The following is a 115343-nucleotide window of genomic DNA, read 5'->3' as shown; positions in this document are numbered from 1 at the left end:
ATGGGAGCAGATACACTGTCACCTTCGGCAGCGACGGCGACCGCCTGGAAGTGAGCCCGAGCCGCGTGGACGTCTATATCGACGGCAAGCTCTATCTCGTCACCATTACCCGCGATCGAGCTTCCCTGCCTGCCGACGCGCCAGTCCAGATGCAGCAGGACGACAACAAGGTGAATGTCTATTACGGTTTTTCCGGACAGGCAGAAATCCGCACCAGCCAAGTCTACGTGCAGCGCCGTTTTCTCGGCTGGGCGAACTTTTTCTTCGATACGCAATCACCCTTCTGGGGCCGCAGCCTGCCCGAGGTCGTCGGCCTGATGTTCTCCGGCGCACGACTGGATGCAAATCAATCCAACGCCTCGCTGGCCGTAGACAACTTCCTCAACAACGCGAGCTGGCAGCACCGCGACATCCTGTCGAAACTGATGCAGACACTCGTCATGGCCTTTGTCGGCACACTATTTGGCACGCTGGTTGCCTTTCCGCTCGCCTTCATCGCCGCACGCAACATCATGCGCAACCGCGCCATGAACTGGGCCACGAAACGGCTCTTCGATTTCCTGCGCTCGATCGATATGCTGATCTGGGCGTTGTTCTTCACCCGTGCCTTCGGTCCGGGGCCGCTTCCCGGGATCGCGGCGATTTTCTTCACCGATACCGGCGCGCTCGGAAAAGTCTATGCCGAAGCCCTCGAGAACATCGACGACAAGCAGCGTGAGGGCGTGAAATCGGTCGGTGCGGCGCCAGTTGCCGTTCAACGTTTCGGCGTCGTCCCACAAGTCCTGCCGGTCTTCATCTCGCAATCTCTTTATTTCTGGGAGTCGAATACCCGTTCGGCAACCGTGATCGGGGCCGTCGGTGCGGGCGGCATTGGCCTGAAGTTGCTGGAGTCCATGAAGACCAATTCGGACTGGGACAAAGTCGCTTACATGGTGCTTCTGATACTCCTTGTCGTCTTCGCCTTCGACAATCTGTCGAATGCGCTGCGCTCGCGCGTGATGGGGAAAAAGAACCACTGACAAGCCGCCGCCATCATCATTCTGTCACGGAATTCTTTTAGCCGGGGAGCCTGCTTGCGGTTCGCCGCCAAATCACTGCACATTGCGCTCCCCGTTTCGACGATCCCCAGGACAAAGCCTTGCGCTACGCTCTCTATTTCTCGCCGCCGAAGGATGATCCCCTGACCGGCGCGGCCTCGCTCTGGCTCGGCCGCGACGCCTTTACCGGCGAAACCTATCCTGCCCCGGCCTATGAGCAGCTCGGCCAGGCAGAGCAGTTCGAGCTGACCGCCGATCCACGCCGCTATGGCTTTCATGCGACGATCAAGGCGCCGTTTGCGCTTGCCGCCTCCGTCACCGAAAAGGACCTCATGGCCTTTGCCGAGGATTTCGCAGCGCGCACGCCGGCCTTCGAGATTCCCGAACTCGTGCTCGGCCAGCTCGGCCGTTTTTTTGCCCTCGTCCCCGGTTCTCTTCATCAACCTCTTCAGGATTTCGCCGCGAAGGTGGTAAAGTCTTTCGAACCGTTTCGCGCGGCACTTTCGGAAGCCGATATCATCAGGCGCAACCCGGAGAAGCTCAGCGACAGCCAGCGCGCCAATCTGCAGCGCTGGGGCTATCCCTATGTCATGGAGGATTTCGGCTTCCACATGACGCTGAGCGGGCAAGTGCCCGAGACCCGCGCCGCGGTGATGAAAACGATTCTGGCCGAGCGTTTTTCCGGTTTTACCGGCCGGCCGCTGTCGATTTCCGGCCTTGCCGTCTTCCTCGAGGAGACGCGCGGCGCCCCGTTCAAAGTTCATTCCTGGCTGCCGCTTTCCGGCGCCAAAAGCTGAAAGACCTGACGAGATGAGCAAAGAGACCGTGTTTTCCAATGCCCGCATCGTTCTCGAGGATGACGTCCTCGCCGGATCGATCCTCATCCGCGACGGAAAGATCGCCGATATTTCCGAAGGGAACTCGGTAGCCGGCGAAGATTTCGAAGGGGACTTCATCATTCCTGGGCTCGTCGAGCTGCACACCGACCATCTCGAAGGCCATTACCAGCCGCGCCCCGGCATTCGCTGGAACAAGACCGCCGCGGTCCAGGCGCATGACGCCCAGATCGTCACGTCAGGCATCACCACGGTGTTCGACTGCCTGCGCATGGGTGCGGACGAGGACGGCGGCTTCGAACTTGGCGAGATGCGCGACATGGCCGACGCCATTCAGTCGGCGGAGAGGGAGGGCCGGCTGCGCGCCGAGCACCTTCTGCACCTGCGCTGCGAGGTCTCGGCCGACAATGTGCTCGAACATTTCGCGGATTTCGAGAAGGATCCGCATGTGCGGCTCGTCTCGCTGATGGATCATGCGCCCGGCCAGCGGCAGTTCCAGACGATGGATCAATATATCTTCTACTACCAAAAGAAGCGGGGCTTGAGCGACGAGGTCTTCGCCCGTTTCGTCGCCAAGCGACAGGCGGAATCGGCGCGCAACTCGACCCCGCACCGCAATGCCATCGCCAAGGTCTGCGCCGAACGCGGCATCACGGTGGCAAGCCATGACGACGCCACACTCGCCCATGTCGACGAGGCGATCGACAACGGCGTGCGGCTCGCCGAATTCCCGACCAGCTTCGATGCCGCCCGCGCCTCGCACGAGCACGGCATGAGCGTGCTGATGGGGGCGCCCAACATCGTTCGCGGCAAATCCCATTCCGGCAACATCGCCGCCCGCGACCTCGCCGAAATGGGCGTGCTCGATGTGCTGTCCTCCGACTACGTGCCGCTCAGCCTGCTGCACGCGCCCTTCATCCTCGCCGACGAGGTCGAGAGCATCACGCTGCCGAAGGCGATCGCCATGGTGACGTCGACGCCCGCCCGCACCGTCAGCCTCGACGATCGCGGACGGATCGCGACCGGGCTGCGCGCCGATCTCGTCCGCGTCCACCGTTCGCATGGCGTGCCGGTGACACGCTCCGTCTGGCGCCAGGGACGCCGTGTCGCATGAGCCCGCACGAACCCCATCCCGGTGCCGGCGCCGAACGCGGCATCATGGTCGTCGTCGTCGGGCCGAGTGGCGCCGGCAAGGACACGCTGATGAACCTTGCCGCCCGGCATTTCGCCGGCCGCGCTGACATTCACTTCACCCGCCGCGTCATTACCCGCCACCGCGGCGCCGGCGGCGAGGATCATCTTTCCGTCTCCCTCGAAGGGTTTGCCGCCATGGAGCAGTCGGGCTCCTTTGCCGTCTGGTGGGAAGCCCATGGTCTGAAATACGGCATTCCGGCCGAAGTCTCGGTGGCGCTGTCGAGGGGCCATATCGTTGTCGCCAACGGCTCGCGCTCGGCGCTGCATCGCTTCCAGGCCGCCTTCCCGCGGCTGAAGGTGATCAACGTCACCGCCAGCGCCGAGGTGCTCGCCGGCCGGCTGGAGGCGCGTGGGCGCGAGACGCATGAGGATATCATGGCGAGACTCGCCCGCGGGCCGCTGACGGTGCGCGGCGACTACGATGTGACGGAGCTCGACAATAGCGGTTCCATCGAAGAGGCCGAGCAGAAGATGATCGCGATCCTCGACGGACTGCTGGCGGACGTTCAGTAGACGAACGACAGCAGAAATTTGCGATGCCGCAGGCCCTCGCTGTCCGAACCGGATAAATAGGCAACTGATCAGGCCAGCGGCAGGAATTGCACGTCCGGCAAGCGACGTGATGTACCGCGAAGAGAGGTCCTCGGCGCGCTGGATTTCTGTGACAAGCACAGAGATGAGGGAGGAGAGGTAGAGCTTCCCATCCACTGTCGCGGGACGGAACAGCTTTTGCCATTAGAAATCTTGGCGGAAGCGCTTACCCACCCACCCTCATCTCTGTGCTTGTCACAGAGATCCAGCCACGGCGCGTCCGCGCCGTGAATGACTCATCTGAAGAAGTTGCCTATCTTTCAATTGAACAATCGGAACAGGCGACTTGGCGACTATTCCCCGTCGCCTCGTCCCGAAACGATCTCGCGCTTGCCGACATGATTGGCCGGGCCGACCAGGCCTTCCTTTTCCATCCGTTCGACCAATGAGGCAGCGCGGTTATAGCCGATGCCGAGGCGGCGCTGGATGTAGGAGGTCGAGCACTTCTTGTCGCGCATGACGACCTTGACGGCCTGCTCGTAGAGCTCGTTGCCATCCTCGGAGGCCATGGCGCTCTTGTCGAACACGGCGCCGGCCTCTTCCTCTTCCGGCTCTTCCTCTTCGTCGGCGGTGACGGTGTCGAGATATTCGGGACGCCCTTGCGTTTTCAGATGGGCAACGACCTTTTCGACCTCGGCATCCGAAACGAAGGGACCGTGCACGCGGGCAATCCTGCCACCGCCCTGCATGTGCAGCATATCGCCCTGGCCGAGCAGTTGCTCGGCGCCCTGTTCACCGAGAATGGTGCGGCTGTCGATCTTCGAGGTGACCTGGAAGGAGATGCGGGTCGGGAAGTTTGCCTTGATCGTGCCGGTGATGACGTCGACCGACGGGCGCTGCGTCGCCATGATCAGGTGAATACCGGCCGCACGCGCCATCTGCGCCAGACGCTGAATCGCGCCTTCGATCTCCTTGCCGGCGACCATCATCAGGTCGGCCATTTCGTCGACGATGACGACGATATAGGGCATCGGCGCGAGATCCAGCTCCTGCTGCTCCTCGATCGGCGCGCCGGTTCCCTTGTCGAAGCCGGTCTGGACCATGATATGGATGGTCTCGCCCTTTTCGCGCGCCTGGCAGACGCGGCCGTTATAGCCGTCGATGTTGCGCACGCCGAGGCGCGACATTTTGCGATAACGCTCCTCCATCTCGCGCACGGCCCATTTCAGCGCCATGACCGCCTTCTTGGGATCGGTGACGACGGGCGTCAGGAGATGCGGGATGCCGTCATAGACGGAGAGTTCGAGCATCTTCGGGTCGACCATGATCAGCCGGCACTGTTCCGGCGTCATGCGGTAGAGCAGCGACAGGATCATCGTGTTGATGGCGACCGATTTGCCCGAGCCGGTGGTGCCGGCGACGAGCAGATGCGGCATCTTCGCGAGCTCGGCGATCACCGGCTCGCCGCCGATGGTCTTGCCGAGGCCGAGCGCCAGCTTATAGCCGCTCTTGTCGAAATCCTGGCTCTCGATCATCTCGCGGAAATAGACAGTCTCACGGGTGACATTCGGCAGTTCGATGCCGATGACGTTGCGGCCGGGGACCACGGCGACGCGGGCCGAAAGCGCCGACATCGATCGGGCGATATCGTCGGCGAGGCCGATGACGCGCGATGACTTCACGCCGGGCGCCGGCTCGAATTCATAGAGGGTGACGACGGGGCCGGGGCGAACATGAATGATCTCGCCCTTGATGCCGAAATCTTCCAGCACGCTTTCCAGGAGACCGGCATTCTGCTCCAGCGTCTCCTGCGACATGATCTCGCCAAGCCGTTCCGGCGGCTCCTGCAACAGGGCGCGCGGCGGGAATTCATAGCCTGACGCATCGACTTTTTCCGGCCTTGCCATCAGGCGCGGCGACGGCAGGACGGCGGCCACCGGAGGCGTCGGCCGGGGCGCCGGCGCCGCCTGGGGCAACGGTGTAGCCTGGGGCAGCGGCGCCGCCTGGAGCACCGGTGCAGCCTGCGGCATTGGCGCAGTCTGGGGTACCTGGGGCGCGCCTTGAGGCGCCAGCAAGATAGGCTCCGGAGCACGAACCGGCTTTTCCAGGGATATCGCGGCCGGCCGCGGAGCTGCCGATGCGGGCATTGCGGCCGGCGGCTGGATCGGGCGCGATACGGTGGAAGCCGGTTTCGGCGCGCCTGGACGCCATTCCATGACACGGAATAGGGAGGTGATCGATTCGGGCGTAGTCTCGATCTTCGGGACAACAATCGGGTGTGTGCGGATCGGCTCGCCTTCTTCGAAGGCCATGACTTCCCAGAAGGCGAAATCGGAAATGGAAGCCAGTTCGGAAGCAGCGCGCAAGGCAGGCGCCTCCGCCCGGCCGGCGGCCGGCTGCGGCATCTCGATCATCGGGGCCGGCGCTGCGGTAAGCTCGCTCGGCTCCGGCAGATAGATGTCGAAAGGCACATCGACGGCGACCGGTTCTATCCGTATCGCTTGCTGCTCGAGCTGCGATTCGTCGCGAACGGGCTCGTTCGACGGACGGCGCCGGCTGATCAGCGTTTCCGGGGTGCGGGTGAAGCGAACATTCGGCGCGAGCGAGAAGTTGCTCTGCCAGATCGGCGCCGCCGGCTTTTCGCCGGGATTTTCCTCCGCAAGCTCGGTTTCAAGCCCGCTGGAAAAATCTGCGGCATCCGTCAAATTGGTTCTGGGAAAACGCATGCGTCCGCTACTCACTCATGCCTGACAAATTACGACCCTACCGGGATAGAAAAGGAAGGTTAATAAGTTCCTTCCAGCCGCATCGTTCCGGTACGCCCTGCAGAGACAAACCGTTGCCATTTCAATGAGTTGCGTGAACCGGAAAAATCTTTTTGGTTTTGGGGAGGCGGTTAATGCGCCTCATCCCAATTGGTGGCGGCGCGCGCATCGACGCGCAGCGGCACGCGCATTTCGAGCGCCGGCATGGTGGCGTTTTCCATGACCGAGACGATGATCGGCATGGCCTTGTCGACATCCTCATCTTCGACTTCGAAGATGAGTTCGTCGTGCACCTGCAGGAGCATGCGGACACGCTCGGCAAGACCGGCTTCAACAAGCGCCGGCTCCATCTTGATCATCGCCCGGCGGATGACGTCGGCGGCCGAGCCCTGGATCGGCGCGTTGATCGCGGCCCGCTCGTTGAAGGCGCGCACCGACGGATTGGAAGAACGGATTTCGGGATAGTTGATTCGCCGGCCGAAAATCGTCTCGACGTAACCCTTGTCGCGCGCCATGGCCTTGCGGCTTTCCATATAATCGCGGATGCCGGGGAAACGCTCGAAATATTTCTTGATATAGTCGCCGGCTTCCGACCGCTCGATCGAAAGCTGATTGGCGAGCCCGAAGGCCGAGATGCCGTAGATGATGCCGAAATTGATCGCCTTGGCGCGGCGGCGAACTTCGCCCGGCATGCCTTCGACCGGCACCCCGAACATTTCCGACGCGGTCATGGCATGGATGTCGACGCCATCCTCGAAGGCCTTGGTCAGCTGCGGGATCTCGGCCACATGGGCAAGCACACGCAGTTCGATCTGGCTGTAATCGGCGGAAATCAGCTTGTGGCCCGGTGTCGAGATGAAGGCGGTGCGGATCTTGCGGCCTTCAGCGGTGCGCACCGGAATATTCTGCAGGTTCGGCTCGGAGGAAGACAGCCGCCCTGTCGTCGTCGATGCCAGCGAGTAGGAGGTGTGGACCCGCTCGGTCTCCGGATGCACATAGCCTGGAAGCGCGTCGGTATAGGTCGATTTCAGCTTGGTGAGCTGACGCCAGTCGACGATCTTGCGCGGCAGTTCGAACCCGGCGGCGGCGAGATCCTCGAGCACCGAGGCGGAGGTCGACCATTGCCCGGTCTTCGTCTTGCTGCCGCCGGCAAGACCCATCTTGCCGAACAGAATATCGCCCAGCTGCTTCGGCGAACCGATATTGAAACGCTCGCCGGCCAGCGTATAGATTTCGTCCTCCAGCCGCGCCGCACCCTGGGCCAGTTCGCCGGACAGGCGCGACAGGATCTGCCGGTCGACGGTGACGCCGCGCGCTTCCATGCGGGCGAGCACGGGCAACAGCGGCCGCTCCAGCCGTTCATAGACGCTGGTCAGCCCTGCCGCCGCCAGCCGCGGCTTGAGCACCAGCCAGAGGCGCAGCGTCACATCGGCGTCTTCGGCGGCGTAATGGGTGGCGCGGTCGATATCGACCAGATCGAAGGTGACGTTCGCCTTGCCGCTGCCCGCCACGTCCTTGTAGGGGATCGGCGTGTGACCGAGGAATTTTTCCGAAAGCGGATCCATGCCATGAGCGCCGGTGCCGGCGTCGAGCACGTAGGAAATCAGCATCGTGTCGTCGAAACTCTTCGTCTCGATGCCGTAGCGCTTCAACAGCAGATAGTCGTATTTCAGGTTCTGGGCGACCTTCAGAACCGATTCGTCTTCAAGTAATGCCTTCAGGCGCGGCAGAGCATCGCGCATCGGGATCTGGTTTTCGGCAAGGCCGCCGCCGAGCAGATCACCGACACCATTTTTGTGGGCAAGCGGCACATAGGCGGCGCGGATCTTCGTGCCGGTGGGATCGGCGACATTGTCGGCGATCGCCATCGCAAATCCGACAAGCTCCGCCTGCATCGCATCCAGTGACGTGGTCTCGGTATCGAAAGCGACGAGGCCGGTGTCGCGCGCATCGGCGATCCATCGGTCGAGTGCCGCCAGATCGCGGATCGTTTCATAGGTCGAATGGTCAAAGGGCAGCGTGGCAAACGCTTCAGCCCGCGCCTTGGCAAGATCGGCAGGCGAAAAGGTACCTTCGACGCCAGCCTTCGCACGCGCCGGCACGGACACGGATTGCCCTGAGACGTCGGGAATGCCGCCGGCAACCGGCTCCGGCTCGGCCGCATCGAGATCGGGACCACGGGCAGCCGCGCCCCATTCGATAGGAACGACCGCCGGTTCGATGGCGCTCGCATCGCAATCACAGACTTCGGCGACGCGGCGCGTCAACGAAGTGAATTCCATCGTCTTGAGAAAGCCGATCAGCTTCGGACCGTTCTGCGGCTCCAGCACCAGCGCGTCGAGATCGAGATCGAGCGGCACGTCGGTGCGCAGCCGCACGAGTTCGCGCGAGAGCCTGGCCATCTCGATATTGGCCAGGATCGTCTCGCGGCGCTTGACCTGCTTGATCTCGGTGGCGCGTTCGAGCAGCGTGTCGAGATCGCCGTATTCCTCAAGCAGCTGGGCGGCGGTTTTCGGGCCGATGCCGGGAATGCCGGGCACATTGTCGACGGAATCGCCGGTCATCGCCTGCAGGTCGATCATCTTTTCCGGCGACACGCCCCATTTCTCGACGACGTCGGGAATGCCTATCTGCTTGTCCTTCATGCTGTCATACATGTGGACATTTGCTGTGACGAGCTGCATCAGATCCTTGTCGGAGGAGACGATGGTGACATCGGCGCCTGTTGCCTCGGCCTGGCGGGCATAAGTGGCGATGATGTCGTCGGCCTCAAAGCCTTCAGTTTCGATGCAGGGCAGGTTGAAGGCGCGGGTTGCCTCGCGGATCAACCCGAACTGCGGAATGAGCTCTTCCGGCGGAGCCGAGCGGTTCGCCTTGTAGGCGTCGTAGAGATCCTTGCGGAAGGTCTTGGCGGAATAATCGAAGATGACGGCCAGGTGGGTCGGCGTCACCCCGACATCGGTATTGCGTGCATCCCTCAAGAGCTTCCACAATATGTTGCAGAAACCGGAGACGGCGCCGACCGGCAGGCCGTCGGATTTGCGCGTCAGCGGCGGCAATGCATGAAACGCCCGAAATATGAATCCGGAACCGTCGACTAGGAAGAGGTGATCGCCTTTTTTCATGCGTGCATGGATAGCGCGGGCACGGAACGAGGTCCATATAAAGTTCGGCGCGCCAAGAGATTATGGCGTCAGCTTCAAGGAATTTTGCAGAAGGGATTCCTGCTCACCAAACTGTTACCGATTTGTAACGTTGCGTGACCCTTGAAAAACCACATTCGCAGTTACAAATCAATGTCACCGGCGCTTGATCGCGCCGCGGGTCTGATTACCGGCTTGTCCCCCGCCGCATCAGGCTTGGACAAAGGCCTTATCCCCCTCTCCGGGCCTTTGTCCCCATTTTAAAGTCGCCATGGCCAACCTCCAGGCCATGGCGACTTTTGTTTTTCCAGCCGCTCGAAACGCTGGGCGAGCCTGCATTTTTTGGAGCGTCCTATGCGATTTGCTGCATTGTCTCCGGCACGGTTTTGCGCCTAACTTGCAGTCATGGGATTTAACCGTATGGATTCGGGAGCTTACCTCGCCAGCCAGCTGGCGAAGGGTTTTGCCCGCTCGCTGCACCGGCGCGCGGTTGTGCTCGGTTTTTCCCCCGGTCAGTTTCCCATTCTGCTGGAACTCTGGGGCGAAGACGGCCTGACCCAGAAACAGCTTCTCGAGCGGGTCGATATCGAGCAGGCGACCATGGCCAATACGCTGTCGCGGATGGTCCGCGACGGGCTGATCGAACGCCGGCCGCATCCATCCGACAAGCGGGCGCAGCTGATCTTCCTGACGCCGAAAGCACGTGCCATGGAAGCCGAGGCGATCGAAAGCGCGCGCGAGGCCGACCTCGCGCTGTTCAAGGGCTTCCGGACTTTCGAGCGCGAGCTGACGCTCGAATATATCCGCCGTCTGCTGGAAAACGCCAAGGCGCTCTGAGCGGCATTACTCGCCGGCAAGACGGGTGGGTTGCCGCCACGGTAGCGACGGATCGTCCCTTAGCCTTTTGTTTTTATGCATGTCGTTGTCCCGGAACCAATGCGACATGCATTAGGCTGTCGAGGACAGGAGGCTTTCGCGGGCAGCGAGCTTGGTGCTCGGCTCGACATCCGGTCTGCCGAGCAAAAACCCCTGTACCTGTGCACAGCCTTCTTCGACGACGATCTGGCGCTGCGTCTCGGTCTCGACGCCCTCGGTCACCACTGGCATGCCGAGACTGTGACCGAGGCCGATGATCGCGCGCACGATCGAACGCGCCGCCGCGTCATGCTCCAGCATGCCGGTGAAGCTGCGGTCGACCTTGATCTTGTCGAAAGGGAAGGTTCGCAGGTTCGAAAGCGAGGAAAAACCGGTGCCGAAGTCGTCCATGACGATATGAACACCCAGACTGCGCAGACGCTGCAGCGTGGCCATCACCCGGTCGCGATCCCGGATGAGAGCGGCCTCGGTGATCTCGATTTCCAGCCGGCCGGGCGCAAGCCCGGTTTCCTTGAGGATGGCCTCGATCCGCTCGCAAAGGTTTGGCAGCATGAACTGCACCGGCGAAACGTTGACGGCGATGGTCAACGGATTCGGCCAGCGCGCGGCCTCCTTGCAGGCCTGCTGCAACACCCATTCGCCGAGCTGGACGATCGAGCCGCTTTCCTCGGCGATCGGAATAAAGATATCCGGCTCGCTCAGGCCGTGGCCCGGACGGTTCCAGCGCATCAAGGCCTCGTAACCGCTGATCTCGCCGCTCTGTGCATTGAGAACCGGCTGATAGCTGACATGGATCTGATTGCGGGTGATGGCGTGGCGCAGTTCGCTTTCGATCTGGCGGCGGGCTCGCGTCGCCTCGTCCATTTCCGCATTGAAGAAACAGGCCTTGCCGCGACCACCGTGCTTGACCCGATAGAGTGCGATATCGGCGTTATTGCAGATCTCGTCCGGATCGCTTCCGTCGGCCGGGTAAAGGGCAATACCGAGGCTGACGCCGACGGCGGTCGGGTCGCGCGCCATGTCCATCTCGGCGGCGAATTCGTCGAGGATCGCGGCTGCGAGCTTCTGCGCGGCCGCCGGTTGCTGTCCGGCGGACTGAATGATGGCAAATTCATCGCCGCCGAGACGGGCGATCGTATCGCGTTCGTCGGCCACGCGACGCAGGATCGAGGCGACTTTGCAAAGAATGCGGTCACCCTCGGCGTGGCCGAAGATATCGTTGACGGTCTTGAAGCGATCGAGATCGATATAGAAGAGAGCAACCTCGCTGTTCTTCCCCTTGGCCATCTGCAGTGCCTGGCGGATGCGCTTATCGAACAACGACCGGTTTGGAAGGTCGGTGAGAACATCGTGGTGGGCGAGGTGCTCGATAATCTCCTCGGCCTGTCTTCGCTCCGTAAGATCGCGCACCGCCAGCACGTCGCAGTTGTGGCCGCGATAGACGATCCTGCTCGTGTTCACTTCGACGGCGATCTCCCTGCCGTTTCTGGTGTTGAGCAGCGTCTCGCCGGGCCCGTTCTGTCCCTGGAGGGCGGTTAAGACAATGGACGGCGCCTTGCCCGAGAGATCCGCAAGCTTCCAGCCGGAAAGTCCCTGAAAGCGTTCGTTGGTATCGATAATCCTGCCTTCCCGCAGGATCAGCAATCCTTCCTGCGACGCATTTGCCAGCCCCCTCAGATCCGTCAGGTGGCTTTCGACAAAGACCAATGAAATAGCGATCAGAATGAGAGCCGTGGCCGCCACCACGACGATTGCGGCCAGCAGGCTGGTATCCAGCACCGTTGCCGGAACCTCTTTGCCGGGATCCGGCACGAGTGTGATGCTGGCCATCGAAATAAAGTGGAGGGCGCAGATCGCAAGGACGAAGGTGACCGACGAGACGAAGAGCCGTCTCAGTCCCTTCAACTGGAAGAAGGCGTGGAAGGCAATGCTCGACAGCAGCGCCCCCGCGAGTACCGCACTCAACGTCATGTACGGATCGTAGAGGATGTCAGCCTGTGTCTCGATCGCCTGCATGCCGGTGAGGTGCATCGAGGCGATGCCGAGCGCCATCAAGACTCCGCCTTGGAAGCGCGAAAAATTGCCTCGGCTTCGCGAAGCGACGAGGATTGCCGCCCACGAACCGACAACCGACAAGAGGAAGGAAAGCGCCGTCAGGCCGAGCTGGTAGCTGATCGGCATGCCGCCGTCATAGGCCAGCATCGCGATGAAATGAGTTGCCCATACGCCGGTGCCGAAGGCGAAAGCCGACGCGCCGATCCAAAGCTTGCGACGCCCGGCATCGCATTCCCCGGCGCGGGAAAGCGGCAGCATCGCTGCCATCGCGCCGATCAGGCAGACCGCGGCCGCCGCGAGCACCAGCCGCCAATCGTGATAGTCGCGAATACAAGTAATGACCGAAAACATCTCGCCCCTCGTACAGCTGAATTCGGTCACGTTAGTTTGGTTGTGCTAAATAACTGTAAATTGAATTAGGATGTTCTTCTATACATCTAGCAAATCTTCCCGACGCTGATCCAGATCTGCTCACCTCCGCCGCGCCCAGTTTTGCTTTTTCCGCCTCGCTTGCCCTGCTGGTTTGGTCTATCGTCCGGCCAAATTTCAAAAAGGAGTCGAAAATGACGGATGTACAACAGGTGCTTGCACGCGCGGATCAGAACCTTTCCTCGAGTCTCGAAAAGCTGTTCGAGCTTCTGCGCATCCAGTCGATTTCCACCGATCCCGCCTTCAAGGCGGAATGCCGCAAAGCCGCCGAATGGCTGGTCGCCTATCTCCAGGGAATCGGCTTTTCCGCTTCGGTGCGTGACACGCCCGGCCATCCGATGGTGGTCGCCCACCATGTCGGGGCATCCGCCGACGCGCCCCATGTTCTGTTCTACGGCCATTACGACGTGCAGCCGGTCGATCCGATCGAGCTTTGGGAAAACGATCCCTTCGAGCCGTCGATCAAGGATATTGGCGAGGGCCGCAAGATCCTGACCGGCCGCGGCACATCCGATGACAAGGGCCAGCTGATGACCTTCGTCGAAGCCTGCCGCGCCTATAAGGAGATCAATGGCGCGCTTCCCTGCCGCATCACCATTCTCTTCGAAGGCGAGGAAGAATCGGGCTCGCCGTCGCTGAAACCTTTCCTCGAAGCCAACGCCGCCGAGCTGAAGGCCGATTATGCGCTTGTCTGCGATACCGGCATGTGGGACCGCGACACGCCGGCCATCGCCGCGGCGCTGCGCGGCCTCGTCGGCGAGGAAGTGGTCGTGACGGCCGCCGACCGCGACCTGCATTCCGGTCTGTTCGGAGGGGCTGCAGCAAATCCGATTCATATTCTCGTCGAGGCGCTTGCCGGCCTGCGCGACGAGTCCGGCCGCATCACGCTTGACGGTTTCTATGACGGCGTCGAGGAAACGCCCGACAACATCAAGGCGTCATGGGAAACGCTCGGCAAGAGCGCGGAAAAATTCCTCGGCGAAGTCGGCCTTTCCATTCCCTCCGGCGAGAAGGGCCGGTCGGTGCTGGAGCTGACCTGGGCGCGGCCGACCGCCGAAATCAACGGCATCTGGGGCGGATATACCGGCGAAGGCTTCAAGACGGTGATCGCCGCCAAGGCTTCGGCAAAGGTTTCGTTCCGGCTCGTCGGTACCCAGGATCCGACCGCCATCCGCGAGGCCTTCCGCAACTATGTCAGGTCGAAAATTCCGGCCGATTGCTCGGTCGAATTCCATCCGCATGGCGGCTCGCCGGCGATTCATCTCTCCTATGACTCGCCGCTGCTGACCAAGGCAAAGACCGCGCTTTCCGACGAATGGCCGAAACCCGCCATCGTCATCGGCATGGGCGGCTCGATCCCGATCGTCGGCGATTTCCAGAAGATGCTCGGCATGGAATCGCTGCTCGTCGGCTTCGGCCTCAGCGACGACCGCATCCATTCGCCGAACGAAAAATACGAGCTTGTCTCCTATCACAAGGGCATCCGCTCCTGGGTGCGGATTCTTCAGGCCCTTGCCGCCTGAGAGAGACTGACGCGTCGCAGCACGAATAATCGCGACAACAAAAAGGCCGGTTCAAACCGGCCTTTCGTTATCCGCTCGTCTCAGTGCCAGTTCATCCGTGGTCAAGGAGCAAGCGGTATTGCCATGAGACTGCCTTCGAAAGGTTAACGAGCGGTTAACGACACCTGCACAAGCATTTCCGCATCGAGAACGCCATATCGCATCACAAAATCCCCCTCGTTCAAGCTGCGTTCATCGCGAAGTCAGTATAACCTTTTGAAAGACAAGGAAAATGGTGACGCCCTAACAAATGCCGGCGATCGCTCTATCTTTGCGCATATGGCATATGCCGCAAACAAGCGCAGCCAAGCGCTGCCGAAAACACGCCAACCAGGAGTGAGAAGCGTGAAAAACCTCATCGTCAAGATCGCCGCGGCCGCGCTGCTTGTGCTGGCTCCGGCAATAGTACAGGCCGCCGAGGGCTACTCGACGGCGAATGTCAACATGCGTGCGGGACCAAGCACGCGCTATCCCGCCGTCGCAGTCATCCCCGCCGGCTCTTCGGTCGAAATCCGTGGATGTCTTTCCAACGTCAACTGGTGCGACGTCGAATTCTACGGCGGCCGCGGCTGGGTTTCCGGGCAGTATGTGCAGGCCGTCTACCAGCAACGCCGTGTCTATGTCGGTCCGCAATATTACCGTCCGCTGGGCATTCCGATGGTTACGTTCAGCGTCGGCAATTATTGGGACCGCTACTACCGCGGCCGCGATTTCTATCGCGAGCGTGACCGCTGGAGCCGCGGCCCGGACTACTATTACCGCGACCGCGACTACCGGGACCGGGATTACCGGCCGCGGGAGTATCGGGATCGGGATTACCAGGCCCGCGAGTATTGGGATCGTGACCGCGACCGGCGCGACGACGCCCGCAGGGAGGAACGCCGCAGAGAGGTCCGCAGGGATGATGACAACAGGAGTTCGAATTTCCGTGATCTGCCGCAGTTCAGGGGCGGAAAGGCCGATACCTACAACCGCCCGGATCCCAGGGCTTCGCCCTTTGTCTGCCGTCCGGGCGATCCGTCCTGCGACAACTGAAATATCGAGGGCGGCAGCAATGCCGCCCTCTCTGCATAGACGGGTCCAATGCGACAGCAGTGCCAGAAAAAAAGCCCGGCGCTCCTTGGGGGGATGCACCGGGCCTGATGTCGATCGGCCGCGTTGAGGGGAGACGGCCGATCTAGGCGGGACGTGAGGGGGTGTCCCGCTGCTCAATAAACAATCGTCGAGCCTATTGGTTCCACCCTGCGCATAATTCCTTAAATCAGAAATCGCATTTGCTCGATGCAACGCGTCGTTGGTATTTGTGCATGCCGGGTGTGGCCGCAAGGGCGATCCGAAACGGGCGCGATCTGCCGGCCTCAGCGCGAGTGACGAAGGCAGCGCGGCAGCGGCTACGTTGGTCCGCGCGAGGTTATAGGCAATTTGCTGTGAGTATAGCCTGCCGCTCTTGTTTTGCCGGGTTGCTTATAGCAATTTTGCGGAATTGCGGATCGATTCTGATCCGTTCGAGGCTGGAACCCTGATGACGCAAGACTACCTGGCTTTCTTCGGGCTGTTCGGCCCTCGGGCGGCCGCCACGGACGTTGCCGTTTGGCATAGATACAACCCCATCCTTCCCGTACGCCTGACTGATGGGGCCAGCCTCAACCCTTCCGGCCAGATCTGGCGCCGCTTTCATCTCGGCGAGTGGGAATATAAGCAGGATCCGGAAACGCCTGACGATTACGAGGCCCGCCAATATTGAAGAGACGATTTAACGGGAGGCGGCGCGACGCCCTCGTTTGCCGCCCTTTAACACCCCGTTAAATCGCCGCAATTAAAGTTCAACCGGATGATCGCGTCGCCCGCTGCGTCGTTCCTTGAACCGGAATCGGTTGAAGGCAAAATCACGCAGCCCTTCAAAGTGCTACAGCGTTCTTGCGCGTCCGGAAAGACACGCGGCGCTGCAGGGGCGCCGTTATGCGAAGTGGGCTTCGCGATCGAACAGGGGATGCGACCGGTCGGCGATGGCAGGCAGAGGCAGATCAAGCGACAGAATAGAACCGTCCTTCAGCGGCCGCCCGGCCCGCGACGATGACGAATTTTCGCTGGATGCCGATGACCGCGTCATCGGCAGCAGATCGGCGCGGCGCGGCGGTTCCAGGCCGCCACCGCAGCGTCCCGCCCGCCAGCGGCGGCGCGAGCCGCGCGAGCTTGAAGGCGGCGGCTTTTTCAGCTTTCTGCGCCGTGTGGTCTACTGGTGCGTCGTGCTGTTCATCTGGGCCGGGATCGGCGTTGCCGGGCTTGTTGTCTATTATGGTTCGCGCATGCCGAGCGCCAGCACATGGGCGATTCCCGAGCGGCCGCCGAACGTCAAGATCACCGCCGTCGACGGCAGCGTCATTGCCAATCGCGGCGCCACCGGCGGCGAGGCGTTGTCGCTCGAAAACATGTCGCCCTATATTCCCGAAGCCGTCATCGCCATCGAAGATCGGCGTTTTTATTCGCATTTCGGCGTCGATCCGCTCGGTCTCGGCCGGGCGATCGTCACCAATTTCACGGCCGGCCATATGGTGCAGGGCGGCTCGACACTGACGCAGCAGCTCGCCAAGAACCTCTTCCTCTCCCCGGAAAGAACGCTGGAGCGCAAGGTGCAGGAAGTGCTGCTCGCCCTGTGGCTGGAGCAGAAATATACCAAGGACCAGATCCTTGCGATGTATCTTAACAGGGTGTTCTTCGGATCGAACGCCTATGGCGTCGAGGCGGCGTCGAGGCGCTATTTCAACAAGTCGGCGCGTGATGTGAACCTCGGCGAGGCCGCCGTGCTGGCCGGCCTGCTCAAGGCGCCGTCGCGGCTTTCGCCGGCCCGCGACGCGGACGCCGCGAATGCACGCGCCCAACTCGTGCTCGCGGCGATGCGAGAGCAGGGCTTCATCACCGATTCCGAGGTCAAGACCGCGATGTCGCAGACCCCGGCTTCGGCCAAGAGCTACTGGTCGGGGGCCGGACACTACGTCGCCGACATGGTGATGGATCAGCTGCCGGGCCTGATCGGCGACATCAAGGAAGACGTCATCGTCGATACGACAATCGACAAGTCACTGGAAAAGAAGGCCGAGCAATCGCTGGTCGATGTGCTCGACAAGGAAGGCGGCAAGCTCGATGCCTCGCAGGCCGCCCTCGTCTCGATCGACGGCACCGGCGCGATCCGGGCGCTGGTCGGCGGCAAGGACTATGCGACGAGCCAGTTCAACCGCGCCGTCAAGGCCAAGCGCCAGCCGGGATCCTCGTTCAAGCCTTTCGTCTATGCCGCAGCGCTGGAAAAGGGACTGACGCCCTTTTCGGTGTTCAACGACGCGCCGATCCGCATCGGCGACTGGACTCCGGAGAATTACGAGAAGAAATACAATGGCGAGGTGACGCTCGCCACTGCGCTTTCCAAGTCGCTGAACACGGTTGCCGCTCAGCTGGTAATGTATGACGGGCCGGACCAGGTGATCAAGCTCGCCCACCGGCTCGGCATCGAAAGCGAGCTGCAGCCGAACGCCTCGATTGCGCTTGGGACATCCGAAGTGTCGCTTATGGAACTCACCGCCTCCTATGCCGCCTTCATGAACGGCGGCTACAAGGCGACGCCGCACGTCATCCGCCGGGTGACGACCGCAGACGGCAAGGTTCTTTACGAAAACACCTATGACAGCCCGCCGCGTGTGATGTCCGAGCAGATCGCCGCGCAGATGAATGCGATGATGATGGGCGTCATCGACAACGGCACCGGCAAGAGCGCCAAGATCCCCGGCTGGCAGGCGGCCGGAAAGACGGGCACGACCCAGAATTCACGCGACGCGCTCTTCGTCGGCTTCACCAGCAACCTCACGACAGGCGTCTGGTTCGGCAATGACGACGGCAAGCCGATGAAGAAGGTGACCGGCGGCGGCCTGCCGGCCAAGGCCTGGAAGGAATTCATGATCGCCGCCCACAAGGGTCTTTCGCCGGCGCCGCTGTTCGGCAACGGCCAGCTGATCGGTGATCCCAACGGCCAGCCGATGGCGCAGACGGCACCGGACGGCGGGCAGCCGGTCACCGCCGAGGTGCCGCCGCCCACGACGATCGGCGGCATCATTTCCGGCGTCTTCGGCGGCAACGAGAATGCCAACCGCTACCCGCAGGCGCCTGTACGGCAGCCGACGGCAACAGCCGGAAATGGTCCGATTCCGCCTGCCGACGTTGCCGAAGGTAATGGCGGCGGGTACGGAAACGTGGTGCCGCCCGGCGATGTCGGGGCGCCGCAAACGACCTCCTCCGTGCAGCCGCGACGCACCACCCTGCTCGATCTGATCATGGGCCAGTGAGAACCTTGCGGCATGCCCGGTGCAAGCCCGATCCCTTAATGTGCAGCGCGTTCTTTCAGTCGCAAAACCGCTGTCCATTCTGCGGGACGTACTCAGAAATCAGCCGCTTTCCCGATATGGACGGACCTCTTTCCCGGCGACCGGCAAAATTGAAGGCAACACATTCGTTTTGCTGGATTCCGGGCTATTTCCCGCCTTGCAGTCCAGAAAACCGCTCCTTATATACGCCGCATCACCGCAATCACGATTGCGTAATCTTAAGTAGGCCCATCCCGTAAGGGGCTGTCAGGGAAATGCCTTCTGGGGGTTCCGACAGCTTGCTTCAAGGAGAGAATGACATGGCAAAAGTAATTGGTATCGACCTTGGAACGACGAATTCCTGCGTCGCAGTCATGGACGGCAAGGACGCGAAGGTCATCGAGAATGCGGAAGGTGCGCGCACGACCCCTTCCATGGTGGCCTTTTCCGATGATGGCGAACGCCTCGTCGGCCAGCCGGCCAAGCGCCAGGCGGTCACCAACCCGACGAACACGCTCTTTGCGGTCAAGCGCCTGATCGGCCGCCGCTACGAAGATCCGACCGTCGAGAAGGACAAGCATCTCGTCCCCTTCAGCATCGTCAAGGGCGACAATGGCGACGCCTGGGTCGAAGCCAATGGCAAGGGCTACTCGCCCGCACAGATTTCCGCGATGATCCTTCAGAAGATGAAGGAAACCGCCGAATCCTATCTCGGCGAAAAGATCGAGAAGGCCGTCATCACCGTTCCGGCCTATTTCAACGACGCGCAGCGCCAGGCAACCAAGGATGCCGGCAAGATCGCCGGTCTTGAAGTGCTGCGCATCATCAACGAGCCGACCGCTGCCGCGCTCGCCTACGGTCTCGACAAAAAAGAAGGCAAGACGATCGCCGTCTACGACCTTGGCGGCGGCACCTTCGATATTTCGATCCTCGAGATCGGCGACGGCGTCTTCGAAGTGAAGTCCACCAACGGCGACACCTTCCTCGGCGGTGAAGACTTCGACATGCGTCTCGTCGAATATCTCGTTGGCGAATTCAAGCGCGACAACGGCATCGACCTGAAGAACGACAAGCTTGCCCTGCAGCGCCTCAAGGAAGCTGCCGAAAAGGCCAAGATCGAGCTGTCGTCCTCGCAGCAGACCGAAATCAACCTGCCGTTCATCACCGCTGACGCTTCCGGCCCGAAGCACCTGACGCTGAAGCTGACCCGCGCCAAGCTCGAAAGCCTGGTCGACGATCTCGTCCAGCGCACGATCGCGCCCTGCAAGGCAGCCCTCAAGGATGCCGGCGTCACCGCCGCCGAAATCGACGAAGTCGTTCTCGTCGGCGGCATGAGCCGCATGCCGAAGGTGCAGGAAGTCGTCAAGCAGCTGTTCGGCAAGGAGCCGCATAAGGGCGTCAACCCGGATGAAGTCGTCGCCCTCGGCGCCGCCATTCAGGCCGGCGTTCTGCAGGGCGACGTCAAGGACGTCCTGCTCCTCGACGTCACCCCGCTGTCGCTCGGCATCGAAACGCTCGGCGGCGTCTTCACCCGTCTGATCGAACGCAACACGACGATTCCGACGAAGAAGAGCCAGACCTTCTCGACCGCCGAGGACAACCAGCAGGCCGTCACCATCCGCGTTTCGCAGGGCGAGCGTGAAATGGCTGCCGACAACAAGCTGCTCGGCCAGTTCGACCTCGTCGGCCTGCCGCCGTCGCCGCGCGGCGTACCGCAGATCGAAGTGACCTTCGACATCGACGCCAACGGCATCGTCCAGGTTTCGGCCAAGGACAAGGGCACCGGCAAGGAACAGCAGATCCGCATTCAGGCTTCGGGCGGCCTCTCCGACGCCGACATCGAGAAGATGGTCAAGGATGCCGAGTCGCATGCAGCTGAAGACAAGAAGCGCCGCGAGGCCGTGGAAGCCAAGAACCAGGCCGAAAGCCTGATCCACTCGACGGAAAAGTCGCTGAAGGATTACGGCGACAAGGTCTCCGAAGCCGACCGCACTGCGATCTCGGATGCGATCGCCGCGCTGAAGACTGCTTCGGAAGCCTCCGAACCGGATGCTGACGACATCAAGGCCAAGACCCAGACGCTGATGGAAGTGTCGATGAAGCTCGGCCAGGCGATTTATGAAGCACAGCAGGCCGAAGGCGGCGCTGCTGCCGATGCCTCCGCGGAAGGCGGCGACAATGTCGTCGACGCCGACTACGAGGAAATCAAGGACGACGACCGCAAGAAGTCCGCGTAATCCGCGGCGGCGTGGTAATGCTTCAACACCTGATCCGGCTGCTCACCATGGCAGCCGGAAATCCATTTCCGGGGTTTAATCCTTAATGGCAAAAGCGGACTTTTACGAAACTCTGGGTGTAGCCAAGTCGGCGGACGAGAAAGAGCTGAAGAGCGCCTTCCGAAAGCTGGCGATGAAATACCATCCGGACAAGAATCCGGATGACAAGGACGCCGAACGGAAGTTCAAGGAAATCAACGAAGCCTACGAGATGCTCAAGGACCCGCAGAAGCGGGCGGCCTATGATCGTTACGGCCATGCGGCCTTCGAACATGGCGGCATGGGCGGCGGTGGCGGCGGCTTTGCCGGCGGCGGCTTCTCCGACATCTTCGAGGATATTTTCGGCGAGATGATGGGTGGCGGACGGGCGCGCCAGCGTTCGTCGGGTGGGCGCGAACGCGGCGCCGATCTTCGCTACAACATGGAAATCACGCTGGAAGAGGCCTTTTCCGGCAAGACGGCGCAGATCCGCGTGCCGACGTCGATCACCTGCGACGTCTGTTCGGGGTCGGGCGCCAAGCCCGGCACGCAACCGAAGAACTGCGGCACCTGCCAGGGAACGGGGCGCGTACGCGCTGCCCAGGGCTTCTTCTCGATCGAGCGGACCTGCCCGACCTGCCACGGCCGCGGCCAGATCATTCCCGATCCCTGCCAGAAGTGCCACGGCCAGGGCCGGGTAACCGAAGAACGTTCGCTGTCGGTCAATATCCCTGCCGGCATCGAGGACGGCACGCGCATCCGCCTGCAGGGCGAGGGCGAAGCCGGGGCCCGCGGCGGCCCGGCGGGCGACCTCTATATCTTCCTGTCGGTGAAGCCGCATGAATTCTACCAGCGCGACGGCGCCGATCTCTATTGCGCCGTCCCGATCTCGATGACGACGGCGGCGCTCGGCGGCACTTTCGACGTGGCGACGCTCGACGGCACCAAATCGCGGGTGACGGTGCCGGAGGGCACGCAGGCTGGTAAACAGTTTCGCCTGAAGAGCAAGGGCATGCCGGTGCTACGGTCGGCGCAGACGGGCGACCTCTACATCCAGATCCAGATCGAGACGCCGCAGAAGCTGACCAAGCGCCAGCGCGAGCTGTTGCAGGAATTCGAGCAGATTTCCTCCAAGGAGAACAATCCGGAATCGACGGGCTTCTTTGCTAGGATGAAGGAATTCTTCGAAGGCTGAGTCGCAACCGGAATAGCCGTTTCGAAAGCCGGGCACGGAAACGTTCCCGGCTTTTTTGTCATGACGACCCGTTTTGGCACATTCGCATGGCGCGTCGGGCAGTTTGTGCCGCATTGAGACGGCAGCGGGATGAAAGTCGAGTTGCGTTAACGCAGCCGGATAATGGCGCTTGCAAGTTTTCCAAATGAATTCAGTCTCTGTCGTCAGCGCATAACCCGGAGATCGGAGCAGGTTTTCGAAGGATCAGGCGCAGATGGAATGATGGAGCGACCTTGGCCGTCCTTTCGGGCGCGGCGCTCTGTTCGGGGAATAACCAAAGCAAGAGTAACTGCCATGGCGCCAGCCTTCTCCTCTCAGCACGACGACGTCGACGTTCTCGCCGGCGCCATTTACACATGGTGCGCCGAGCGCAACATCAAGCTTCGCAGCCAACAGGGCCTTTCGATCGCCAGTATCGCGATTGACCTCTATCATGCCGGCCACCAGACGCAGGATGACCTGCTGACGGCGTTGCACGAGCGCGAATTTCATTGACGCTTTTTATCGAACGCGACGCGGCGCGTTTCGGCTTTCGCTGTTCTTGGGCTTGCCCGAAACGCGGAGCTTAAACAGATTGCAATGTCTGCGAGGAAGCCGATTTCCCGGCTCGATTCACGCGGCGGTTTCGGCAGCCTGCCCACTGCTTATGAGCGTGAGAATGGTTTTGACTGCTTCCTTGCCTGCCGGTGAATTCAGCTTGTCGTAACTCAGGGCAAGCGCATAGGCGTCAGGGCTGAGCTCGATGCGGCTGGCGAATTGCGGCATGTCGGCGCCCTCGAAAAGAACCGAGATCTCGACATCGAGAAAAACCGCGATCTGGTGCAGTTTGCTGGCGGAAACGCGGTTCGTCCCCTTTTCGTATTTCTGAATCTGCTGGAAGGTCAGTCCAAGGGCATCACCAAGCTCGAGCTGGGAAACCCGGCGAAGGGCGCGAAGCTGTCTTATGTTGCGACCAACGATAATATCAACCGGATCTGGCACTTCGTCATTCTTTCATACGCAAACGGTTCGTTTACCATAGCGTTTCCCTCGCATAACTCAACCCGTTAGTTGCAAAATTCAACCGACTTTTTCTGGGCATTACGTTACGTCAGCGGCCCCGGCAGAATGGGGCGGAGCCCTTATATCCAGGCGGTTTGAAAGCAATGACGAGGGCTGTCGGCGGCGACTGACGCGATGCCGATCGCTTCGACTCGGTTGTATTTTTTTGGGACACGCCGGAAAAAAGTACCGTACAGTTCCTGAATCTGGGCTCATTTACGCGAGCATGCGAAAATACCGCCCGGGTATTTTACGCGTGATCCGTGGCGGCCAAGCCGCAAGCCTTGCTATCGACGCCGCTTCGGCATAGCTGTCAGGCTTCACAAACCCGGACACGCGATGCCGCACAAGGTTTCTCTTTCCCGTCTGAAGCTGACAGACTTCCGTAACTATGCGGCGGTGAGCCTCACCCTCGATGGCCGGCATGCCGTGCTGACGGGAAACAACGGCGCGGGCAAGACCAATCTGATGGAGGCGGTCTCGCTGCTTTCGCCGGGCCGGGGGCTTCGCCGCGCCGCCTATGGCGATATTACCCGCGTCGGCGCAGCCGGCGGCTTTTCGATCTTTGCCGCGCTTGACGGCATGGAGGGTGAGGTCGAGATCGGCACCGGCATTGAAGCGGGGGAGGAGACCACCACCCGCAGGCTGCGGATCAACGGTACCGCGGCAAAAACCGCCGACGAACTGACAGACCATCTGCGTCTTCTTTGGCTGACACCGGCGATGGACGGCCTCTTTACCGGCGCCTCCTCCGACCGCCGACGCTTTCTCGACCGGCTGGTGCTGTCGCTCGATCCCGCCCATGGCCGCCGCGCCAGCGATTTCGAGCGCGCCATGCGCAGCCGCAACAAATTGCTGGACGAAGGCCGCTTCGACCCTTCCTGGCTCGCCGGCATCGAGGAGCAGATGGCAAGCCTCGGCATCGCCATGGCGCTCGCCCGACAGGAAATGCTCGGCCTGCTCACCCGGCTGATCGAGGAAAGGCCGGAAAACTCGCCCTTCCCTTCGGCATCGCTGCAGCTTTCGGGCTTCATGGACGGCCAGTTCTCTCGCCCCTCGGTCGATCTCGAGGACGAATATGCGGCGATGCTGGCGGAGAGCCGGTACCGCGACGCCGGTGCCGGGCGCACGCTGGACGGGCCGCACCGGGCCGACCTCATCGTCCACCACCGCGAAAAGGCAATGGAGGCGGAGCGTTGTTCAACCGGTGAGCAGAAGGCGCTGCTCGTCGGCCTGGTGCTTGCACATGCGCGGCTTGTCGGCAATCTCACCGGCCATGCGCCGATCCTATTGCTCGACGAGATCGCCGCCCATCTCGACGAGGGCCGCCGCGCCGCGCTGTTCGATCTCATCGACGGGCTCGGCGGCCAGGCTTTCATGACGGGCACGGATCGGACAATGTTTTCAGCGCTCGCCGACCGGGCGCAGTTCTTCACCGTTGCTGACGGAAAGGTGTTCGGATGAGCGAGGCGGCTTTTCCCGGCGTCGGGCGTCATGATAGCATCGCCGCCATGGAACCGCTCAGCCCCGACGAAATCGCCCGATATCACCGTCACATCCTGCTCCCCGAGATCGGCGGCGCCGGCCAGCAGCGGCTGAAGGCCGCCCGCGTGCTGGTGATCGGCGCCGGCGGCCTTGGGGCGCCGATCCTGCAATATCTGGCCGCCGCCGGTATCGGCACGCTCGGCATCGTCGATAACGACCGGGTGTCGCTCTCCAACCTGCAGCGCCAGGTGATCCATGATTCCGGCACGATCGGCGAATTGAAAACCGAAAGTGCCGCGCTCGCCATTGCCCGGCTCAATCCGCATGTGCGGCTCATCCGCTTCGAGGAACGTTTTGGCGCGGAGACCGCCCAGCGGCAACTCGCCGGCTTCGACCTGCTGATCGACGGTTCCGACAATTTCGACACGCGTTATGCCGCCGCCGACGCCGCCGAGGCGGCGCAGATTGCGCTTGTCACCGGCGCGGTCGGGCGTTTCGACGGTTCGCTGACGGTCCTCAAGCCCTATGAGACCAGCGACGACGGAACACCCAATCCCAGATATCGCGACTTGTTTCCGGAAGCGCCGCCGGCGGGCCTGATCCCCTCCTGCGCCGAAGCCGGAATCATCGGCGCGCTCACCGGCGTCATCGGTACGATGATGGCGATGGAGGCGATCAAGCTAATCACCGGCGCCGGCGAACCGCTGATCGGACGGCTGCTGCTCTACGACGCGCTCTCGGCCCGGTTCGACACGATACGCTATAAACGCCGCCGGGAAAGGCAAGGACAGACCCTATGACAATCATCCGCCTGGATCAGAACTTCACGCGCTGGGACGAACTGCTGGCGCTCATCCTCGCTGCCTTCGCCTCGATGAACGGCAGGATCGAACCGCCCTCTTCGGCGCTCAAGCTGACGACGGATTCGCTGGCCGAAAAAGCCGGAACCGAGATCGGTCATGTCGCCATCGAAAACGAAAAGCTGATCGGCTGCCTGTTCCTGCGGCCGGAGGCCGACTGTCTCTATGTCGGCAAGCTCGCCGTTCTCCCGGAGGCGCAAGGCAAGGGGCTCGGCAAGCGGCTGCTGGCAACCGCCGAGGCGACGGCGGCAGCGCTTGGCCTTGCCGCTTTGCGGCTGGAGACGCGCATCGAGCTCACCGAAAATCATGCCGTCTTTGGCGCCTGGGGTTTTTCGAGAACCGCCGAGAAGGCACATCCGGGCTTTGCCAGAACAACCTTCGTCGAGATGCGGAAGATGCTTGCGGCTCAGGCCCGCATCGTCTGACCGCACTCACCGCCCGGGCAGCACCCGGTTCGGCGGCCTGTGGCCGTCGATGAAGGTGCGAATATTGATGATCACCTTGTCGCCCATATCGATGCGGCCTTCGATCGTCGCCGAGCTCATATGCGGCAGCAGCACGACCTTGCCCTCGTTGGCGAGCTTGACGAGCTTCGGGTTGACGGCCGGTTCGTTTTCGAAGACGTCGAGGCCGGCGCCGGCGATCTTGCCCTCTCTCAGGCTTTTGATCAGCGCGCTTTCGTCGACCACATCGCCGCGCGCGGTGTTGACGAGATAGGCGGTCGGCTGCAGCAGCGCCAGGCGACGGGCTGAAATCAGATGGAAGGTTGCCGGCGTCGACGGGCAATTGACCGAGACGATGTCGACGCGGGCGAGCATCTGGTCGAGGCTTTCCCAATAGGTCGCCTCCAGCTCGTCCTCGACGGCCGGATTGACGCGCTTGCGGTTGTGGTAGTGGATCGAAAGGCCGAAAGACTTGGCGCGGCGCGCGACCGCCGTGCCGATGCGCCCCATGCCGACGATGCCGATGCGCTTGCCGTGAATGCGCCGGCCGAGCATCCAGGTGGGAGACCAGCCGGCCCACTCGCCCGGCTTGTCGGTCAGCACCCGCGCCCCTTCGCCGAGCCGTCTCGGCACCGCGAGAATGAGCGCCATCGTCATGTCGGCGGTGTCCTCGGTCAGGACGTTCGGCGTGTTGGTGACGGTGATGCCCTTGCGCGCCGCCGCCTCGACGTCGATATGGTCAGTGCCGTTGGAGAAGCTCGCAATCAGCTTCATCTGCGGGCCGGCCGCCTCGATCAGCGCCGCGTCGATGCGATCGGTGACGGTCGGCACCAGCACGTCGGCGGTCCGGACAGCCGCCATGAGCTCGGGCACGGAGCGCGGCGCGTCGTCGATGTTCAGCTCGGCATCGAAGAGTTCCCGCATTCGGGTTTCGACGGCATCCGGCAGCTTGCGGGTGATGTAGACCTTCGGTTTTTTCTTCGCTGTCATGGCTGCCTGCGGTGCCTTGTTCAGAGGTCTTTAACCAAGAGGGGTGATAATTTTCCCGTTCCGGGCAATTTCTACCAGACCCGCACGCGAAGACAAACAAAACTCGTGGTGCAGCCGGGGAATGTCACAGCCCGGACCGCGTGCAGGCGGGCCTGCCCGTGAATTCGAGCAAACGGATGCCTCCATGCGCAGCAAAGTCCTGAAGTCCTGCCTCGCCCTCGCGATCGCTCTGGCGGCATCGCTCGGCCCCGTCGAATTTGCCCATGCGCAGGCGGCCAAGGGACCGAGCGGCCTGCCATTGCCGCGTTTCGTCACGCTGAAATCCAAGCGTGTCAACCTGCGCATCGGCCCGGGAACCGATTACGCGGTTTCGTGGATGTATCTGAAATCCGGCCTGCCGGTGGAGATCATCCAGGAATACGACAACTGGCGCCGCATCCGTGATGCCGACGGCACCGAAGGCTGGGTCAATCAGTCGCTGCTCTCCGGCCAGCGTGCGGCGATCGCCGCACCCTGGATGAAGACGAAGGGCAAGGGCATCTTCGTCAATCTGCGCCGCGAGGCGCAGCCCTCCGCCTCGATCATCGCCAAGCTGGAACCCGGCGTGATGCTGACGATCGGCGAATGCAACGGCGACTGGTGCCGCGCCGAAACCGACGGCGCCACCGGCTGGGTGGCGCAATCGGAAATCTGGGGCGCCTATCCCGGCGAAGCCTTCAAATAAGCCCTGCCTTCTTGGCGGCCTCGTTGAGCGAGGTCATCGGGCGCGGGCCGATCTGCTGGATGACGATGCCGGCAGCGAGGCAGCCGAGCTTGCCACAATCCTCCAGGGACCGTCCCTGCGTATAGCCGTAGAGGAAGCCGGAGGCAAAAAGGTCGCCGGCGCCCGTCGTGTCCACAACTTCCCTGATCCGGATCGCATCGACGTAATAACGCTCGCGGCCCTTCAGGATGACGGCGCCATTCTCACTCATCGTCACCGCGGCGATCTTGCAGTCCGCGGCAATCCTGTTCAGCGCCTCTTCGAAGTCTTCGGTCTGGTAAAGCGACAGCGCTTCCTGGCGATTGGCGAAGACGATATCGACCGTGCCGGAGCGCATCAGATCGAGGAATTCGCCGCGATAACGGTCGACGCAGAAACTGTCGGACAGCGTCATCGACATTTCGCGGCCGTTTTCATGGGCGATGCGGGCGCAGTCGCGAATAGCCTCCTTGGCGCGCGGCGGATCCCAGAGATAACCTTCGAAATAGGTGACCTTGGCGTCGGCAACGACATCGGCCTCGACGTCCTCAGGGCCAAGTTCGACGCAGGCGCCGAGATAGGTATTCATCGAGCGTTCGCCGTCTTCGGTGACGAAGATCATCGAACGCGCCGTCGGCGGGAAAGTGCCCTTGGGACGCGTCTGATAGTGGACGCCCTGGGCGCGAATGTCGTGGGTGAAAATGTCGCCGAGCTGATCTGCGGCGACATTGCCGAAATAGGCAGCCTTGCCGCCGAGGTTGGCAACGCCGGCCGCCGTATTGCCGGCGCTGCCGCCGGAGGCTTCGAGTGCCGGCCCCATGCGCGAATACAGAAGTTCGGCGCGCTCGGCATCGATGAGGTTCATCGCCGCCTTGGTGATCTTGTTATCAATGAGGAACTGGTCGTCGCAGCGGGCAATGATATCCACGATCGCGTTGCCGACTGTCAGAACATCGAATCTTGTCATGAAATGGGGAGTCCCGGATTTGTGATAGCCGGGGTTCGGTCTTAGCGAAATTTCCGCGGTTTGGAAGGATAAATGGTGAATGGCGTCTCTATTCTTCGCAAAAGTGCCGCTTATTCGTCATGTCCCTGTCATTTTCGAGACCTACAAATGCTCGCAAGAAGACCGGCATGAGCAGCTTTCAGTTGCAGCCGGGCGACGAGGGATGATCCCTTCGATCTTACCGGCGCGGTGCTGACCACGGATGAACTGGCAGCCTCGCGATCCGGATATCCGGCAAGGCCGGAACGGAAAAGCGGGCCATGCCCGCTTTTTTTGCGTCCGGATGCAGTCCATCTGCGGCCGGGTGCCGATTGCGTTTTCAACGCAGGCCTTTTGCTGCTAGACCTCGGATACTCCTCCCCGCAGAGCATCCTCCCTTATGTCAGCCATCATTCTCGACGTCCTTCCCATCTTCATCCTGATCCTCATCGGCTGGGTAATCGTTCGCAGCGGCTTAATGGCATCGAATGTCGGCGACGCGCTCAGTGAATTCGTCTTCAAGATTGCCGTGCCGCTATTGCTCTTCCGCACCATCGCCGAGGCGGATTTCCATGGCGCTTCGCCCTTCCGGCTCTGGATCGTCTATTTCTCCGGCGTCGCCATCACCTGGACGGCCGGCCATATCGCCGCCACGCGCCTCTTTAACCGCGACGAACGGATCGGCGTGCTGGCCGGCGTTTCCTCGGCCTTCGCCAACAACGTCTTCATCGGACTGCCGCTCGTCCAGCGGACCGTCGGCGACGAAGGGCTGGTGGCGTTGTCGATCCTGCTTGCCGTGCATCTGCCTGTCATGATGGTCGCCGGCACGGTGTTGATGGAGCACGCGGAACGAAAGATCGCCGGCAAAAGCGACCGCAGCATGGTCTTCGTGCTTCGCCAGATCGCCATCAATCTCATCCGCAATCCGCTGGTGATCGGCCTTGCGGCCGGCATGGCCGTGCATCTTTCCGGCCTCACCATGCCGACTGCGGTGGCATCGGTCGTCGGCCAGATCGCCGGCATAGCCGGTCCGGCGGCGCTGATCTCGCTCGGCATGGCGCTGGAGAGATACGGCGTCTCCGGCAATCTCGGCATCGCCAGCGTTACCTCGAGCCTCAAGCTGCTGCTGCTGCCCGGCTGCGTCTGGGCAGCGAGCCGTCTCCTCGGTCTCAGCCCCGAATGGACGGCGGCGATCGTGCTGACCTCCTCCGTGCCGACAGGCGTCAATGCCTGGCTGATCGCCAATCGTTTCGGCGTCGGCCACAGCCTCGCCGCCTCGACGATCTCGGTGACAACAGCGCTCGGGGCTATCACCGTGTCGCTCTGGGCCTATTTCCTCGGCGCCTGAGTAGCTCTCGACAACAAAAGCCCGGCTTGCGGCCGGGCTTCCATGTCGTGCGCGTATGTTGCGGCCTTACTGCGTCGCGGCATTCGGATCCGGCAACGGAACCGGCGAATCGGCGAGCGTGTGCAGGTAGAGGATGACGTTGGCGCGATCCTGATCCTTGGTCAGGCCGGCAAAGCCCATGGCGGTGCCGGGAATGTCCTTCTTCGGCGCCAGAAGGAACTTGTTCAGATTTTCGAAGGTCCACTTCTCGCTGCCGCCCTTGGAGAAATCCTTCATGGCGGAGGAATAGGCGAAGCCTTCATGCCCGGCGATCGGGCGATCTACGACAGCAAAGAGGTTAGGACCGACCTTGTTCGGCCCCCCTTTGGTGGCGTCATGACAGGCCTGACACTTCTTGAAGACCGCTTCACCGGCCTTGGCATCTGCAGAAGCGAGCAATTGCGCAATCGGAACGGCAGCGGCCGGCGCAGCTTCGCCACCGGCGGCGGGGGCCTCTTCGGCGACGATCGCGAAACCTTCCTTTTCCGGCGCTTCGGAATGGAAGATCCCCTCGGACGCGATGGAGACCGACATCAGAACGAAAATCGTTCCGAGCAGCGCCCCCACGGCCGTATTGACGTATGAATTCATCTGCAATGCTCCCCTTGCAGCCGGCAGACCAAACCGGACCATCTTGAAATCGCGCGGAACCTATGTCTTTTGACTGATCGTTGCAACTGTCTAAATGGTCTTATGCGTGAGACTTTTTGACACTTTTTAGCCCGGAATAGAAGGCCCGAACCATGAGTTTAGACGAGGTGCTCGTATTGATCCCGGCGCGCATGGCCTCCACCCGGCTTCCGGGCAAGCCGCTCGCCGATATTTGCGGCCGGCCGATGATCGTGCAGGTGGCGATGCGCGCCAAAGAGGCAGCCATCGGCCGCGTGGTCGTCGCCGTCGACGACCAACAGGTGTTCGATGCCGTTTCCGCCGCTGGCTTCGACGTCGTCATGACCAGCAGGGATCATCAATCGGGTTCCGACCGGATCTTCGAAGCGCTGACGAAAGTCGATCCCGCCGGCAAGGCGAAAATCATCGTCAATGTTCAGGGCGACCTGCCGACGATCGATCCGGAAACCGTGCGCGCGGCCCTGCGCCCGCTCGACAACGAGGCGGTCGATATCGGCACGCTGACGACCGAAATCGACAATGAGGAGGACAAGACCGCGCCGCACATCGTCAAGATCGTCGGTTCGCCGGTCTCAGATACCCGCCTGCACGCCCTCTACTTCACGCGCGCGACTGCACCTCACGGCAAGGGGCCGCTCTATCACCATATTGGCCTTTATGCCTATCGGCGTGCGGCGCTGGAGCGATTCGTCTCGCTCGGCCCGTCGACGCTCGAAAAGCGGGAATCGCTCGAGCAGTTGCGGGCGCTGGAGGCCGGTATGCGCATCGACGTGGAGATCGTTGACACGGTTCCGCTCGGTGTCGATACTCCGGCCGACCTTGAAAAAGCGCGGCGCATCCTCTCCGCCAGAACAGGATGATTTTAGGCTCGGTTGGCCTAAAATCTGAATCCTGTTCTCAATTAAAGAATTAGAGCATGATGTCGTCCGAAAACCGCTCACACTTTTCGGCATCATGCTCTAAGTCGAACTGACGGAACCATCATGAACATCAAGACCAACAGGATCGCCTTTCAAGGCGAGTTCGGCGCCAATTCCGACATGGCCAGCCGCGACATGTTTCCGACCATGGAGCCGCTGCCCTGCCAGACGTTCGAGGATGCGTTCACCGCGGTCGACAACGGCGACGCCGATATCGCCATGATCCCGATCGAAAACACGATCGCCGGGCGCGTCGCCGACATCCATCATCTGCTGCCGGAATCGCGGCTGCACATCATCGGCGAATATTTCATGCCGATCCGCTTCCAGCTGATGGTGCTGCCCGGGGTGACCAAGGACGAGATCCGCACGGTGCACAGCCATATCCATGCGCTCGGCCAGTGCCGCAAGATCGTGCGCGCCCATGGTTGGAAGCCTGTCATCGCCGGCGATACCGCAGGCGCTGCAAAACTCGTCAAGGAAACCGGCGATCGCTCGATGGCCGCGCTCGCGCCGCGTCTTGCCGCCGATCTCTACGGGCTGGAGATCGTCGCCGAAAATGTCGAGGATACGGAAAACAACGTCACCCGCTTCGTCGTGCTGTCGCGTGACGAGGAATGGGCGCAGCGCAATTCGGCTGAGGAGAAGGTCGTCACCACCTTCGTCTTCAACGTCCGCAACATTCCGGCCGCGCTCTACAAGGCGCTCGGCGGCTTTGCCACCAACAACATCAACATGACGAAGCTGGAAAGCTACCAGCTCGGCGGAAAATTCGTGGCGACGCAATTCTACGCCGATATCGAGGGCCATCCGAACGATCCGAACGTTCGCCGGGCCTTGGAGGAACTGCGTTTCTTCTCCGAGAAGGTGCGCATCCTCGGCGTCTACAAGGGGCATGCGATGCGAGGCCTGCTCTAAGCAGGCCCCGTCCATTCAGGCTATTATTTATCCGGCTCGCAGACGCGCAGCCGATGCCCGTCCGGATCGAGCACCACGAAGGTCGGGCCAAAATCCAGCTCCGTCAGTTCCTGGGCAATCGGCAAACCCCGTTGGCGCCAGTCTTCATACTGCCTGGCGACGGCATTTTCCCCCGCCACCATGAAGGCCACTTCGCCGCGGTTGCCGATGGCGGAGGGCTGCGGCTCGACCTTGCTGCGCCGCCAGAGGCCGAGCGTGAAGCCGCCGTCGAGCGGGAAGGCGACGAAATTGGGGGCTTCCACGGCCGGTTCGCGGTTCAAGAGATTCCGGTAGAAGCTGGCGCTTTCGCCGGGATCCTTGACGTAGAGGATAATCAGATTGGGGCTGCTCATTTCGGTTCTCCTGTTGCTGCCAATTGGGGCACCGCGAGAGATCGCCTGCTGCCAATTCATGGCAGCAGGAAGCTGAGCGCGCTGCGAAAGCACGCCCCGTCCTCGACCGGCGGTGTGGATAATGATCGGATAGTCTAAAGCGAAAAACGGCTCTCGCGGCGCGGGCCGCGTCCATCCATGAAGCCGAGGTCGCGCTTGCGGCAATCCGGTGCAGCCTCGAGATCGAGGCTGGTGTGGTTTGCACTGCGAATCCGAAAGATGTTCATGACCAGGCGCAGAAGGCCGGAGTGCGCGGGCTGCCCGACATCGGCGAAGGTTTCGGCCGAAATGACATCGGCAAAGGCGTCAACTGCAAAACGGTCGCTGGTCTGGCGGATGAATGAAGACGTTGCCATGATCGGTACTCCTTTCTTAGTGGATTGAGACTGATCATAACGCCAACTGCTGACAGTTTATGGCAGCAGCGATCACCTCTCGATCGGCACGTCCTGCGTCTCGCGCCACTCCTTGAGAAGCACTGTGCGGCGGCGCGGATAACGCACCTCATGCAGTGCCATGTCGATGATGCGATCGGTGCGGAAATGGCGAAAATCCTGGCGCAGCTCGCACCAGGCCATGAGGACGCGCACGTGCTCGAAATAGCCGAGCGCGAAAGGCCAGACCCGGCGGCGCGAGATCCGGCCCTGCTCGTCGCCGTAATGCAGTTCGAGAATACGCTCCAGGCGGATCGCCCTGCGGATGGCCGAGACATCCGCGCTGTCCTCATCCCGGCGTTTGGGGCCGACGAAGAGAGCGGCCGAATCGATCATGTCGCGCATGTCGTCCGGCAGAACGGCGGCGATCTTGGCCAGAGCGTCGGCGCCGGCACCGGCAAGACGCGGTTCAGCGGCGCGGGCGACCCAGCGCGAGCCGAGCACCAGTGCCTCGAGCTCCTCCTCGGAAAACATCATCGGCGGCAGCATGAAGCCGGGCTTCAGCACATAACCGATGCCGGCTTCGCCTTCGATCATCGCGCCCTGGGCCTGCAGGCTGGCGATATCGCGATAGAGTGTCCGCAGGCTGACGCCGGTCTCCTGAGCGAGCACGGTGCCGGTCACCGGCCGCCGATAACGCCGAAGCGTCTGGAGCAGCGTCAGGAGCCGTTCCGAACGGGCGACGGGCATGGCACTAGCGCTTCCACTCCACCCAGTCGCGCATCAGGCGATGAGCGATCGCTCCTTTCGGCGGCGATGCCTTGCCATTGGCGCCGGGGCGCTCCAGCATTTCGAGCGTCTCTTCGCGAGTGAACCAGCGGCAATCCTCGAGCTCCGTCTCATCCCGTTTGATCTCGGTGGATTTCGCCTCGGCGTAACAGCCGATCATCAGCGAATGCGGCATCGGCCAGGGCTGCGAGGCGTGATAGCGGATGCGACCGGTGCGGATGCCCGATTCTTCCAGCGTTTCGCGGCGCACCGCATTCTCGATGGTCTCACCCGGCTCGACGAAGCCGGCAAGACAAGAATACATGCCGGGCGAAAAATGCGGGCTGCGGCCGAGCAGGCAGAGGTCGCGGCTCTCATCGATCGTCAGCATGATGACGACGGGATCGGTGCGGGGAAAGATCATGTGCTCGCAGGCGGCACAGACACGCTTGTAACCGCCGATATGAATCTCCATCGCCGAGCCGCAGCGGCCGCAGAAGCGGTTGTCGCCGTTCCAGCGGATGAGGCTTGCAGCCTGGGCGAATTCGCCAAGCAGCACCTCATCGATCAGCATTTCGCGAAACAGCGTGCGGCCGTCGGCGGGCTTGTATTGGCTGGCGAGATCCTCGACGTCGATGCCGACGGGCACGGCAAGGCGCGGCTCGCCTGATTTGCGGTAGCCGAGAAGCACCGTCTCATCCCAATCCGGCTGCAGTTCCTGCAGCTCGTAGCGGGCAAAGAGCGGATCGAGCACCTGGCCGTCATGCTTCAGCACCAGCTTGTCCCTGGCGAAGGCGAAGATATGCGTGCCTTCCCTGGCTAGCGCCTTTTCGACCGACTGTTCGTCGCGATGTTCGGAATCGCGATTGAGGTCGTTGGCGGCAAAGGCGGTGAGATTGCTGGGTTCCGGATGCGGCACGTCCGAATCGAAAAGCGAATGACTCATGATGAAAGGGCTTCCCGCAGCTTCGCTATGAATTCGTCTCTCTTCCCGTCCTCGTAGGGCTCAGCTCGCCCGAAGCCCCAGACAGGACCCGGCCAGTTGGCATCGCCTTCGAAGCGGGCAATGACATGAACATGAAGCTGGCGGACGATGTTGCCAAGAGCCCCGACATTGATTTTTGTCGCCCCGGTAATCTGCTTGAGCGCTTTGGCGACGAGCTCCGTCTCGAAGGCGAGCAGCACCTGGTCGAGCGGCGTCAGCTCGAAGATTTCGGTGATATCGGCCCGGCGCGGCACGAGAATGAGCCAGGGCCAGCGGGCATCCCTCGACAATCTCAGATCACAGAGGCCTGTGACCATGACGCTGATGCTGTCGTTTTCCAGCCGGGGGTCAAGCGAAAAGCCGTTCAAGGGACATTCCTCCTGTCTTTTCCAACGACTAGCAGTTTTTTATCATGTTGGCTTGCTTTTGATGACGATATTGCCGATATGTGCATCCGGGAGGTTGGTGGTGGACGAGCCACTCGCCAACCGGGTCAGGTCCGGAAGGAAGCAGCCCTAACGAGCCCGGCACGGGTCATCGTGCCAGCCTCCCACCTTCTCTTTACGAAGTGCCCGACGATCCGGGCGACAAGCAGGGCGATGAGCGACACCGAGCGACAATCAAAAGATGCCGCCTCGACGGGCACCGGATACCGGGTGCTGGCTCGCAAATACCGCCCCAAGGATTTCACGGACCTGATGGTCGGCCAGGAGCCGATGGTCCGCACCCTCACCAACGCCTTCGAAACTGGCCGCATCGCGCAGGCCTACATGCTGACCGGCGTGCGCGGCGTCGGCAAGACGACGACGGCACGCATCCTGGCGCGGGCGCTGAACTACAAGACATCAGAGATCGACAAGCCGACGATCGACCTTCGTGTGCCCGGCGAACACTGCCAGGCGATCATGGAAGGCCGGCATGTCGACGTGATCGAGATGGACGCCGCATCCCATACCGGCATCGACGATATAAGAGAGATCATCGAGCAGGTGCGTTACCGGCCGGTTTCGGCGCGCTACAAGGTCTATATCATCGACGAAGTGCACATGCTGTCGACGCAGGCCTTCAACGGGTTGTTGAAGACGCTCGAAGAGCCGCCGGAACATGTGAAGTTCATCTTCGCCACCACCGAAATCCGCAAGGTGCCGATCACCGTGCTGTCGCGCTGCCAGCGCTTCGACCTGCGCCGCATCAGCGCGTCGGACCTCGTCGGACTGTTTTCGACGATCGCGGCCAAGGAAGGCATCGAGGCGGAAGCGGACGCGCTGGCGATGATCGCGCGCGCCGCCGAGGGCTCGGCCCGCGACGGCCTGTCGCTGCTCGATCAGGCGATCGCCCATGGCGCCGGCGCCGTGCAGGCGGAAGCCGTGCGCGGCATGCTCGGCCTTGCCGACCGCGCCCGGATCGTCGATCTCTTCCAGCATATCGTCAAGGGCGATGTCGCCGGCGCCCTCGGCGAATTCCAGAGCCAGTACGAGGCCGGCGCCAATCCGGTCGTGGTGCTGACCGATCTTGCCGATTTCACCCATCTGGTGACGCGGCAGAAATATGTGCCGGATGCGGCAAACGATCCTTCGCTCAGCGAGATCGAGCGCACGAAAGCGGCTGAATTCGCCAAGGGCGTTGCGGTGACGACGCTGTCGCGCATCTGGCAGATGCTACTGAAGGGTATTCCCGAAACGGAAGGCTCGTCACGCACGGCAGGGGCCGCCGAAATGGTGCTGATCCGGCTGGCGCATGCGGCGCATCTGCCGGCTCCCGAGGATGCGGCGCGGCGGCTTGCCGAATTTTCCGGCGACAATGCCGGTCCGCGCCCCGCCTCCCCGCCTTCCGGCAATGGCGGCGGCAGCGGAACCCGCGTTCCCTATCAAAGCAGTGTCACGGCCCGCGCTCCTGAAATCTCACCGAGCCCGCCGCAGCCGTCCGCACCGGTGGCGATGCTACGCGCCGTGCCGAGCAGCCAGCCGGAGACGATGCCTGTCGGGAGAATTGAGACGAAACCGGCTGAGGCACCGAAGCCGCTCGTCCGGGTCAATTCGATCAGCGATATTGTCGACCTTGCCGCCGAAAAGCGTGACGTCAAGCTGAAGGCGCTGGTACGCAACTTCGTGCGGCCCGTGCGCATCGAGCCTGGCCGGTTGGACGTGAATCTCACCGAGGGCGCGCCTGGCACGCTGCTGAACGAGCTTGCCGTCAAACTCAAGGAATGGACAGGCATCCACTGGATCGTCAGCACCAGCCGCGAAGAAGGCGGGCCGACGATGGTGGAGGCGGAGGCCAAGGCGCAGCAACAACGGGTCAGCGATGCGCGCCAGGACCCCGATGTCGCGGCCATTCTTGCGCAGTTTCCGGGCGCCAAGATCATCGACGTGCGCGTCAGGGCGCCGACGCCGGAGGAGGAGGCGGAAGAGATCACACCGCCCGCTGTCGCCGAATCCGAAGAAGGTGATATCCTGCCCGGCGACGACATAGAATTCTAAGGTTTCAAGAAGGAGCGAGACGATGCGCGACATCATGGGCATGATGGGCAAAGTCAAGGAAATGCAGGCCAAGATGGAGCAGATGCAGGCGGAGATCGCCGAGCTCACCGCCGAAGGCAAGGCCGGTGGCGGCCTCGTCACCGTCGTCATCTCGGGCAAGGGTGAGCTCAAGAGCCTGAAGGTCGACCCGTCGCTCTTCAAGGAGGACGATGTCGAAATCCTCGAGGACCTGATCGTCGCCGCCCATAAGGACGCCAAGGACAAGGCCGAGGCTCTCGCCGCTGAAAAGACCAAGGCGCTGACCGCCGGCCTGCCGATCCCGCCGGGCTTCAAGCTGCCGTTCTGATAGCAGGCAATTCGAATTCCGGTTACGTCGCTCGGTGCGGCTATTGCGCTCGCGTTGCGCGGAAGAAAACCGTTCTCAGCGCTGCATTTCCAGCTTCGCCCGCAGCTTGTAGTGAATGGGAGCGGCGAGATATCGCGCCCGGTCCGCCTCCGAAAGCCGTCGGCCGAAGGTTTCCATCACCTCCGGCATCATGACCCTTTCTCCGGGAAAGGGTTGGTGCTCAACCGGCATTCGGGCTTCGGCGATGCCGCCGCGGATGACGCGGCAATAGATTCCAGGGCGGGCGGCATCGGTATAGCGCTTGACGAATTTCGGATCGGCCATCCTGGCGGCGAAGGTGGCGCAGGGAATGCGGCATGACGTGACTTCGAGGACGAGATCGCCTGATGAGAAGCGGTCGCCGACAGCGGCGTCGCGGTTGTCGAGATCCGCGATCACCATGTTTTCACCGAAGGTGCCGGGCTCGTAGGGGCGGCCGAGTTGCTGCGCCCACCAGTCGATCGTCAGCGATCCCTCGACATAAACTGCCTGATCGACGCCGCCATGATGTTTGCGGTTGCAGATGGCGTCGCCGACGAGACCTTGAGCATCGATCATCACGGCGCCGTTGACGGCATGTTTGAAAATGCCGGTGTTGTAGCTCTTGCCGGCGAGCCTTTCCGGATTGCCGGTGCAAAGCGCCAGGATTTTCATGGGGCAGCCGATCCTCCGACGATTCCGTTTTCGTTGCATATCAGTTAAGAACGGCGCATGGCAAAACGAGTCACCGGCCCCGAGATCGAAAAACTCATCCAGCTTCTGGCAAAGGTGCCGGGCCTCGGGCCGCGCTCGGCCCGCCGGGCGGCACTGCATCTGATCAAGAAGAAGGACCAGCTGCTGGGGCCGCTGTCGAATGCGCTGGGCGAAGCCTATGACAAGGTGAAGATTTGCTCGCGCTGCGGCAATGTCGATACTGTCGATCCTTGTACCGTCTGCACCGATACGCAGCGCGATCAATCCATCATCATCGTCGTCGAAGATGTCTCCGACCTCTGGGCGCTGGAGCGGGCCGGCGCGATGAACGCCGCCTATCACGTTCTCGGCGGCACGTTGTCGCCGCTCGACGGGATCGGGCCCGATGATCTCAATATCCGCGGGCTGATCGACCGGATCGGCGAAGGCGGCATCCGCGAGCTGATCATCGCCGTCAACGCCACCGTCGAGGGGCAGACGACGGCACACTACATCACCGACCAGCTGCAGGGGCTCGACGTCAAGATCACGCGGCTGGCCCATGGCGTGCCGGTCGGCGGTGAACTCGATTATCTCGACGAGGGCACGCTGGCGGCGGCGCTACGGGCGCGGACGGTGATATGAGAGGCTTACGTATGTTGCATGGCACCCCCCTCTGCCCTGCCGGGCATCTCCCCCACAAGGGGGGAGATCGGCAAGATGCACCGGCCCCGCGAAATCCTAATCGTGAGCCAAGCGGCTCCGCTCCCCTGCCGCGTTTGATTGGGGCAACAGCGTGCCCCCAGCCGATCTCCCCCCTTGTGGGGGAGATGTCCGGCAGGACAGAGGGGGGTGTTCCAAGAGGCCTGCGAATACTCGCATTGGCGATAATGACGGCCCTACTTCCTCTCCCCTCCTATGCAGCCCCTTCGAAAGCCGATGTCGAAGCGCAGTTCGAAAACTGGGTGCAGAAGGACCTCTGGCCGCAGGCCAAGGCAGGCGGCATTTCCGAGAAGACTTTTAAGGCCGCGTTCTCCGGCATCACGCTGAACTGGAACCTGCCCGATCTCGCCCCGCCCGGCTTCCCGCCGCCGAAGGAGCAGAAGCAGACGCAAGCCGAATTCTCCTCGCCAGGCCCTTATTTCAACGAGGACCATCTGAAGAGGCTTGCCGCAACCGGGCAAGGCTTTGCCGGGCAATATGGCTCGACGCTGAAACGGATCGAGAAGACCTATGGGGTGCCGGGGTCGATCGTGCTGGCCATCTGGGGCCGGGAGACCGGCTTCGGCGCGGCGAAGATCCCGAATTCGGCGATCGAGGTGCTTGCGACCAAAGCCTTCATGTCGACCCGCAAAGAAATGTTCCGCACCGAGCTGGTGGCGGCCCTGCATATTCTCGACGGCGGCGACGTGACGTCCGCCGATTTCAAGAGCTCGTGGGCCGGCGCGCTTGGCCAGCCGCAATTCATGCCGACGAGCTATCTGAAATATGCGGTCGATTTCGACGGCGACGGTCACCGCAATATCTGGACCTCCGTGCCGGATACGCTCGCCTCGATTGCCAATTACCTGGTCAAGAAGGGCTGGCAGCGCGATCGTGACTGGGGCTTCGAGGTCTCGATCCCGGAGGCAGTCTCCTGCGCGCAGGAGGGTCCAGACCTCGCGAAGCCGCTTTCGCATTGGGCTTCGCTCGGCATCGCGCGCATCTCCGGCAAGGACTTACCCGCAAGCGAGATGAAGGCTGAGGGCATGATGCTGGTGCCGGCAGGCCGCGACGGGCCGGAATTCATCGTCACGCCGAATTTCTACATCATCAAGGAGTACAACAACTCCGATCTCTACGCGCTCTTTATCGGCAATCTCGCCGACCGGATCGGCTCCAACGGCGGCGCCTTCCAGGGCAGATGGGGCGATGTCGGCAAGATGCTGCGTTCGGATATCGCCGCCATGCAGAAGGCGCTGGAGCGGCAGGGCTATGATGTCGGCGGTTCCGACGGCCTGCCGGGTTACAAGACGCGGCGTTCGATCGGTCAGTGGCAAGCGAAGAACGGCATGAAGCCGACCTGCTTTCCGGAGGCCACGATGAAAGGCAAGCTGAAGTAGCCGTTTTCAGAGACTGCGCTTCAGCCCTTCATGGCTCGCGAGGAAGCCGAGCTTCTCGTAGAAGCGGATCGAATCCGTGCGCGCCTTGTCCGATGTTAGCTGCACGATACCGCAGCCGCGCTCGACACATTGGGCGATCGCCCATTCGATGAACTCGGAGCCGAGGCCGGAGCCGCGGAAATCCCGCGCGATTCGCACGCTTTCGATCTGCCCGCGCCACATGCCCGCCCTCGACAGGCCGGGAATGAAGCTCAGCTGTAGGCAGCCGACAACTTGATCGTCCGCATCGCTTGCCACGGCGAGCATCTGGTTGGCATCCGCCTCGATTGCGGCGAAAGCGGAGAGATAACGCGCATCGATGGGATCCGAGACGACCTCCCTGGCGCTGCCGAGATCGTCATCGGCCAAGAGCCGGACGATCTCGGCAAGATCGGATTGGCGGGCGAGCCTGAAACTGTACATGCCTCTCCTCAATGATGCAGATCGATCGGCGCTTTATGGAAGACGTCATCGCCCGGCGGGATGGCCTGACGCTCGATCATACGATGAACATGGGGCGGGCCTTCGCCGCGGTGAAGGGCGCGCAGCCTGTCGATGTTTTCCGCATCGGCCTGGGTGCGCCGCTGGTTATGTCTGATGTATTCGACCCAGGTCGGCGTATGGTAGCTTTCCGTCCACAGCCCGGGATTTTCGAGATCACGCATCAAGGCCCAGTGCCTTGCGCCGTCGCGGATACGGATGCGGCGCCGCTCGCCCATCAGCGCCATGAATTCGGCAAGGTCGGCATCGGCGATCTCGTAGTCGACCTGGATGACGATCGGGCCGCTGCGCGGCGTGATGTCGAGGCTGAGCGCAGGCGCGGTGAAGCGGTTCAGCGGATCGAGATTGAGCGAGGCGAAGGCCGGCATCGAAAACCGCAAACCGATCGCAATGCCGAGCAGCATGACGACGGATGACATCAGCAGCGCATCGGCGACGCCGTAGCGGTCGGCGGCCACACCCCAGAGCCAGCTGCCACCGGCAATGCCGCCGAAGGTGACGGTCTGGTAGAGCGACAGCGCACGGCCCACCACCCAGCGCGGCGTCGAAAGCTGCACGATGGTGTTGAAGAGCGACAGCGCCGAGACCCAGCAAGCGCCGGCGACGAGCAGCCCCGCTGAGGTGAGGACGGCACTTGGACTAACGGCCGCGATGACGGCGCTCAGCGCAAAACCGGCAAAGGCCAGGCGGATGATCATCTCGCTGGAAAAGGCCTGGCGAATTCTCGCGCTCAGCACTGCGCCGCCGATCGCGCCGATGCCGAAAGCGCCGAGCATGAAGCCATAGGTCAGCGGTCCGCCGGCAACCAGATCGAGGGCGACGATTGGCAGCAGCGCCAGAATCGAACTGGCGCCGATGCCGAAGATGAGCCCCCTGACCAGGACCTTTTCGAGATTGGGCGACATCGAGACATAACGCAGGCCGGCGAAGATGGCGCTGGCGAGCGCCTCGCGCGGCAGGGTCGCTACGGGCGTGTTTGGCCGCCAACGCGACAAAGCGTAGATCAACGGCAGGTAACTCAAAGTATTCACCGCGAAGGCCGCGGCAGCGCCTGCGGCCGCCACGATCGCACCACCGATCGCCGGGCCGACGCTGCGGGTGATGTTGAAACCCATGCTGTTCAGCGTGACCGCGCCCGGCAGATCGGCGCGCGGCACCATGTCGCCGACGGAGGCCTGCCAGGAAGGATTGTTGAGCGCAGTGCCGCAGCCGATCAGGAAGGTGAAGAAGAGCAGCAGCCAGGGCGTGATCCAGCCGAGAAGCGCGCAAGCCGTCAGCAGGGCCGAGACCGTCAGCATCATGCACTGCGCCGTCAGCATGACGCGGCGACGGTCGTAATTGTCGGCGAGCGCCCCGGATATCAGCGAAAACAGCATGATCGGCAGCGCCGTCGAGGTCTGCACCAGCGCCACCATATCTTCCGAAGCGGTGATCGTCGTCATCATCCAGGCAGCGCCCACTGCCTGGATCAGGCCGCCGAAATTCGAGGAAAGGCTCGCAACCCATATGGCGCGATAGGTCTCGTGCCGCAAAGGCGCCAATGTCGACGAAGTATACGCCACGATTCCTCCCGTTTTGCCGTCCGGCCCCAAGGCAATATATGCGCAAGACCGAGGCTGGCCATAGACGCATCCACGCCCTGACAAGCGAATTGGCTGAGACCTTGCAATTTCGTAAAAACCGGACTATATGCGTCTCAAATTCTTGATCGCTTGATGAAGAGTGGGCCGCAAGGACCCGCTCTTTTTTATTAGCGCGATCGCCCGAACAGCAGAAATTGCGAGGAGCGCACCGCTTGTCGGACATGACAAACGCAGACAACGAAGTTGAGCCGCGACTGATTACCGAAACCGGGCTCGACCAGCGTCTTGCCGATATCATCGAACCTGTGCTTGTCGGCATGGGCTTCCGGCTGATCCGCGTCCGCATGCTGAACCAGAACGGCATGACGATGCAGGTGATGGCTGAGCGCAACGACGGGACGATGACGGTTCAGGACTGCGAAGAAGTCTCGATGGCGATTTCTCCCGTCCTCGATGTGGAAGATCCGATCGATAAAGAGTATCATCTCGAGGTGTCTTCGCCCGGCATCGACCGTCCGATGGTGCGGAAATCCGACTTCGTCCGCTGGCAAGGCCACCTGGTGAAATGCGAGACGTCGATCATGATCGGCAATCGCAAGCGTTTCCGTGGCAAAATCGTCGAAGCGGACGCGGATGGTTTTACGCTTGAGCGCGACCAGATCGCTTATGGGGAAGAGCCGAAAGTCTCCATTCCCTTCACGGCGCTTAGCGATGCGAAGCTCATTCTGACCGACGATCTGATCCGCGATGCATTGCGCGCCGACAAGTTGGCTAAAGCGCAGGCCGCCAACCAGAACGAAGCGGACGAGCAGGAATAACCGATTAACAGACCGCTCCCAGGGACGGGAACCCCGGAGTAAAGACGGAGAAACAAGACAATGGCAGTCAGTGCGAACCGGCTCGAACTTCTGCAGATCGCAGATGCAGTGGCGCGCGAAAAGGTCATCGACCGCGAGATCGTGCTTGCCGCAATGGCCGATGCCATTCAGAAGGCGGCACGCTCGCGTTACGGCACCGAGTCCAACATCCGCGCCGACATCAATCCGAAGACCGGAGAAATCCGGCTGCAGCGCCTGCTCGAAGTCGTCGACAAGGCCGAAGATTATTCGACGCAGATCCCGCTCGAGCTCGCCCGCGACCGCAACCCGGACGCCGCACTCGGCGATTTCATCGCCGATCCGCTGCCGCCGATGGATTTCGGCCGTATCGCCGCACAGTCCGCCAAGCAGGTGATCGTGCAGAAGGTGCGTGAAGCCGAGCGCGACCGCCAGTTCGACGAATTCAAGGATCGCGTCGGCGAAATCGTCAACGGCACCGTCAAGCGCGTCGAATACGGCAATGTCATCGTCGATCTCGGCCGTGGCGAAGGCATCATCCGCCGCGACGAAATGATCCCCCGCGAAAACGTCCGCTATGGCGATCGCGTCCGTGCCTATGTCTATGACGTCCGCCGCGAGCAGCGCGGTCCGCAGATCTTCCTGTCGCGCACGCATCCGCAATTCATGGTGAAGCTCTTCACCATGGAAGTGCCTGAAATCTACGACGGCATCATCCAGGTGAAGTCGGTCGCCCGCGATCCGGGCTCGCGCGCCAAGATCGCCGTGATCTCGAACGACAGTTCGATCGATCCGGTCGGCGCCTGCGTCGGTATGCGCGGCTCGCGCGTCCAGGCCGTCGTCGGCGAGCTTCAGGGTGAGAAGATCGACATCATTCCGTGGTCGCAGGATCCGGCGACCTTCGTCGTCAACGCCCTGCAGCCGGCCGAAGTCGCCAAGGTCGTTCTCGACGAGGATGCCGAGCGGATCGAAGTCGTCGTTCCCGACGAGCAGCTGTCGCTTGCGATCGGCCGTCGTGGCCAGAACGTCCGCCTGGCGTCGCAGCTGACCGGCTGGGACATCGACATCATGACGGAGGCCGAGGAATCGGAACGCCGCCAGAAGGAATTCAACGAGCGCACCAACCTGTTCATGGATTCGCTCGACGTCGACGAAATGGTCGGCCAGGTTCTGGCCTCGGAGGGCTTCGCCGCCGTCGAGGAACTCGCTTATGTCGATCTCGACGAAATTTCTTCGATCGACGGATTCGACGAAGATACGGCGCAGGAAATCCAGACCCGCGCCCGCGAATTCCTCGAGCGTCTCGAAGCCGAGATGGACGAGAAGCGCAAGGCGCTCGGCGTTCAGGACGAGCTGCGCGAAATCGACGGCATGACCGCCCAGATGATGGTGGCGCTCGGCGAAGACGGCATCAAGTCGATCGAGGATTTCGCCGGCTGCGCCGCTGACGATCTCGTCGGCTGGACGGAACGCAAGAACGGCGAAACGAAGAAGTTCGAAGGCCTGTTCTCGAAATTCGACGTCTCGCGCGTCGAGGCCGAACAGATGATCGTCCAGGCTCGGCTTGCGGCCGGCTGGATCACCGAAGAGGACCTGGCGAAGGGGACCGAAGAAGAGGTCACCGAAGCCGAACAGGAAGCATGATGACCACGCATGAGCCGGACGCTCTTCCTGAGGACGACGATCTTGCAGGTTATGACGTGAACGGACGCATGTGCATCGTGACGCGTGAAAGCGGATCGCCGGATGAGCTGATCCGCTTCGTCGCGGCTCCCGACGGAACCGTCGTCGCCGACCTGAAGCGCGAGCTTCCGGGACGCGGATGCTGGGTGAAAGCCGACCGGTCGCTGGTCGACAAGGCGGTGGCGAAGAAGCTCTTCGCCCGCGCGCTGAAAAGCGATGTGAAGGCTGCAGACGATCTCGGCGCGAATGTCGACCGGCTGCTGGCGGCGCAATTGATGCAGATGATGAACATGGCGCGCAAAGCCGGCCAGTTCATCAGCGGCTCCGCGAAAGTGGATGCCGCAGTGAGAAGCGGAGCAGCCCTTGCGGTGTTCCACGCGACTGAAGCAGCGGACGACGGAGTCCGGAAAATCGACCAGGCCCGCAAGGCCTGGCACCTCGGAATGGAGACCGAGGAGGAGATACCTTCCTACCGCTTCTTCTCGGAGAGCGAAATGGAAGGCCTGATGGGCCAGAATGCTTTTATCCATGCCGCAGTGCTTGCAGGGCAGGCGGGTGAAGGTGTAGTGAAGCGCGCAAAGATGCTCGAACAGTACCGTATTGGCGGTCAGTCCCGGGCAGCGGGCGGCGCTGGCCGGCAAAAACAATGAGACGGTCACCGGCATCGGCCGGTCTCATTCTCATTGATCGACAGTATTTGAACGACAGGGTCTGATCTCGTCATCGCTCCCTGTCCGAAGGAACGGGAACGAATGACCGATAGTAACGACGACAAGACACTCAGCGTAACGGGCAAGAAGACGCTTACCCTGAAACCATCAGGAATGAGCCAGGGCACCGTTCGCCAGGATATGGGTCGGGGTCGCACCAAAGCGGTCGTGGTCGAGACCCGCAAGCGGCGCCCGATGCGCCCGGAAGACGAAAAGCCGATCACGCCCGCTGCCCCGGCAGCCCCGGTCCGCGCAGCCGAACCGGCGCCGGCGCCCGTTCAGGCGCGTCCGCCGCAGCCGACACCGGCACCGCGGGTTCACCAGCCGGGCAACAGCCAGACCAATCAGCGTCCGCAGCAGTCCTATCAGCCGCAGCGCTCGAACGACCGTCCGCGCCCTGTCGTGCTGAACCATCTGTCGCCGGAAGAGATGGACGCCCGCCGCCGTGCGCTTGCCGAATCCCAGGCGCGTGACGCCCAGGACGCGATCCGCCGCGCCGAGGAAGACAAGCGCCGTGCCGCCGAGGAGATTGTCCGCAAGGCAGCCGAAGCAGAAGAAGCCGCCCGCAAGGCAGCCGAAGAGGCTGCCCGGCAGGCCGAGGCACCCGCAGTCGCTGAACCGTCAGCCGCTGAGACAGCACCGGCTCCCGTCGCCGCCGAAGCTCGTTCGGAGGCTGCGCGGCCTGCGGCTGCACGCCGGCCCGATGCCGCAGCCCCCGCTGCCGCCCGTCCGGCGCCAGGCGCCGCCGCGCCGGCCGGTGCCCGTGGCCGTCGCCCTGAAACGGAAGACGAAGATCGTGGCGCAGCACGCGGCGGTCCCGCCCGTGGCCGCGTCGTTCGCCCCGAACCCGCAAAACCGGTGACGACGCGCCCGAAGACGGATGAAGAGCGCCGCCGCGGCAAGCTGACCATTACCACCGCCGACGCGGACGGCGACGACAACGCCCGCGGCCGTTCGCTTTCGGCAATGCGCCGCCGGCAGGAGAAATTCCGCCGCAGCCAGATGCAGGAAACGCGCGAGAAGATCTCCCGCGAAGTCGTGCTGCCCGAAACCATCACCATTCAGGAACTGTCGCAGCGCATGTCCGAACGCGCCGTCGACGTCATCAAGTACCTGATGAAGGAAGGCCAGATGATGAAGCCGGGCGACGTCATCGACGCCGACCTTGCCGAACTTATCGCCGGCGAATTCGGCCATACTGTCAGGCGCGTATCGGAGTCCGACGTCGAACTCGGCATCTTCAACGTCTCCGACGAGGCCGGCGAACTGGTTTCGCGCCCGCCGGTCGTCACCATCATGGGCCATGTCGACCACGGCAAGACCTCGCTGCTCGACGCCATCCGCCATGCCAACGTGGTTTCCGGCGAAGCCGGTGGCATCACCCAGCATATCGGCGCCTATCAGGTGGAGCAGAACGGCCAGAAGATCACCTTCATCGACACGCCCGGCCACGCCGCGTTCACGGCGATGCGTGCCCGCGGCGCGCAGGCGACCGACATCGCAATCCTGGTCGTTGCAGCCGACGACAGCGTGATGCCGCAGACGATCGAATCGATCAACCACGCCAAGGCGGCTGGCGTTCCGATCATCGTTGCGATCAACAAGATCGACAAGCACGAGGCCGATCCGCAGAAGGTCCGCAACCAGCTGCTGCAGCACGAAGTCTTCGTGGAAACCATGGGCGGTGAAGTGCTCGACGTCGAGGTTTCGGCCAAAACAGGCAAGAACCTCGACAAGCTGCTCGAGGCGATCCTGCTGCAGGCCGAAATTCTCGACCTCAAGGCCAATCCCGACCGGACGGCGGAAGGCACCGTTATCGAAGCCCAGCTCGACCGCGGCCGTGGTTCAGTCGCGACTGTGCTCGTCCAGAAGGGCACGCTGCGTCCGGGTCAGATCATCGTCGCCGGCGATGTCTGGGGCCGTGTGCGTGCGCTGGTGACGGACAAGGGCGACCATGTGAAGGAAGCAGGTCCCGCGACTCCGGTCGAGGTCCTCGGTCTTTCCGGCACGCCGCAGGCAGGCGACAAATTCGCTGTCGTCGAAAGCGAGAGCCGCGCCCGTGAAATCTCGGAATACCGTCAGCGTCTTGCCCGCGACAAGGCGGCTGCCCGCCAGTCTAGCCAGCGCGGCTCGCTGGAACAGATGATGATCCAGCGCCAGAGCGCCGGTATCAAGGAGTTCCCGCTTGTCATCAAGGGCGACGTGCAGGGCTCGATCGAAGCGATTGCCGGCGCGCTGGAGAAGCTCGGCACCGATGAAGTCCGGGCCCGCATCGTCCATTCAGGCGCAGGCGGCATCACCGAGTCGGACATCTCGCTCGCCGAAGCTTCGAACGCCGCCATCATCGGCTTCAACGTTCGCGCCAATGCGCAGGCACGCCAGTTCGCCGAACGCCAGGGCCTCGAAATCCGCTACTACAACATCATCTACGATCTGGTGGATGACGTGAAGGCAGCGATGTCGGGCCTGCTGTCGCCGGAACGGCGCGAAACCTTCATCGGCAATGCCGAGATCCTGGAGGTGTTCAACATCACCAAGGTCGGCAAGGTCGCAGGCTGCCGTGTCGTCGAAGGCAAGGTCGAGCGTGGAGCGGGCGTCCGCCTCATCCGCAACGACGTCGTCGTTCACGAAGGCAAGCTCAAGACCCTCAAGCGCTTCAAGGACGAAGTCTCCGAAGTGCCGATGGGCCAGGAGTGCGGCATGGCCTTCGAAAACTACGAGGACATGCGCGTCGGCGACGTCATCGAGTGCTTCCGCGTCGAACACATCACGCGCACGCTCTAATCGTCGGGCGCATCGCGCAACAACAGCTTTCCAGAAGCCATCCGCCAGCCGGCGGATGGCTTCTGGTATCTTGTGGCCTTGACCTTTCCAGCCAAAAGAGTCATGGACGCTCTCCTTTGACGGGTTCGATTCCCAGCCGCATCGGCAAACAGAGATAACAATGACCAGACCAACATCCTCCGCGCCTTCGCAGCGCATGCTGCGCGTTGGCGAACAGGTCCGCGCCGCGATCACCCAGGTATTGCAGCGCGGCGAAGTGCGCGACGACATCATCGAGGCAACCGTGATCTCAATCTCGGAAGTGCGTATGTCGCCCGACCTCAAGATCGCCACCGCTTATGTGACGCCGCTCGGCGTTTCCGACCACAGCATCGTCATCGAGGCGTTGAACCGCCATGCGAAGTTCATCCGCGGCCGGCTCGGACCGCAGCTCCGGCAGATGAAATACATGCCGGAGGTGCGTTTCCGCGACGATACCAGCTTCGACAATTACAAGAAGATCGACGAGCTCTTGCGTTCGCCCGAGGTGAGCCGCGATCTCGACGGCGACAACGACGAACAATAACAGAAGAGACGCATGTCCAAACCACGCAAACCCAAGGGCCGGCCGATTTCCGGCTGGCTGATCCTCGACAAGCCGGTGGATTTCGGCTCGACGGAAGCCGTTTCCAAGCTCAAATGGCTCTACAAGGCGCAGAAGGCCGGCCATGCCGGCACCCTCGACCCGCTTGCCTCCGGCATGCTGCCGATCGCGCTCGGCGACGCGACCAAGACCGTTCCCTATGTGATGGACGGCCGGAAAATCTATGAGTTCACCGTCAGCTGGGGCGAGGAGCGGGCCACCGACGATCTCGAAGGCGATGTGACCCAGAGCTCGGAAAGCCGCCCGACCGAGCAGCAGATCCGCGATATCCTGCCCCGCTATATCGGCACCATCAGCCAGGTGCCGCCGCAGTTTTCCGCCATCAAGATCGCAGGCGAACGCGCCTATGATCTGGCGCGCGACGGAGAAGCCGTCGAGATTCCCTCACGCGAAGTCGAGATCTTCCGGCTGACGCTGCTTGCCTGCCCGGATGCGAATACCGCGCATTTCGAAGTGGAATGCGGCAAGGGCACTTATGTCAGGGCGCTTGCCCGCGATTTCGGCCGCGAGCTCGGCTGCTACGGCCATATATCCGGGCTGCGGCGCACCTTCGTCGCGCCTTTCGCGGAAGAAGCCATGGTGCCGCTTGCCAATCTCGTGGCGCTCGAAGCGATCGAAGACATGGTTGAGCGGCTCGCCGCCCTCGATGCATTGCTGATCGACACGTGCGAAGCGCTTTCCGCCCTGCCCCACCTCGTCATCAACGACGACCAGGCGCACCGGCTGAAGATGGGCAATCCGATCCTGGTGCGCGGCCGCGATGCGCCGATCGCCGAAAGCGAAGCCTATGCGACGGCCCGCGGCCGGCTGATCGCGATCGGCGAGATCGGCCAGGGCGAGTTTCGCCCAAAGCGGGTTTTCGCCTGAGTCTGTACAGCTGACGGTTGCCAGACGATCGCGATGCGATATCTTCCTTTCGGGCCGTGGCGGCCCGAGGGGCCATGGTGGCCCGAGGGGAAAATTATGCGCGCGATCGCAATTGGAATACTGATGTTCTTTTCGATGTTCCTGACCGTCGCCGGCGCGCAATCCGGCGAGCGCTGGGCCGGGCTCCCGGCCTTTCCTGCCATGCCCGCGCCGAAGGTGAGCGGCATGGCTGATGTGAACGACATCAGGATGTATTATGCCGAATACGGCGAAGGCGATCCGATCCTCTTCATCCATGGCGGCCTTGGCAATACCGGCGTCTGGGGTCGCCAGATCGCCGAATTCGCCAGGGATCATCTGGTCATCGTTGCCGACAGCCGCGGTCATGGCCGCTCGACGCGCAGCCAGCAGCCCTTCGGCTACGATCTGATGACATCGGACTATGTCGCCCTGCTCGATTATCTGAAGATCGACAAGGTGACGCTCGTCGGGTGGTCGGACGGCGGCATCATCGGCATCGACATGGCGATGAGATATCCGGAAAAGCTGACGCGGGTCATTGCCCAGGCTGCCAATGTCACCACGGACGGCGTCAAGCCCGACGTCTTGAGCAACAAGACCTTCAACGAATACATCAGCGTCGCCGGCGAACAATACCGGAAGCTGTCGCCGACACCGAACGAATACGACGCCTTCGTTACGCAGATTTCGCAGATGTGGGCGACGCAGCCGAACTGGACGGCGACGGAGCTTGGCAAGATCACGCTGCCGGTCACGCTTGCCATCGGTGATCATGATGAGGCCGTAAAGCTCGATCATACCGAGATGATGGCCAAAGAAATTCCCGGCGCAAAGCTCGTCATCCTGAAAGACGCCAGCCATTTCGCCATGCTGCAGGATCCTGCCGGCTATAATGCGATGATTCGGGACGCCATGACGGGCCGCTGAAAGCTGCTGCGGGGCTCCCTCTTTCCATCGCTGCTTATTTGGTTTATAGGCAGCGCCAGCATCGGGTACGCTCGATTGCATTCGCGGCCAAAGCTGGACGGCATCCCGGCTTTTGGCGACTTCTTCTCCTCTCATAGAAAGGACCATCCGATGTCGATCACTGCTGAGCGCAAGGCTGCGCTGATCAAGGAATACGCAACCGCCGAAGGCGATACCGGTTCTCCGGAAGTCCAGGTCGCGATCCTGACCGAGCGCATCAACAACCTGACCGAACACTTCAAGGACCACAAGAAGGATAACCATTCCCGCCGTGGCCTGCTGACGATGGTTTCGAGCCGCCGCTCGCTTCTTGATTATCTCAAGAAGAAGGATGAAGGCCGCTATTCCAAGCTGATCACCAGCCTGGGTATCCGCCGCTAAGATTGTCCGGCGGGCGCTTTCGAGCGTCCGCCGGATCTGTTTCGGGACGATGTTCCGATGAAATGTTCCGGCCGCGCCCTATCTCAAGCGGAGGAACGACCGGCGGACCCGGATGGGCCGGTTCTGCCAAACCAACCGCTGACCTGTCATGGGGCAGGATTGCCGGATGCTTTCGGCCAGAGCTTCTCGAAGCTTTGGCCCGGTTTTCCCGGGAATAAGGGTTCCTGAGGAAGCTGAGACGAAAAGCCTCTCGTTGTCTTGCCCGTGATACGTCGCATTGATTGCGGTCGACTGTGCGCTGCGCCCTGATATCGGCGATGGCGCGTGCTCCCGCATTGAAGGACAAGATATGTTTGATACACACACCGTGGAAATCGAGTGGGCCGGCCGCCCGCTGAAGCTTGAAACCGGCAAGATCGCCCGTCAGGCCGACGGCGCCGTTCTCGCCACCTACGGCGAAACCGTGGTTCTCGCCACCGTCGTTTCGGCCAAGGCGCCGAAGCCCGGCCAGGACTTCTTCCCGCTGACCGTCAACTACCAGGAAAAGACCTACGCAGCCGGCAAGATCCCCGGCGGCTATTTCAAGCGCGAAGGACGCCCGAGCGAAAACGAGACCCTCGTTTCCCGCCTGATCGACCGTCCGATCCGCCCGCTCTTCCCGGAAGGCTACAAGAACGACACGCAGGTCGTCGTTACCGTCATCCAGCACGACCTTGAAAACAACCCCGACATCCTGTCGATGGTCGCGACCTCGGCAGCGCTGACGCTCTCCGGCGTTCCCTTCATGGGCCCGGTCGGCGGTGCGCGCGTCGGCTACATCAACGGCGAATATGTTCTCAACCCGCATCTCGACGAGATGGACGAGTCGAGCCTCGACCTCGTCGTCGCCGGCACCTACGACGCCGTGCTGATGGTCGAATCCGAAGCCAAGGAACTGCCCGAGGACGTCATGCTCGGCGCCGTCATGTTCGGTCACAGGGGTTTCCAACCGGTTCTCGACGCGATCATCAAGCTCGCCGAAGTTGCCGCCAAGGAGCCGCGCGACTTCCAGCCGGAGGACTATTCCGCGCTCGAAAGCGAAATGCTCGGCCTTGCCGAAGCCGAACTGCGTGAAGCCTACAAGATCACCCAGAAGGCCGACCGCTACGCCGCCGTCGACGCCGTCAAGGCGAAGGTGAAGGCGCACTTCCTCCCCGAGGAAGGCGAAGCCAGGTACACGGCCGAGGAAGTCGGCGCGATCTTCAAGCACCTGCAGGCCAAGATCGTCCGCTGGAACATTCTCGACACCAAGAGCCGCATCGACGGCCGCGACCTCGAAACCGTTCGTCCGATCGTTTCGGAAGTCGGGCTTCTGCCGCGCACCCATGGTTCGGCGCTGTTCACCCGCGGCGAAACCCAGGCAATCGTCGTTGCCACGCTCGGCACCGGCGAAGACGAACAATATGTCGACAGCCTGACGGGCATGTACAAGGAACGCTTCCTGCTCCATTACAACTTCCCGCCCTACTCCGTCGGCGAGACCGGCCGCATGGGCTCCCCGGGCCGCCGCGAAATCGGCCACGGCAAGCTCGCATGGCGCGCGATCCGTCCGATGCTGCCGTCGGCCGAGCAGTTCCCCTACACGCTGCGCGTCGTCTCCGAGATCACCGAGTCGAACGGCTCGTCCTCGATGGCGACCGTCTGCGGCACCTCGCTCGCCCTGATGGACGCCGGCGTTCCGCTTGCCAAGCCGGTTGCCGGCATCGCCATGGGCCTGATCCTGGAAGGCGACCGCTTCGCTGTTCTCTCCGATATCCTCGGTGACGAAGACCACCTCGGCGACATGGACTTCAAGGTTGCGGGTACGGCCGACGGCATCACCTCGCTGCAGATGGACATCAAGATCGCCGGCATCACCGAAGAGATCATGAAGGTCGCGCTCAGCCAGGCCCAGGGCGGCCGCACCCACATTCTCGGTGAAATGTCCAAGGCGATCACCGAAAGCCGCGGCCAGCTCGGCGAATTCGCTCCGCGCATCGAAGTCATGAACATTCCGGTCGACAAGATCCGCGAAGTCATCGGCTCCGGCGGCAAGGTCATCCGCGAAATCGTCGAAAAGACCGGTGCGAAGATCAACATCGAGGACGACGGCACCGTCAAGATCGCTTCCTCTTCCGGCAAGGAAATCGAAGCGGCCCGCAAGTGGATCCACTCGATCGTTGCCGAGCCTGAAATCGGCCAGATCTATGAAGGCACCGTCGTCAAGACCGCCGACTTCGGCGCTTTCGTCAACTTCTTCGGCGCCCGCGACGGCCTCGTCCATATCTCGCAGCTGGCTTCCGAGCGTGTTGCCAAGACGCAGGACGTCGTCAAGGAAGGCGACAAGGTCTGGGTCAAGCTGCTCGGCTTCGACGAACGCGGCAAGGTTCGCCTGTCGATGAAGGTCGTCGACCAGGCCACCGGCCAGGAGATCGCGAACGAGAAGAAGAAGGAAGAAGCGGCCGAATAAGCCGCGTCTCCCAGATTGAATTCCGGGCGCGGGAATCTTCCGCGCCCTTTTTGTATCCTGGTTTTGCGCATGTCGTGGTCGCAAAACCGCTGCACAATTTTGCCCGACATGCTTTAACGAGACGAGACCCATGAGCCGCGAGACGCTGAAGACCCTGTTCCATCCCTTTGCCAGCGGCACAGTAGAGGCGCCCGGCGAGGGCGAGCGTGTGCTGTTTCTCGGCGCCGAGGCGGGCTTTCAGCTGCCCGAAGGCTTTGCCGCCTCGCTCAGCGCCGTCCAGGGCTTCCGGCCGCTCTACCGCCAGCTTATGGCGCAGCGGATCGACGCCAAGCCGGAGATCGACGGCGAGGATTATGACGCCGCACTCGTGCTCTGCACCAAGCACAAGGGCGAGAACGAGGCGAATCTGGCCGCCGCCATCGCCCGCACGCGGGCGGGCGGCCTGATCGTCGTTGCCGGGGCCAAGGAAGACGGCATCCAGCCGCTGCGCAAGCGCCTGGAAGGGTTCGGCCTCGCCATCGACCATATGCCGAAATATCACGGCGTCGCCTTCTGGTTCGGCCGGCCGGCCGATGCCGGCGACATCGTTTCCAAGCTGGCAAAAGCGCCGGTGCGCGTCGACGACCGCTTCCATGCGACAGCCGGCATGTTCTCGCATGACCGCGTCGATGCCGGATCGGAGCTGCTCGCCTCGCGCCTGCCGCAGGATTTTACCGGCGACGTCGCCGATTTCGGCGCGGGATGGGGTTATCTCTCCGTCGAGATGGCGCAGAGATCGCGCGGACTGGGGCGCCTTGACCTCTACGAGGCCAATCACGCGGCCCTGGAGGCTGCGCGGGACAACATGGCGGAGAACTGCCCGAACGCGCCTGCGCGCTTCTTCTGGCACGATCTGGCGGGCGAGCCGGTCAAGGACAAATACGACCTCGTCATCATGAACCCGCCCTTCCATGAGGGCCATGCCGCCGAGCCGTCGCTCGGCCAGGCGATGATCAAGACCGCCGCATCCGCGCTTCGCGGCGGCGGCCGCCTGCTGCTCGTCGCCAATCGCGGCCTACCCTACGAGCCGGTTCTGGCGGCGGAATTCAGGGAAAGCGGCGAAACCTGCCGCAATGCCCGCTTCAAGGTGTTGTGGGCGAAGAAATAAGGCTCAGGCCTCGAACCGTTCTTTCATCGATCGCAAGAAAATAGGCCGTGCGCATCATCTGCGCACGGCCTTTGAGCTTCCTATCGGGTGCCGTCTACTCGACGTCTGCCCTGCGCAGCGTATCCAGCGTCGGCATCGAGGTGATGTTGAAGCCGGCGTCGACGAAGTGAATTTCGCCGGTGACGCCGGCGGAAAGGTCCGAGAGCAGGTAGAGCGCCGAGTTGCCGACCTGATCGATGGTCACGGTCTTGCGCAGCGGCGCATTGCGCTGGTTCCAGGAGAGGATCGCGCGCGCATCGGAGATGCCGGCGCCTGCAAGCGTGCGGATCGGGCCGGCGGAGATGGCGTTGACGCGGATGCCGCGCGGACCGTAGTCGGCGGCGAGATAGCGCACCGAGGCCTCGAGTGCGGCCTTGGCGACGCCCATGACATTGTAGTTCGGGATGACGCGTGTCGAGCCATTATAGGTCAAGGTCAGCATCGCGCCGCCGTCTTCCATCAACGGCGCGCAGCGCTTGGCGATCTCGGTGAAGGAGAAGCAGGAAATGACCATGGTGCGGCTGAAATTCTCGCGCGTCGTATCGGCGTAGAGACCCTTCAGCTCGTTCTTGTCGGAAAAACCGATGGCATGGACGATGAAATCGAGCTTGCCCCAGCGCTGTTCGATCGCGTCGACCAGGCTGTCGACCGAGGTGATGTCCTCGACGTCGCAGGGCAGCACGAAATCCGAGCCGACTTCGGCGGCAAGCGGCTTGACGCGCTTGCCGAGCGCTTCGCCCTGATAGGTGAAGGCGAGGTCCGCACCCTCAGCGGCGAGAGCCTTCGAAATTCCCCAGGCGATCGAGTGGTTGTTGGCGACGCCCATGACGAGGCCGCGCTTACCCTGCATGATTCCAGTCATATTATTATCCGTTATGGCGCTGGAAGACGAGCGTGGCGTTCGTCCCGCCGAAGCCGAAGGAGTTGGAGAGGGCGATATCGATCTTCGCATTGTCGATACGCTTGCGCACGATCGGCACGCCTTCGAATTCGGGATCGAGCTCGCTGATATGGGCGCTCTCGCCGATGAAGCCCTGCTGCATCATCAGCAGGGAGTAGATCGATTCCTGCACGCCGGCCGCACCCAGCGAATGGCCCGTCAGCGACTTGGTCGACTGGATATGCGGGATCCTGGCGCCGAACACCTCGCGGATGGCGCCGATTTCCTTGCTGTCGCCGACCGGCGTCGACGTGCCGTGGGTGTTGATATAGTCGACGTCGCCCTTCACCGTGGCAAGCGCCTGGCGCATGCAGCGGATTGCGCCCTCGCCCGAAGGAGCGACCATGTCGTAACCATCAGAAGTGGCGCCGTAGCCGACGATTTCGGCGTAGATCTTGGCGCCGCGGGCCTTGGCGCGCTCGAGCTCCTCGAGCACTAGCACGCCGGCGCCGCCGGCGATGACGAAGCCGTCGCGGTTGACGTCATAGGCGCGCGAGGCGTTGTCGGGCGTGTCGTTGTACTTGGAGGACATGGCGCCCATAGCGTCGAAGAGATTGGACATCGTCCAATCGAGATCCTCGTGGCCGCCGGCAAACATCACGTCCTGCTTGCCCCACTGGATCATCTCGGCGGCATTGCCGATGCAGTGCGCCGAGGTCGAGCAGGCCGACGAAATCGAATAATTGACGCCGTGAATCTTGAACCAGGTGGCGAGCGTGGCCGACGCGGTCGAAGACATTGCCTTCGGTACGGCGAAGGGGCCGATGCGCTTCGGGCTGTTGTTCTTGACGGTGATGTCGGCCGCTTCGATCAGGGTGCGCGTGGACGGGCCGCCGGAGCCCATGATGATGCCGGCGCGTTCGTTCTGCGCGTAGTCCTTCTCTTCCAGACCGGAATCGGCGATCGCCTGCTTCATGGCGACATGGTTCCAGGCGCCGCCCTGCGACAGGAAGCGCATAGCGCGGCGATCGACCAGCTCGGCAAGTTCTGCCGGGCCGAGCTTCGGGCTGCCCCAGACCTGGCACTTGAAGCCGTGTTCGGCGAAATCGTTGGAAAAGGAAATACCCGACTTTGCCTGGCGCAAGGATTCGGTGACTTCGGCCGCGTCGCTTCCGATCGAGGAAACGATACCCAGACCCGTGACAACTACCCGTCTCATCTGATCAACCTTTGTTGTTTTCGTCAGCCGCTCGAAATGCGGTTTCAGGCGGTCTTGTCTTTCGACAGACCGACGCGAAGATCGGCCGCCTGGTATATGGTCTCGCCGTCCGCCTTCAGCCAGCCGTCCGCCGTGCCGAGCACGAGGCGGCCGCGCATGACGCGCTTGAAGTCGATCCCGTATTCGATCAGCTTCGTCTGCGGCCGCACCATGCCCTTGAATTTCACTTCGCCTGTCGAAAGCGCCATGCCGCGGCCTTCCTCGCCGAGCCAGCCGAGGAAGAAGCCGGTCAGCTGCCACATGCCGTCGAGACCGAGGCAGCCGGGCATGATCGGATTACCTTCGAAATGGCAGGGAAAATACCAGTCGTCGGGGCGCACGTCGTATTCGGCCCTGAGATAGCCCTTGTCGAAGGCGCCACCCGTTTCGGAAATTTCCGTGATGCGGTGAACCATCAGCATGGGCGGCAGCGGCAGCTGCGCATTGCCGGGGCCGAAAAGCTTGCCATGAGCGCAAGCGATGAGTTCTTCATACGAGAAGCTGGACTGTCTGGTTGTCATAAATTTCTTTTTCCCCCCGCGTGAAGCCGATGGATGTGAACGTGTAGTCCAAGTTCTTCAGAAAATGAAGCACAAGCAAGGCAGCTTCACTCATCGTCCCGAACCAGGCCTACCCCATTATTTGGTGGTCGCATACAGGAAGGCCAGGGCCGCGACCAGACCTATTTGCGTCAAAAGCCCGTTTTTGCCGCCTTTATCAGGCTCTTGTCCCCATTGAACTATTGAAAGGCTGCAATGCAAAAGTTATACCGCTTGTAGAAACATGATTGCTTTATGCAGGAATAACCGGAGTTGGTCTTGATGACGGGTGCACTCCCGATCGCAATAGAGGTTAGGCTGCGCGGCGCAGGCCTGCGCCCTACCCGCCAGCGTGTCGCGCTCGGCGACCTCCTGTTTGCCAAGGGCGACCGGCATCTGACCGTCGAGGAACTGCATGAGGAGGCGGTTGCCGCCGGCGTGCCGGTTTCGCTGGCGACCGTCTACAACACGCTGCACCAGTTCACCGAGGCCGGCCTGATCCGCGTTCTCGCCGTGGAGAGCGCCAAGACCTATTTCGACACCAATGTTTCCGACCACCATCATTTCTTCGTCGAAGGCGAAAACGAGGTGCTCGACATTCCCGTCAGCAACCTGACGATAGACAATCTGCCGGAGCCGCCCGAGGGCATGGAGATCGCCCACGTCGACGTGGTGATCCGCCTGCGGGCCAAGCGGGGCTGACGGCGCCTTAGAACAGGATGATTTTAGGTCGGTCGACCTAAAATCATCCTGTTCTGGTTTAAATAGCTAGAGCATGATGTCGTCCGAAAACCGCTTACACTTTTCGGCATCATGCTCGGTCTCTACATGACATCGTCGGGATGCCGGCCGGGCTTGTGCTTGTAAATCGGGAAGGTCCAGCCGAACCACAGCGCTCCGCCGCGAACGCCAAAGGCCGCCGCGACGCCGCAGCCCGAGGCGAGATAAAGCGGCATCCCCAGCCCATTGGCGAGCGTGAACACGCCGGCCCCGATAAGAGCCGCAGTCACATAGATTTCCGGCCTGAGCAGCACCGAAGGCTCGTTTGCCATCAAGTCGCGCAGGATGCCGCCGAAGGTTGCCGTCAACGTGCCGGTGACGATGGCGATGGTCGGCGAGCCGGTGGCGGCAAGTCCCTTGGCGGCGCCGAGCACGCAATAGGCGGCCAGACCGATCGCATCCAGCCAGATCAGCAGGCGATAGCGCGATTCCAGGAGGTGAGCGGTGAAGAAAACGATGACGCCCATGATGCAGCAGACGAGAATATAGCCGGGGTTCAGCACCCAGAAGACCGGTACGCGGCCGAGCACGATATCGCGCACCGTGCCGCCGCCGGTTCCCGTCACCATGGCGAAAAACAGAAAGCCGATCAGATCGAGCTGCTTGCGCGAGGCGGCGAGCGCGCCTGTGGCGGCAAACAGCGCAATGCCGGCATAATCGAGATAGACGAGCAAGGACATCAGGACCCCGGAGCCGGCGAACAGTTTCTGGAAAGAACCACGGCGGCAAGGGCGGCGCAAGGCGGGGCGGCCATAAAGCGAGCCGATAGAGCTTTATCCAAAAGAGGAAAGCCCGTGAAAACGCTGGTGCTCGCCGTTCTGAATGTCCTCCTGCTGCTCATCTTGCCGGCTGCGGCCTTCGGCCAGCAATCGCTGATCTCCGACCCGGAGATCTACGAGAAGAAGCATTTCCAGGAGCAGTGCAAGGCGGCCGAATTCGCCGACGGCTTCATCACCCGGCAGGACATCAACAATGACGGGCTGATCGACGCGGTGGTCAACGAAGGCCTGCTCACCTGCGACGGGCAAAAGGGGCCGCAATGCAATGACGACGGCTGCACCTATAATTTCTACCTGCAGGTCGCCGAAGGCGGTTATTTCATGATCGCGACGGCACAGATCTACGGCTACGACTTCGTCCAGCGCTTCGGCAACATGGTGCTGGCGATGAAGATGCATCCGCGGTTCTGCGACCGCACCGAAGGTGATCCCTGCATCGTCACGGCGCGCGTGCGCGGCACGAAATTCGTCACCATCTCGAAGAAGTGACTCAGCGGGGATAGAGCTCCGACGTCCGGCCGGCGAGGTAATAGCCGACCAGGCCGTACCATTCCCGGATCGCCGTCGCCATGTTCTGGGCATTGAGGTTCGGCTGGGTGAAATCCAGGCCCGGCCTCACCTGCCCGTCGGTGCGATAATCGGTCGGCCAGGGCACGATATCGATGCCGAGCTTGCGGAAGATGCCGACGGAACGCGGCATATGGAAGCCCGAGGTGATCAGCAGACAATGGGAAAGCCCCTTGGCTTGCCAGGAATTCCTTGGTGTTGACGGCGTTTTCAAAGGTGGTGCGCGATTGCCGCTCCTCAATCAGCCGATCTTTGCCGATGCCGAACAGCGGGAAGAACCGCTCGGATGCCGCCGCATCGCCTTCGTAGATGCCCGAGAGCGAGCCGTCGCCGCCCGAGATCAGAATGCGCGACTGCGGAAATTTCTGCGCAAGCCGCAGGGCTTCGACGAAGCGGTCGGCCGCTGCGTTGAATTCGATGCCGTGGCGCGCCGTGTTCACCTCATTTTCGAAGGCGCCGCCGAGCACGATCATGCATTGCAGGTTCTCCGGATCGCCGGCAGGCTTTGGACCGCTGCTCGAGTCCCTGCATCAGCAGGTTGCCGGCCGTGGTATAGAGCGTGACGAAGAGGATGAGGGCGCCACCGGCTGTCGCGAAAAGACTTAAGGCGCGCCAGCGCCGAAGCCCGGCGAGGAGCGCGAAGAAGACAAGAAGGAATGCCAGCGACAGCGGCTGGCCCAAAATCCAGACAAGCTTCGAAATCAGAAACAAGATCTACTCCTCGAGGACGGACGGCGCTCCTTCCTATCCGATTCGATGGTAACAGGAATGCGACGCTTCTATTTGCCGCGCACAGCGGCCCGGTTGTGCGGCGCGATCTTCTGGTTGAAGCGCCGCTGAAGCGGCCGGGGAATGAACATGGCGGCAAGCGCCAGCGCCATGGCAAAGATCGAGACCAGCCACAAGGCATGCGCACCGGTCAGCCGCGTCAGGACGGCGCCGGCGATCGCGCCGAGCACCATGCCGCCCCAGGGCACGATCTGGATCGTCCATTCAATCCGACGATCGCCGATGATCCAGCGGCCGATGCCGCGGCCGAAACGCGACAGCGCGCCGGTGACATAAGTCAGCCCGATCGGCAGGCCCTCGATATGTTCGACGGCGGCATTCACCATGCCCATGGAACAGACGATCATGAAGAAGCGCGCCAGCATCAAACTCTGCCCCGTCGTCATCGAAGCGAGCGCCAGGACAAGGCCGACGCAGCCGAGCACCACGAAAATCCGGCGCTGCGAGACATGGGCGATGACGATGCCGGCCGCGTTGCCGAGCACGAAAACGCCGATGGCGGAGATCAGCACCGCCGCGTGATAAAGATTGCCCTCGCTCAAAGCCAGCGCCGCCCGTGTCGTATTGCCGGTCATAAAGGAGACGAAATCGCCGGTCAGCAGCAGACCGGTCGCATCCGTCATGCCGGCCAGAAACGATATCGAGCCGACGAGGGCGAGCCCGGTCAGGGTGCGTCGGGTGCGGATGATACGGCGTCGTCTTGCTCTGGTCATGGACGGAGGGGTCCTGAAGTGGAATCACTGGGTTTCCGGCAGCAAATATACATGCTGTTCATTGAGGAATTGGCAAAGAGGATCGGTTGGGGATGGGGGGCGGCCTACCGGCGCCGATGGGGCGGCTAGAGTCTTTTCTTTGCGAATGCTCTGCCAGAAGCCGACTTCAGATATTTCTCGAAAGCAAAGGCCTGCGCTTCATCGGAGAAAGCGACATAGGTCTTGAGAGACCAAGGAACGTATTTCGAGGTATGAGGGACTTCCCCGGCGTTGTGTTTTGCCAGCCGTGCCTTCAGGTCACTCGTCACGCCAATGTAATAACGATTCGGAAATTCGACACTGTGAAGAATGTAGACGTACTTCATGGAAGGATCATAGCCCGCCTACGTTGCTTCGCAACTTCGGCGCGGCAGCCTCCGCTTTCTTCTCGCCTTCGTCACGTCAAGCCTTCCGGCTTGCCGAGCCGAAGCTCGAAGAGCGTAGGCTGGTGGAGCTAAGCGGGATCGAACCGCTGACCTCTTGCATGCCATGCAAGCGCTCTCCCAGCTGAGCTATAGCCCCATCAAAGGTGGTCCGGCGTGGCCGGTCCTGGGATACTCCAGAGGCGTTCCCTCTGGGGTGGCGGCTTCTTACTTGCGGTTTTCGCAGATGGCAAGCCTAAAAAATCCGACCCGGAATTTTTTTGTAATCCGGGCCGGCGTTTGTCTGATCAGACTTCGTCTTCGTCGCCGGTCACGCCGATGATGTCGCTCATGTCGTCATCGTCATCGTCTTCGTCGGGTGTGAGGAAGGTATCGTCGTCGTCATCGCCTTCGATTTCGACATCGTCGTCGCCCATATCCGGGATGTCGTCGCCGCCGGCGGCGTCATCGGCATCCTCAAGCGAAACCAGTTCGACTTCGGTGTTTTCGGTATCGACTTCCGCAACCTCGTCTTCCTCGGCGACGTCGGCGATCGCCGAGGTTTCCTCGAAGAAGGACAGGGGGTAGGACTTGCCGGTATAAGGAGAAACGATCGGATCCCGGTTCAGGTCGTAGAACTTCTTGCCGGTTTCCGGATCGGTGCGCTTGGTTCCAAGTTCCGCTTTCGCCACTATAAGCCTCGTGAGAATGGCCGAATCCGCGATTCGGCAAAATGCCGTTCAAGCCGGCGTTCCATCGGAATTTATAAGCCGGTCCCCTTAATCGCTGCGGCTTCCCATGTCAAAGCCAAACTTTATGATCGCAGTGCCGGGTATTTCCGGCGCCGGCGGATACCCGGCCGGCGTCCCTCTCGCAACGAGGCGCGGAGGCTGCGGAAGCAGGCGGAGACGGTCGCCGGAAAGGGCGGGCTTGCGAAGGAAATGCTGCGCCTTTACAAAGCATTATGCCACGTGTGGCGCCGCATCGAGGCCCGTAAGCGCCTGCTCCAGGATTGATCCCATGACGACCAAGACTTTCACCATCGCCATCGACGGCCCGGCGGCGGCCGGCAAGGGCACGCTTTCGCGCCGCATCGCCGAGCAATACGGCTTCCACCATCTCGACACCGGCCTGACCTACCGCGCCACCGCCAAGGCGCTGCTCGACGCCGGTCTGCCGCTCGACGACGAGGCGGTGGCGGAGAAGATGGCGCTGGAGGTTGAACTTGGCGGGCTCGATCGCGATATACTTTCGCAACACGAGATCGGCGAAGCCGCCTCGAAGATCGCCGTCATGCCGGCGGTGCGCCGGGCGCTCGTCGAGGCGCAGCGGCGGTTCTCGGAAAAGGCGCCCGGCACGGTGCTCGACGGGCGCGATATCGGCACGGTCGTCTGCCCGGATGCGCCGGTAAAATTATATGTGACGGCGTCGCCGCAGGTGCGCGCGAGACGCCGTTATGACGAGATTGTCGGCAAGGGTGCGACGGCGGATTTCGATGCGATTTTCGAGGACGTCAAGCGGCGCGACGAACGCGACATGGGACGGGCCGACAGCCCCTTGAAACCAGCTGATGATGCGCACTTGCTTGATACGTCGGAAATGAGTATAGAGGCCGCGTTTCAAGCTGCGCAATCGATCATCGATGCAGTCTTGAACCGAAATGCCTAAATTCAAGCGATTTTGCATGCTGAGACGCATGGATCGCTTTTATGCAGCCTGAAATTCCGTCCAAGCGCCGGATTGCCTTCGTGAGAGAGGGCGGACTGGGTTCAGGCCCGTTCAACGCAAACCAACCGGCGCGCACGTGTCCGATTCCATGTTCGGGACACGCAGGAGATTTTATGTCAGTAGCTACTCCCTCCCGCGAGGATTTCGCGGCTCTTCTCGAAGAGTCCTTTGCCAAGAACGACCTGGCCGAAGGCTATGTCACCAAGGGCATCGTGACGGGCATCGAGAAGGACGTCGCCGTTGTCGACGTCGGCCTCAAGGTTGAAGGCCGCATCGCGCTCAAGGAATTCGGCGCACGCGCCAAGGATGGCCAGCTCAAGGTTGGCGATGAAGTCGAAGTCTATGTCGAGCGTATCGAAAACGCGCTCGGCGAAGCCGTTCTGTCGCGCGAGAAGGCTCGCCGCGAAGAGAGCTGGGTCAAGCTCGAAGCCAAGTTCGAAGCCGGCGAGCGCGTCGAAGGCGTGATCTTCAACCAGGTCAAGGGCGGCTTCACGGTCGACCTCGACGGTGCGATCGCCTTCCTGCCGCGTTCGCAGGTCGACATTCGTCCGATCCGCGACGTCACGCCGCTGATGCACAACCCGCAGCCCTTCGAAATCCTCAAGATGGACAAGCGTCGCGGCAACATCGTGGTTTCGCGCCGTACGGTTCTGGAAGAATCCCGTGCCGAGCAGCGTTCTGAAATCGTTCAGAACCTCGAAGAGGGCCAGGTTGTTGACGGCGTCGTCAAGAACATCACCGATTACGGTGCGTTCGTTGACCTCGGCGGCATCGACGGCCTGCTGCACGTCACCGACATGGCATGGCGCCGTGTGAACCATCCGTCGGAAATCCTGAACATCGGCCAGCAGGTCAAGGTTCAGATCATCCGCATCAACCAGGAAACCCACCGCATCTCGCTCGGCATGAAGCAGCTCGAGAGCGATCCGTGGGATGGCATCCAGGCCAAGTATCCGGAAGGCAAGAAGATTTCCGGTACCGTCACTAACATCACCGACTACGGTGCGTTCGTCGAGCTGGAGCCGGGCATCGAAGGCCTGATCCACATCTCGGAAATGTCCTGGACCAAGAAGAACGTTCACCCCGGCAAGATCCTGTCGACCAGCCAGGAAGTCGAAGTCGTCGTTCTCGAAGTCGATCCGTCCAAGCGCCGTATCTCGCTCGGCCTCAAGCAGACGCTGGAAAACCCGTGGGCAGCATTCGCCCGCAGCCATCCGGCCGGCACTGAAGTCGAAGGCGAAGTCAAGAACAAGACCGAATTCGGCCTGTTCATCGGTCTCGACGGCGACGTCGACGGCATGGTGCACCTCTCCGACCTCGACTGGAACCGTCCGGGCGAACAGGTCATCGAGGAGTTCAACAAGGGTGACGTCGTCAAGGCCGTCGTTCTCGATGTCGATGTCGAGAAGGAACGCATCTCGCTCGGCATCAAGCAGCTCGGCAAGGATGCGGTCGGCGACGCCGCTGCATCGGGCGACCTGCGCAAGAATGCAGTCGTTTCCTGCGAAGTCATCGCGGTCAACGACGGCGGCGTCGAAGTGAAGCTCGTCAACCACGAGGACATCACTTCCTTCATCCGCCGCGCCGACCTCGCCCGCGACCGCGACGAACAGCGCCCCGAGCGCTTCTCGGTCGGCCAGGTCTTCGATGCCCGCGTCACCAACTTCTCCAAGAAGGACCGCAAGATCATGCTGTCCATCAAGGCTCTGGAGATTGCGGAAGAGAAGGAAGCCGTTGCCCAGTTCGGTTCGTCCGACAGCGGCGCTTCGCTCGGCGACATCCTGGGCGCAGCGCTCAAGAACCGCGGCGGCGAATAAGCCTCGCATCCGCATTTGAATTGAAGAACCCGCCGGAGCGATCCGGCGGGTTCTTCATTTTCAGGCGGTAAAAAATTTTACTCCCAGCCAACCATGCGTTGATAGAGCGCATAAACAGGGTCGGCGGCCGCGCCTGACTGATAGGGCGTCGGCTCGGCATCGATCATCCTCGGCGTCCTGCGCTCAGGCGCCGCATCGGCTGTTTCGACATCGGCTGCGGCATCCCCGCCGCCGGACTGCGCCTGCTGTTCATCCTCTTGCTGCTGATCCGGCGCCCCATCGTGATGATGCTGATGCTGGTGGCTGGTTTCACCGGCCTTCTCGTTCGACGGGACATCCTTGGCAAACTGATAGGGCAGCTGCGTATAGGCAAATCCCTCCGGCATCCTTGCCGCGAGTGGTACATAGGCAGCCTCGGCCGCCTCGGCTATCGGCATCATTGGCGGTGGCGCGGCAGTCTCTTTCGGCTGGCGGGCAGCCAGGATCTCCGTTTCCACCGGCGAAGGGCGCGGCGCTGCGGCGGCGCGCGCATCGGGCGCTGCGAGTTCCGCCGGCTGCCTAGTCAAGGTTTCGGTCGCATCGCTGATGACGGCCTCATCGAGGATCGTATCGATCTCCACGGCCGCTTCGACGGGGCCATCCTCCGGCACGGCTTCGACGTCCTGCTCGCGGATGATGGTGGCGATCATCTCGGAGGCCTCTTCGGTCATCGAAGCGACAATTCCCGTCCAGTTTCTGGGAATGACGGGATCGGCTTTTTCCGGCATGGCGCGAGGCTGGATGGCAGGCGCCTCCGGCATTTCCCGCGCGTCCTCGGCCACTGTGGCTTCGGCCGGTAAGGCTTGCGCGGCGTCGATCTCCTGCGGCTCGGATTCTTCCAGGACGTCTTCGCTTGCCGCTGCCGACGCGGATTGAGCCCGGTTTTCAGGCCGCGGCGCTTCCGGATCGGCAGCGTCCACGGCCTCGGCGATCACCGCTTCCTCGGCGGTCGCCAGCGCCGTGGCCTCGATCAGCGCGCTAGGCGGCGGCGCGGAGAGCTTGTCTGCCAGCCGGCGCATGGCGGCAGGCGAATGATTCTCATGCAGCTGGATCTCCGGCCGGGCTTCGGCGCGCATCGGCGAAGCGTCGTTCTGGCCATAGGAGCGCACGACAGCGCGGGCGGCAAGATCGCGATCCTTGTAGCGGACGATTTCCAGATAGGCGACGAGGCGCGCCGCTTCCGGGCCCGCGGGGTTCTTCAGAGCGGCGGCGATCATCCGAAGCGGCAGGCTGTGGCCTTGCTCGGTGAGTTGGCGCTCGACCTCGTCGATCCTGACGGCCGGCAGCCGCTGGATGGCATCGGCCAGCCGCGAGGCGAAAGCAAGATTGGTCTCGTCCTCGTCGCGGTCCAGGGAGATCGAGCGGCCTGCCGCATTGATAATATCGAGAAGGGCTTCAACCATGCGCTCGCGCGCGGCAAGAAGCAGGATATTGAGCTTGCCGGCAATGGCGGAATTCAGGTCGGCGGCTTCAACAGGGTTGACAGGCGCGGGCGAAATCACAGAACGGCCTAGGCCGCCGGCGACGACCGCCGCAGTCTGGCCTTGAGACGAAAAGCTTGCATTGGACGCTGCACGAACGGGAGTCAACATGGCATGCTCCTTTCGCAAAGTGACGATGAAAGCAGGCTCTATTAAAGGACCGTGCTCATCCGATCCCTCTGCATCCCAGCAGATCCTCCTGTCCGCATGACGCAATTCCGCGTCATCGAATGCATAAATATTAACGAGAATTTTAGTAAAGAGACCTTAACGAAACGCTAATGCATGTCGTCCGGAAGTGTGCAGCGGCCGCGAGGCCACGCCCGGGCTGGTGCCGGCCTTCGCGTGCTGGTCGGCAATGCCGTCGGGCGGTTCGCTCAGCTATGGGCGAAGATATCGGCCTCTTCCCAGCCGAGCAGGTCGAGCTTGGCGCGGGTCGGCAGGAATTCGAAGCAGGCGGTGGCATGGTCGAAGCGGCCGTCGCGGATCAGGCGTGCGGTCAGCTTGTCGCGCAAAGCATGCAGGTAAAGTACGTCGGAAGCGGCATATTCGAGCTGGGCCGGAGACAGTGTTTCGGCCGCCCAGTCGGAAGATTGCTGCGTCTTGGAGATATCGATGTCGAGCATCTCCTTGAGATTGTCCTTCAAGCCATGGCGATCGGTGTAGGTCCGGATCAGGCGCGAGGCGATCTTAGTGCAGAAGACCGGGGTCGTGGTGACGCCGAAAGTGTGGAAGAGCACGGCAATATCGAAGCGGCCATAGTGAAAGATCTTCTGATGGGTCGGATCTTCGAGCAGGGCGACCAGGTTGGGCGCCTCTTTCTGGCCGGCGGCGATACGGATGACGTCGGCGGTGCCGTCACCCGGCGAAAGCTGGACGACGCAGAGCCGATCGCGGCGCGGCACCAGGCCGAGCGTTTCGGTGTCGATCGCTACCGCGCCGGTGTAGCGGGCGGCATCGGCCGCTGATATATCGCCTTCGTGATACCGTATGGTGGCGGCCATGAGACAATCTTTCGTTCGAATGCGTCTCCTGCGGCGCCGCGCGTCCTTTCAGACGGGCAAAGCTGCAGCACTATGTATTGCTGTATAATTTTACCTGAAATCGCTTCCGATTTAAGGAATAATGCAGTCGCTATAGCGCAAAGGCGCAAGCTGCGAAACCGCTTCCTGCGACGGGCGGGTCAAAATGTCGGCGGCGTGTTGATCCAGAGAAGCACGGTTTCGCCGTCGTGGCGGTTGCGCCAGGAATGGTAGCGGCGGCTTTCGAAATACAGCGAATCGCCCGGACCGAGATCGAAGAACTGATCGCCGTCGAGCACCAGCTCGAGCCGGCCGGACAGGACATGCATGAATTCCTCGCCCTCGTGGCGATAGGCGCCCTCGCTGGCTGCGCCCGGCGCCAGCACGAAACGATGGCAATCCATCATCCTGGGGCCTTCCGCCAGCAGCTGCACGGTGACGCCAGGCGTCGTTTCCGGCCAGCTGCGCCATTCCCCGGCGCGCACCAGGGCCGGCACCTCGCCGCTTTCCTCACCGGAAAGGCGGGAGACGGTGGTGCCGTAATATTCGGCGAGATCGTGCAGCGTCTTGAAGCCGACGCCCTGCGAGGTGCGCTCCAGTGTCGAGAGCGTCGAAGCGGTGATGCCGTTATCGCTGGCCACCTGTTCCAGCGTCTTGCCGGCGGCATGGCGCAGGCTGCGCAGCCGGCGGCCGAGGCCGGAATCCTGGCTTGCTTCGCCCTCGGCCGAGGGATCTTCGCCCTCCAGCGCTTCGCGGATGGCCGCAGGATTGAGGCCGCGCTCGACCCGATACCAGGAGATGCGCTTCAGGCGCGCCACGTCGTCGGCGCTATATTGCCGATGACCGGTGTCGGAGCGGCCGGGAACCACCAGACCTTGGCTTTCCCAGAGGCGCAGCGTCGAGGCGGACACGCCCGCCAGCCGCGCGGCCTCCGCCACCTTGTAGCGCACAGGCCCGTTATCGTTCATCCGCCACTATCCCCGATTCTCGTCGCGCGAGCATTGATCAAAACGCGTGATGTTTGAAGCAAAAAATGCCGCTTGCTTTCTTGCAGGAAAAATGTAGGAATTTTCAGAATCTTGCAGAACTTATGCAAGATATGCCTAAACCCTCGATATGGAGCAGATCGATGACCGCGACAAGCCTTACGGACCGGAAGAACGCCGCGATTTCGCGCGGCGTCGGCATCACCACCCAGATCTATGCGGACCGCGCCGAGAATGCCGAAATCTGGGATAAGGAAGGCCGCCGCTATATCGATTTCGCCGCCGGCATCGCCGTACTCAACACCGGCCACCGCCATCCCAAGGTCATCGCAGCCGTCAAGGATCAGCTCGACCATTTTACCCATACCTGCCACCAGGTTGTTCCCTACGAAAGCTATGTCAGCCTTGCCGAACGGTTGAACGCGTTGCTGCCGGGTGACTTCGAGAAGAAGACGATCTTCGTCACGACAGGCGCCGAGGCGGTGGAGAATGCCGTCAAGATCGCCCGTGCGGCAACCGGCCGCTCGGCCGTCATCGCTTTTGGCGGCGGTTTCCACGGCCGCACCTTCATGGGCATGGCGCTGACCGGCAAGGTGGTGCCCTACAAGGTCGGCTTCGGCGCCATGCCGGGCGACGTCTTCCATGTTCCCTTCCCGGTCGAACTGCACGGCGTCACCGCCGATCAGTCGCTTGCCGCGCTGAAGAAGCTCTTCGCCGCCGATGTCGATCCGCAGCGGGTCGCCGCCATCATCATCGAGCCGGTGCAAGGCGAAGGCGGATTCTATCCGGCGCCCGCCGCCTTCATGAAGGCGCTGCGCGAACTCTGCGACCAGCACGGCATCCTGCTGATCGCCGACGAAGTCCAGACCGGTTTTGCCCGCACCGGCAGGATGTTCGCGATGGATCATCACGAGGTGGCGCCTGACCTGACGACAATGGCAAAAAGCCTTGCCGGCGGCTTTCCGCTCGCCGCCGTGACCGGCCGCGCCGAGACCATGGACGCGCCGGGACCGGGCGGGCTCGGCGGCACATATGGCGGCAATCCGCTCGGCATCGCCGCCGCCCATGCCGTCCTCGACGTCATCGCCGAAGAGGATCTCTGTAGCCGCGCGAACCTGCTCGGCGGCCGGTTGAAGCAGCGGCTGGAATCGCTGCGCGAGAGCGTGCCCGAAATTGCCGATATCCGCGGGCCCGGCTTCATGAATGCCGTCGAATTCAACGACCTGACGACCGGATTGCCGAGGGCCGAATTCGCCAACCGGGTGCGGCTGATCGCGCTCGACAAGGGCCTGATCCTGCTCACCTGCGGCGTCCACGGCAATGTCATCCGCTTCCTTGCGCCGATCACCATTCAGGACGAGGTGTTTGGCGAGGCGCTCGACATTCTCGAAGCCTCGATGCTGGAAGCGAGCGCGGCCAAGTGACCGAACCGGATTTCAACGGCTGCCGGCGACCGGCAGCCGCTCCCAAGGAGATTTGACATGGCTTTCACCACTGCCCTGACCAGGCACGTTCCGTTCTCTTCGCCGTTCCTGCGCGATGCCGGCTATATCAACGGCGTCTGGACATCGGGCGATGCCGCCAAGACCTTCGACGTGCTCAATCCTGCAACCGGCGAGCTGCTTGCGTCGCTGCCCGATATGGGAGCCGCCGAGACGCGGGCGGCGATCGATGCGGCCTATGCCGCCCAGCCGGCCTGGGCGGCCCGCCCGGCGAAGGAACGCAGCGTCATCCTGCGCAATTGGTTCGACCTGATGGTCGCCAATGCCGACGAACTCGCCGCGATCCTGACCGCCGAAATGGGCAAGCCTTTCGCGGAAGCGCGCGGCGAGATCCTTTATGCCGCGTCCTATGTCGAGTGGTATGCGGAAGAAGCCAAGCGCATCTACGGCGAGACGATCCCCGCGCCTTCGAATGACAAGCGCATGATCGTCATCAAGCAGCCGGTCGGCGTCGTCGGCACGATCACGCCGTGGAATTTTCCGGCGGCGATGATCGCTCGCAAGATCGCGCCGGCGCTGGCCGTCGGCTGCACGGTCGTGTCGAAGCCTGCCGAACAGACGCCGCTGACGGCGATCGCCCTTGCCGTGCTCGCCGAACGGGCCGGCATTCCGGCCGGCGTCTTCAATCTCATCGTCGGCATCGACGGCCCGGCGATCGGCCGCGAGCTCTGCGGCAATGACAAGGTGCGCAAGATCAGCTTCACCGGCTCCACCGAGGTCGGCCGCATCCTGATGCGGCAATGCGCCGACCAGATCAAGAAGGTGAGCCTGGAGCTCGGCGGCAACGCGCCCTTCATCGTGTTCGACGATGCCGATCTCGACGCCGCCGTCGAGGGCGCGATCGCCTCCAAATACCGCAATGCCGGCCAGACCTGCGTTTGTGCCAACCGTCTCTACATCCAGTCGGGCGTCTATGACACCTTCGCGGCCAAGCTTGCCGCCAGGGTCGCCGCAATGTCGGTCGGCGACGGCTTCCAGGCGGGTGTCGAGATCGGGCCGCTGATCGACGAGCAGGGCCTTGCCAAGGTGGAGGACCATGTCGGCGACGCGCTTGCCAAGGGCGCCAAGCTGCTGACCGGCGGCAAGCGCATCGACGGCGCCGGCACCTTCTTTGCCCCAACGGTGCTGACCGGCGTTGCGCGCGGCATGAAGGTGGCGCGCGAGGAAACTTTCGGGCCGGTGGCGCCGCTCTTCCGTTTCGAGACGGCCGAGGATGTGATCGCCGAGGCCAATGATACGGAATTCGGTCTTGCCGCCTATTTCTATGCCGGCGACCTGAAGAAGGTCTGGCGAGTGGCGGAAGCGCTGGAATACGGCATGATCGGCATCAATACCGGCCTGATGTCGTCCGAGACGGCACCTTTCGGCGGCATCAAGCAATCCGGTCTCGGCCGCGAGGGCTCGCGCCACGGTGCCGACGATTATCTCGAAATGAAATATCTCTGCATCGGCGGCGTCTGATCCGTCAGCCGGGAAAACCGGGCACGCGGTATCCCCCGCGTGCCGTTAATAATGCGGCGGACGGGTGATACCAGGCGCTTCCAGCGATTGTTCCTCGAGCGACAGGAAGCGTTCGGTCAGCCGGTCGAGCTTGGTGCGCATCTGCTCGACGAGCTTCCATTGTTCGGCAAGCTGATCGGAGAGCTCCTCGATCGTCTTTGCCTGATAGGCCAGCATTTCCTCCAGCCGGGTGATGCGGTTCGTCTCGTCGGACATCGATCCTCCTTTGCCGACACCGGCGAATAGATGCTTCTCCCAAAGCGGAAATAGGCCATCTCGTCAATGTTTTCGATGGCCGGCGCAGCCGCGCGCAAAACTGAACCGTTTGGTTACTAAAAGACCTTGCCGCGCCTGATGTTGTGGGGTAGGCCCTTATCCATCAGGGAGGAATACTGATGGATGCAGGAAACGGCTTTCTTCATCCGGACCGGCTCTTTCCGGCCGATCCGGCAACACGGACCATTGCGCGCGACCTCTACGAGACGGTGCGCAATCTTCCGATCGTCAGCCCGCACGGGCATACCGAACCCGCCTGGTTCGCTGACGACAAGCCCTTCGAAGACGCGGCCTCGCTGCTGGTCATTCCCGATCATTATCTCTTCCGCATGCTGCACAGCGTCGGCGTTCCCTTGGACGAACTCGGCGTGCCGCGGCTCGACAGCGAGCCGGTGGCTGCAGGCCGCGCGATCTGGCAGACCTTTGCCAGACATTACCATCTCTTCCGCGGAACGCCGTCGAGCCTCTGGGTCGACCACGCCATGTCGGCCGTGCTCGGCTGCACCGAGCCGCTGACACCTGACAATGCCGATGCGCTCTACGACCACATCAATGCCCAGCTCGCCCTGCCGGAATTCCGGCCGCGGGCGCTGCATCAGCGATTCGGCATCGAAACGATCGCGACGACCGAGGGCGCGCTCGACCCGCTGGCACATCACCAGAAGATGGCCGCGGACGGCTGGATCGGCAGAGTGCGCACCACCTACCGGCCGGACAGCGTCACCGATCCCGATGCCGTCGGTTTCCGCGACAATCTCGTCAAGTTCGGAGAGATCACCGGCGCTGACGCGACGCGCTGGGACGGCCTGATCGAGGCGCATCGGCGCCGCCGCGCCTATTTCCGCCAGTTCGGCGCCACCGCGACCGATCACGGCGTACCCACAGCCTTCACCGCCGACCTGCCGCTTGCCGAAAAGCAGGCGCTGCTCGACAAGGCGCTGAAGGGTCCGCTTTCGCCTCAGGATGCGGAGCTCTTCCGCGGCCAGATGATGACCGAGATGGCGGGGCTTTCGGCCGAGGACGGCATGGTCATGCAGATCCACGCCGGCTCGCGACGCAACACCGACAGCGGGCTGTTTGCGACCCGTGGCCCGAATATGGGCGCCGATATTCCGACCCGCACCGACTGGGTCGGCGGCCTGAATGCGCTGCTTTCGAAGTACGGCCATGCGCCGGGGCTGCGCGTACTGCTCTTCACCCTCGACGAAACGACCTATGCCCGGGAACTCGCGCCGATGGCCGGCCATTGGCCCTGCCTGATGATCGGCCCGCCGTGGTGGTTCCACGACAGCCCGCTCGGCATCCGCCGCTATCTCGACCAGGTGGTGGAAACGGCGGGTTTTGCCAATATGGCTGGCTTCAATGACGATACGCGAGCGCTGCTTTCGATCCCGGCGCGGCACGATGTCTGGCGTCGCGAAGTCTGCCGTTTCCTCGCTGGGCTCGTCGCCGAACACCGGCTTTCCAAGCGGGAAGCCGAAATCGTGGCGGGCGAACTCTCCTATGGCAACGCGAAGAAGGCCTACAAGCTGTGACCGAACGACTGCAGACCCTTTCCGGCCTCGCCCCGACGGCGAAGCTTCCCGCCTATGACCGCAGCCGGCTGAAAAGCGGTATTCTGCATCTAGGCCCCGGCGCCTTCTTCCGCGCGCATTTCGCGCCGTTTACCGATGGCGCGCTCGCCGCTGCAGGCGGCGACTGGGGCATTGAGGTGGCAAGCCTGCGCACGCCCGATGTCGCCGATAATCTGAGCGCCCAGAACGGGCTCTACACGACATTGATCCGCGACACCTCGGGCACGACGGCTGAAGTGATCGGCTCGATCTTGAAGGCGCATGTGGCGCCGCGCGATCCGGCCGGCCTGCTGACGCGGCTCGAAGATCCTGCTATCCGCATCGTCAGCATGACGGTGACGGAAAAGGCCTATGGCTTCGATCCGGCAACGGGCGGCCTCGACCTCAAACATCCCGATATCGTCGCCGACCTCGCCAACCGGCATGCACCGCGCGGCGTCATCGGCTATCTCGTCGAAGGTCTTGCGCGCCGCCGGCAGAAGGGGATCGCCCCGTTTACGCCCCTCAGCTGCGACAACCTGCCGAGCAACGGCGCCGTGCTGAAGCGCCTGGTGCTCGAATTCACCTCCCGCATCGATGCCGATCTGCATCGCTGGATAGAGGCGAACGTGCCCTTCCCGTCGACGATGGTCGACCGCATCACGCCGGCCAGCACCGAGGCGACCTATGCCGATGCCGAACGGCTGACCGGCCGCACCGATATGGCGGCGATCGAGACCGAACCCTTTACGCAATGGGTGATCGAGGACCATTTCGCCGCTGGCCGCCCAGCCTGGGAAAAAGTGCGCGGCGCGCTGATGGTCGAAGACGTCTCGGCCTATGAGAAGATGAAGCTCCGGATGCTGAACGGGGCGCATTCGCTGCTCGCCTATCTAGGTTATATCGGCGGCTATGAATTTATCCGTGATGTGATGGACGATACCGCCCTGGCAGCCCTGGCCTACCGCCATATGCATGCGGCGGCGCGGACGCTCGATCCGGTGCCCGGCATCGATCTCGATAACTACGCCAATGAATTGATAGCGCGCTTTGCAAACAAGGCGATCGCTCATCGCACCTACCAGATCGCCATGGACGGCACCCAGAAACTGCCGCAGCGGCTGCTGGAACCGGCATGCGAGGCGCTGGCCAATGGCGACAGGGCGGAGACCTATGCCATCGCCGTGGCAGCCTGGATGCGCTATGCGATCGGCGAACACGGCAATGGCGAGCGCTACGAGCTGCGCGATCCCCGGGCCGCGGAAATCGCCGCTCTCATCGCCGGTGTCCCGCGCACGGGCCTTGCGCTTTCGGCGGCTCTCTTCACCCTGCCTGGACTGTTCCCGGCCGCCTTGACCGGAAACCGGTCCTGGACGCAGGATGTCTCGGACAAGTTGGAGATCCTGATCCAGGACGACCGGCTGCCGTTGTTTTGAGCTGCGCACAATCGGTTGGACATCGGACGACCGGTCGCGGATCCTGAGGAGAAGATGCGGCGGATTGGTCCGCTGCTTCAACTCTTGGGCATGCCCTCCGGCCGCAAATGCTTTTTCAATGCGGCTATCCGGAAGATCGCGTTGGCGGCGCCATAACCCTTATACCCTCGGCGTTCGACGATCTCGAAGAAAAAGCCTTCGCCGAATGTGGGGCTGTAGAGCTGGAAATATTCGCCGAACTCGTCCCGGTCGTACAGGATGTTTTCCGCCCTCAACCGGTCGCTCAGCGCCGCCTCTAAACCGAACCTGGCCTCCGCGTCATCGTAATAATTCGGGGAAATGCTCAGCGGCTTGAAGCCGTTCTGCCGCAAGCTGGCCGCTGTCGCGAAAATATCGTCGGTGTGGAAAGCCAGATGCTGCACGCCCGAGCCGAATGTTTCGGCAATGAAGTGCCCCGCGAGCGTGCGCCGGTTCTCCGCTCCGTTCAGCGTGATCCGTAGCGAACCGGACGCATTTTCCAACACCTGGCTGCGCACCACGCCGGCGGGATCGATGATGTCGAACACGGGCGTCTTCCGCGCTTCGAAGATCGAGGCGTAGAACAGCAGCCAAGTGGGCATTTCGTCGTAGGCGACCGTCTGGGCTATATGGTCGACATGCAAGAGATGAGCGGGAGCAATCTGCGCATCGTCTTCGACCGGCAGGAAGTCGATCTCCGAAAAACGGCCGAGATCACCCTTGTCGTCTATCAGGTATATTAGCCCACCGCCCACACCCCGGATTGCCGGAATTTCGACCTCGCCGGCGCCGACGGCTTGCTTGAAAGGCTCGGCGTCCAGCGCCATGGCTCTCTCGAAGGCTTTGCCGGCATCGTCGACCATCAGCGCGATGGCATAGGCCGTGGTACCGTGCACGACGAAGGACGGACCGGCAAAGCCACCGCCGTCGGCATTGACGATAAGACGGATGTCTCCCTGGCGATAGAGAGTGACATTTTTGGTTCGATGAACGGCCTCCTTCCGGAAGCCCAGGGTCCGCAGGATGCCGACGAGTTCGGTCGCTTCCTCTTCATCGGCGGAGAACTCCACGAAGCCTATTGCCTTGACGATCGCTCGATCGGGCATCGCCTTGACCGAAAAGCTGGGGGCATTCGGCATACGCCGCACCTGATCGCCCAGATAAATCAGCGAGCGGTGGCCATCGGCGGCAATCAGGCGGGATGACCCTCCGCGGAACTGATCGTTGAATATTTCGAGCGAAAAATAACCGTCATAGCCGGTCTCGGCGACGGCAGCGGCAAACTCCGCTACCGGAAGGTCGCCTTCACCCGGCATGTTGCGGAAATGCCGGCTCCAGTAGAGAAGGTCCATGTCGATCAGCGGAGCATCGGCAAGCTGGACGATAAAGATCTTGTCTTTCGGGATCGAACGGATCGAGTTGATGTCGATCTTTCGTGACAGGGTATGGAAACTGTCGAGGATCAGACCGACATTCGGATGATCGGCCCTGCGCACGATTTCCCATGCATCGCGATGGTCATTGATATGCCGCCCCCAGGCGAGCGCCTCATAACCGATCTTCAAGCCGCGCTTGGCAGCCCGTTCACCGAGCGCGTGAAAATCCGCCGCCGCCCGATCAATGCCGCCGAGCGAGGCGGACGAGGCATTCGAGCAAACCAGGATGAGCTCTGTGCCCAGTTCCTGCATCACATCGAACTTTCGTTCTGCGCGATCGAAGGCGCGACTGCGCAACGGCTCGGGCATGCCCTCGAAATCGCGGAATGGTTGGAACAGCGTGATTTCAAGCCCGCGGTCGCGCACCATCCTGCCGACATCCGTAGGCCTGCCGTCGAAAGCCAGAAAATCATTCTCGAAGATTTCCACGCCATCGAAGCCGGCTTTGGCGATCGCATCCAGCTTCTCGGGTAGCTCTCCGCTGATCGACACCGTGGCAATCGAAGTTTTCATCGGTCTGCTCCTGGCCTTGCCTACAAGGCGGTGAGAAATCAGGTCTGCCTCTAAGGCCGGGTTCGAGCGCCAGCATCCGGCCGGCGAATGGCTCAGCTCGCCTCTCTACCGGCGAAAGATGGCTCGCTGTCGCTCTCCCGAAGGGCACCAATTTAAAACTAGCCTGCCTAACGCAATGCCAGCGAACCGTAGCGCCGTGCTGCCACTTGATGCGCCGCCCCTGCCGGAACGGGGATTCTCCCAGTCTTGGCAGGGGCGCCGTCGAGCGCGTCAATGCGCATGCTCGGCCTCGATATGGCCGCCGAGGAAGAGCTGCCCGACGCGCGGATCGGAAAGCAAAGCCGAAGCCTTGTCGTGCATACGCGTTTGACCGAGCTCGAGAACGAGGCCGTAATCAGACATGGCGAGCGCCGCCTTGGCATTCTGCTCCACCATCAGGATGGTGACACCTTGGTCGCGCAGTCTGATCAGGGTCTGAAAAACCTCCTGCACGAGATTGGGCGACAGGCCGATCGAAGGCTCGTCGATCAGGATCAGCTTCGGGTCAAGCAGCAGGGCGCGCGCCACCTCCAGCTGCTTCTGTTGTCCGCCCGACAGTTCGATCGCCTTGCGGTCGGAGAATTTACGCAGCATCGGGAACTGGTCCATCACCATGTCGATCCGCTTGCGCACATTCGCCTGGTCGCTTGCGGTGATGCCGCCGAGTTCCAGATTGTGATAGACGGAGAGTTGCGGAACGACATTGCGGCCTTGCGGAACATAGGTGACGCCATGCCCGATCATCTGCCGCGGGGTTTGCCGGGTCACATCCTGGCCATCGAGCAAGATTTGACCGGAATGGATGTTCAGGAGGCCGAAGATAGCCTTGAAGACGGTCGACTTGCCGGCGCCATTCGGCCCGATGACTGTGGTGATCGAAGCTTTCGGGATTGCAAAGGACACGCCGTTCAAGATGGTGATCTTGCCGTAACCGCCTTGGATTTTTTTGAGCTCGAGCATTGTCAACCTCCAAGATAGGCGTCGATAACGGTCTGGTTCGACCGAATTTGGTCCGGTGTGCCTTCCGCGATGATGTTGCCTTCCGCCAGAACAATGATGCGGGAGCACAGGCTCATCACGAACTCCATATTGTGTTCGATAACGACGAACGTCGTGCCGTGCTCGGCATTGTAGGCGACAAGCCGGTCCTTGAGGTTGGCGAGCATCGTCAGGTTGACGCCGCCCGCCGGCTCGTCGAGCAGGACGAGACTCGGGCCGGCCATGAAGGCCATCGCCGCATCGACCAGCTTTTGCTGGCCGTAGGAGAGCGAACCCGCCAGTGTGTCGCGCAGATGGCCGAGGCGAAAGAAGGCGATCATGCGCTCCGCTTCGGCCGTCAAGCCGGCGTCGCCGGGGCCGAAGAGACGTGCCAGCATCGTGCCGTGATGCTCCTGCCCGGCAAGAATGATGTTGTCGAGCACCGACATTTTCGGAAAAACCGAAAGCTGCTGAAAGGTTCGCCCGACGCCGAGCTTGTTCAAATCGGAGGCGCGCATGCCGGAGACGTTTTTGCCGTTGACCGTCACCTCGCCCGCATCCGGGGTCAACTGGCCGAGGATGCAGTTGAAGAGCGTCGACTTACCCGATCCGTTGGGGCCGATCAGGCCGAGGATCTCGCCCTTGTTGACCTCGAAGGAAACGCCGTCGACGGCGCGGATTCCGCCGAAGCTCTTGCCAATATCGCGAACGGAGAGGATGGGCGTGTTCATTTCAGGCTGGCTCCTTCCGCCATGTCTGCGCGGACCTGTTGCTTCGGCCAGATTTTGTCACGGCTTCTGGCGCCGACACCAATCAGCCCCGACGGCACGAAGATCAGCATGACGATGACCAGCGCCGAATAGATGATGAGATAATATCCTTCGGTGAAGCGCAGGATCTCTGGCAGCAGAATGACGACGCCGGCGCCGACCCACGGTCCGAAGAAGTACCCGGCGCCACCGACGATCACCATCAGCAGGATGCGAAGGGAATGGGCGAGCGCGAAGGATCCGGGCTCGATGAATTGGACGAGAGGCGTGATCAAGGTGCCGGCAAGTCCGCCATATGTCGAGCCGATGGCAAAGGCGAGAAGGGTGATGCGCCGCGTATCGACGCCGAGACTTTCGGCGCGGATCGGGTTTTCGCGCAGAGCCTTGAAGGCGCGGCCCCAAGGCGAACGGACGATCCCCCACATCGCAAGCGCCGCAAATGCCGTCACCGCAAGTGTGAAATAATAAAAAGGCAATTGCTTCATCGTCGAGAACAGGCCGAAGTCGGGACGCGGCATGCCGACGAGGCCGATGCTTCCGCCCGTCAGCCAATCTTCGTTTCTCAGCACGAGAAAGACGAGCGTGTTGAATGCCAAGGTCACAAAGGCGAGGAAGTGGCCTTTGACACGCAGCGCCGGATAGCCGAGGAGCAGGCCGACGACGAAGCATGCAAGCAGCGCCAGGGGCATGGCCACAATCCAATGCCAGCCTGCGAGCGTCAGCAGCGCGGTAATATAGGCGCCGATCGCCATGAACGAGGCCTGCGCCAGCGATATCTGGCCGGCATAGCCCAGCGTCAGGTTCAGTCCCATGGCCGCAATCGTAAAGATCAGCCATGAGGTCAAGATGTAAATGATGTAGTTCTTTTGACCGATGGGGGCGGCGACAGCGAGTGCGAGCAGCCCGAGAATGACCAGAATACGTATGGTGGAACTCTTCGCCATCAGACGGTCCTCCCTTCGGACGTTCCCATGATGCCCTGCGGCCTGACGAGGATGATGACGATCAGGAGCACCAGGGGAAGCGCCGCGCGATACTGGGCCGTGACGTAGGCAGCGGTCAGGTTGTCGAGAACGCCGATCAGCAGGCCGCCGACCAACGCGCCGCGGATCTGGTTGAAACCGCCGACGATTGCCGCGATGAAAGCGATCAGTCCGAGTGTTTCGCCGTTGGAGAACTTGGCGAGATAAACGGGCGTGATCAGATAGGATGCAAGGGCGGCAAGCGCTGCGTTGATCAGGAACGTGTAGAGGATCATCCGCTTGACGTTGACGCCGAGGATTTCCGCGACTGCCGGATTTTGCGCGGTGGCCTGCATGCAGCGCCCGGTGCGGGTGCGGTTCAGGAACAAGGTCAGCAGCACGACGATGCCGAGGCAAAGCACGAGATTGAGGATGTCCTGCATCGAAAGGACAGCGCCAAAGACGTCGATCGGATCATTCGGAAACATCGCGGGAAAAGGCTGAGCTTCGGCCGAATAGAATTCCTTGACGCTCTCCTTCAGGAGAATTCCGAGCGCCATGGTCGCGATGATCAAAGTGATCCCGCCATGGGGAAGGATCGGCTCGACCATGAGCTTCTTGAAGAGAACGCCAAGAATGACGACCGACAGTATGAGCCCGGCCAGCAGCGCAGCCCAGAAGGGCATGCCGAGAATGCTCATGCAGGCAAGCACGAAAAATGCCGGCAGCATGACGAACTCGCCCTGGGCAAAATTCACCGTCTGCGCCGCCTGCCAGACGAGGGTGAAACCGATGGCGACGAGCGCGTAGATGGAACCGGTCGCCAGACCGGACAGTAGGACCTGTAGGAATTGAGACATTGTGCCACTCTCTCGATGGCCGCGGCAGCCGAAGCGGCCGCGGCAGAGCAGGGGATGATCAGTTGGCCGGAACAGTTCCGATCACGACCGGCGAGCCATTCTTCACCTGGACCATGAAGCTCGGACGCGACATTTCGCCGTGTTCGTCCCAGCATGTGTCGAGAAGGATCTTCGGGTAGTCCGCGGCCTTCAGGCACAGTCCGTGCATCTTTTCGGCGAAGGCCTCTCCATCGAGCTCGCCGACCATCTCCGTGACGTATTTCGTCGTCCAGGCGCCGATATAACCCTTGATGGCGTCATGCGTGGGCTTGCGCTTGAAGGTCTCCTCGAACTTCTTGTCGAAGGCGCCGATGCCCGGTACGTCCGTCGCACTCGCGGTCAGGCCGACATGGGCGATGGCGCCATCCGCGGCGCTGCCTGCCAGTTCAACCACCTTGGCTTCGGTCAGGGTGACTTCGCCGACCAGCGGCATGGGCAGCGATTGCTTCCTGGCCTCAATGAGGAAGCGAGCGGACTCCTCCTGATTCATATAGACGAAAACGGCATCGGGACCGGCCTGCTTCAGCTTGGCGATATCCGCAGCATAGTCGGCTTGGCCTTGCTCGGACGGCACGTCGGCGACAATCTCGATTCCGGCCTTCTTCATTTCCTGGGTGAAGACGTCATGGCCCCCCTTGCCGAACTCATTATTCACCCAGGCGACGGCGACTTTCTTCGCCTTGATCGTCTCGGTGAAATAGCTGGTCAGCGCGGGAATGCCCTTTTGGGAACCGGACGACGTCCGGAAAACGAAGGGGTTTCCTTTCTGAACGATGCTCGGAGATTCCGAACCGACGAATTGCGGCGTGCCGTTCTGTTGCGCGACGAGCATATTGACCATCGTCGAGCCGGAATAAATCGTGCCGAGGATCGCATAGGCGCCTTCATCAATCGCCTTCTGGACAAGGGCGCGCGAGACCTGCGGATCGGTCTGCGTGTCATATTCGCCAAGTTCGATTTTCTTGCCGAGAATCCCGCCTTCGGCGTTGATTTCCTCGACCGCGATCTTGATCCCGTCGCGCCAATTGGTTCCTGCGGGGGCGCCAGCGCCGGAAAGCTCGGCCACCATGCCGAGCTTGACCGTGTCTTCGGCATGAGCGACACCCAATCCGACGAAGACGGCAGTTGATATTGTAAGCAGATTTTTCAGGTACATACTGTCCTCCCAGTAAAAATTAGACCGGCTTTTGCGGCGCCGTCTCCTAAAGCGCCCCGGCCTCCCATCAGCAGGAGACGAAAGCTAGCCGCTTTTCAAGCACACTTCCGGTCCAGGCGGTCGCATCAACAGAAAGTCCACAAGGACAAGAGCTTGCGCGTCAAACATCCCAGCGCCCGTCATCGTCCGGCACCCACGCCGGCGTGCATCCTGGATGAGCGGCGGAACTTCCGGCTTGGTGATGACGCAAGCAACGAATTGCCGGGCTTCCAGTTTGGATGCGTCGATCGGCAAAGGATCATCTGGCCGCATTCCGAGCGGGGTGGCGTTGGCAACGAGATCATAGCCTGCCGGATTTGCATCTCCGGAGACGACCCGGCCTGAATAAAGCCTGTCGAGCTTTTCAATAATAGCATCGCGCCGCTCGGTGTCGATATCGTGGATCGCAAGCATTCCCGCTCCGCGCCTCATGATTTCGAGGGCGATCGCCGAACCCGCGCCTCCACACCCCACCAGCAGGCATCTGCGGCCGGCGACGGAAAAACCTTCCTTCTCCATTCCGTCCAGATATCCGAGCCCGTCGGTATTGTCGCCATGCCAGCCGTCGCCCGTCCGGCGCACGACATTGACCGCCTCGACGAAGCTGGCGCGATCCGAGGTCGTCGCGCAGAGGCCGAATGCCGCTTGCTTGTGCGGAACGGTGACGAGGAATCCGCCGATATTGGAAACCGCCCGCAGCGCGTCAAAAACAGTGGGCAGATCAGCAGAAGCCACATGCATCGGCACGACGACGGCGTCTTCCTTCCGATCGGTCAAAAGCCGCGTGATGACATCCGGCGAGCGCACCTGCGCGATGGGGTCGCCCACGACTATGAAGAGCCTCGTATTTCCAGAAGGAATAATTCCCGCCATCTGCCGTCCGTTTCCTAGCCAGGGACCGGAACATCCTGCCGCACTTGGTTTGTGCGGCCGATATAGCGCTCGACCTGTGTCAATTCTCCACGAAAGCGTAGCGATGAAAGACCGCTATATCGAGTATCATTTTCGCAGGCTTCCGTAACATCATGTTAATGATCAAATCGTGTGCCGAGTGAGCCCGAGACCGTGGGATCGGGCCGCAAGCTCTGCCGGCGACCGAAAATGCTATTTCTTCCGCGTTGACGCTCTATCGGCGGGCCTCAGCGAACTCGCGCTCTGCATTTCATGGCGAAGAAGCTGCCGAAAGTGCTCGGCATAGGCGGAGAGAGGCAAATCCCGGCGATAGGCGATGTAGGTATGGAAAACGCTGTCGGCGTCGATTTCGATACCTTTTAATCCGCGAACGACGCCATGCGCCACGGTGAACTCGTCGATGATCGCGATCCCCAGACCCGCCGCCACCAGGCTGCAAACCGTCGTGCCGAAACGAGCCTTGATGTTCATCTGATAGGCGACGCCGCTATTGGTGAACATGGCCGCCATGATCGCGCCGTACGGGTCTTTGGGGTCGATCCCGATCAGCGGATAGCCGGACATTTCCTGGGGCGTGATCTTGTCCCGGGTCGCCAGCGGGCTCGTCTCCGGGACGATGCACAACAGCCTGCCGCTCGCCAGAGGCTCGAATTCAATAAGGGGATGATCGAAACGGGACGAGATCGCGACCAGTTCGCCGCGTCCGAGGAGCAGGTAGTCGATCGCCTCCTCTATCTTGAGAATGTTGACGTCGAGCCCGAGATCCGGAAAGCGCTGCCGCAGCTTGGCGATGGCGCGGGGAACCATCACGTTGGCGATGCTCGGCACGGATGCGATGCGAAGCTCCTGGCTCTGTCCCCGCCCGAGCCCGGCTACGGCCGATTGGAGATCGTCGATCTTACGATGCACGGTATCGAGCAGGTCGAAAATATTGCGCGCCTGGGATGTCGGCACAAAGCGGCCGGCGCGCCGGTCGAAGAGCCGGATACCGAGGGAATCTTCCGTATATTTCATGAGGCGGCTGAGGCCGGGCGCCGAAACGTTCAGCAACCGCGCAGCGCCTGCGATGCTGCCGGTCACCATGATGGCGCGTATGACCTCGATCTGTCTTAGCGTAAGCATCACCAGCCAAACGACACGCGCTCAGACGCATGTGTCGACAATGCTTTAATAGGGAAGCCGCGCGCAATGCAAGTTTGGGCAATCGGCCGGCGTCACTACGCCTTGATGCGCGCCATGTCGGGATCGTAGAGCGGCGCCAGCGACACCTTACAGGGAATGCGTTCCCTGGCGACATCCAGTTCATAGCTGCCGGAGAGAACAAATTCCTCCGAGACGCCCTCGGCATTGCGGACGTAGCCGTAACCGATCGGCTTACCGAGCGTATAGCCGAAGCCGCCGCTCGACAGCCAGCCGACGCGTTTGCCGTTGCGATAGATGGTTTCGCGGCCGAGCAGTACGGTATCGGGATCGTCGGGAACGAAGCAGGCGAGGCGCTTCTTGACGCCGTCGGCAAGCTGCCGCTCGATCGCCTCGCGGCCACGGAAGCGAATGTTCCTTTTGATCTTCACCGCCCAGCCGAGGCCAGCCTCGATGGGCGTATGGTCGGGGCCGATATCGGAACCCCAGGCGCGATAGCCCTTTTCCAGGCGGCAGCTCTCGATGGCGCGGTAGCCGGCATTGGCAAGACCGAGCTCGCCGCCTGCTGCCATCAGCGCGTCATAGACCGTGGTCGCATATTCAATGGGGATGTGCAGTTCGTAGCCGAGTTCGCCGACATAAGTAATACGCAGCGCCCGCACCGGGCAGCCCGATATGCCGATGGTTCTGACCTGGCCGAAGGGGAAGGCGGCATTCGAGACATCGCTGCCGGTCACCTTTTCCAGGACCGCACGTGATTTCGGTCCCATCAGCGACAGCACGCAATAGGCCGAGGTGACGTCGACCAGCTCGGCATGCATCTCCCCCCGAATATTGCGGGCGATCCAGTTGAAGTCGTGGGTGGCGAAACCGGTGCCGGTGACGATGTAATATTCGTTATCGGCAATGCGGGCGACGGTCAGGTCGCATTCGATGCCGCCCTTGTCGTTCAGCATCTGCGTATAGATGAGAGCGCCCACAGGCCTTGCGACATCGTTGGCGGCGATCCAGGAGAGGGCCGCCTCGGCATCCCTGCCCTTCAGCACGAATTTGGCGAAGGAGGTCTGGTCGAAGATGACGGCCGCCTCGCGCACCGCCTTATGCTCGCGGCCGACGGCGTCGAACCAGTTCTGCCTGCCGTAGCTGTAGATATCCTTCGGCTCCTCATTGGCGAAGAGATCGGCGAACCAGTTCGGCCGCTCCCAGCCGAGCTTTTCGCCGAAACAGGCACCCTGCGCCTTCAGCCGGTCATAGAGCGGCGACTTGCGGCAGGGGCGCCCGCTCGAATGCTCCTCGAACGGCCAAGCCATGGTGTAGTGTTTGCCATAGGCTTCGAGCGTGCGGGTGCGCATCCAGTCGGTATCGAAATGCGGGCGGCCGAAGCGGCGGATATCGACCGGCCAGAGATCGTAGGGCGGCTCGCCCTTCGTCACCCATTCGGCGAGCGCCATGCCGGCGCCGCCGGCCGAGGCGATGCCGAAGGCGTTGAAGCCGGCGCCGACGAAGAAATTCTTGAGCTCCGGCGCTTCGCCGAGAATGAAATTGCCATCCGGCGTAAAACTTTCCGGGCCGTTCAGCAGCTGTTTGACGCCCACTTTCTCCAGCGCCGGAACGCGACCGAGCGCCTGTTCCATGATCTGCTCGAAATGGTCGAAATTGCTGTCCAGCAGCGTGTAATGGAAATCCTCGGGGATACCTTGCTTTGCCCAGGCAATGGGATTGGGCTCATAGCCGCCCATGACCATGCCGCCGACCTCCTCCTTGTAGTAGGTCAGGCGATCGGGATCGCGCAGCGTCGGCAGATTGGAGGGCACGCCGAAGGATTCGGTGATGATATATTGGTGCTCGACCGAGACCAGCGGCACGTTGACGCCGAAGCGGGCAGCGAAGGCGCGGGTCCATTGGCCGGCGCAGACGACGACGCGCTCACACTCGATGCGGCCTTCAGCGGTGACGACGGCGCGGATCCTTCCCTTGTCGATGTCGAGGTCGAGGACTTCGGTGTCCTCGAAGATCGAAACGCCTGATATGCGGGCGCCCTTTGCCAGCGCCTGAGTGATGTCGGAGGGATTGGCCTGGCCGTCTGTCGGAAGAAAGGCGGCGCCGACGAGATCGTCTGTTGTCATCAGCGGCCAGAGATCGAAGGCCTCCTGCGGTGTCAGCAACTGCATTTCGAGGCCGAAGGACTGCGCCGTGGTCGCCTGGCGCCTGACCTCCGTCCAGCGCTCCTCGTTGCAGGCAAGGCGCAGGCCGCCATTCATCTTCCAGCCGGTGCCGAGACCGGTTTCCTCTTCCAGCCGCTTGTAGAGATCGACGGAATAACCGAGCAGCTGGGTGATGTTGGCGCTGCTGCGCAGCTGGCCGACAAGACCGGCGGCATGGAAGGTGGTGCCCGAGGTCAGCTTCTTGCGCTCGAGCAAAACCGTATCGGTCCAGCCGAGCTTGCCGAGATGATAGGCCGTCGAGCAGCCGATGATGCCGCCGCCGATGACCACGGCCTTGGCCGTCTTCGGTAATTGTCTCGTCATTTATCGATCCTGTTCAAAAGCTTGATAGGTGCGCTCGAAGCGCGCGAGATTTTCGACTGTATAGGCGGCATAGTCGAAATCGATGGTGGAGTGGATTTCCGAAATCATGCTCCAGAGCGTCTCGCGCAGTAGCGAGGCGCATTTCATCGCGCCGTAGCGGCGGCGGAGATCATCGGTCGGCGGCCGATCGAAATAGATCTCCAGCATCATTTGCTCGGCGGTTTGCGAGAACTCGTTGTTGGAGGCCAACCCGCCGAGATCGAACAGCGGCGTGTTGAAGCCGGCATAGTCCCAATCGATCAGCCAGAGCCGCTTGCCGTCATCGAGAAAATTGGCGGCCAGCAGGTCGTTATGGCCGAAGGCGATCTCGAACGGCGCTGCCGCCTCTTCCAGCGTCTCGGCCTTGGCGATCAACGCCGGCAGCAGTGGGAGGTGGAGGCTGCCCGACTCCTTCAGGCTGGCGGCGTAGTCGCGGATGACATGGAAGACCCAGAAGATCATCGCCGGGCCGCGGAAATGCCGTGCGATATCATGGTGGCAGGCGCGCACCAGCGGCACGATCCGGGCCAGCATTTCCGGCGTCCTGATATCCTCGGGCGACAGCGCCCGCGCCTCGATATAGTCGAGCACCAGCACGCCGGGCGAATGGTGGATGACGGCGGGCGACAGGCCGGCTGCGTGCGCCGCGCGGCTTGCGGCAAGCTCGTTCTGCCTGATGATGTGGTGGATCGGAATGTCGGTGCCGAGTCTCACCACGCAGCGCGCGACGGCATCGCTGACCAGATAGTTCCTGTTGGTGATGCCGCCGGATATCGGCGAAATTTCAATCGGACCCTGCCAGATGCCAAGCGCATGAATCCTATCCTCAGGCGTCATGCTATCCCCCTTGCGGCGCTGGCAAAATGATGGGGCAGAGCAGGATAGGCTGTCAAGCAGCCGCGCGCGCCCTTCCGGACGCGCAAAGGGCGCTATCGGGTCAGATGGTCTTGCCGGTGGCGTCGAAGACGTGGCAGCGGGCCGGATCGAAGAAGGTCTTCACATTGGCGCCGGGCTCGACCTTCTGCTGGCCGTCGAGCGCCACAGTCAGCAGCTGGCCATCCGGCGTCGTGGTGTAGAGCATGGTGGCGCCGCCGAGATTTTCGACGAGATCGACATTCACGGTCGAAAGCGTGATGGTGCCCTGCGTGAGGGAGAGATGCTCGGGGCGGATGCCGAAGGTGACGGCCTCGCCGGCCTCGCCTTTCAGGCGGCGCGGCAGGCGGACGGAATTGCCGCAGACATGAATGCTGGTTTCGGCTTCACCGACCTCTTCGATGCGCGCCTGCAGAAAGTTCATCTTCGGGCTGCCGATAAAGCCGGCGACGAAGCGGTTGGCGGGGTTGTTGTAGAGATCGAGCGGCGCGCCGACCTGCTCGATGCGGCCGGAATTCAGGACGACGATCTTGTCGGCCATCGTCATCGCCTCGACCTGGTCATGGGTGACATAGATCATGGTGTTGCCGAGCTGCCGGTGCAGTCTGGAAATTTCGACGCGCATCTGCACGCGCAGTTCGGCATCGAGATTCGACAGCGGCTCGTCGAACAGGAAGATACGCGGCTCGCGCACGATAGCCCGGCCGATGGCCACGCGCTGGCGCTGGCCGCCCGAGAGCGCCTTCGGCTTACGCTCCAGGAGCTTCTCGATCTGCAGGATTTCGGCGGCGCGTTTGACCTTCGGCTGGATGTCAGCCTTCTTGTAACCCGCCGTCTCCAGGCCGAAGGCGAGGTTCTTGTAGACCGACATATGCGGATAGAGCGCATAGGACTGGAAGACCATGGCAATGCCGCGCTTGGCCGGCGCCACCTCGTTCATGCGCTCGTGGTCGAGCAGCAGCGCGCCGCCTGATATTTCCTCGAGGCCGGCGATCATGCGCAGAAGGGTCGATTTTCCGCAGCCGGAGGGCCCGACGAAAACGACGAATTCGCCGGGATCGATCGTGAGGTCGATGCCATGGATGACATCCATTGCGCCGTAGCGCTTCTCGACCTTCTGAAGAACGACACTGGTTGCCATCGTCTCAAACCCCTCTCGTAATTTATTGTTGCTTCGTTCTTGCGCGCCAATCGGCGTATTTCGGGCTGTCGGGACCGACCGGCAGCGGCACTTCGGCGCCGCTGTCGGATGACTGGTAGATGGCGGTCACCAGCTCCAGCGCGCGGCGGGCATCCACTGTCGTCACCGGCAGCGGCCCCTGGCCGCTGAGGAAGGCGTGGAACTGACCCATCTGGGTGGTGAATCGCGGCGCGACCGGCTTCCAGTCGGCAATCACCCGGTCGATCTTTTCCCGCACGTCGTCATTGGCAGCGATAATCTTCCAGGGATCCTTGCCGGGTGTGTAGGGCTCATGACTGCTTTCGAAGGTGACATTCTCGAAGTGCAGCCTCAGCCGGCTCAACTGTTCCTGCGAACCCAGCGTGCAGGACAGCGAGACGAAGGCGCCGTTTTCCATCAGCAGGCTGGCGGAGGCGCAATCCTCGACCTCGATATCGTTGACGCGGGTGGCAACGCGGCCGAAGACCCTGGCCGCCGGGCCCATCAGATGCATCAGCATGTCGTGCAGATGCAGCGCATGGGTGACGAGCACGCCGCCGAGTTCCGTCGCCCATTTGCCGCGCCAGGGCACGGCATAATATTCCGGTTTGCGCAGCCAGAAGGTTTCGACCGAAGCCGTATAGGCTTTGCCGGCAATACCGGCGTCGATAATCCGCTTGGCCTTCTGGATGCCGTCGCCGTAGCGATACTGGAAGATCGGCATCAGCACGCCTCGAGCGGTTTTTTCCGCTTCCATGATGGCATCGACGCCGGCGAGCGAGCCGGTCAGCGGCTTTTCGCAAACGACATGCTTGCCGGCGGCGAGCGCCGCGACCACCTGTTCCAGATGGATGCCGGGCGGGGTGCAGATATCGATGATGTCGATCGTGTCGTCGGCGAGCAGTTCCTCGAAAGAGGTGGTGCGGCGCACGATGCCGAACTCGTCGCCGACCGCCGCCAGACGTTCTGCGTTCAGGTCGCAGATCGCCACGACCTTGAACTTGTCGGAATGCGGCAGATAGCCCTCGACGATATGCGAGCGGCCGATGCCGCAGCCGACGATCGCGACGGTCTTGATGCTCATGTCACTCTTTTCCACTGCCGCCATCAGCGTTTCATGCCCGTCGTGGCGATGCCCTCGATCAGCAGGCGTTGGAAGAACAGGAAGAAGAAGAACACCGGCACGAGCGTCAAAGTCGACATGGCGAAGAGACCGCCCCAATCCGAGGCGCTGGTGGAATCGACGAAGGTGCGCAGGCCGAGCTGGATCGTATAGGTGTTCATGTCGTTCAGGTAGATCAGCGGACCGAAGAAATCGTCCCAGGTCCAGATGAAGGAGAAGATGGCGGCGGTCGCCAGCACCGGCAGCGACAGCGGCAGCATGATCTTCCAATAGATGCGCCAGGCGCTGCAGCCGTCCATCATCGCCGCCTCGTCGAGTTCGCGCGGGATGCCGCGGAAGAACTGCACCATCAGGAAGATGAAGAAGGCATCGCTTGCCAGAAACTTCGGCACGACGAGCGGCAGGATGGTGTTCACCCAGCCAAGGTCGAGGAACAGCACATATTGCGGGATCAGCGTCACATGATAGGGGATCATCAGCGTGCCGAGCATGATCGAAAACCAGAAATTCCGGCCGGCAAAACGCAGCCGCGCAAAGGCGTAGGCCGTCAGCGAACAGGCGATGACATTGCCGGTCACGACCAGCAGCGAGATGACGAGCGAATTCCAGAAGAAACGGCCGAAGCTGACATCGAGCCCGGTCCAGCCGCGGACATAAGAGGCGAAATCGATCGACGACGGGATGAGCGAGGTCGACGAGAAGATTTCGTTTTCGGGCCTGACCGATGCCGAGACCATCCACAACAGCGGATAGAGCATCAGAAGCGAAGCGGCGATCAGCAGGGCGTGGATGACGAGCGACGCCGGCAGGCTGCGTTTGGTGATGTCCGATGGCGGCCTGGCCGCAGTGACGGAAGCGGTCATCTCAGTCATCGTAGTGCACCCAGTAACGCGAGGTCAGGAAGGAGAAGGCGGTGAAGATCGCGATGATCACCACCAGGATCCAGGCGAGCGCCGAGGCATAGCCCATGCGGAAATTGCCGAAGGCTTCCTGATAGAGGTAGAGCGTGTAGAACAGCGTCGAATTGATCGGCCCGCCGGTGCCGCCCGATATAATGAAGGCCGGCGTGAAGGCCTTGAAAGCTTCGATCGTCTGGACGACGGCGTTGAAGAAGATCACCGGCGTCAGAAGCGGCAGGGTGATCTTGTGGAATTGCCGGAATTTCGAGGCGCCGTCGAGGCTGGCCGCCTCATACATGTCTTGCGGGATCTGGCGCAGGCCGGCGAGGAAAATAATCATCGGCGAGCCGAACTGCCAGACCGACAGCGCCACCAGCGTATAGATCGAATAGTTCGGATGCGAGATCCAGCTCGGACCTTCGATGCCGAACTGCGAGAGCGCGGCATTGACGAGACCATCGCTGGCGAAAAGCTGGCGCCAGAGAACGGCGATCGCCACGCTGCCGCCCAGCAATGAGGGCAGGTAAAAGATGGCGCGATAGAAGGTCAGCCCGCGCAGGCCGCGGTTCAGCGCCATAGCGACCAGCAAAGCAAAGGTCAGTTTGAACGGCACCGAGAAGACGACATAGGTCAGGGTGACATTCATGGCGGCCGAGAATTTCGGATCCGCCGTGGCGATGCGCACGTAATTCGCCGTTCCCACCCAACTCGGCGACCGTAGCATGTCGTAGTCGGTGAAGGAGAGATAGAGCGAAATCAGGGCCGGCCCGAGCGTCAGCCCGAAAAAGCCGATGAGCCATGGCAGGAGGAAGAGATAGCCGGGCGCATTGGCGTTCCAGAGGCGCCGGAAGCGTCCCTCGGCCACGGCCCCCTGATATCTTTCCACCGGTATGGCCCCTGCAGGCGTGCGCATCGCATTGCTCATACGGGATCAGCCTCGTGCGAGAATCTGCGTAATTTCGGTGACAAGCTGCTTACCGCCATCCGAGGGAGAAAGCTGTCCGAAGGCTACCTGTTCGGCGATGTTACGCAGAATAAGTTGGCCTTCGCCTGCGCCGGTTGGCGGCGGCGGCGGCAGTGGGCCGGCAAGATCACCGAGGCCGGCGACATAGTCGAGCGGAACCTTGCCGGTTTCGTCGAGCTTGGCAGCGACGACATCGCGCATTGCCTTCGATTCCGGAATGCCGCGCTCAACGTCGAGGATCACTGCGGCATCCGGATTCTTGACGAAGAAGTTGACGTAGTCGACCGCCTGATCCATCACCTTCGACTGAGCCGATACGGAGAAGAACATCGATGGCTTGCGGTAATGGCCGCCCTTTGAGTCCGGCGTGATGCGCATGTAGTTGGTCAGGGCCAACTTGTCCTTGACCATGGCCTGATAGCCGACGAACTGGTTGCTGTGTGCGTAGTCACAGGCAGCCTTGCCGACGGTGAGCGGGCTGGTATCGATCGTATCCTTGTATAGGGCCTGGATATCAGGGGTGACGCAAGCTCCGGCTTCGCGGAACTTAGCCCACATATCGAACCATTCAGACGCTTCCTCAGGACCGAAAGCAATCTTCGAGTCCGCCGTATAGAGCGCCTTGCCGCGTTGGCGAAGGTAATTTTCGAGCGCCGGCTCGACACCGCTGCCGTCGGCAAAACCGAAGTAACCCTTGCGCTTACCGGCCTTGGTCATCTCGGCACCGATCTTGCCGAATTCTTCCCAAGTCGTCTTCTGCGTCGGCATATCGATGCCGGCTTCCTTGAAGGCCGTGGCGTTCACCACGGTTGCGGCCGAGTTGGCGCCGAGACTGACACCATAGAAATGGCCATCGACCTTGCCGCCTTCAATCTGCGCAGGATCGAAATCCTCGAGCTGCAGCTTCGACGGCATGTAGGATTCCAAAGGAGCAAGGGCACCGCGCCGGGCATATTCGACGATGTAGCGGTAGTCCATTTGGATGATATCAGGGGCATTGCGGCCCGCGACCTGGGTCGCAAGCCGCGGCCAATAATCGGCCCATCCGAGAAACTCACCGTTGATGGTAACGCCGGCATTTTTCGCCTTGTAAAGCTCCGACACCTTGTTGGTGCGGTCGGCACGCGGCTGCGAGCCCCACCACAGGAGACGCAGGCGCGTTTCCTGAGCCAAGGCGCTGGTGCCGAGCGCCGAGAGCGATAGAAGTGCTGCGCCTCCCGCTACGAAATTACGTCTGTTTACACGCAGGGTCATTTTTTCCTCCTCCAAAGGGAAGCGCCTCCACACGCTTCCAAACCAGTTTTGCTTGCGCAAATAACTAATTGGTTACAAGCTACGAGCAAAGCGGCAAGCCTGTCAAGCGGTGTCGGTCAGAGCATGATGGCGAAAAGCGTCGGCGGTTGCAGGCGACGTCATGCTCCGACCCTTCTGTTGCGGCGGGCCGCCCTTCGAAATTCGGTTTTTACAATTTCGCACCGAAGGCTTATGAGCGCAACACGTGACTACAGGGGTGGAGCTGATGAACGACAACGGGGGAAACAGGGAAAGGAAGCAGGCCCGGCGACCGTCGCCGGAGCGGACGGCCCAACGTGATCCGGAGCGGACGCGCGCGGCGATCCTCGAAGCGGCAACCCGAGAATTCGCCGAAAACGGCATGGGCGGCGCCCGCGTCGACGCCATCGCCGAGCGGGCCGGCACCAACAAACGCATGCTCTACCACTATTTCGGCGACAAGGAGCAGCTCTACCTGAAAGTGCTCGAGGAGGCCTATGTCGGCATCCGCACCGCCGAGCGCGCCCTGCATATCGGCGATCGCAGCCCGGAGGAAGGCATCGGCGAACTGGCGCTCTTCACCTGGCGCTATTTCCTCCAGCATCCGGAATTCCTCAGCCTGCTCGGCACGGAGAACCTGCATCGCGCCCGCTGGCTGCGTCAGTCCGTCCGGCTCAAGGAGCTGCATTCGCATCTGATCGGTGAGCTTTCCCAAGTGCTCGAGCAGGGAAAGAAGCAGGGCGTCTTCATCGAAACCGCCGATCCCCTGCACGTCTACCTGACGATCGCCTCGCTCGGCTATTTCTACCTTTCCAACCAGTACACGCTCTCGACGATCTTCGGCCGCGACCTTCTCGAGCCGAGCCATCTCGACGCGTGGGAAAAGCATATCGTCTACGTCACGCTGGCCTCAATCAAGCGCTGAGTCTCGAAAGCAGGATTTGACTCTTGACAGGCTCGCCGCTCTTCTGCCATCAAGTAACCGTTTAGTTACCGGCTTGGGAGGGCCGGGCCAGGACGCCCGCTCCCGCCGCAAAAAATTGCAGGGAGGAAAAAATGGCACGCTTGGGGATCATCTTGCACGGCGTCACCGGCCGCATGGGTTACAACCAGCACCTGGTGCGGTCGATTCTGGCCTTCCGCGACCAGGGCGGCATCACGCTGAAATCCGGCGAGAAACTCGAGATCGACCCAATCATCGTCGGCCGCAACGGCGCCAAGATGGAAGAGCTGGCGAAGAAGCATAACATCAAGCGCTGGTCGACCGATCTCGATGCCGCGCTCGCCAATCCCGACGACACGATTTTCTTTGACGCCGGCACGACGCTGATGCGTGCCGAGCTTCTGTCCAGGGCGCTCGACGCCGGCAAGCACGTCTATTGCGAAAAGCCGATTTCCGACGATCTGCAGGTGGCGATCGATCTCGCCCGCAAGGCGCGCGGCTCCGGCCTCAAACACGGCGTCGTCCAGGACAAGCTCTTCCTGCCCGGCCTGCGCAAGCTGGCACTGCTCAGGGATTCCGGCTTCTTCGGCAAGATCCTCTCGGTGCGCGGCGAATTCGGCTACTGGGTGTTCGAAGGCGATTGGGGCGTGCCGGCGCAGCGCCCCTCCTGGAACTACCGCAAGGGCGACGGCGGCGGCATCATCCTCGACATGCTCTGCCACTGGCGTTACGTGCTCGATAATCTGTTCGGCGAGGTCAAGGCCGTCTCCTGCCTGGGCGCCACGCATATTCCGCGCCGCATCGACGAGCAGGGCAAGCCCTATGATTGCGACACCGACGATGCGGCCTACGCGACCTTCGAGCTTGAAGGCGGCGTGATCGCGCAGGTCAATTCCTCCTGGGCGGTGCGCGTGCGCCGCGACGATCTCGTCACCTTCCAGGTCGACGGCACGCATGGTTCGGCCGTCGCCGGGCTGACGAAGTGCTGGAGCCAGCACCGCGTCAACACGCCGAAGCCGGTCTGGAACCCCGACCAGCCGCAGACGATCGATTTCTACAAGACCTGGGACGAGGTTCCCGATACCCAGGCCTTCGACAACGGCTTCAAGGCGCAGTGGGAAATGTTCATCCGCCATGTCGTCGAAAATGCGCCGTGGCCCTATGGGCTGGAAGCCGGCGCCAAGGGCGTGCAACTGGCCGAGCTCGGCCTGAAATCCTGGGCTGAGCGTCGCTGGCTCGACGTTCCCGCACTGGAGTTCTGAGCCGTGACGACGATCAATCTCCCCCTCGACGGCAAGATCGTTCCTTATACGCTGACCGGCACGCCGATCGAACTGAAGAAGCGCGACGCCAAGGCCTTTCCGCGCATCGCCTTTGCCGCCGCCCATGTCGTCGCCGACCCGCTCGCCGACAACGATCCATGGCTGACGCCGGCGATTGACTGGGAGGGAACGCTCGCCTTCCGCCACCGGCTCTGGGATCTCGGCCTCGGGGTCGCCGAAGCCATGGATACGGCGCAGCGCGGCATGGGCCTCGGCTGGCCGGAAGCGCGTGACCTCATCCGTCGGGCGCTTAGCGAAGCCGCCGGCCGCAAGGATGCACTGATTGCCTGCGGCGCCGGCACCGACCACCTGATCCCCGGCCCCGAGGTGACAATCGACACGATCCTCAAAGCCTATGAAGAACAGATCGAAACGGTCGAGGCGGCCGGCGGCCGCATCATCCTGATGGCAAGCCGGGCGCTTGCCGTCACTGCCAGGAGCCCGGACGATTATGTCAGGGTCTATGACCGCATCCTCCGCCAAGTCAAGGAACCGGTTGTCATCCACTGGCTCGGCGAAATGTTCGATCCGGCGCTTCAGGGTTACTGGGGCAATGACGATCATCTGAAAGCGATGGAAACCTGCCTGGAGGTAATCGAGGCCAATGCCGGAAAGGTCGACGGAATCAAGATCTCCCTGCTGTCGAAGGAGAAGGAAGTGGCGATGCGCCGCCGGCTGCCGAAAGGCGTGCGCATGTATACCGGCGACGATTTCAACTATGCGGAGCTGATTGCCGGCGACGAAGAGGGTCATTCCGACGCGCTGCTCGGCATTTTCGATGCGATCGCGCCGGCCGCCTCGGCTGCCCTCGACGCGCTCGGCCGCAAGAGCAATCACGAATTCTTCGATCTGCTCGAGCCGACGGTGCCGTTGTCGCGCCACATCTTCAAGGCGCCGACGCGCTTCTACAAGACCGGCGTCGTCTTCCTCGCCTATCTCAACGGCCTGCAGGACCATTTTACCATGGTTGGTGGCCAGCAGAGCACGCGTTCGCTGGCACATCTGGCCGAACTCTTCCGCCTGGCCGACAAGGCGCGGGTGCTGGCCGAACCGGAACTCGCAGCGGCGCGGATGCGCCAGGTGCTGGCCGTCCACGGCGTTCACTGATCTCAGGCACGGCAAAGGAGGAATGAGATGCAGGTCGAAGGACTTTCGATCAATCTGGCGACAATCCGCGAGCAATGTGGCTTTGCCGAAGCCGTCGATATCTGCCTGAAGCATGGCGTCACCTCGATTGCGCCCTGGCGAGACCAGGTCGCCAAGGCCGGCCTCGATGAGGCGGTGCGCATCGTCAAATCGAACGGCATCAAACTCACCGGTCTTTGCCGCGGCGGCTTTTTTCCGGCGGCGAACGACGCCGACTGGCAGAAGAACCTCGACGACAACAGGCGGGCGATCGACGAGGCGGCGGCTTTCTCAGCCGATTGCCTGGTGCTCGTCGTCGGCGGGTTGCCAGGTGCTTCCAGGGATATCGTCGCGGCCCGCCAGATGGTGTTCGACGGCATTGCCGCGGTGCTGCCGCATGCACAGGCATCAGGCGTGAAGCTCGCCATCGAGCCGCTACATCCGATGTATGCCGCCGACCGCTCTTGCGTGAACACGCTCGGCCAAGCGCTCGACATGTGCGAAGCCCTCGGCGAGGATGTCGGTGTCGCGATCGACGTCTACCACGTCTGGTGGGACCCCGATCTTGCCAACCAGATCGCCCGCGCCGGACGGATGAAACGGATCTTTGCCCACCACATCTGCGACTGGCTGGTGCCAACCAAGGACATGCTGCTTGACCGCGGCATGATGGGCGATGGCGTCATCGACCTCAAGGGCATAAGACGGATGATCGAGGACGCAGGCTTCTTCGGGGCGCAGGAGGTGGAGATCTTTTCGGCAGAGACCTGGTGGAAGCGCCCGGCCGACGAGGTGATCGCCACCTGCGTCGAGCGTTTCCGCAGCTGCTGCCAGATCTGATTTCAAAATTCGTTTCATCAGCATGCAGGAGAATCATTCGATGGAGAAACGCCGTTTTGCCCTGATCGGCACCGGAAACCGCGGCACCACCATGTGGGGCAAGGACCTGCTTGCCGGCTGGCGCGAACATGTCGACCTCACAGCCATCGTCGAGAAGAACTCGCTTCGCGGCGAGCGCGCCCGCAACATGATCGGCAGCAATGCTCCGCTCTATGAAAACATCGATTCCATGCTCGCCGAGCAGAAGCCGGATCTGGCCATAGTCTGCACGCCCGACCAGACGCATGACGATATCATCGTGCGGGCGCTGGAGTCCGGCATCGACGTCATCACCGAAAAGCCGATGACCACCTCGATCGAGAAAATTCGCCGGATTCTCGACGCCGAGAAGCGCACCGGTCGCCGGGTCGATGTCTCCTTCAACTATCGCTATGCGCCGACGGCGGCCCGGATCAAGGAACTGCTCAATGCCGGCGAGATCGGCCGGGTGACCTCCGTCGACTTCCACTGGTACTTGAACACCAAGCACGGCGCCGACTACTTCCGCCGCTGGCATGCCTATACGGAAAATTCCGGCAGCCTGTTCGTTCACAAGGCCACCCACCATTTCGATCTCCTGAACTGGTATCTCGACAGCGACCCCGAGGCGGTCACGTCCTTCGCCGATCTGCAGAACTATGGCCGCAAGGGCCCGTTCCGCGGACCCCGCTGCAAGCTCTGTCCGCACGCGCATGAATGCGACTACTATCTCGATCTCGAAAAGGATCCCTTCCTCGATCAGCTTTACGAGGATCCTTCGAAGATCGACGGCTATTTCCGCGATGGCTGCGTCTTCCGCGAAGATATCGATATTCCCGACACGATGGTGGTGTCGCTCCGCTACCGCAACAACGTCCATGTCTCCTATTCGCTCAACACCTTCCAGCCGATAGAGGGCCATCACCTGGCTTTCAACGGCACCAAGGGACGCATCGAAATCCGCCAGTATGAAGCGCAGCCCTGGGAACAGCCGAAGGAGGACACTATTCTTCTCATCCGCAATTTCCCGAATGGCAAGGAAGCGGTCGAACGGATCGTCGTCCCGCATTTCACCGGCGGCCATTACGGCGGCGACGACCGGATGCGCAACATGATCTTCAAACCCCACATGGAAGACCGGCTCGGCCAGCGCGCCGGCACGCGGGCGGGCGCCATGTCCGTGCTCTGCGGCATTGCCGCGCTGACGAGTTCGCGCACCGGCAAGGTGGTCGAAATCGCCGAGCTGATGCCCGAACTTGCCAATGACGGTTCACCCAATTCGCTGAGGACACCGCGCTGACGCTAAAGCGTCAGGCGATGTTTTCGAGATCCTGCCGGCGGATCTGGTAGAGCAGCGGCCGGCCAGTCGTGAAACGCTCGACCTCATCCGCCGCCATCTCGCCGAGACGCGCCCGCTCCAAGCCGATGGCACCGGCAATGTGCGGGGTCAGGAAAACGTTCGGCAGATCGTAGAAGGCCGAACCGGCCTCCGGAATTTCCGGATCGGTCACATCGATAACCGCGTCGATGCGGCCGGTCTTCAGCTCCGAAAGCAGAGCGGCCTCATCGATGAGGATGCCGCGCGCCGTGTTGATGAGCGTCGCGCCGTCCTTCATCAACGACAGTCTTCGCGCATCGATCATATGCTGCGTCGACGGCAGTGACGGCGCGTGCAGGGAAATAATATCAGCGCGTCGCATCAATGCGTCGAGCTCGACCTTCTCCGCTCCAAGGCCTGCCGCCTCGGCGGCATCGACCATGGGATCGAACAGCAGCAGCCTGTAGTCGAACGGTTTCAACAGCTCGATCACCCGCCTGCCGATGCGCGAGGCGCCGATTATCCCGAGGGTGCGGCCATAATTCCCGATCGCTTCGTGCTGCATCGGATAGGTGCGATCGCGGTGGCGGTCGGCGACATAGAGATCGCGGAACCGGAAGGCGCGCTTGCCGGCGAAGAGGATCGCGGCCAGCGTGAATTCGGCGACCGGCACCGCATTGGCCTCGGCCGCGTGGCTGACCGCGATGCCGGCTTCGAAGATGGCCTCGTCGATGATGCCCTTCACCGTACCCGCAGCATGGACGATCAGGCGAAGCCGCGGCGCGGCGGCGGAAATCTCGGGCCCGACATAGGGTGCGCCCCAGCCGGTAACCAGGATTTCGGCTTCGGAAAGCAGTCGCCTTGCCCGCGCGTCGTCGAGGCGCTGCAGCGGCTCGGGGTCCAGCAGGCGGCCGATCGTATCGAGCCGGCGCAGGATCTCGGCGGGCAGGACATGCTCCGTGCGCGACGGCTCCATGGCAAGGACGATTGCCGGGCGGCTCATGGCATCTGGCCCGGGGCTTCGATGGCGCTGACGGTCACACCCTTTTCCCGCACCAGCGCCTCCAGCGCCGCAATATCAGGCGCTTCTGGCGGCCGCGTCCAGGCGGAGGCGACGGCAGCGGGATCGCCAAGGGCCAGCACCGCCGTCACCAGGATGGTTTCGCCGGCCGGAATCTGGCCGCGCAGTTGCGGCACGATGGTCTTGGCGACGATCATATTGGTGTTGGGCTGTGCCTTCTGCGCGAGCCCGGCGCGTTCGACCGATGATCCCAAGTCGAGAATACCGCTGAAATCGGCTTCGCCGATCGCATAGGCAGTCCCATCCGAAGCCGACAGCGTGTCCAGCTCGAAATCCCGGCGAGCGATGGCAAAGCCGCCTTCGGCGACCCTCAGCGGCCGGGCCGCCCTGATCCGGTGGAGGCGGATATGCCAGGGGACCGCGGGCGCCAGCCAGCTTTCGACGCTGACATCGGGGAAAGGTGACCATTTCGCGTAAAGCACATTGCCAGCGATCCTGGCTTCCTCATTCGTCTCGCGCACGCGGTAATGCAGCCCGTCGTCACTGAAGGCCAGCATCGAATCGAAAGCGGCGAGCGCAAAGCCGCGTTCGTCAGATTCGACGCTGAAGCCGTAACGGGAGGAATAGGCGAATTTCGCGTATTTTTCCGTTCCGAAGCGCATCTGCAGATTTTCCTGGCCGGCCGATAGCGCCACGACGTCGCCGCCCGTCCGCATCATCACCATGCCGGGATGGCGCTGGGGAACGACCTCGGGCGCCTGCTCCGGCGCCTTTTCTTCGGCGGTCCAGAACGGATGATTCTCGGCGATCGCAAGCGGCAGAAAGGCCTTCAACGCCCAGTAGGGCGAGCCGGCGGAATTGTAGCTCTCCGACATCAACAGGTTCGGATAGCCGAAACCGATCGACAGAACGCCGTCGCGATCGGCGATCGGCTTGTCCCTCCACCAGCGCAGATGCTGCAGGCAGAGGTGCTTGACCTCGCCCCAGGGCAGTGCCTCGACATCGGCGAAGGCCAGCGCCGACCAGAAGCCGGCGCAGGCGAAACGATAGGTCAGGCTGCGGCCGAAGGGGATCGTGGCACCGTCGGCGGCAAACCAGTGGCGAAAATCCCGGGCGAAGAGGATGGCGCGTTCGCGGTAGCGCTTGGCGTAATCGTCGTCGACGAGCTTCGAATAGATCAGCCCGTAAAAATGCATGGCGAAGGGAATGTAGTGATCGATGCGGCGCACGTTTCCGTCGCGATACCAGCCGTCGCCGATATAGAAGCCCTCGAGCTCTTCCAGATATTGCCGTGTCAGACTGCGGTCGAAATCGGCGCCGAGACGATCGAGGGCGATGTCGACGAAAATACGGAAAAATTTCCAGTTGTTGTCCGCATAGTCGAACTGCCTGGCGTGCTTGAGGTAGGCGATGACATTGCTGCGGGCGCGCGCATCGAGCGGCTTCCAGATTTTTTCCGGCACCAGCGCCAGGGCAAAACCGAGCGCGGCAAGCTCGACCATGCGTTGGTCGCGGCCATTGACGGTTCCCCAATATTCGGGATGAGCGGGATCGGTGCCGTTTGCAAGGCCCTCGGCAAAACGATGCCAGTGGGCGAAGTCGCCGGCGCCGGCGCCGAGCGGGGCCAAGCCCCAGAGCGGGCGGGCGAAACCTTCGAGATCAGCCGCCGCCCGGTCGAAATGGGCGGCGCCGCCGCTCAGCCTGACGCGGGCATTGCCTTTCGAAAAACAGGCAAGCAGCGGATCGAAGAGATCAAGCAGGGCGCGGCTCATATCAGCGCGCGTTTCGAGCGGATTGCCGGCGAGCGGATTGGCGCTGGCGGGATCATAGGTCATCGGATCACTCACGGGGTTCGACAATCACAACGGTCCCTCCCGCAACGGGAACGACAGCCTGGCAGATGTGGCGTGCCGGCGCCGTCCTGTTGCGGAAACGGGACAGCATCAGCGAAATGGCTTCGCGACCGAGAGCGGCGCGGTCGACGCGCATGGTGGAAAGCTGCGGATTGGTCATCAGCGCACAGGGCAGGTCATCGAAACCGACGATGGCGAAATCCTCCGGCACACGCAGGCCCGCTTCGATGACAGCCTCGAGGACGCCGACGGCGATGAAATCATTCATGCAGAAGGCGGCGGTGAAACCGGCATTCTCGGCGAGGATCGCCGCCGTGCGTTCATGGGCCTCGCGGCTGGCGCTGCCCTGCAAGGTCATGGCTACGAAACGGCCTTCGGCGCCGGGGACAGCGGCAATCGCCGCCTCGAAACCGCGGATCCGCTCACGGATCGTCTGGCGATGAGAGCCGCTCAGATGCAGGATGCGGCGATGGCCAGCCTTCGTCAGCCGGCCAGTCGCCTGATAGGCGCCGAAGAAATTAGCCGGCGAAACCCCATCGAAACGCATTCCGGGATCGGTGCCATTGACGAGAACGGTCGGCACCATGGCGTCCTGCAGCCAGTCGCGCAGCATCTCATTTGGATCGATGCCGACGAGAAAGAGACCTTCGGCGGCCGCGGCCCGCATATAATCGCGCGCGGCGTCCGGCGTGATGCGCTCCTCCCGGACCATCCGGACTTCGAACGGCATGCCTGCTTCGGCCGCTCCGGCGCGCAGGCCCTCGACGATCGCCTCGTAGAAGACGCTGAGGCCACCTGTAACGCCGTCGCTGGCGATCAGCGCCAGCCCGCCGGCGACGGCCTCAACAGCCGGCTTGACCGGGTAACCGTGCTCGGCCGCGACCTTCAAAATCTGACGCCGGACGGTTTCGCTGATGCCCGGCTCGTTCGCCAGCACGCGCGAGACCGTTGAGACCGAGACACCGGCCAATGTGGCTATATCGGCCTGTCGCGGCCGTCTGATTTTCTGATCGTTCATGGGCAAAGCTTATGCAAACTACGCAAATTTGCAAGACTAACGTTATTTCTTGCAATAATTATTTTTTTGCGTAGGCTGGTTGCCGGAATGCCCGCAGCGCCGTTGGAGGATGGCAGCGGGCAGATGGGGAAAAGGAGGATAGTATGCAGGTCAACCGCCGTTCATTCCTGATGGGTTCAGCCGGTGCAGCCGCCGGCCTGGCGTTCGGCGCGGGAAGCGCCATTCCGGCCTTTGCCGAAGACACGTCGCTGCGCGCCATGTGGTGGGGGTCGAACGACCGCGCCAAACGCACGCTGGACGTCGCCAAACTCTACCAGTCGAAGACACCCGGCGTCACGATCGTCGGAGAATCGCTTTCCGGCGACGGCTACTGGACGAAGCTCGCAACCCAGATGGCCGGCCGTTCGATCGCCGACATCTTCCAGCTCGAGCCGGGAACGATCTCCGACTATTCCAAGCGCGGCGCCTGCATGCCGCTCGACGAGTTCGTCCCTTCGGCATTGAAGGTCCAGTCCTTCGGCCCCGACATGCTGAAACTGACCACCATCGACGGCAAACTCTATGGTGTCGGCCTCGGCCTCAACTCCTTTTCGATGTTCTTCGACACGGTCGAATTCGAAAAGGCCGGCATCCCAGTGCCGACACCCGATCTCACCTGGGATGAATATGCCAAGCTCGCCGTGGAACTCGCCAAGTCCTCCGGCAAGGGCGGAGGCCCCTATGCCGCCCGCTACGCCTATGTGTTCGACGCCTGGCTGCGCCAACGCGGCAAGAGCCTATTTGCTAGGGAAAGCGTCGGGCTCGGCTTCACGGCCGACGATGCCACGGAATGGTTCGATTACTGGGAGAAGCTGCGCAAGGCCGGGGGCACGGTGGCTGCCGACGTCCAGACGCTCGACCAGAACACCATCGACACCAATGCGCTTGGTCTTGGCAAGTCGGTCATCGGCATGGCCTATTCTAACCAGATGATCGGCTACCAGCTGATCATCAAGAACAAGCTCGGCATCACCATGCTGCCGCGGGAAAAGAAGGGAGGGCCATCGGGCCATTACTACCGCCCTGCGCTGATTTGGAGTGTCGGCGCCACCACGAAGAACGGCGAAGCGGCGGCGAAATTCATCGACTTCTTCGTCAACGACATCGAGGCCGGCAAGATTCTCGGCGTCGAGCGCGGCGTGCCGATGTCGCCGGTAGTGCGTGAAGCCATTCTGCCGCAACTGAACCCGACGGAGCAGGAAACGGTCAAATACGTCAACATGCTCAAGGATCAGGTCGGCGAATATCCGCCGCCGGTGCCGATGGGTGCAACCCAATTCGACCAACGCGTGCTGCGCCCGATCTGCGACGAACTCGCCTTCGAACGGACCTCGCCCGCCGATGCGGCGACCCGGCTCGTCGAAGAGGGTAAGGCAACGCTCAAGGGATGATCGGCTGCCGGATATGAGAGGAGAGGCCCGCAAAACCCCGGCGGGCCTTTCTGGTTTACTGATGAAGCGCGTTGCGATCTTATGGATTTGCGCTTCAGATGCCTTTCAGTTGGCTGCCAGGCTTTCGACCACGCGCCAGTCCGGCCGGCCGAGGTTGAAGGGCCAGGCGTGCACGTCGCGGTCATTGAAATAGACCACTTCCTGAAGGTTCGGGAAGGCGCTCTGCTTCAGCGTCGCGGTTTCGATCCAGGGTCTCATATAGGCGTCGCCGCCTTCGTAGCCGAGCTCTGCGACCCAGATGGGCTTTCCATAGCCGGCGACGAGATCATAGCCCTGCTTCAACGCTTCCGAAAAGGTCCGGTGCTTGTTGTAGGCAAGCTCGTCATAGCGCTGGAGCCCGAAAACCGAGAGGCCGACAAGATCGACGTAGTCGTCGCCGGGATAATAGGCATCAAGGCCGGGCTCCCCCTTCGGCGACCACATGAGCTCGGTGCCGGGCGCCTCGTCGCGAACGATATCCATCATCCGCTTATAGGCGGTGATGTAATCCGCCGGATTCCAGCCGGACCATGAAAACCGGCCCGACTTGTCCTCCATTTCCTGGCCCCACCGGACGATCACAGGGCTCCTCAGCTGAGAGATCATCTGCGCGATCGCCCGCATGTTGACGTCGTAATCGCCCCGCAGCACCTTGCGGCGAAGCTCTTCTGAGGTCAGCCGCCAGTCGACGTCCCAGGACCACGGCTCGACCGTGATCAGCAGGTTGCGGCCTCTGGCCTGGGCATAGGCATCGGCGACACGCAGCGTCTCCAGATCAACGTCTTCCCAGGGCAGGAACAGGGCTTCGGTCGAGACATTCGTCTGAGCGCCGAAATCCCCATGCGGGTCATAGGCGCCGAACTTGATGCCGTCGGCATGAACCACCGGGCGCTTGTCGATGATCGTTCGCATGCTGGATGCCTGGTTCGGGGCAATGCCGGCATATTGCACCTCGCTTCGGCCCGGCAGATCCGCGACGCACAATAGCAGAAGTGCGAGCGCAGCGGTCGAGAGGTGGTTTTTCATCAGCTTCTTCATGGCTTACCCTCCTTTTCGGGCAAGTTCCTGGTCCGACAGGACCTGCTTCAGATCGCGTGCCTTGGCGCTGACAGTATCCGCGGCAACAAGCTTGCGGAATTCATCATCCTCGCGCACCGAGGAATGGCGGAAGACGTACCAGTTGCCGTTCGGCTGGCGCCGCTGATAGATCGTGTTGCCGATCTTGCGGTGACCGAAACAGGTGCTGGCGCGCGCCGCACCCTCGGCATTCGTCCAGGTGGCGCGCATGCAGAGCTGGCCGAGGTCATCCACGACCCATTTGCCCTCGGCAAACGACTGCTTGCCCTTGTCGTTCACCCAGGCGACAAACCGCCGGCCATCCTCGATGAAGCGGCCGCCACCGGTGTCCCAGGTCCAGGTCCTGTCGCCGTAGATCCGATAGAGCTCATAGGCGCTGAGCGGCGTCGGCTCTTTCTTCTTTGCGGTCTCGGCACCCTGCGCCGCCAGTGGCAGGCACAGGCTGAAAGCAAGGGCCGCCCCATAGAGTCTCGATCCGATACGCATGACATCCTCCTCGACACTGGCCGGATCCGCCGGCTCACACACCTTGTTCGCTCCGTCCCACGCTCCCGAAGCCATTCCATCTGAGGCGGAACTTCACGGTTCGGGTTTTGCTGCCACCGAGGCCGGCACCGGCCACGGCAAATTGCGATTGGCTGAAGCTGATGAACGACTGACCGTGAGAAAGAGCCTCGAGACTGCGCAGCCCATGGCCGCCGACCTGCATGCTGCCGGTGATGCAGATTGCAAAGCCCGTCGCCGTTGCCAGCCACAGGCCGCGTGACTGCGGCAGCAGCGGCAGACCGTTCTCGATTGCATGACGAAGGGCGATCAGCACCGTCAGCGACAGATAGATTGCCAGATTGATCGCAGCGAAAATATAAAAACCCTGGGCGGCCGCGGCGTCGGCGGCGAACACCATGGCGACGGCGCAAAGGCCGGCGAGGCAGATGTAGGGTGCCAAAACGCGCAGCGGCAAGGAATGCTGCTCCTGCCTGCCTTTCGGGGTGATGCGAAAGTCGACGAAAGAGCCGTAGAGGTGGTCGCGAACAGCCGCCAGGCTGCCGGCAAGCGACCACGGCCAGCGCAGGAAGATGAAGGCAAGCCCCTCCCAGCCGAACAGTTTCGCATTATGCGGCCTGAAAGTTCCCGTCGCCCGCCAGAAGAATGCAAACAGCATCAGCACGATCGATATCGGCGCGAAATGCAGCAGGAAATCCGGATAGGTGACAGCGACGAAAATATGGCCCGTCAGCAGAGCGGCAACCGGCAGCAGGAACATCACCGCCATGACGGCGGAGAACAGCGGGTACCAAAGTTGCGAAAACACGAACTGGAATTTCAACCGCCAGGGCAGGTGGGCGACATAGCGGCGGGAGTAGCGCAGCAGGATGGTGACGAGGCTGCGTGACCACTGAAATTCCTGGACGGCGAGATCGACGAAGTTCGCCGGGCCGTCGCCGTGAGCGATCGCGTCGACGGCATGGACACCGCGCCAGCCGCCGGCATTCATCATCAACGTGGTCGAATGATCTTCGGCAAGTTCGGGGCCAAGGCCGCCGATCTCACGCAGGGCCGATGTGCGAACCGCATAGTGGGAGCCGATGCAGAGCGGTGCCCAGCCATTGTTGTAGCCGGTCTGCAGCGAACCATGCAGACTTGCCTCCGCATAAAGCCTTCCCCGCGCCGCCCAGCTTGCCGCCGCATTCGCATCACAGATGCTGGGAGCGGTGACATAGCCGACGCCAGGATCGGCGAAGGGGCGCAGGACTTCACGGAGATAGGTCGGTGTCGGCACATGATCGGCATCGAACTGGGCGACGAAATCGTAACGTGCATAGCCGAAATGGTCGTAGAAATAGGCAAGGTTGCCTTCCTTGCATCGCGTCCGGCGCGGCCAGGTCGTGCGGTGATACTCGGCCACGCCTTTGCGGGTGGAGATCAGCACGCCGTGCTCGGCGCACCAGCGTCTGGTTTCCTCGGAAGGATCCTCGTCGGCCAGCCAAACGTCGAACTCGACGCCGATCTGATCGAGCATCGCCTGCAATGTGGCGCGGACGACGGCAAAGGGCTCGGACGGCGCCTTGGTGACGACCATCGCCATGCGTCCTTCCGGCAGCGGTGTGCGTGAGCTGATTGTTCTTGCATTGAGGAAGATCAGAATGAAATAGGCTGGGACGAGCGTGATCCAGGCAAGTACGACTGTGACAAGCACGAAGGCAGCCCAGGAAATGATATGGGCGGCCTGACACCACCAGATCCAGAAATAGCCGAGTGCCGCCAGCCAGCAGAGGATGCCAAAACCATATGCGACACGATTCCACCGGGTGAAAACAGGCTTGAACGGGCCGGCGGCAGCTTTCGCCGTCTTGATCGGGTAACCTAATTCCGAAATGAGGCTCATGCCGTCACCTCCAGCCCGAAGGTGGGGCCGGCAGTGCGGATGATCGTATCAATATCCGAGAGTGTCGGCGCGAAGCCGAGCTCCGCCTTCGCCCTCGCCGTATTGGCAAAAAGGATCGGCGGATCGCCGGCACGGCGGGAGCGATAGCGGACAGGCACTTCACGGCCGGTCATGCGATAGATGACATCGAGAATCTCGCGCACCGAGGTGCCCCGGCCGGAGCCGAGATTGACGCTGAGGGAGTCGCCGCCCGCCATCAGGTGATTGACGGCTGCCAAATGCGCCTGTGCGAGATCGCTGACATGGATATAGTCGCGAACGCAGGTTCCGTCGGCTGTCGAATAATCGGTGCCGAAGATATCGAGCCGCTCCAGCTTGCCGGCGGCAGCGAGAAGGGCACGCGGGATGAGGTGGGTCTCGGGCTCGTGGCGCTCGGCAAGCTCACCATCGGGATCGGCGCCGGCCGCATTGAAATAACGCAACGCGGCAAAGCGGATGCCATAGGCGGCGGCAAAATCCTCGAGCGCCATCTCGAAGATCAGCTTGGTGCGGCCATAGGGATTGACCGGCTGCTGCGGTGTTTCCTCCCGTATCGGCAACGAGGCGGGAACGCCATAGGTGGCGCAGCTGCTCGAAAAGACGATCCGGTCGATATCCTGATCGAGGCAGGCTTCGAGCAGCGTCAGGCTGCCGATGACGTTGTTGCGGTAATATTTTCTCGGCATGTCGACGGATTCGCTGACATAGGCGTTGGCGCCGCAATGGATAACGCAATCGGGCGAAAATTCAGCCAACGTCCGGCGCAACGCGACCGCATCGCCGAGTTCACCGCGGATGAGCGGCCCCCAGCGGACGCTGTCGGCATGTCCGGTCGACAGGTTGTCGTAGGTAACCGGGATGATTCCGGCGCGCGACAACGCTTTGCAGATGTGACTGCCTATGAAACCGGCACCGCCGGTGACGAGAATGTAGCGGGGCATGTCATACGGCCTCCGCCTTCTCTGTCCGGGCAAGCAAGCCATCGAAATATTCGACCGTGCGCGCCAGGCCGGCTTCGAGCTCGATTTGGGGCTGCCATCCCAGCTCGGTTCTGGCACGGGAAATATCCGGCCGCCGCTGGCGGGGATCGTCGACGACAGCAGGCAGGTGAATGATGCGGGAGCGCGAATTTGTCAGATCCCGGATGATTTCGGCCAGGCGCCGGACGGTGAATTCGCCCGGATTGCCGAGATTGATCGGGCCGTGGCATGCGCTGCCGGCTGCCGAGAAACGCAGGAAACCTTCAACGAGATCGTCGACATAGCAGAAGGAGCGGGTTTGCTGGCCGTCGCCGTAAATCGTCAGGTCGGCGTTGCGCAGAGCCTGAACGATGAAATTGGAGACGACGCGGCCGTCATCCAGGCGCATGCGCGGTCCATAGGTGTTGAAGATGCGGCCGACCTTGATGTCGACGCCGTAGGTCCTGTGGTAGTCGAAGAACAGGGTTTCGGCGCTGCGCTTGCCTTCGTCGTAGCAGGCACGCGGCCCGATCGGATTGACATTGCCGCAATAGGTTTCGCGCTGCGGGCTCTGGTTCGGATCGCCATACACCTCCGATGTCGACGATTGAACGACGATCGCACCGGTTTTTCGCGCACAGTCCAGGGTGTTGACGGCGCCCAGCACATTGGTGAGCAATGTGCCCACCGGATCCCGCTGATAATCGGGCGGAGAGGCGGGGGAGGCAAAATTGAAGATGAGCGACGCCTCGATATCGAAGGGCTGACGAACATCGTGCTCGATGATGCGGAAGCGGGGGTTCGACTGGAGATAATCGACATTCACACGGCGGCCGGTCGAAAAATTATCGAGGCATATGACGCTGTGGCCGCGTAGCAGGAGTCTTTCGCAGAGATGCGAACCAAGAAAACCCGCTCCGCCATTGACAAGAGCGGTGCCCGGATTCTTGAGCACCGGTACGCCTTGTACTTCAGAATATCCTTCGCCGGGAACGAAACTACGCATTACAAACTCCTTCCCTTATCTCAGTCTTTTGATTTATTCAGGCATTGCGTATCTCAATTCTCCGGCCGTTAATTTCACGTTGTTAGTATATCTGCTCAGATAGCTAACAGTTATTCTTCGGATAATTGAATTACTATTTTAATGATAATGAGACTGTTAGAGAGGTCAACATTAAAAGCATATAGAACCCAAAATAAGTATCGAATTGTTCTTTAATGTAACAAATAATTAATCATTTTATATCTTTTTTCACGTAGAACGGGAATCCATACCTCACTCAAGCTTTGCTCAATAAAGAAAGGATACAAAGAAATGAAGCGCCGGCCGCGCGGAACTGCACGGTCGGACTTGCATCCGGAAACGCCATGTGCGAGGGGTTTGGCCATGTCGAAAAAACAAGCTACAGCGCAGCCGAAAGGCTGGCGTCTATTTCATTTTGCGATGATTGCCTGTGTCACGACGCTTCTTGCGGTCGGATCGACAGCTTGTGCGGTCGTTGGCGACGACCTAGCCGCCGTCGCTAAGAAGAATGTCGTCGCCTTTCAGGCGCCACGCGTCTCGACGGCATACGCCTACCCGGAAAAGCCGGCCGTACGGCCGGCCGCAACACCTGCGCGCGTCGTCGCCTATCACGGATCAGCCCCGTATATCTGCTCTCCGAGCGGCTTCGGACAGAAGTCGCGCTGCTTTGCGCGTCCATCGATCTGAAGCAAATCCTTGGAATCGCACCGAGGCAAGGATAGATTATCCCGTAGTACACCGTGCTGCGGCTTTCCTTGCGCCTCTGAACAGAGGCGCTGCGCTATAGATCAGTTGCGCCAACGGCTGGACATCTCGTCATCGCCGGCGGGATGTTCATTGAAGAAGCGGGACGCAGCTTCCGTGCGGTTTCGGACGTTCATCTTCTTATAGATGTTGCGGACGTGAACCTTCACGGTATTTTCGGAAAGATGCAGCTTGTCGGCGATAATCTTGTTCTGCGTCCCCTTGCAGATGAGATCGAGGATCTGAACCTCACGGGTCGTCAAGGCGGAGATGCTGTCGCGTCTCAGCTTGAGCGCATTGGTGCGCGCAGCATCGACCGATCTCGTCTGATAGAGTGAAGGCTCCAGTTGGGCGCTCTTGTTGCCGAGACGATTAAGAAGCGCTGAAGGAAAATGCTCCCCGCCCTTCATCAGCAGATCCACCGCGGCCATGAACACATCAAGCCGAAGATTGAGCGGCAGGACACCGTCGATGATCCTTGCCTCCACTAAACGGCTGACATAGGGTTCCAGCATGTCGATGGCCTCGACGACAAGTCCGATGGAGGCTTCCGGGTGATTTTCCCGCACCGCCTTCAACGCTTCCTGAAGCTCAGGCTGGGGTATATGATAGAATAATACGAGCTTCAGATCGCTGGTATCCTTTTCCAGCATCGGATTCGTTTTTGATATGCTTGGCACGTCGCAGTTCGGGAATTTCTTTGCCAGTGCTTCCACCATGCATTCTGAAAAAAGATCCGCCTTGGCAACTACAACGATAGTATCTCCGGAAGCGCTGGACTTTCTTGCCTGGTCGGTATTCTCCATTCCTGAGCCTGTCATGAACATATACGCCTCCCCTAGCGTTACACTTTACTCAAACGTGAAGCGATGGCGGGTATAAGATAGTATGAAATGCCGCCCCCTTGATGTCACCGCCCTCTTCTTTAGACATTTCTTAATTATGTTAATACGGATTGAGAAGGAAGGAAATGGCCCAAAGTGATTAGTTTTCGCGAGCAAAAAACGATACATTACTGCACATCGGTTGTATTTTTGTTGGCCCATATACTATAGGCTTATATTTGCTCTCACTATAGATAATCAGAGGAATGTAATGTTTCAGTACAAATTGTAATATTTATATCATCTTTGCTCAACGAGTATGAAGGCGGGTAAACCGTCGCAGGTTGTTGGCTCAACCCAGCGCCCACTGGCGGAAGCTTCGGCCGGACGCGTAATCACCATCCATGCTCTTTGATTTTAAGCTGCAATCGTTGCTAAAAGAGGCGCGAGCCTCTTCGTAACTCCTCAGTGAGAAGTCATGCAGGTCGATGCAGACAGGGCGGAACGGGAACGGCTTCTGGCCATTCTCGATTTCTGGCACAAAATCGAGTTTTTTATACCGTACGATCTCTCCAGCCGCCTCGTCTCAGGTGATGGACGGACGGTCTTCTGGCTGCATGCAAAGACGCTCCTCCAGGATGGGGCTGCACTCAGCCGTCCTGTTATACCCGAGGAGAAGCAGATTACCGGCTTTACCTTGTTCCTCGGCGTTTTCAGCAAATCCGAAATCGCCGATATTCGCAGGCACTTCGAGGGTGTTGCGGGCGATATGGCCGAATACGAGGATGCCGAACGCGGCGATCTCGATGGTGACAGCTGCTTTGCCAGCCTGCAGCTCACGCCCTTGGGCGAGCCGATGTTCGAAACCTTTTCGGTTTCCACGCTTCCGTGGGCTCTGGGCCGCGTGCGGAAATCCGGGCTTGCCTCGCTCAGCCACGAGGCTTTTGCCGCCAGCAAGCGGCAACTGTCGGAACTGCTGCAAAACTTTCAGGCGCAGCGGCAGCTGACATCTTCGTCCTTCGAGGCCGGTGCCGATCAGCCGATCGATGCCGCGGAGATCCTGACGCTCAATGAATTGCTCTGCGATTGGGCAGGCTTTGTCTCGCGCGAGGAAAAGCCCGTCGCCGCCGTAGAAATACGTTACCGTGACAGGGTGGAAAGACCTGATCTCATCTCGTTACAGCCGCAACAGGAGGATCAGGCAGCCCATGCCGACGACCAGGAGGACGAAAGTGCAAGCGTTGAAGAAGACATTGGTATCCTGAACAGCTTCTTCATCGAGGACATCGAACGGGCAATGATCTGCATCAAGCAAGGCAATGTCCCAGAGCCGCTCAGGCGATATCTCACCCCGCTGGCCGATGAAAAGCGGATCGACCTCTATTCGCAGGATGGGCGCGCCGCGATCGTTCGGGCGCTGCATCCTGGCAATCTCAACCGTGGACGCTGGCTGAGCGAACCTCACCTCGCAATGAGCCTCATGCAACAGTTCGCGATCAACTCGGCCATTGGCGACCGATTGGAAACGCGTTTATTTTCGGTCAACGGCCCACCGGGCACCGGAAAGACCACTCTGCTGCGCGACATGTTCGCGGATAATATCGTTCGGCGCGCCCGGGTCCTGGCCTCCCTGGAGACGGCACGCGATGCCTTTGACGGCTTGCCGCGGCGCGTCACCTTTGCCGACCGCAGCTCGGCCTCGATATCGGCGCTGATCCCGGCGCTCACCGGATTCGAAATGGTCGTCGCGTCCTCCAACAACGCCGCGGTCGAGAATATTTCGCGCGATCTTCCCAAGCAGAGCGCGATTGCGAAGTCATCTTCCTTCCGATATCTCCAGACGGTCGCCCATAAGATCGCCTGCCAGAAGGACAATGGAGGGGTCATCAGGCTCTCCGACAGCGATCGCCCTTGGGGATTGATTGCCTGCGCGCTCGGCAATTCCAGGAACCGCCGAGCGTTCAAGGAGCGGTTCGCCTTCATGGAAATCACCGACAGGTCGAAGCCCGGCTGGTCGGGCGCCGAGAAGCCGCAGACCATCTGGGAATGGTTGAAGAGCTACGAGGGAGCGACCTTCGCCGAAGCGTCGGCCGCCTTCCATGCCGCCGATGACGTGGTTCGCGGCAAGATCGGCCAATATGCCCGCTATGCCGACCTCCGTGATGAAATTGCTCTGGTTACGCAGGATGCATTCTGCCGCGAAACGCTCGAAAAGCTGGCCGCCGCCGCTGACGAGCTTCGCCATGCGCAGAACCGGTGCGACGAGGTCGCGGCCGAAATGGGCCGTATCAAGCAGAGTTTGTCCTCTTTGATGGAGGAGCAACAGCTGCTCGACCGCAGCGCTCCTGCGCGATGGAAGAGAGTGCTTGCGACCAACCCCGCCCGGCGGCATCGCCAAGATGTCGCCGCCAATGCGCGCCAGCAGCTGGAACTGCGCAAGGCGCTGGCGGAATGCGAAGATCGGCTTGCGAAGGCCGAGAAACCCGCGCTGGAACGTGCTTTGCGAGCGCATGACCAAGCCGCACGCGCACTGCGGTCACGACGGAAAATCTGGATTGCGAAGACCGAAGAGCTCGAGCGGCTGGGAGCAATTCTCGGTCACCCCGCCGCACCGGAGCGCCTCGCCGACCTCGACAGCGCGCAGGTGCAGATTGACGGGTTCTGGCATCAGGACGAACTGGCGGCTCTGCGTTCGGCATTGTTCGAAGCAGCATTGACGCTGCACGAAGCGTGGCTGGCTGAGGTCGGTCGGAAGGGCGGAGGTTTCGGCGGCAATATCGTTGCCATCAGCAAACTGCTTTCCAACAACAATCCCGTCGATGACAAACACGTTGCATCGATCTGGCAAAGCCTCTTCATGATCGTTCCCGTCGTCTCGACGACATTCGCCTCCTTTGCCCGGCAGTTCCGCGGTCTCGAAGCCGGCTCGATCGGCTGGGTCTTCATCGATGAAGCCGGCCAGGCCGTGCCGCAGGCGGCCGTCGGAGCTTTGTTGCGGGCGCGCCGCGCCATGGTGATCGGCGATCCCCAGCAGATCGAGCCGGTCTTTACCCTTCCGAGCGCACTGATTGGCGCCGCTTCGGCGCTTTCGCTCCACACGGCGGCAGGCCAATATTCGCCGAACAGGGTGTCGGTGCAGATGCTGGCCGATGCCGCCAATCGCTACGGAACAACGCTTAAAGACGAGGAAGCAGACGGACTCTGGATCGGCAGCCCTCTCAGAGTGCATCGACGCTGCATCGATCCGATGTTCAACCTTGCCAACCAGATCGCTTACCAGAACAAGATGATCTTCGGGCTGGCAGAGCGCCGGCCGGCCGGCGACGCACCGCCCTTCTATGGCGACAGCGCCTGGATCGACGTCAAGGGCAAGGTGTCGGGCAAACAGGCGGTTGCGGAGCAGACGGACTTCATCGTCGATCTCCTCACCGCGAGCTACCGCCGTTCCGGTGCATTGCCGGACCTCTACGTCATCTCGCCGTTCAAGGAAGTGAAGAACAATCTGCGACGGGCTTTGGCCCAGGCGTGCTGGATCGACCAGGAGGGATATACGGAAGCGTCTCCCCCGAAACTGCAAAAGTGGCTTCAGGAAAGGATAGGCACCGTGCACACGTTCCAGGGCAAGGAAGAGGATAGTGTTTTCTTGGTGCTCGGCGCCGACGCTGCTCATCGCGGAGCGGCCGGCTGGGCCGCCTCCAAGCCAAACCTCTTGAACGTGGCGCTGACGCGCGCCAAGCGCCGCTTCTACATCGTCGGCGATCGCACGCTGTGGCAAACCCTGCCATATTTCAGGGAGGCGGCGAACGCTCTGGAAACGGTGCGGGCGGCGGAATTCCTGGCACGAAATGCGCTGGACACCAGGGATCCAAACCCGGTCCTTTGGGACTGAGTGCTCGCTCAGATGTGTTTTGGAATCAAAAAGCCCGCACGAGGCGGGCTTTTGTATTCTGGTTGCGGGGGCAGGATTTGAACCTGCGGCCTTCAGGTTATGAGCCTGACGAGCTACCGGGCTGCTCCACCCCGCGCCATCGCAAGTCGGATTG

99 protein-coding genes, 2 tRNA genes, 1 other RNA gene and 1 pseudogene (1 of these 103 running past the window's edge) are annotated in these 115343 nt (G+C 61.8%); 50 read left to right on the top strand and 53 right to left on the bottom strand.

The genetic code is table 11. The features are described from left to right. The 4 genes from phnE to phnN all read left to right on the top strand — a co-directional run. Nucleotides 1–1019, top strand: the 3' portion of a protein-coding gene (gene phnE, locus C4N04_RS11185) for a phosphonate ABC transporter, permease protein PhnE (RefSeq protein ID WP_106796050.1). It extends 334 nt beyond the left edge of the window; 1019 of the gene's 1353 nt are visible here — the last part of the coding sequence; its start codon lies off the left edge, out of view; the stop codon is at nt 1017–1019. Between the two features lie 119 nt (nt 1020–1138). Next, on the top strand, nt 1139–1834 hold the full coding sequence (locus C4N04_RS11180; protein ID WP_106796049.1) for a DUF1045 domain-containing protein: 696 nt from the start codon (nt 1139–1141) through the stop codon (nt 1832–1834). Between the two features lie 13 nt (nt 1835–1847). Continuing rightward, complete coding sequence (locus tag C4N04_RS11175; protein WP_039617246.1) at nt 1848–2987, top strand: alpha-D-ribose 1-methylphosphonate 5-triphosphate diphosphatase; 1140 nt, start codon at nt 1848–1850, stop codon at nt 2985–2987. After that, nucleotides 2984–3580, top strand: coding sequence for a phosphonate metabolism protein/1,5-bisphosphokinase (PRPP-forming) PhnN (gene phnN / locus C4N04_RS11170; protein WP_039617244.1), 597 nt, complete (start codon nt 2984–2986; stop codon nt 3578–3580). The genes C4N04_RS11175 and phnN overlap by 4 nt, the downstream gene beginning before the upstream one ends. 371 nt (nt 3581–3951) lie before the next feature. Here the strand turns inward: phnN and C4N04_RS11165 are convergent, their stop codons facing one another. Both C4N04_RS11165 and polA read right to left on the bottom strand, forming a co-directional pair. Next, nucleotides 3952–6324: a DNA translocase FtsK gene (locus C4N04_RS11165; RefSeq protein ID WP_106796048.1), complete on the bottom strand. Its 2373-nt coding sequence runs from the start codon at nt 6322–6324 to the stop codon at nt 3952–3954. Nucleotides 6325–6494: 170 nt separating this feature from the next. Next, entirely contained in the window at nt 6495–9488 is a 2994-nt protein-coding gene (polA, locus tag C4N04_RS11160) for a DNA polymerase I (protein ID WP_106796047.1), read from the bottom strand. Nucleotides 9489–9926: 438 nt separating this feature from the next. Here polA and C4N04_RS11155 point away from each other — a divergent pair, with 438 nt between their 5' ends. After that, a complete protein-coding gene (locus C4N04_RS11155) occupies nt 9927–10343 on the top strand; it encodes a MarR family transcriptional regulator (protein WP_038686115.1) in 417 nt (138 codons plus the stop codon). A 111-nt stretch (nt 10344–10454) separates the two neighbouring features. Here C4N04_RS11155 and C4N04_RS11150 read toward each other — a convergent pair whose 3' ends face one another. Continuing rightward, nucleotides 10455–12788 (bottom strand): EAL domain-containing protein, encoded by a 2334-nt coding sequence (locus tag C4N04_RS11150; RefSeq protein ID WP_096763460.1) that lies wholly within the window; start codon nt 12786–12788, stop codon nt 10455–10457. Between the two features lie 212 nt (nt 12789–13000). Between C4N04_RS11150 and C4N04_RS11145 the strand changes: the two genes are divergently transcribed. The 7 genes from C4N04_RS11145 (at nt 13001) to C4N04_RS11115 (ending at nt 22761) form a co-directional block, all read left to right on the top strand. Then, nucleotides 13001–14389, top strand: a complete 1389-nt coding sequence (locus C4N04_RS11145) for a dipeptidase (protein ID WP_096763461.1) — start codon at nt 13001–13003, stop codon at nt 14387–14389. Nucleotides 14390–14773: 384 nt separating this feature from the next. Beyond that, nucleotides 14774–15463: an SH3 domain-containing protein gene (locus tag C4N04_RS11140; RefSeq protein ID WP_106796046.1), complete on the top strand. Its 690-nt coding sequence runs from the start codon at nt 14774–14776 to the stop codon at nt 15461–15463. Nucleotides 15464–15950: 487 nt separating this feature from the next. Further along, nucleotides 15951–16172, top strand: coding sequence for a hypothetical protein (locus C4N04_RS11135; protein WP_077995101.1), 222 nt, complete (start codon nt 15951–15953; stop codon nt 16170–16172). Between the two features lie 262 nt (nt 16173–16434). Beyond that, nucleotides 16435–18759 carry a transglycosylase domain-containing protein gene (locus tag C4N04_RS11130; protein WP_077995071.1) on the top strand — a complete coding sequence of 775 codons (2325 nt, stop codon included), beginning with the start codon at nt 16435–16437 and terminating at the stop codon, nt 18757–18759. Nucleotides 18760–19097: 338 nt separating this feature from the next. After that, the gene (dnaK, locus tag C4N04_RS11125) at nt 19098–21014 is read left to right on the top strand and encodes a molecular chaperone DnaK (RefSeq protein ID WP_038686106.1); all 1917 of its coding nucleotides are present in this window, start codon (nt 19098–19100) and stop codon (nt 21012–21014) included. Between the two features lie 85 nt (nt 21015–21099). Next, the gene (gene dnaJ, locus C4N04_RS11120; protein ID WP_064681576.1) at nt 21100–22227 is read left to right on the top strand and encodes a molecular chaperone DnaJ; all 1128 of its coding nucleotides are present in this window, start codon (nt 21100–21102) and stop codon (nt 22225–22227) included. A gap of 333 nt (nt 22228–22560) precedes the next feature. Continuing rightward, the gene (locus tag C4N04_RS11115) at nt 22561–22761 is read left to right on the top strand and encodes a hypothetical protein (protein WP_004672628.1); all 201 of its coding nucleotides are present in this window, start codon (nt 22561–22563) and stop codon (nt 22759–22761) included. A 117-nt stretch (nt 22762–22878) separates the two neighbouring features. Here C4N04_RS11115 and C4N04_RS11110 read toward each other — a convergent pair whose 3' ends face one another. Continuing rightward, nucleotides 22879–23247: a helix-turn-helix transcriptional regulator gene (locus tag C4N04_RS11110; RefSeq protein ID WP_106796045.1), complete on the bottom strand. Its 369-nt coding sequence runs from the start codon at nt 23245–23247 to the stop codon at nt 22879–22881. 399 nt (nt 23248–23646) lie between these two features. Between C4N04_RS11110 and recF the strand changes: the two genes are divergently transcribed. From recF to C4N04_RS11095, 3 genes are read left to right on the top strand one after another with little or no spacing between them, the layout of a single operon-like run. Then, nucleotides 23647–24771: a DNA replication/repair protein RecF gene (gene recF / locus C4N04_RS11105; RefSeq protein WP_106796044.1), complete on the top strand. Its 1125-nt coding sequence runs from the start codon at nt 23647–23649 to the stop codon at nt 24769–24771. Then, nucleotides 24768–25592 (top strand): molybdopterin-synthase adenylyltransferase MoeB, encoded by an 825-nt coding sequence (locus tag C4N04_RS11100; RefSeq protein WP_106796043.1) that lies wholly within the window; start codon nt 24768–24770, stop codon nt 25590–25592. Before recF ends, C4N04_RS11100 begins: the two co-directional genes overlap by 4 nt. Beyond that, nucleotides 25589–26077 carry a GNAT family N-acetyltransferase gene (locus C4N04_RS11095; RefSeq protein WP_106796042.1) on the top strand — a complete coding sequence of 163 codons (489 nt, stop codon included), beginning with the start codon at nt 25589–25591 and terminating at the stop codon, nt 26075–26077. Before C4N04_RS11100 ends, C4N04_RS11095 begins: the two co-directional genes overlap by 4 nt. A gap of 6 nt (nt 26078–26083) precedes the next feature. Here C4N04_RS11095 and C4N04_RS11090 read toward each other — a convergent pair whose 3' ends face one another. Continuing rightward, nucleotides 26084–27085: a D-glycerate dehydrogenase gene (locus C4N04_RS11090; RefSeq protein WP_106796041.1), complete on the bottom strand. Its 1002-nt coding sequence runs from the start codon at nt 27083–27085 to the stop codon at nt 26084–26086. 184 nt (nt 27086–27269) lie between these two features. Between C4N04_RS11090 and C4N04_RS11085 the strand changes: the two genes are divergently transcribed. Next, nucleotides 27270–27809, top strand: coding sequence for an SH3 domain-containing protein (locus tag C4N04_RS11085; protein ID WP_038692129.1), 540 nt, complete (start codon nt 27270–27272; stop codon nt 27807–27809). On the opposite strand, the gene C4N04_RS11080 is transcribed toward C4N04_RS11085, so the two are convergent. Further along, the gene (locus C4N04_RS11080) at nt 27802–28794 is read right to left on the bottom strand and encodes an adenosine kinase (protein WP_106796040.1); all 993 of its coding nucleotides are present in this window, start codon (nt 28792–28794) and stop codon (nt 27802–27804) included. The genes C4N04_RS11085 and C4N04_RS11080 overlap by 8 nt on opposite strands. 418 nt (nt 28795–29212) lie before the next feature. Between C4N04_RS11080 and C4N04_RS11075 the strand changes: the two genes are divergently transcribed. Further along, the gene (locus tag C4N04_RS11075) at nt 29213–30160 is read left to right on the top strand and encodes an AEC family transporter (protein WP_106796039.1); all 948 of its coding nucleotides are present in this window, start codon (nt 29213–29215) and stop codon (nt 30158–30160) included. A gap of 66 nt (nt 30161–30226) precedes the next feature. Here the strand turns inward: C4N04_RS11075 and C4N04_RS11070 are convergent, their stop codons facing one another. Beyond that, nucleotides 30227–30790 carry a cytochrome c family protein gene (locus tag C4N04_RS11070; protein WP_038686084.1) on the bottom strand — a complete coding sequence of 188 codons (564 nt, stop codon included), beginning with the start codon at nt 30788–30790 and terminating at the stop codon, nt 30227–30229. A 152-nt stretch (nt 30791–30942) separates the two neighbouring features. On the opposite strand from C4N04_RS11070, the gene C4N04_RS11065 reads away from it, so the two are divergent. Both C4N04_RS11065 and C4N04_RS11060 read left to right on the top strand, forming a co-directional pair. Then, nucleotides 30943–31689, top strand: coding sequence for a 3-deoxy-manno-octulosonate cytidylyltransferase (locus C4N04_RS11065; RefSeq protein WP_038686082.1), 747 nt, complete (start codon nt 30943–30945; stop codon nt 31687–31689). 123 nt (nt 31690–31812) lie between these two features. Continuing rightward, entirely contained in the window at nt 31813–32667 is an 855-nt protein-coding gene (locus tag C4N04_RS11060) for a prephenate dehydratase (protein WP_004672645.1), read from the top strand. A gap of 23 nt (nt 32668–32690) precedes the next feature. Here the strand turns inward: C4N04_RS11060 and C4N04_RS11055 are convergent, their stop codons facing one another. From C4N04_RS11055 to C4N04_RS11035, 5 genes are all read right to left on the bottom strand, one after another. Then, on the bottom strand, nt 32691–33059 hold the full coding sequence (locus tag C4N04_RS11055) for a VOC family protein (RefSeq protein WP_009996075.1): 369 nt from the start codon (nt 33057–33059) through the stop codon (nt 32691–32693). 134 nt (nt 33060–33193) lie between these two features. After that, nucleotides 33194–33454, bottom strand: coding sequence for a hypothetical protein (locus C4N04_RS11050; RefSeq protein WP_077995076.1), 261 nt, complete (start codon nt 33452–33454; stop codon nt 33194–33196). Between the two features lie 72 nt (nt 33455–33526). Beyond that, the gene (locus C4N04_RS11045) at nt 33527–34222 is read right to left on the bottom strand and encodes a YafY family protein (RefSeq protein ID WP_010054335.1); all 696 of its coding nucleotides are present in this window, start codon (nt 34220–34222) and stop codon (nt 33527–33529) included. A gap of 4 nt (nt 34223–34226) precedes the next feature. Beyond that, the gene (nudC, locus tag C4N04_RS11040; RefSeq protein WP_077995077.1) at nt 34227–35186 is read right to left on the bottom strand and encodes an NAD(+) diphosphatase; all 960 of its coding nucleotides are present in this window, start codon (nt 35184–35186) and stop codon (nt 34227–34229) included. Further along, entirely contained in the window at nt 35183–35593 is a 411-nt protein-coding gene (locus C4N04_RS11035) for an HIT family protein (RefSeq protein ID WP_077995078.1), read from the bottom strand. Before C4N04_RS11035 ends, nudC begins: the two co-directional genes overlap by 4 nt. Before the next feature lie 89 nt (nt 35594–35682). Between C4N04_RS11035 and ffs the strand changes: the two genes are divergently transcribed. The 3 genes from ffs to C4N04_RS11020 all read left to right on the top strand — a co-directional run bounded on the left by ffs (nt 35683) and on the right by C4N04_RS11020 (nt 38051). Beyond that, nucleotides 35683–35779: signal recognition particle sRNA small type (ffs, locus tag C4N04_RS11030), an RNA gene on the top strand. A gap of 45 nt (nt 35780–35824) precedes the next feature. Next, complete coding sequence (locus C4N04_RS11025; protein WP_077995079.1) at nt 35825–37705, top strand: DNA polymerase III subunit gamma/tau; 1881 nt, start codon at nt 35825–35827, stop codon at nt 37703–37705. 22 nt (nt 37706–37727) lie between these two features. After that, a complete protein-coding gene (locus tag C4N04_RS11020; protein ID WP_039617209.1) occupies nt 37728–38051 on the top strand; it encodes a YbaB/EbfC family nucleoid-associated protein in 324 nt (107 codons plus the stop codon). Nucleotides 38052–38126: 75 nt separating this feature from the next. Here the strand turns inward: C4N04_RS11020 and C4N04_RS11015 are convergent, their stop codons facing one another. Continuing rightward, nucleotides 38127–38744, bottom strand: a complete 618-nt coding sequence (locus C4N04_RS11015) for an MOSC domain-containing protein (RefSeq protein WP_199852457.1) — start codon at nt 38742–38744, stop codon at nt 38127–38129. A gap of 57 nt (nt 38745–38801) precedes the next feature. Between C4N04_RS11015 and recR the strand changes: the two genes are divergently transcribed. Both recR and C4N04_RS11005 read left to right on the top strand, forming a co-directional pair. Continuing rightward, complete coding sequence (gene recR, locus C4N04_RS11010) at nt 38802–39407, top strand: recombination mediator RecR (protein ID WP_038686067.1); 606 nt, start codon at nt 38802–38804, stop codon at nt 39405–39407. A gap of 185 nt (nt 39408–39592) precedes the next feature. Continuing rightward, nucleotides 39593–40864: a lytic murein transglycosylase gene (locus tag C4N04_RS11005; RefSeq protein WP_106796037.1), complete on the top strand. Its 1272-nt coding sequence runs from the start codon at nt 39593–39595 to the stop codon at nt 40862–40864. 6 nt (nt 40865–40870) lie between these two features. Here C4N04_RS11005 and C4N04_RS11000 read toward each other — a convergent pair whose 3' ends face one another. After that, a complete protein-coding gene (locus C4N04_RS11000) occupies nt 40871–41326 on the bottom strand; it encodes a GNAT family N-acetyltransferase (RefSeq protein WP_039617204.1) in 456 nt (151 codons plus the stop codon). A gap of 8 nt (nt 41327–41334) precedes the next feature. Then, nucleotides 41335–42966, bottom strand: a complete 1632-nt coding sequence (locus C4N04_RS10995; protein WP_039617202.1) for an MFS transporter — start codon at nt 42964–42966, stop codon at nt 41335–41337. A 233-nt stretch (nt 42967–43199) separates the two neighbouring features. Between C4N04_RS10995 and rimP the strand changes: the two genes are divergently transcribed. From rimP to C4N04_RS10945, 10 genes are all read left to right on the top strand, one after another. Further along, nucleotides 43200–43805 carry a ribosome maturation factor RimP gene (gene rimP, locus C4N04_RS10990; protein WP_038686061.1) on the top strand — a complete coding sequence of 202 codons (606 nt, stop codon included), beginning with the start codon at nt 43200–43202 and terminating at the stop codon, nt 43803–43805. Nucleotides 43806–43865: 60 nt separating this feature from the next. After that, a complete protein-coding gene (nusA, locus tag C4N04_RS10985) occupies nt 43866–45467 on the top strand; it encodes a transcription termination factor NusA (RefSeq protein WP_038686059.1) in 1602 nt (533 codons plus the stop codon). After that, nucleotides 45464–46156 carry an RNA-binding protein gene (locus C4N04_RS10980; RefSeq protein WP_086155853.1) on the top strand — a complete coding sequence of 231 codons (693 nt, stop codon included), beginning with the start codon at nt 45464–45466 and terminating at the stop codon, nt 46154–46156. Before nusA ends, C4N04_RS10980 begins: the two co-directional genes overlap by 4 nt. 102 nt (nt 46157–46258) lie before the next feature. Then, complete coding sequence (gene infB / locus C4N04_RS10975) at nt 46259–49000, top strand: translation initiation factor IF-2 (RefSeq protein WP_106796036.1); 2742 nt, start codon at nt 46259–46261, stop codon at nt 48998–49000. 160 nt (nt 49001–49160) lie between these two features. Beyond that, on the top strand, nt 49161–49565 hold the full coding sequence (gene rbfA / locus C4N04_RS10970) for a 30S ribosome-binding factor RbfA (RefSeq protein WP_009993666.1): 405 nt from the start codon (nt 49161–49163) through the stop codon (nt 49563–49565). 12 nt (nt 49566–49577) lie between these two features. Next, nucleotides 49578–50510, top strand: coding sequence for a tRNA pseudouridine(55) synthase TruB (gene truB, locus C4N04_RS10965; RefSeq protein WP_106796035.1), 933 nt, complete (start codon nt 49578–49580; stop codon nt 50508–50510). Between the two features lie 96 nt (nt 50511–50606). Further along, nucleotides 50607–51458 (top strand): alpha/beta hydrolase, encoded by an 852-nt coding sequence (locus C4N04_RS10960; RefSeq protein WP_106796034.1) that lies wholly within the window; start codon nt 50607–50609, stop codon nt 51456–51458. Nucleotides 51459–51608: 150 nt separating this feature from the next. Beyond that, complete coding sequence (rpsO, locus tag C4N04_RS10955) at nt 51609–51878, top strand: 30S ribosomal protein S15 (protein WP_064693303.1); 270 nt, start codon at nt 51609–51611, stop codon at nt 51876–51878. Nucleotides 51879–52227: 349 nt separating this feature from the next. Further along, on the top strand, nt 52228–54366 hold the full coding sequence (gene pnp / locus C4N04_RS10950; protein ID WP_064681602.1) for a polyribonucleotide nucleotidyltransferase: 2139 nt from the start codon (nt 52228–52230) through the stop codon (nt 54364–54366). Nucleotides 54367–54496: 130 nt separating this feature from the next. Continuing rightward, a complete protein-coding gene (locus C4N04_RS10945; protein ID WP_106796033.1) occupies nt 54497–55513 on the top strand; it encodes a class I SAM-dependent methyltransferase in 1017 nt (338 codons plus the stop codon). Nucleotides 55514–55607: 94 nt separating this feature from the next. On the opposite strand, the gene fabI is transcribed toward C4N04_RS10945, so the two are convergent. Genes fabI through fabA form a run of 3 tightly spaced genes read right to left on the bottom strand, consistent with a single transcriptional unit; the run spans nt 55608 to nt 58211 of the window. Then, nucleotides 55608–56414: an enoyl-ACP reductase FabI gene (gene fabI, locus C4N04_RS10940; protein ID WP_038686044.1), complete on the bottom strand. Its 807-nt coding sequence runs from the start codon at nt 56412–56414 to the stop codon at nt 55608–55610. A gap of 4 nt (nt 56415–56418) precedes the next feature. Beyond that, nucleotides 56419–57651 carry a beta-ketoacyl-ACP synthase I gene (gene fabB, locus C4N04_RS10935; protein WP_038686042.1) on the bottom strand — a complete coding sequence of 411 codons (1233 nt, stop codon included), beginning with the start codon at nt 57649–57651 and terminating at the stop codon, nt 56419–56421. A 44-nt stretch (nt 57652–57695) separates the two neighbouring features. Continuing rightward, a complete protein-coding gene (gene fabA / locus C4N04_RS10930) occupies nt 57696–58211 on the bottom strand; it encodes a 3-hydroxyacyl-[acyl-carrier-protein] dehydratase FabA (protein WP_038686040.1) in 516 nt (171 codons plus the stop codon). A 300-nt stretch (nt 58212–58511) separates the two neighbouring features. On the opposite strand from fabA, the gene irrA reads away from it, so the two are divergent. Then, nucleotides 58512–58931, top strand: coding sequence for an iron response transcriptional regulator IrrA (irrA, locus tag C4N04_RS10925; protein ID WP_009988790.1), 420 nt, complete (start codon nt 58512–58514; stop codon nt 58929–58931). Between the two features lie 122 nt (nt 58932–59053). On the opposite strand, the gene C4N04_RS10920 is transcribed toward irrA, so the two are convergent. After that, complete coding sequence (locus tag C4N04_RS10920; RefSeq protein ID WP_038686039.1) at nt 59054–59689, bottom strand: trimeric intracellular cation channel family protein; 636 nt, start codon at nt 59687–59689, stop codon at nt 59054–59056. Nucleotides 59690–59803: 114 nt separating this feature from the next. Here C4N04_RS10920 and C4N04_RS10915 point away from each other — a divergent pair, with 114 nt between their 5' ends. Next, a complete protein-coding gene (locus C4N04_RS10915; protein ID WP_038686037.1) occupies nt 59804–60277 on the top strand; it encodes a hypothetical protein in 474 nt (157 codons plus the stop codon). A gap of 1 nt (nt 60278) precedes the next feature. Here the strand turns inward: C4N04_RS10915 and C4N04_RS10910 are convergent. From C4N04_RS10910 to C4N04_RS10890, 5 genes and pseudogenes are all read right to left on the bottom strand, one after another. Continuing rightward, a pseudogene (locus C4N04_RS10910) lies at nt 60279–61066 on the bottom strand (YdcF family protein). Between the two features lie 68 nt (nt 61067–61134). Next, complete coding sequence (locus C4N04_RS10905) at nt 61135–61857, bottom strand: YoaK family protein (RefSeq protein WP_106796032.1); 723 nt, start codon at nt 61855–61857, stop codon at nt 61135–61137. Nucleotides 61858–61982: 125 nt separating this feature from the next. Further along, the gene (locus tag C4N04_RS10900) at nt 61983–62222 is read right to left on the bottom strand and encodes a GIY-YIG nuclease family protein (RefSeq protein ID WP_106796031.1); all 240 of its coding nucleotides are present in this window, start codon (nt 62220–62222) and stop codon (nt 61983–61985) included. A gap of 120 nt (nt 62223–62342) precedes the next feature. Then, nucleotides 62343–62418 (bottom strand) — tRNA-Ala (locus C4N04_RS10895). A gap of 148 nt (nt 62419–62566) precedes the next feature. Then, on the bottom strand, nt 62567–62950 hold the full coding sequence (locus C4N04_RS10890) for a TIGR02300 family protein (RefSeq protein WP_038686030.1): 384 nt from the start codon (nt 62948–62950) through the stop codon (nt 62567–62569). Between the two features lie 328 nt (nt 62951–63278). On the opposite strand from C4N04_RS10890, the gene cmk reads away from it, so the two are divergent. Beyond that, entirely contained in the window at nt 63279–63926 is a 648-nt protein-coding gene (cmk, locus tag C4N04_RS10885) for a (d)CMP kinase (protein WP_086155851.1), read from the top strand. 173 nt (nt 63927–64099) lie between these two features. Then, nucleotides 64100–65803: a 30S ribosomal protein S1 gene (gene rpsA, locus C4N04_RS10880; protein WP_003571265.1), complete on the top strand. Its 1704-nt coding sequence runs from the start codon at nt 64100–64102 to the stop codon at nt 65801–65803. 77 nt (nt 65804–65880) lie between these two features. Here rpsA and C4N04_RS10875 read toward each other — a convergent pair whose 3' ends face one another. The 3 genes from C4N04_RS10875 to C4N04_RS10865 all read right to left on the bottom strand — a co-directional run bounded on the left by C4N04_RS10875 (nt 65881) and on the right by C4N04_RS10865 (nt 69313). Then, nucleotides 65881–67434, bottom strand: a complete 1554-nt coding sequence (locus C4N04_RS10875) for a hypothetical protein (RefSeq protein WP_106796030.1) — start codon at nt 67432–67434, stop codon at nt 65881–65883. A gap of 266 nt (nt 67435–67700) precedes the next feature. Beyond that, nucleotides 67701–68327 carry a ribonuclease D gene (locus C4N04_RS10870; protein ID WP_010055059.1) on the bottom strand — a complete coding sequence of 209 codons (627 nt, stop codon included), beginning with the start codon at nt 68325–68327 and terminating at the stop codon, nt 67701–67703. Nucleotides 68328–68506: 179 nt separating this feature from the next. Next, nucleotides 68507–69313, bottom strand: coding sequence for a MerR family transcriptional regulator (locus C4N04_RS10865; protein ID WP_096770132.1), 807 nt, complete (start codon nt 69311–69313; stop codon nt 68507–68509). A 161-nt stretch (nt 69314–69474) separates the two neighbouring features. On the opposite strand from C4N04_RS10865, the gene C4N04_RS10860 reads away from it, so the two are divergent. Beyond that, entirely contained in the window at nt 69475–70755 is a 1281-nt protein-coding gene (locus tag C4N04_RS10860; RefSeq protein WP_106796029.1) for a 4-aminobutyrate--2-oxoglutarate transaminase, read from the top strand. 57 nt (nt 70756–70812) lie between these two features. Beyond that, nucleotides 70813–72294 carry an NAD-dependent succinate-semialdehyde dehydrogenase gene (locus C4N04_RS10855; protein ID WP_106796028.1) on the top strand — a complete coding sequence of 494 codons (1482 nt, stop codon included), beginning with the start codon at nt 70813–70815 and terminating at the stop codon, nt 72292–72294. Between the two features lie 45 nt (nt 72295–72339). On the opposite strand, the gene C4N04_RS10850 is transcribed toward C4N04_RS10855, so the two are convergent. After that, complete coding sequence (locus C4N04_RS10850; RefSeq protein WP_096763479.1) at nt 72340–72549, bottom strand: SlyX family protein; 210 nt, start codon at nt 72547–72549, stop codon at nt 72340–72342. Nucleotides 72550–72728: 179 nt separating this feature from the next. Between C4N04_RS10850 and uxaC the strand changes: the two genes are divergently transcribed. Both uxaC and C4N04_RS10840 read left to right on the top strand, forming a co-directional pair. After that, nucleotides 72729–74144 carry a glucuronate isomerase gene (uxaC, locus tag C4N04_RS10845; protein ID WP_106796027.1) on the top strand — a complete coding sequence of 472 codons (1416 nt, stop codon included), beginning with the start codon at nt 72729–72731 and terminating at the stop codon, nt 74142–74144. Continuing rightward, nucleotides 74141–75598 carry a mannitol dehydrogenase family protein gene (locus C4N04_RS10840; protein ID WP_106796026.1) on the top strand — a complete coding sequence of 486 codons (1458 nt, stop codon included), beginning with the start codon at nt 74141–74143 and terminating at the stop codon, nt 75596–75598. The genes uxaC and C4N04_RS10840 overlap by 4 nt, the downstream gene beginning before the upstream one ends. Nucleotides 75599–75675: 77 nt before the next feature. On the opposite strand, the gene C4N04_RS10835 is transcribed toward C4N04_RS10840, so the two are convergent. The 15 genes from C4N04_RS10835 to C4N04_RS10765 all read right to left on the bottom strand — a co-directional run bounded on the left by C4N04_RS10835 (nt 75676) and on the right by C4N04_RS10765 (nt 93299). Beyond that, the gene (locus C4N04_RS10835; RefSeq protein ID WP_106796025.1) at nt 75676–77565 is read right to left on the bottom strand and encodes a sugar phosphate isomerase/epimerase and 4-hydroxyphenylpyruvate domain-containing protein; all 1890 of its coding nucleotides are present in this window, start codon (nt 77563–77565) and stop codon (nt 75676–75678) included. Nucleotides 77566–77835: 270 nt separating this feature from the next. Then, on the bottom strand, nt 77836–78564 hold the full coding sequence (locus C4N04_RS10830) for an ABC transporter ATP-binding protein (protein WP_096770138.1): 729 nt from the start codon (nt 78562–78564) through the stop codon (nt 77836–77838). A 2-nt stretch (nt 78565–78566) separates the two neighbouring features. Next, nucleotides 78567–79313 (bottom strand): ABC transporter ATP-binding protein, encoded by a 747-nt coding sequence (locus C4N04_RS10825; RefSeq protein WP_106796024.1) that lies wholly within the window; start codon nt 79311–79313, stop codon nt 78567–78569. Next, nucleotides 79310–80296 carry a branched-chain amino acid ABC transporter permease gene (locus C4N04_RS10820; RefSeq protein ID WP_106796023.1) on the bottom strand — a complete coding sequence of 329 codons (987 nt, stop codon included), beginning with the start codon at nt 80294–80296 and terminating at the stop codon, nt 79310–79312. The genes C4N04_RS10825 and C4N04_RS10820 overlap by 4 nt, the downstream gene beginning before the upstream one ends. Next, nucleotides 80296–81174, bottom strand: a complete 879-nt coding sequence (locus tag C4N04_RS10815; protein ID WP_039617155.1) for a branched-chain amino acid ABC transporter permease — start codon at nt 81172–81174, stop codon at nt 80296–80298. Before C4N04_RS10815 ends, C4N04_RS10820 begins: the two co-directional genes overlap by 1 nt. Before the next feature lie 58 nt (nt 81175–81232). Next, complete coding sequence (locus C4N04_RS10810; protein ID WP_086155841.1) at nt 81233–82369, bottom strand: ABC transporter substrate-binding protein; 1137 nt, start codon at nt 82367–82369, stop codon at nt 81233–81235. A gap of 84 nt (nt 82370–82453) precedes the next feature. Beyond that, a complete protein-coding gene (locus C4N04_RS10805) occupies nt 82454–83236 on the bottom strand; it encodes a shikimate dehydrogenase (RefSeq protein ID WP_245425561.1) in 783 nt (260 codons plus the stop codon). A 276-nt stretch (nt 83237–83512) separates the two neighbouring features. Further along, nucleotides 83513–84442: a LysR family transcriptional regulator gene (locus C4N04_RS10800; protein WP_096763485.1), complete on the bottom strand. Its 930-nt coding sequence runs from the start codon at nt 84440–84442 to the stop codon at nt 83513–83515. 95 nt (nt 84443–84537) lie between these two features. Then, complete coding sequence (locus C4N04_RS10795) at nt 84538–86988, bottom strand: FAD-dependent oxidoreductase (RefSeq protein ID WP_106796021.1); 2451 nt, start codon at nt 86986–86988, stop codon at nt 84538–84540. Then, nucleotides 86989–87864 carry a choline/ethanolamine kinase family protein gene (locus C4N04_RS10790; protein WP_106796020.1) on the bottom strand — a complete coding sequence of 292 codons (876 nt, stop codon included), beginning with the start codon at nt 87862–87864 and terminating at the stop codon, nt 86989–86991. Nucleotides 87865–87964: 100 nt separating this feature from the next. Beyond that, nucleotides 87965–89041, bottom strand: a complete 1077-nt coding sequence (gene ugpC / locus C4N04_RS10785) for a sn-glycerol-3-phosphate ABC transporter ATP-binding protein UgpC (protein ID WP_086155837.1) — start codon at nt 89039–89041, stop codon at nt 87965–87967. Between the two features lie 22 nt (nt 89042–89063). Next, nucleotides 89064–90143 carry a Gfo/Idh/MocA family oxidoreductase gene (locus C4N04_RS10780; RefSeq protein ID WP_106796019.1) on the bottom strand — a complete coding sequence of 360 codons (1080 nt, stop codon included), beginning with the start codon at nt 90141–90143 and terminating at the stop codon, nt 89064–89066. Nucleotides 90144–90166: 23 nt separating this feature from the next. Next, nucleotides 90167–91045 (bottom strand): carbohydrate ABC transporter permease, encoded by an 879-nt coding sequence (locus tag C4N04_RS10775; protein WP_009989873.1) that lies wholly within the window; start codon nt 91043–91045, stop codon nt 90167–90169. A 1-nt stretch (nt 91046) separates the two neighbouring features. Then, nucleotides 91047–92006 (bottom strand): sugar ABC transporter permease, encoded by a 960-nt coding sequence (locus C4N04_RS10770; RefSeq protein WP_038685985.1) that lies wholly within the window; start codon nt 92004–92006, stop codon nt 91047–91049. 6 nt (nt 92007–92012) lie between these two features. Next, nucleotides 92013–93299: an ABC transporter substrate-binding protein gene (locus C4N04_RS10765; RefSeq protein WP_038685983.1), complete on the bottom strand. Its 1287-nt coding sequence runs from the start codon at nt 93297–93299 to the stop codon at nt 92013–92015. 265 nt (nt 93300–93564) lie between these two features. Between C4N04_RS10765 and C4N04_RS10760 the strand changes: the two genes are divergently transcribed. The 5 genes from C4N04_RS10760 to C4N04_RS10740 all read left to right on the top strand — a co-directional run bounded on the left by C4N04_RS10760 (nt 93565) and on the right by C4N04_RS10740 (nt 98865). Next, on the top strand, nt 93565–94242 hold the full coding sequence (locus C4N04_RS10760; protein WP_106796018.1) for a TetR/AcrR family transcriptional regulator: 678 nt from the start codon (nt 93565–93567) through the stop codon (nt 94240–94242). A 131-nt stretch (nt 94243–94373) separates the two neighbouring features. Beyond that, a complete protein-coding gene (locus tag C4N04_RS10755; RefSeq protein WP_106796017.1) occupies nt 94374–95522 on the top strand; it encodes a Gfo/Idh/MocA family oxidoreductase in 1149 nt (382 codons plus the stop codon). A gap of 3 nt (nt 95523–95525) precedes the next feature. Beyond that, nucleotides 95526–96689, top strand: coding sequence for a dihydrodipicolinate synthase family protein (locus C4N04_RS10750; protein WP_106796016.1), 1164 nt, complete (start codon nt 95526–95528; stop codon nt 96687–96689). A 27-nt stretch (nt 96690–96716) separates the two neighbouring features. Further along, a complete protein-coding gene (locus tag C4N04_RS10745; RefSeq protein WP_106796015.1) occupies nt 96717–97547 on the top strand; it encodes a sugar phosphate isomerase/epimerase family protein in 831 nt (276 codons plus the stop codon). Between the two features lie 40 nt (nt 97548–97587). Further along, nucleotides 97588–98865: a Gfo/Idh/MocA family oxidoreductase gene (locus C4N04_RS10740; RefSeq protein ID WP_106796014.1), complete on the top strand. Its 1278-nt coding sequence runs from the start codon at nt 97588–97590 to the stop codon at nt 98863–98865. Between the two features lie 10 nt (nt 98866–98875). On the opposite strand, the gene C4N04_RS10735 is transcribed toward C4N04_RS10740, so the two are convergent. Genes C4N04_RS10735 through C4N04_RS10725 form a run of 3 tightly spaced genes read right to left on the bottom strand, consistent with a single transcriptional unit; the run spans nt 98876 to nt 102775 of the window. Continuing rightward, the gene (locus tag C4N04_RS10735; protein WP_077990195.1) at nt 98876–99886 is read right to left on the bottom strand and encodes a hydroxyacid dehydrogenase; all 1011 of its coding nucleotides are present in this window, start codon (nt 99884–99886) and stop codon (nt 98876–98878) included. Beyond that, nucleotides 99883–101739, bottom strand: coding sequence for a DUF2264 domain-containing protein (locus C4N04_RS10730; RefSeq protein ID WP_077990194.1), 1857 nt, complete (start codon nt 101737–101739; stop codon nt 99883–99885). Before C4N04_RS10730 ends, C4N04_RS10735 begins: the two co-directional genes overlap by 4 nt. 4 nt (nt 101740–101743) lie before the next feature. Then, on the bottom strand, nt 101744–102775 hold the full coding sequence (locus tag C4N04_RS10725; RefSeq protein ID WP_096763494.1) for a LacI family DNA-binding transcriptional regulator: 1032 nt from the start codon (nt 102773–102775) through the stop codon (nt 101744–101746). Between the two features lie 143 nt (nt 102776–102918). On the opposite strand from C4N04_RS10725, the gene C4N04_RS10720 reads away from it, so the two are divergent. Further along, nucleotides 102919–104205 carry an ABC transporter substrate-binding protein gene (locus C4N04_RS10720; protein WP_096763495.1) on the top strand — a complete coding sequence of 429 codons (1287 nt, stop codon included), beginning with the start codon at nt 102919–102921 and terminating at the stop codon, nt 104203–104205. Nucleotides 104206–104310: 105 nt separating this feature from the next. Here C4N04_RS10720 and C4N04_RS10715 read toward each other — a convergent pair whose 3' ends face one another. From C4N04_RS10715 to C4N04_RS10695, 5 genes are read right to left on the bottom strand one after another with little or no spacing between them, the layout of a single operon-like run. Continuing rightward, on the bottom strand, nt 104311–105282 hold the full coding sequence (locus C4N04_RS10715; protein WP_106796013.1) for a glycosyl hydrolase: 972 nt from the start codon (nt 105280–105282) through the stop codon (nt 104311–104313). A gap of 3 nt (nt 105283–105285) precedes the next feature. Further along, nucleotides 105286–105807 (bottom strand): DUF995 domain-containing protein, encoded by a 522-nt coding sequence (locus C4N04_RS10710; RefSeq protein WP_038685959.1) that lies wholly within the window; start codon nt 105805–105807, stop codon nt 105286–105288. Between the two features lie 34 nt (nt 105808–105841). Next, nucleotides 105842–107707: a glycosyltransferase family 2 protein gene (locus C4N04_RS10705; RefSeq protein WP_106796012.1), complete on the bottom strand. Its 1866-nt coding sequence runs from the start codon at nt 107705–107707 to the stop codon at nt 105842–105844. After that, the gene (galE, locus tag C4N04_RS10700; RefSeq protein ID WP_077990189.1) at nt 107704–108687 is read right to left on the bottom strand and encodes a UDP-glucose 4-epimerase GalE; all 984 of its coding nucleotides are present in this window, start codon (nt 108685–108687) and stop codon (nt 107704–107706) included. The genes C4N04_RS10705 and galE overlap by 4 nt, the downstream gene beginning before the upstream one ends. Nucleotide 108688: 1 nt before the next feature. Continuing rightward, entirely contained in the window at nt 108689–109711 is a 1023-nt protein-coding gene (locus C4N04_RS10695) for a UDP-glucuronic acid decarboxylase family protein (RefSeq protein WP_077990188.1), read from the bottom strand. A 384-nt stretch (nt 109712–110095) separates the two neighbouring features. On the opposite strand from C4N04_RS10695, the gene C4N04_RS10690 reads away from it, so the two are divergent. Then, on the top strand, nt 110096–110419 hold the full coding sequence (locus C4N04_RS10690) for a hypothetical protein (protein ID WP_106796011.1): 324 nt from the start codon (nt 110096–110098) through the stop codon (nt 110417–110419). A gap of 101 nt (nt 110420–110520) precedes the next feature. On the opposite strand, the gene C4N04_RS10685 is transcribed toward C4N04_RS10690, so the two are convergent. Then, nucleotides 110521–111303, bottom strand: a complete 783-nt coding sequence (locus tag C4N04_RS10685; protein WP_038685949.1) for a response regulator transcription factor — start codon at nt 111301–111303, stop codon at nt 110521–110523. Between the two features lie 475 nt (nt 111304–111778). Here C4N04_RS10685 and C4N04_RS10680 point away from each other — a divergent pair, with 475 nt between their 5' ends. After that, nucleotides 111779–115189 (top strand): DEAD/DEAH box helicase, encoded by a 3411-nt coding sequence (locus C4N04_RS10680; RefSeq protein WP_106796010.1) that lies wholly within the window; start codon nt 111779–111781, stop codon nt 115187–115189. Nucleotides 115190–115248: 59 nt separating this feature from the next. On the opposite strand, the gene C4N04_RS10675 is transcribed toward C4N04_RS10680, so the two are convergent. After that, nucleotides 115249–115325: transfer RNA gene (locus C4N04_RS10675), tRNA-Met, on the bottom strand. Nucleotides 115326–115343 lie beyond the last annotated feature (18 nt).

The sequence above is a fragment of the Rhizobium sp. H4 genome (genome assembly GCF_003013335.1).
Lineage (GTDB): Bacteria > Pseudomonadota > Alphaproteobacteria > Rhizobiales > Rhizobiaceae > Rhizobium > Rhizobium sophoriradicis.
The sequence above is the reverse complement of the archived record's forward strand: the minus strand, read 5'-3'. Positions and strand labels throughout refer to the sequence as shown.

Excerpts from the sequence above, each read along its gene's own strand:
- C4N04_RS10685 (WP_038685949.1), bottom strand. The coding sequence starts at position 111,303 with ATGTTCATGACAGGCTCAGGAATGGAGAATACCGACCAGGCAAGAAAG.
- C4N04_RS10875 (WP_106796030.1), bottom strand. The coding sequence starts at position 67,434 with ATGTTGACTCCCGTTCGTGCAGCGTCCAATGCAAGCTTTTCGTCTCAA.
- C4N04_RS11175 (WP_039617246.1), top strand. The coding sequence starts at position 1,848 with ATGAGCAAAGAGACCGTGTTTTCCAATGCCCGCATCGTTCTCGAGGAT.
- C4N04_RS10745 (WP_106796015.1), top strand. The coding sequence starts at position 96,717 with ATGCAGGTCGAAGGACTTTCGATCAATCTGGCGACAATCCGCGAGCAA.
- truB (WP_106796035.1), top strand. The coding sequence starts at position 49,578 with ATGTCCAAACCACGCAAACCCAAGGGCCGGCCGATTTCCGGCTGGCTG.
- C4N04_RS11090 (WP_106796041.1), bottom strand. The coding sequence starts at position 27,085 with ATGACAGCGAAGAAAAAACCGAAGGTCTACATCACCCGCAAGCTGCCG.
- C4N04_RS10790 (WP_106796020.1), bottom strand. The coding sequence starts at position 87,864 with ATGACGCCTGAGGATAGGATTCATGCGCTTGGCATCTGGCAGGGTCCG.
- fabI (WP_038686044.1), bottom strand. The coding sequence starts at position 56,414 with ATGACTGGAATCATGCAGGGTAAGCGCGGCCTCGTCATGGGCGTCGCC.
- C4N04_RS10815 (WP_039617155.1), bottom strand. The coding sequence starts at position 81,174 with ATGTCTCAATTCCTACAGGTCCTACTGTCCGGTCTGGCGACCGGTTCC.
- C4N04_RS10865 (WP_096770132.1), bottom strand. The coding sequence starts at position 69,313 with ATGAACGATAACGGGCCTGTGCGCTACAAGGTGGCGGAGGCCGCGCGG.
- rpsO (WP_064693303.1), top strand. The coding sequence starts at position 51,609 with ATGTCGATCACTGCTGAGCGCAAGGCTGCGCTGATCAAGGAATACGCA.
- infB (WP_106796036.1), top strand. The coding sequence starts at position 46,259 with ATGACCGATAGTAACGACGACAAGACACTCAGCGTAACGGGCAAGAAG.
- C4N04_RS10820 (WP_106796023.1), bottom strand. The coding sequence starts at position 80,296 with ATGGCGAAGAGTTCCACCATACGTATTCTGGTCATTCTCGGGCTGCTC.
- C4N04_RS11145 (WP_096763461.1), top strand. The coding sequence starts at position 13,001 with ATGACGGATGTACAACAGGTGCTTGCACGCGCGGATCAGAACCTTTCC.
- C4N04_RS10855 (WP_106796028.1), top strand. The coding sequence starts at position 70,813 with ATGGCTTTCACCACTGCCCTGACCAGGCACGTTCCGTTCTCTTCGCCG.
- C4N04_RS10710 (WP_038685959.1), bottom strand. The coding sequence starts at position 105,807 with ATGCGTATCGGATCGAGACTCTATGGGGCGGCCCTTGCTTTCAGCCTG.
- C4N04_RS11150 (WP_096763460.1), bottom strand. The coding sequence starts at position 12,788 with ATGTTTTCGGTCATTACTTGTATTCGCGACTATCACGATTGGCGGCTG.
- C4N04_RS11075 (WP_106796039.1), top strand. The coding sequence starts at position 29,213 with ATGTCAGCCATCATTCTCGACGTCCTTCCCATCTTCATCCTGATCCTC.
- C4N04_RS10680 (WP_106796010.1), top strand. The coding sequence starts at position 111,779 with ATGCAGGTCGATGCAGACAGGGCGGAACGGGAACGGCTTCTGGCCATT.
- C4N04_RS11095 (WP_106796042.1), top strand. The coding sequence starts at position 25,589 with ATGACAATCATCCGCCTGGATCAGAACTTCACGCGCTGGGACGAACTG.
- C4N04_RS10905 (WP_106796032.1), bottom strand. The coding sequence starts at position 61,857 with ATGACCAGAGCAAGACGACGCCGTATCATCCGCACCCGACGCACCCTG.
- C4N04_RS10770 (WP_038685985.1), bottom strand. The coding sequence starts at position 92,006 with ATGAGCAATGCGATGCGCACGCCTGCAGGGGCCATACCGGTGGAAAGA.
- C4N04_RS11025 (WP_077995079.1), top strand. The coding sequence starts at position 35,825 with ATGAGCGACACCGAGCGACAATCAAAAGATGCCGCCTCGACGGGCACC.
- C4N04_RS11060 (WP_004672645.1), top strand. The coding sequence starts at position 31,813 with ATGAACATCAAGACCAACAGGATCGCCTTTCAAGGCGAGTTCGGCGCC.
- rbfA (WP_009993666.1), top strand. The coding sequence starts at position 49,161 with ATGACCAGACCAACATCCTCCGCGCCTTCGCAGCGCATGCTGCGCGTT.
- C4N04_RS10695 (WP_077990188.1), bottom strand. The coding sequence starts at position 109,711 with ATGCGTAGTTTCGTTCCCGGCGAAGGATATTCTGAAGTACAAGGCGTA.
- C4N04_RS10800 (WP_096763485.1), bottom strand. The coding sequence starts at position 84,442 with ATGCTTACGCTAAGACAGATCGAGGTCATACGCGCCATCATGGTGACC.
- C4N04_RS10705 (WP_106796012.1), bottom strand. The coding sequence starts at position 107,707 with ATGAGCCTCATTTCGGAATTAGGTTACCCGATCAAGACGGCGAAAGCT.
- C4N04_RS11005 (WP_106796037.1), top strand. The coding sequence starts at position 39,593 with ATGTCCGGCAGGACAGAGGGGGGTGTTCCAAGAGGCCTGCGAATACTC.
- C4N04_RS10830 (WP_096770138.1), bottom strand. The coding sequence starts at position 78,564 with ATGCTCGAGCTCAAAAAAATCCAAGGCGGTTACGGCAAGATCACCATC.
- phnN (WP_039617244.1), top strand. The coding sequence starts at position 2,984 with ATGAGCCCGCACGAACCCCATCCCGGTGCCGGCGCCGAACGCGGCATC.
- C4N04_RS11000 (WP_039617204.1), bottom strand. The coding sequence starts at position 41,326 with ATGTACAGTTTCAGGCTCGCCCGCCAATCCGATCTTGCCGAGATCGTC.
- uxaC (WP_106796027.1), top strand. The coding sequence starts at position 72,729 with ATGGATGCAGGAAACGGCTTTCTTCATCCGGACCGGCTCTTTCCGGCC.
- C4N04_RS10715 (WP_106796013.1), bottom strand. The coding sequence starts at position 105,282 with ATGAAGAAGCTGATGAAAAACCACCTCTCGACCGCTGCGCTCGCACTT.
- nudC (WP_077995077.1), bottom strand. The coding sequence starts at position 35,186 with ATGAGTCATTCGCTTTTCGATTCGGACGTGCCGCATCCGGAACCCAGC.
- C4N04_RS11115 (WP_004672628.1), top strand. The coding sequence starts at position 22,561 with ATGGCGCCAGCCTTCTCCTCTCAGCACGACGACGTCGACGTTCTCGCC.
- C4N04_RS11065 (WP_038686082.1), top strand. The coding sequence starts at position 30,943 with ATGAGTTTAGACGAGGTGCTCGTATTGATCCCGGCGCGCATGGCCTCC.
- C4N04_RS11050 (WP_077995076.1), bottom strand. The coding sequence starts at position 33,454 with ATGGCAACGTCTTCATTCATCCGCCAGACCAGCGACCGTTTTGCAGTT.
- pnp (WP_064681602.1), top strand. The coding sequence starts at position 52,228 with ATGTTTGATACACACACCGTGGAAATCGAGTGGGCCGGCCGCCCGCTG.
- C4N04_RS10780 (WP_106796019.1), bottom strand. The coding sequence starts at position 90,143 with ATGAGCATCAAGACCGTCGCGATCGTCGGCTGCGGCATCGGCCGCTCG.
- recR (WP_038686067.1), top strand. The coding sequence starts at position 38,802 with ATGGCAAAACGAGTCACCGGCCCCGAGATCGAAAAACTCATCCAGCTT.
- C4N04_RS11070 (WP_038686084.1), bottom strand. The coding sequence starts at position 30,790 with ATGAATTCATACGTCAATACGGCCGTGGGGGCGCTGCTCGGAACGATT.
- C4N04_RS11020 (WP_039617209.1), top strand. The coding sequence starts at position 37,728 with ATGCGCGACATCATGGGCATGATGGGCAAAGTCAAGGAAATGCAGGCC.
- C4N04_RS11055 (WP_009996075.1), bottom strand. The coding sequence starts at position 33,059 with ATGAGCAGCCCCAATCTGATTATCCTCTACGTCAAGGATCCCGGCGAA.
- C4N04_RS10900 (WP_106796031.1), bottom strand. The coding sequence starts at position 62,222 with ATGAAGTACGTCTACATTCTTCACAGTGTCGAATTTCCGAATCGTTAT.
- C4N04_RS10755 (WP_106796017.1), top strand. The coding sequence starts at position 94,374 with ATGGCACGCTTGGGGATCATCTTGCACGGCGTCACCGGCCGCATGGGT.
- C4N04_RS11155 (WP_038686115.1), top strand. The coding sequence starts at position 9,927 with ATGGATTCGGGAGCTTACCTCGCCAGCCAGCTGGCGAAGGGTTTTGCC.
- C4N04_RS11130 (WP_077995071.1), top strand. The coding sequence starts at position 16,435 with ATGGCAGGCAGAGGCAGATCAAGCGACAGAATAGAACCGTCCTTCAGC.
- C4N04_RS10850 (WP_096763479.1), bottom strand. The coding sequence starts at position 72,549 with ATGTCCGACGAGACGAACCGCATCACCCGGCTGGAGGAAATGCTGGCC.
- C4N04_RS10945 (WP_106796033.1), top strand. The coding sequence starts at position 54,497 with ATGAGCCGCGAGACGCTGAAGACCCTGTTCCATCCCTTTGCCAGCGGC.
- C4N04_RS10730 (WP_077990194.1), bottom strand. The coding sequence starts at position 101,739 with ATGACCTATGATCCCGCCAGCGCCAATCCGCTCGCCGGCAATCCGCTC.
- C4N04_RS10860 (WP_106796029.1), top strand. The coding sequence starts at position 69,475 with ATGACCGCGACAAGCCTTACGGACCGGAAGAACGCCGCGATTTCGCGC.
- C4N04_RS11100 (WP_106796043.1), top strand. The coding sequence starts at position 24,768 with ATGAGCGAGGCGGCTTTTCCCGGCGTCGGGCGTCATGATAGCATCGCC.
- galE (WP_077990189.1), bottom strand. The coding sequence starts at position 108,687 with ATGCCCCGCTACATTCTCGTCACCGGCGGTGCCGGTTTCATAGGCAGT.
- C4N04_RS10810 (WP_086155841.1), bottom strand. The coding sequence starts at position 82,369 with ATGTACCTGAAAAATCTGCTTACAATATCAACTGCCGTCTTCGTCGGA.
- C4N04_RS10740 (WP_106796014.1), top strand. The coding sequence starts at position 97,588 with ATGGAGAAACGCCGTTTTGCCCTGATCGGCACCGGAAACCGCGGCACC.
- C4N04_RS10980 (WP_086155853.1), top strand. The coding sequence starts at position 45,464 with ATGATGACCACGCATGAGCCGGACGCTCTTCCTGAGGACGACGATCTT.
- C4N04_RS11045 (WP_010054335.1), bottom strand. The coding sequence starts at position 34,222 with ATGCCCGTCGCCCGTTCGGAACGGCTCCTGACGCTGCTCCAGACGCTT.
- rpsA (WP_003571265.1), top strand. The coding sequence starts at position 64,100 with ATGTCAGTAGCTACTCCCTCCCGCGAGGATTTCGCGGCTCTTCTCGAA.
- dnaJ (WP_064681576.1), top strand. The coding sequence starts at position 21,100 with ATGGCAAAAGCGGACTTTTACGAAACTCTGGGTGTAGCCAAGTCGGCG.
- C4N04_RS10775 (WP_009989873.1), bottom strand. The coding sequence starts at position 91,045 with ATGACCGCTTCCGTCACTGCGGCCAGGCCGCCATCGGACATCACCAAA.
- C4N04_RS11080 (WP_106796040.1), bottom strand. The coding sequence starts at position 28,794 with ATGACAAGATTCGATGTTCTGACAGTCGGCAACGCGATCGTGGATATC.
- C4N04_RS10795 (WP_106796021.1), bottom strand. The coding sequence starts at position 86,988 with ATGACGAGACAATTACCGAAGACGGCCAAGGCCGTGGTCATCGGCGGC.
- C4N04_RS11015 (WP_199852457.1), bottom strand. The coding sequence starts at position 38,744 with ATGAAAATCCTGGCGCTTTGCACCGGCAATCCGGAAAGGCTCGCCGGC.
- irrA (WP_009988790.1), top strand. The coding sequence starts at position 58,512 with ATGACGGGTGCACTCCCGATCGCAATAGAGGTTAGGCTGCGCGGCGCA.
- C4N04_RS10690 (WP_106796011.1), top strand. The coding sequence starts at position 110,096 with ATGTCGAAAAAACAAGCTACAGCGCAGCCGAAAGGCTGGCGTCTATTT.
- C4N04_RS11135 (WP_077995101.1), top strand. The coding sequence starts at position 15,951 with ATGACGCAAGACTACCTGGCTTTCTTCGGGCTGTTCGGCCCTCGGGCG.
- C4N04_RS10835 (WP_106796025.1), bottom strand. The coding sequence starts at position 77,565 with ATGAAAACTTCGATTGCCACGGTGTCGATCAGCGGAGAGCTACCCGAG.
- C4N04_RS10720 (WP_096763495.1), top strand. The coding sequence starts at position 102,919 with ATGCAGGTCAACCGCCGTTCATTCCTGATGGGTTCAGCCGGTGCAGCC.
- recF (WP_106796044.1), top strand. The coding sequence starts at position 23,647 with ATGCCGCACAAGGTTTCTCTTTCCCGTCTGAAGCTGACAGACTTCCGT.
- C4N04_RS10870 (WP_010055059.1), bottom strand. The coding sequence starts at position 68,327 with ATGGCCGCCACCATACGGTATCACGAAGGCGATATATCAGCGGCCGAT.
- C4N04_RS11085 (WP_038692129.1), top strand. The coding sequence starts at position 27,270 with ATGCGCAGCAAAGTCCTGAAGTCCTGCCTCGCCCTCGCGATCGCTCTG.
- dnaK (WP_038686106.1), top strand. The coding sequence starts at position 19,098 with ATGGCAAAAGTAATTGGTATCGACCTTGGAACGACGAATTCCTGCGTC.
- C4N04_RS10920 (WP_038686039.1), bottom strand. The coding sequence starts at position 59,689 with ATGTCCTTGCTCGTCTATCTCGATTATGCCGGCATTGCGCTGTTTGCC.
- fabA (WP_038686040.1), bottom strand. The coding sequence starts at position 58,211 with ATGACAACCAGACAGTCCAGCTTCTCGTATGAAGAACTCATCGCTTGC.
- C4N04_RS11165 (WP_106796048.1), bottom strand. The coding sequence starts at position 6,324 with ATGCGTTTTCCCAGAACCAATTTGACGGATGCCGCAGATTTTTCCAGC.
- ugpC (WP_086155837.1), bottom strand. The coding sequence starts at position 89,041 with ATGGCAACCAGTGTCGTTCTTCAGAAGGTCGAGAAGCGCTACGGCGCA.
- C4N04_RS10765 (WP_038685983.1), bottom strand. The coding sequence starts at position 93,299 with ATGACCCTGCGTGTAAACAGACGTAATTTCGTAGCGGGAGGCGCAGCA.
- fabB (WP_038686042.1), bottom strand. The coding sequence starts at position 57,651 with ATGAGACGGGTAGTTGTCACGGGTCTGGGTATCGTTTCCTCGATCGGA.
- nusA (WP_038686059.1), top strand. The coding sequence starts at position 43,866 with ATGGCAGTCAGTGCGAACCGGCTCGAACTTCTGCAGATCGCAGATGCA.
- C4N04_RS10735 (WP_077990195.1), bottom strand. The coding sequence starts at position 99,886 with ATGAGCCGCCCGGCAATCGTCCTTGCCATGGAGCCGTCGCGCACGGAG.
- C4N04_RS10960 (WP_106796034.1), top strand. The coding sequence starts at position 50,607 with ATGCGCGCGATCGCAATTGGAATACTGATGTTCTTTTCGATGTTCCTG.
- cmk (WP_086155851.1), top strand. The coding sequence starts at position 63,279 with ATGACGACCAAGACTTTCACCATCGCCATCGACGGCCCGGCGGCGGCC.
- polA (WP_106796047.1), bottom strand. The coding sequence starts at position 9,488 with ATGAAAAAAGGCGATCACCTCTTCCTAGTCGACGGTTCCGGATTCATA.
- C4N04_RS10825 (WP_106796024.1), bottom strand. The coding sequence starts at position 79,313 with ATGAACACGCCCATCCTCTCCGTTCGCGATATTGGCAAGAGCTTCGGC.
- C4N04_RS10725 (WP_096763494.1), bottom strand. The coding sequence starts at position 102,775 with ATGAACGATCAGAAAATCAGACGGCCGCGACAGGCCGATATAGCCACA.
- C4N04_RS10760 (WP_106796018.1), top strand. The coding sequence starts at position 93,565 with ATGAACGACAACGGGGGAAACAGGGAAAGGAAGCAGGCCCGGCGACCG.